This window comes from Arthrobacter sp. FW306-1B-G06A (assembly GCF_058781765.1).
The window spans coordinates 1-82,086 of the sequence record NZ_JBYSXB010000006.1 but is presented as its reverse complement, the minus strand read 5'-3'; the positions used below and the strand labels follow the sequence as shown (position 1 = coordinate 82,086).

Genomic DNA, 82,086 nt, shown 5'->3' with positions numbered 1-82,086 from the left:
CCGTGGGCTTGGTTCCGGAACCAAGCCCACGGGCCACACCCGCATTCTCAAGCAAAATAAGGTCACTCGACCTAGTCGGCCAGCCACGACCGCAACGCCCGGAGGCACTCACGGATGGCGTCGGAGTCGACGTGTTCGTTGTCTTTGTGCGCAAGAAGCGGATCGCCCGGTCCGAAGTTGACCGCGGGAACGCCTAGCTCGCTGAAGCGCGCGACGTCGGTCCAACCGTACTTGGGTTTGGGCTCGGCACCGACGGCGGCAACGAAGGACGCCGCAGCCGGGTGGTTGAGGCCCGGCCGCGCCCCGGCGGCAGCGTCGGTGCGGACGACGTCGAAGCCGTCCAAGAGTTCGCGGACATGGGCTTCGGCCTGGTCCGGGGTCTTGTCCGGCGCGAAGCGGTAGTTGATCTCCACGACGCAACGGTCCGGGATGACGTTGCCCGCAGTGCCGCCGTTGATCTTCACAGCATTGAGGCTTTCCCGGTAGTCCAGCCCGTCCACGTTGACGGTGCGAGGTTCGTAGGAGGCCAAGCGGCTCAGGATGGGAGCGGCTGCGTGGATGGCGTTGCTGCCCATCCACGCCCGGGCGGAGTGCGCCGCTTCCCCGACCGTGGTGGCTTCGAAGCGGCTGGTGCCGTTGCAACCGCCTTCCACCGTGCCGTCGGTGGGTTCGAGCAGGATCGCGAAGTCCCCCTCCAGGAGATGGCCATGGTTCCGTACCAAGCGGCCGAGGCCGCTCTTGACCGCTTCAACTTCCTCATGGTCATAGAAGACGAAGGTGACGTCTTTGCCCGGCTCGGCGCCGCCGTCGAACATTGTCGCGGCGAGCGCAAGCTGCACCGCGACCCCGCCCTTCATGTCGGTGGCTCCGCGTCCATACAAGGTTCCCGTCCCGGGGACGCCGGACTCCCACGTGGCGGGCACGGTGCCGAGCGAACCCTCCACGGTGGGCAACGGCACGGTATCGAGGTGGCCGGCCAAGATCACGCGCTCCGGGCGTCCCAGCTCGGTCCGGGCAATGATGGCGTCGCCGTCCCGCACAAGCTGCAGGCCGGGGATCGTACGAAGCGCGGATTCAACGGCGTCTGCAAGCGCGGCTTCGTTGCCGGACACGCTGTTGATGTCCATCAGCGCCGCGGTCAGCAGCGCAACGTCTTGCCTGATGTCAAGGAGGATCGGGGTAGTTTCAACGGTCACCTGTCCACTGTATCCCGAGCGAATTGCGACCCCTCGGTCCACACACGGTTTCAAGGGAAGCAGTGGCTCTCGATAGACTTGCGCCATGACTGAAACCGCTGCCTCTGCCGCTCTCGATAGCGCTTCTGACAACGATCGCTCCGCCTATGGCTTTGGCCTGGCCACCATCGCCACCTCCGACGCCGGAGAAGCGACAGTGCTGGACGTATGGTTTCCGGCACCGGCATTGGGCGAAGCTGCCGCATCCCTGCGCGCCGTGGAGCACGCCGACGAGTCGCTGACCGCTCTCGCAGCTGAAGGCCACGACGCCGACCGCCGGACCGAACAGAAGGTGGTCTTTGCCCAGATCAACCTGGACGAGGCACCCGCCGACACCGTTGACGCCTACCTGCGCCTGCACTTGCTTTCGCACCGGCTCGTCAAGCCCAACAGCATCAACTTGGACGGGATTTTCGGCAAGCTCCCGAACGTTGTGTGGACGAACTTCGGCCCCGCCGCAGTGGACGGCTTCGAATTGACCCGCGCCCGCTTGCGTAAGCGCGGCGCCGTCACGGTCTACGGAGTGGACAAGTTCCCGCGCATGGTGGACTACGTCGTTCCCACCGGGGTCAGGATCGCCGACGCCGACCGGGTCCGCCTGGGCGCCTACCTCTCCGAAGGCACCACGGTCATGCACGAGGGCTTCGTGAACTTCAACGCCGGCACGCTCGGCACGTCCATGGTGGAAGGGCGCATCTCGGCAGGTGTTGTTGCCGGTGACGGCACCGACGTCGGTGGCGGCGCCTCCATCATGGGGACCCTCTCCGGTGGCGGCAAGGAAAAGATCGCCCTGGGTGAGCGCGTGCTCCTGGGTGCCAACTCCGGCGTGGGCATCAGCATCGGCGACGACTCCGTGGTCGAAGCAGGCCTCTACGTCACGGCTGGAACCCGCGTGCGCATCCCCGGCCCGAAGGACGCCAACGGGGAAGACACCAGCAGCATCATCAAGGCTGTTGAGCTCTCCGGCGTGCCGAACCTGCTGTTCCGCCGCAATTCCACAACTGGCGAAGTCGAGGTCCTTCCCCGCAAGGGCCAGACGGTGGAACTCAACGAAGCCCTCCACGCCAACTAGCTGATACCTGGATGCGCCGTCTCCGACGCACCATCATCTTGTTGCTGGCGCTTGCCTTGGTGGCCGGTGCCATCTACGCCGTGGTGACTGTACTGCAGCGTTCCGAAACCTTGGTTACGGAACGCTGCGTCGCCGTCGTGGGCTCGGACTCGTACGAGCTGGCGACGGACCAGGCCGCGAATGCCGCCCTCATCACCGCCATTGCCGTGCAGCGGGGGCTGCCTCCGCGCGCGGCCACAATCGCCGTGGCCACAGCCATGCAGGAATCCAAGCTTCGCAACATCGGGCACGGTGACGAGGTTGGCCCCGATTCGCGGGGCCTGTTCCAGCAGCGCCCCTCCCAGGGCTGGGGCACCGAAGCCGAGGTCATGGATCCCGTCTACGCGACGAACGCTTTCTATGACCACCTTGTGAAAATACCCGGCTACGAAACAATGGCGATCACTGATGCGGCGCAAGCGGTCCAGCATTCCGCCTACCCCCAGGCATACGCGCAGCAGGAACCCATGGGCCGGGCGTATGCGTCGGCGCTCACGGGACATTCCGAACGGGCCCTCGACTGCACGCTCCGGGCCGCGGACACCGCCGGCGACCCGAACGCCGTCGTGGCCGCCATGACCACGGAGTTCGGCGCCCTGCCGGCCGTGGCCCAGGGCCGCACGGTCCAGTTGAACATCAGCGGTGCGCAGGCGTGGGCTGTGGCCCAGTGGGCCGTGGCGAAAGCCAAGGACCTTTCCGTGACGCAGGTTGACGTGGCTGGCGCCACCTGGAACCGGCAGGACCACAAGGGCTGGCAGGATTCAGCGGCAGCATCGGGGTCCGTGACCATCACGGTTTCGGCTCCGAAGACCTAGTTTTGGGTGGGGCCTCGGCGGTGCCTGGCGGCGTCGCCCGGGCTTCAGACCAGTAGTTCAACCACCGGCTGGACGTAGCTGCGGAAGATATCCGGTTCGGACAAGAGTTGGTGGCTCATGATCATCTTGTCCGGCTCAAGATACCAGGCCCTTGGCTCGTTGAGGGGTAGCTCGATGATCGTCAGCTGGAAGTCCCGGGAACTCCGTCCGACTTCCAGCAGCCGGTCCTCCACCATGTCCCCCAGAAGCAACGTGGCGCCGCTCGCTTCGCGTTCAGCCTCCAGTTTTTCGTACTCTTCAAGGCGCTCACGGGCCCAGGTCAGGGCGGCTCCGAAGTGTGCCTGCAATACTCTGCGCAGGGCAGGCGAATTGCCGAAGGCGTTGAATCCCGGGGGTGAAAGCTCCGGCGCGGCATCCGGATACGCCCTCAACAGCTGCTCCCACCAGGCCTCCCACTCTGTCTTGAGGGCCGGCACCCCGCCTACCTCGGCAGTGAGGTGCGTGTGGTCCGCGTGCCTGACTTTGGGTGTGGCGTGGGACAACGTTGGCGTACCGGCTCCGTCCAATCCAGCAACGTCTCTCAGATACAAGGCAATGAGCATCGGTCCGGAGGTGTCCATTGTGATTCGCCACCCCTGACCGCCTGTGTCATGCATCCGATTGCCTCCCTTGGCAGGTGCCCACTCAGGGTTCCAGTCTATTCCCGTTGAGCCTCGACGTTAACGGTTGGACGGGACCGCAACCAGAGTCTGCAGATGCGCGGTCAGAACGTCGCGGCAGACCTCGGCCGTCATCCACTCAGGCTGCAGCAGGGCATGCATGCACAGTCCGTCGAGGGTGGCCAGAAGGCGCTCGGCCTCGGTCACCAGGCGCTCCTGGCCGGATCCGCCGTCGGGCATCAGCCGCATCACCAAGCGGCCGACGACGGCGGCCACGGCCCGGTGGCTGCGTGCCGCTTCCTGCTCGAGTACTGGCCGGATTCGGGCCGCGTGCCGGAATGCCATCCAGACACAGGCGTCGACGGCCAGTTCCTCGTCGAGCGGAAGGAATTGGCCCACCAGGGTTAACACGGCGGCGTCGTGCTCCGCCGAATCCGGATCCAAGGATTCGACGACGGCGAACGCGTCCTCAAGCCGCGCGGCGATCCTGTCGATGACCACGGCAAAGGAGTGGACCAGCAGTTCATCGCTGCTGGCAAAGTAATGCCGGACCGAGCCGACGGCGAGCCCGGCTTCATCGGCTACCTCCCGCAAGGAGGCACGTTCCAGGCCATCCGAGGCGATGATCCTGAAGACAGCTTCGACTACTTCCTGGCGCCGGGCTTCGGCATCAACAATCTTGGGCACAGATCTTTTTAGCACGAACGTGCTTGAACGGTACCGCCCGGCGCACCGGAACTGCGGGACTGTGGCGCACGCAACACTGAGCGAGCCTTGGCAAGTTCGGCTAGCGTTGCTTGCATGAGAATTCTTGTCACGGGTGGCACCGGCTACATCGGATCGCACACCGTCCTGTCCCTGCTGGAAACCGGACACGAAGTGGTCGTGCTGGACAACCTCGTGAACTCAAGCGAAGAGTCCCTGCGCCGCGTCGGTGAGCTGGCGGGAAAGACGGCGGCGTTCCATAAAGTGGATCTGGTGGACGAGGCCGCGGTTGAAGCCGTGTTCGATCAGCACAGCATCGACGCCGTCATCCACTTCGCCGGGCTCAAGGCAGTTGGCGAATCCGTGCAGGAACCCCTGAACTACTACTACAACAACATCGTCGGCACGCTGAACCTGCTCCGCGCCATGGACAAGCACGGGGTCCGGTCGATCGTTTTCAGTTCCTCCGCCACGGTATACGGCGAGCACAACCCCATCCCCTACATCGAGAAGATGGAGATCGGGGCGAACAACCCCTACGGCCGTACCAAGGAACAGATCGAGGACATCCTCACGGACCTCGGCGCCGCGGACGAACGCTGGCACATCGCCTTGTTGCGCTATTTCAACCCGGTGGGCGCACACCCCTCGGGCCGGATCGGCGAGGACCCCCAGGGTATCCCCAACAACCTGGTCCCCTACATCGCCCAGGTCGCCGTCGGCCGCCGCGAAAAGCTCATGGTCTTCGGCGGAGACTACGACACCCCGGACGGCACCTGCCTGCGGGACTACATCCACGTCGTCGACCTCGCCGGTGGCCACGTCGCCGCATTGGACTACGTTGCGGAGCGCCCCGGCGTGCACCGCTGGAACCTTGGCTCCGGGAAAGGCACGTCCGTACTGGAGATGCTCCACGCCTTCGAGCAGGCCGTGGGCCACCCGCTGCCGTACGAGATCACGGGCCGCCGCGCCGGAGACCTGCCCGCATTCTGGGCCGACGCCTCCTCTGCCCTGGCCGACCTGAGCTGGTCCACCACGAAGACCGTGGACCAGATGTGCGAAGACCACTGGCGCTGGCAGAAGAACAACCCTCTCGGCTACAGCTCTTAAAGTGCAACGCGGGGTCACTTACGGCCCATGATGTCCCTTGGGACGGGCTGTAAGTGACCCCGCGTGCTGGGCCCACACCGGCGGGGATTAGACCGCCGGGTAGTCGCGTTCCGGCTCTCCTGTGTAGAGCTGCCGCGGACGGCCGATCTTCGTCTGGGGATCGTTGATCATTTCGCGCCACTGGGCGATCCAGCCGGGGAGTCGGCCGATCGCGAATAGCACGGTGAACATCTTCTCGGGGAAACCCATGGCCTTGTAGATCAGGCCGGTGTAGAAGTCGACGTTCGGGTAGAGCTTGCGCTGGATGAAGTAGTCGTCCGCAAGGGCCTTCTCTTCGAGGCGCATCGCGATGTCCAGGAGCTCATCGTTGCCGCCCAGCTTGCCCAGGATCTCGTGTGCCGTCGCCTTGATGATCTTGGCGCGGGGGTCGTAGTTCTTGTAGACCCGGTGTCCGAAGCCCATGAGGCGGACGCCGTCCTCCTTGTTCTTGACCTTCTCCATGTATTCCTCGGGCTTGATGCCGTCGGCCTGGATCTGGCGCAGCATCTTCAGCACGGCCTCGTTGGCGCCGCCGTGGGCGGGACCGAAGAGGGCGTTGATGCCTGCGGAAACAGAAGCAAACAGGTTCGCGTTCGAGGAGCCCACAAGGCGGACGGTCGACGTCGAGCAGTTCTGCTCGTGGTCGGCGTGCAGGATGAGCAGGAGGTCCAGCGCCTTGACGACGACGGGATCCAGCTCGTATTGCTCTGCCGGCAGGCCGAAGCTCAGGCGCAGGAAGTTCTCCACGAGGTTCATGGAGTTGTCCGGGTACAGCATGGGCTGGCCGATGGACTTCTTGTGGGCGTAGGCCGCGATGACCGGGAGCTTCGCCATGAGGCGGATAGTGGAAACTTCCACGTGCTCCGGGTTGAACGGGTCCAAGGAGTCCTGGTAGAACGTGGACAGCGCGGAGACAGCCGAGGAAAGCACCGGCATCGGGTGCGCGTCACGCGGGAAACCGCCGAAGAAGCCCTTGAGCTCTTCGTGGAGCAGCGTGTGGTGGCGGATCCGCTGGTCGAACGCGTCCAGCTCAGTGGGAGTGGGAAGGTTGCCGTAGATCAGCAGGTAGGAAACTTCCAGGAAGCTTGAGTGCTGGGCAAGCTGCTCGATCGGGTAGCCGCGGTACCGCAGGATACCGGCGTCGCCATCGATGTAGGTGATTGCCGACGTGGTGGCGGCGGTGTTCATGAAGCCGGGGTCATAGGCGACGGCGCCCGTCTGCTTCAGCAGCTTGGAAACGTCGTATCCTTCGTTCCCTTCTACAACCTTGATCCGCGGGAGCTCGAGCTCTCCGCCGGCATGGCGCAGGGTAGCGCTGGTGGTCTCAGTCATGGAGTCCCCTTCATGAGGCTCTTGGCCTCGGTCGAAAGCTTGATCCAACCAACATCTGGTGACTCCAGCCAGGAGTCTGCAGGTGCAGACACCATCGGCCGAACTGCCTTCGTGGAGAAAGCCACCATTGATAGTCAGTTAAAAGCTACCGCCAGTAAGCGGGACAAACTAATTCACAAGCTACGGTTACTGGCGGAATGACGCGCCCTGTGCGGGAAGTCACAGCATTGTTACCGGGCAGTGTCCAAGCGTTCGACTGCCGCATCGATGCGTTCGTCCGTACCGGTGAGCGCCACACGGATGAAACCATTGCCCGCGTCTCCATAGAACACCCCGGGCCCGACGACGATCCCCAGCTCAGCGAAACGGCGGACTGTGTCCCACGTCGCCTCCCCTGCGGTGGACCACAAGTACAGGCCAGCTTTGGACTCGTGGATCTCCAGGCCGAAGTTCTTCAGTGCCGGCAGGAGGCGTTCACGGCGCCCGCGGTAGAGATCCTTTTGGGCGAGCACGTGGCCGGCATCGCCGAGCGCGGTACGCATGGCTTCCTGGACCGGATACGGCACGATCATGCCGGCGTGCTTGCGGCTGTTGACCAGATTCGCCACGATCGACGAGTCACCAGCCACGAAGGCGGCACGGTAGCCGGCGAGGTTCGATTGTTTGCTGAGGGAGTAGACGCACAAGAGTCCGTCCGTGGATCCTCCCGTGACGCGTGGGTCAAGGACGCTAGGCACTGCCTCGCCGCCACGCTGGGCATCCCATTCGCCCCAGCCGAGTTCGGCATAGCATTCATCCGACGCCACGACTGCGCCGATCTCGCGCGCCTGGGCGACGATCTGCCTGAGGGATTCGACGTCACGGACGCTGCCCGTGGGATTGCCGGGGGAATTGATCCAGATCAGCCGGACCCTCGCGCGGGTGGCTGAGTCCAGTTCGTCCAGGCTGTCTGCCGCGACGGCAGTGGCGCCTGCGAGCATGGCGCCGATGTCGTAGGTCGGGTACGCCACAGTGGGGCGGACCACGACCTCGCCTGCGCTCAGTCCCAGCAGGAACGGCAACCAGGCCACCAATTCCTTGGAGCCGACGGTCGGCAGGACGTCCCTCGGATCGATTCCCGGGACCCCGCGGCGGCTGGCGAACCAGTTGGATACGGCCTCGCGAAGAGCTTCCGTGCCGTGGACCGTCGGGTAACCATGGGCGTCAGCTGCCCGGGCAAGCGCCTCGCGGACCAGTTGCGGCGTCGGATCCACGGGGGTTCCGATGGAGAGATTGACTGCCCCGCCCGGGTGTTCTGAAGCCTTGGCCACGTACGGCGCCATCGCTTCCCAAGGATAGTCAGGCAGGTTGAGGCCGAAAGCGGGGGCCGCAGAAATCAAAGGAAGCAACCGTTCTTAGTGGTCTTGGTTCTGTGGGGGCAGCGCGGCGATGAAGGGGTGGTCCTTACCGGTGTTGCCGATCTTGGCGGCTCCGCCCGGGGAACCAAGGTCATCGAAGAACTCGACGTTGGCCTTGTAGTAGTCGGCCCATTCCTCCGGGGTGTCGTCCTCGTAGTAGATCGCTTCCACCGGGCACACGGGTTCGCAAGCTCCGCAGTCCACGCACTCATCCGGGTGGATATAGAGGGAACGTTCGCCTTCGTAGATGCAGTCAACAGGGCATTCTTCAATACATGCCTTGTCCTTGACGTCCACACACGGCTGCGCGATTACGTAGGTCACGTCCCTTGCCTCTCCACAGTTGTCCCGGAATTTCCGGGTAGTACCACCGGCCCTGTGGCCGGTACATCGAATTCTGAGCCTATTATCCCCCAGCGGGAACTCAGCAACCTAGCCGGGCGTCTTACTATGAACTGGTGAATCTGCCCCGGCCCCAGGATTTCCTGCTCAATACCGTATCCGGAACACGGGTAGTTGTCCGATACCGCCTGGACAACGGCTTCACCGATGCCCTCGGCTACCTGCTCTCGGTCGCCGACGGTGCGTGCACCATCCGTACCCGACAGTCCGACGTCGAGATCCCGCTGGCCCTTGTTGTGGCGGCAAAAGCGGTCCCTCCTCCGCCCCCGCGCCGGGGTCCGCGCACAACCCGCGAGTAGTTCCGCCTCATGTCCCGGAGGGTCAGGCGCCATGCACCTCGTCGGGGAGCCTGCGCATTCCCCACAGCGGGGAGAACAGCACAGGCGCAACAAAAACAAGACTTCCGCCCAAGCCGATCCAGAGTGTCGGTACGAGGCCGATGTTCTCGGCGAGGAGGCCCGAGGCTAGGGCAGCGATCGGCATGACCCCCCACACCACGAAGCGAATGGACGCATTCATGCGCCCCAGGAGCCGGGGCGGACACACGCGCTGCCTCATGCTCAACTGCATGATGTTGTACACCAGCACTCCGAAAGCGAACCCGAACTCTGAGACGATGAGCATCACCAGGGACATCCATCGCTCGGGGGCAAGCACGCACAACGGAACCAGGAGGAGGAAAAGCGAGCTGATCATCGACGCCACGGGAATAACCGTCCCCTCGCCGATCCAGGCCGCCAACCTGGGCGCGGCAACCGCCCCGATCAGTCCGCCCACGGCGCCGACCGCCATGATGAGGCCCATGCCCTCCGGACCGAGTTCCAGTTCACGAAGTACCAACACCGGCATCAAGGTGAAGGCAAGCGTGGTGAAGAAGTTGACCCCGCCCGTGCACGCCGCAATCCTGCTGATCAGGGGATGCCTGACCACGAAGACCAGGCCCTCCTTGATTTCGCTTGCCAGCGGCTGCCGATCCTTCGCGGCCACGGGCCGTTCCGCATCGCGCGTCCTGAGCAGGAAGATGGCCGACAGCAGATACCCGATCGCCTCCCCGACGAACAGCACCGGGGCGGACACGACCGTCAGCAAGCCACCGCCCGCGGCAGGACCCCCGATCCGTGCGATCTGGGAGGTGGCCTCGAGCTTGGAGTTCGCCTGCGGCACTTTCGCGGCATCCACGAGCACGGGCACATAGCTCTGGTAGGAAACGTCGAAGAAGACCGTCGCGGCCCCGACGACGGCGGCTACGGCGTAAAGGTGCCAGATCTGCAGGATGCCGGCCCACCAGAGGATTGGTACGGTCGCCATTGCCGCGGTCCGGACCAGGTCCGCCACGATCATGGTGCGACGCTTGAGCCAGCGGTCAACCCACGCTCCTGCCGGCAAACCGATCAGCAGGAAGGCCGCAAGGCCGGCGGCATTGAGCGCGCCGACTTCGAACTCACTGGCGCCGAGCAAAGTCACCGCGAGGACGGGAAAAGCCAATTGCCCCAGTTGCGCCCCAAGCTGGCTGACGGCCTGGCCCGACCAGAAGGTGATGAAGTTCCGGTCCCGCCACAGCGAGGCAGTGTGCTGAGCTGTGTCAGTTTGCTGAGCATTGTCCGTGGTCCCGGCGTTCACCCGCCCAGTTTCCTGTAGTGATTGGTATATGTCAATCACTCAAGGCTGGCTACACTGGCCACCATGACGGAACACGAGCGGGAGGACAGCGACCTGGTGGCCAAGGGCCGCGCCTTGAGCTCCCCCCTGCGCTTGAGGATTCTCCGGCTCTGCCTGCACCACGCTCGCACCAACAAAGAGATTGCGGGGCTGTTGGATATCAATCCGGCGTCAAGCCTGCATCATGTCCGGACCTTGGTGCGCACCGGTTTTCTTGAACCTCAGGAAGGCCGGAAGGGAAAGAGGGGCGCCAAGGAGGTGCCGTACATCGCCACCCGCACCTCGTGGAGCACTCCCGTCGACGATATTGCCCCTGTCCTGATCGAAACATTCGTCCAGGAAACCCGCGGGCTAACGCCAGGGGACATCGATGTCTGGCGGCTTGGCGTGAAGTTCAATGCTGCACGGCAGCAGGAGATGATGGGCAAGCTGCGGGCGGTCGTCGAGGAATATATGCGTCTTCCGGCAGACGACGACGGCGAGGCCACCTCGCTCTTGATCGCCCACCACCGGGACCCAAGCGCCGACTAGCTAAGCGCGCGGAGGACGCCCGTAGCGCCGGCACCACAAGAGCATCACGAAAGTGATGCCCGCACTCCCGTAAACCCACACATTTCCGGGCACATCCGCGACGATCAGCTGCTTGCCCGTTCCGCCCGTGGAGAGCACGCCTACGGCGGCGTAACAAACAATGCCCACCACCGCCGTCGGGATCAAGGATCGCGACCACGCACCCAGCAGCAGCTGGAGCGATGCGAGCAGGAGCAGTGCCGCTGCGGTACCCCAAGAGACGTCGACGCCGGCAATAAGGAGCGCCTGCCGGTGCAGTGCGGTGCCTGCAAAGGCAGCAAAAAGAGCCACCGGAACAGCCACGGCAATGCCGCGTGCTGTTCCGGTGGCTCCCTTATTCAATGCGTCAGTCCGTTTGGCGCGTCAGTACTTGATCTGCGCAGGATCAGACTTTGGCGCGTGCGCGGGTAGCCTTGGCGCGCTCGTTGGCGTCCAGGATCACCTTGCGGATGCGGATGGAGTCCGGGGTTACCTCAACGCACTCGTCTTCGCGGGCGAATTCGAGGGACTCTTCGAGGGTCAGGTCGCGCGGCGGCGTCAGGTTCTCAAAGGTGTCAGAGGAAGCGGCACGCATGTTGGTGAGCTTCTTTTCCTTCGTGATGTTGACGTCCATGTCGTCGGCGCGGGAGTTCTCGCCGACGATCATGCCTTCGTAGACCTCGGACGTGGGCTTCACGAAGAAGGAGCCGCGTTCCTGCAGGTTGATCATGGCGAAGGGGGTGACCACACCGGCGCGGTCGGCAACCATCGAACCGTTGGTGCGGTATTCGATAGGGCCGGCCCACGGCTCGTAGCCTTCGGAGATCGAGGAAGCGATGCCGGCGCCACGGGTGTCCGTAAGGAACTTGGTGCGGAAGCCGATGAGGCCACGTGCCGGAACGATGAATTCCATGCGGCACCAGCCGGTACCGTGGTTGGCCATGTTGGTCATGCGGCCCTTGCGGGCAGCCATCAGCTGCGTGACCGCACCGAGGTACTCTTCAGGCACGTCGATGGTCATGTGTTCCATCGGCTCGTGGATCTTGCCGTCGACGGTCCGGGTGACAACCTGCGGCTTGCCGACAGTGAGCTCGAAGCCTTCGCGTCGCATCTGCTCCACGAGGATGGCCAGCGCAAGCTCGCCACGTCCCTGGACTTCCCAAGCATCCGGACGCTCGGTGGGCAGGACCTTGATGGAGACGTTACCGATCAGTTCCTTGTCCAGGCGATCCTTCACCTGGCGCGCCGTGACCTTGGCGCCCTTGACCTTGCCGGCCAGCGGGGAGGTGTTGATACCGATGGTCATGGAGATCGCGGGGTCATCCACCGTGATAAGCGGCAGCGGCTGCGGGTTCTCGGCGTCAGTGAGGGTCTCACCGATGGTGATTTCCTCGATACCGGCAACAGCCACGATCTCGCCGGGGCCGGCAGACTCTGCCGGTACGCGGTCAAGGGCCTTGGTGGCCAGGAGCTCGGTGATCTTGACGTTCTTCAGCTCACCGTTGGCACGCGCCCAGGCGACGGTCTGGCCCTTGCGGAGGGTGCCGTTGTAGATGCGCAGGAGTGCAAGGCGGCCAAGGAACGGGGAAGCGTCCAGGTTGGTGACGTGCGCCTGAAGGACACCGTTCGGGTTGTAGGTCGGCGCCGGGATGTGCTCGATGATCGCCTTGAAGAGGGGTTCGAGATCTTCGTTTTCCGGGGCCGAGCCGTCAGCCGGCTGCTCGAGGGAGGCGCGGCCGACCTTGGCTGCGGCGTAGACCACGGGTACTTCCAGGATCTTGTCCAGGTCCAGGTCCGGAACTTCGTCCGCGAGGTCGGAGGCCAGGCCAAGGAGCAGGTCCATGGACTCGTGGACAACCTCTTCGATGCGGGCGTCGGGGCGGTCGGTCTTGTTGACCAGCAGGATGACGGGCAAGTGCGCGGCAAGGGCCTTGCGGAGGACGAAGCGGGTCTGCGGCAGCGGACCTTCGGAAGCGTCGACCAGGAGGACCACGCCGTCAACCATGGACAGGCCGCGCTCCACCTCGCCACCGAAGTCGGCGTGGCCGGGGGTGTCGATCACGTTGATGGTGATGGTCTCGCCATTGGACGACGGGCCGTTGTAGGCAACCGTGGTGTTCTTGGCGAGGATGGTGATGCCCTTTTCGCGCTCCAGGTCACCGGAGTCCATGACGCGGTCTTCCAGGTGGTTGTGCTCGGCGAAGGAGTTGGTCTGCTTGAGCATGGCGTCGACCAGCGTGGTCTTGCCGTGGTCAACGTGGGCCACAATCGCGACGTTGCGCAGATCACTGCGCGATGCAGTGGTCGCGGCGGTGTTGGTGGTGGTTTCAGACATGCGTAATGGCTCGATTCAGTGGTGAAGTCAGCTGTTGTATCGCGACATTTCCAACCGGAACGCACGACGGATTAGACCCTTTGACACAGGGCACCTTCATAGAGTCTAAACGCTGTGGTATTTATTGGCCTAAAAATCACCCTCCAGGTCATCGAATTGTGCCTTTCATCACAATCGGCAGCGAACTCGGGATGAGCCGGAAACAGCAAAAGAGCCGGTACCACTTCCCCCCACGGAAGTGGTACCGGCTCTTCTGCTCCCCCGGCTGGCACTCAGCGCACGGGCGCCAGCACCGTCAGGCCACCACGGGCGGAAGCATCAGGCTGGCACCCGGGATCGCGTTGAGCAGGGCCTTGGTGTAGTCCTGCTGCGGCGAATCGAAGACGTCGTCCGTGCTGCCCGTTTCCACGAGCTTGCCCTTCTGCATCACGCAGACATGGTCGGCGATCTGCCGCACGACGGCGAGGTCGTGCGTGATGAACAGGTACGTCAGGCCAAGATTGGACTGCAGCTCGGCCAGGAGGTTCAAGACCTGGGCCTGCACCAAGACGTCCAAAGCGGAGACCGCTTCGTCACAGATGATCACTTCGGGGTCGAGGGCGAGCGCGCGCGCGATCGCGACGCGCTGCCTTTGGCCGCCGGAGAGCTCGTTCGGGTACCGCTGCATGGTGGACTGAGGCAGCGCCACCTGGTCCAGGAGTTCCCGGACCTTCTTCTCGCGGCTGACCTTGTCACCGATCTTGTGGGTCCGGAGCGGTTCCTCGATGGTCCTGAAGATGTTGTACATCGGGTCGAGTGAACCGTACGGGTCCTGGAAAATCGGCTGGACGCGGCGCCGGAACTTGAAGATTTCCCGGCTGTTCAAGGTGGAGGTGTCCACACCGTCGAACACAATCCGGCCCGACGTCGGCGCGAGCAGGTTGAGGACCATCTGGGCCACGGTGGACTTGCCGGAACCCGATTCACCCACGATCGCCGTCGTCGTCCCCCGTTTGACGTTGAACGAGACGTTGTCCACCGCAGTGAAGTCCGTTGCCTTGCCGACGCCGGAGCGCAGCTTGAAGACCTTGCTGAGGCTTTCGACCTTCAAGACGTCGTCGGCCAATGCCTTTTCGGCCACAGCTTCGGTGGGCGCCAGGAGTTCTTCCGTCTGGATTCCTTCGGCCTTGGCGGCCTGGATCCTACGCGAAGCGAGTGACGGCGCCGAGGCCACCAACCGCTGGGTGTAGGGGTGTTGCGGGTTGCGAAGCAATTCGAGGGAAGGACCGGCCTCCACCACGTTGCCGCGGTACATGACCACTACTTTGTCCGCGCGCTCGGCAGCGAGGCCGAGATCGTGGGTGATGAGCAGGACTGCCGTGCCGAGCTCCGCCGTCATGGTTTCGAGGTGGTCAAGGATCTGCCGCTGCACCGTGACGTCCAGGGCCGACGTCGGCTCATCGGCGATCAGGAGCCGCGGCTGGCAAGACAGGCCGATGGCGATCAGGGCCCGCTGGCGCATGCCGCCGGAGAATTCGTGCGGATACTGCTTGGCGCGGCGTGCGGAGTCCGGCAAGCCGGCCTCCCCCAGGACGCGGGCGACGTCGGCAGGACCGCTGGGCTTGCCGTTGGCGCGCAGCGTCTCGCGGACCTGGTATCCGATCTTCCAGACCGGGTTGAGGTTGGACATCGGATCCTGCGGAACCATGCCGATCGTGTTGCCGCGCAACTCGATCATGCGCCGTTCCGGGGCGTGGGAGATGTCCTCGCCGTCGAGCAGGATCTGCCCGCTGGAAACCCTGCCGTTCTCCGGCAGGAGGCCAATGGCGGCGAGCGCCGTCGTCGACTTCCCCGAACCGGACTCACCCACAATGGCGACAGTCTCGCCGGGCATGATGGTCAGGTGCGCATTCTTGACGGCCTGGAATTCGCCGCTCGCCGTCTGGAAGGAGATGGCGAGGTCCCGGATTTCAAGGAGCGGACGCTCTTCGGTTCCGGCTTCGTCGATGGTGACGTTGGATGTTGTCATGATTGCCTCCTTCATCGCTTGCGGCTCTTGGGGTCAAGGGCGTCACGCAGCGCGTCGCCAAGCATGATGAAGCTCAGGACCGTGATGGACAGTGCGGTTGCGGGGAACATCAGCACCTCGGGGTTGGTGCGCAACGTGTCCTTCGCCGCGGAAATGTCGTTACCCCAGGACATGATGCTGCCGGGCAGGCCAATGCCAAGGAAGGACAGCGTTGCTTCCGTCACGATGAAGACGCCAAGCTCCATGGTGGCCAGGACGATGATCGGCGCGAGCGCGTTCGGAACGACGTGCCGGACCAGCGTGCCGATCTTGGAGACACCGAGCGAGCGTGCGGCCGTGACGAAATCCGCGTTGCGGACTTCGATCACGGCCCCACGGGTGATGCGGGCCATTTGGGGCCAGCCGAGCATCACGATGACCATGACCACCGTGAACACGCTCTTGTTCTCGCGGAAGAAGGGGAGCTGGGTAACTACCAGCGCGCCAAGGACCAAGGGCAACGCGAAGAAGATGTCGCCGATGCGGGCAATGATGGTGTCAACCCAGCCGCCGAAGAAGCCGGCCAGTGCACCGAGGGTGACCCCGATGATCAGGACGAAAATGACGGAGACGACGCCGACAGTCAAGGATGCCTGGGTGCCGTGGATGACGCGGGAGTAGATGTCGCAGCCCTGGAAGGTGAATCCCAGGGGGTGGCCGGCCGAGGGGCCCGCGAGGGAGTCGCCCAGCTGGCAGTTGTCGTTCGGGGCAGTCTGCGTGAAGAGGCCCGGGAAGAACGCGACTACGAGGAGCAGCAGGATCATGAGCGCCGAGATGATGAAGAGCGGCCGACGGCGGAGCTTCCGCCAGGCATCCGCCCACAGGCTCAGGGGTGCTGCGTCGACCTTGAGGGTATCGGTCGCCAGCAGCGGTGTCTCGTCGATAGGGGCAACATAGTGCTCGATCTGACGGTTACTTTTCATAACGGATCTACTTTTCATAGCGAATCCTGGGGTCAAGCCAGGCGTAAAGGAGGTCCACCAACAGGTTGGCGGCAACGAAGACCAGTACCAGCACGCTCACAATGGCGACGACTGTGGGGCCTTCGCTGCGGATCACGGCTTGGTAGAGCTTCTGGCCGACGCCGGGCACGTTGAAAATGCCTTCGGTGACGATCGCGCCGCCCATCAAGCCACCCAGGTTCGCGCCCAGGTAGGTGACCACGGGAATCATGGAGTTTCGCAGGATGTGGGCCAGGACCACGCGGGGGCGGGACAGGCCTTTTGCGGTTGCCGTGCGGACGTAGTCGGCGTTCATGTTTTCAATGACCGAGGCGCGGGTCAGGCGCAGCACGTAGGCAAAGGACACGAGGCCAAGGACGGTGGCCGGAAGGATCAGGGTGCCCCAATCCGCGTTGGATCCAACGGTCGGCTTGGCCCAGCCAAGCTGTACGCCAACGACGAGCTGAAGCACGAAGCCCAGGACGAACGTCGGGACGGCAATGACCACGAGGGACGCGACAAGCACGGTGGAGTCGAAGATCTTTCCCTTGCGCAAGCCTGCAATCAAGCCGAAGGCCACACCGAAGACAGCCTGGATGGCAAGGGCCTCGACGGCGAGCATGGCGGTGACCGGGAAAACGCGGCCGAGGGTGGCGGCGATTGGCTGGCCGGTGAAGTCCACCCCGAGGTTGAACGTGAAGAGGTTCTTGAGGAACAGTCCGTACTGGACCCAGAACGGCTGGTCGAGGTTGTATTGCTGGCGCAGCGCGGCAATGACGGACTCGCTGGGCGGTCGGTCGCCGAACAGGGCGCGGATGGGGTCGCCCGGGAGGGCAAAGACCATGAAGTACACGAGCAGGGTGGTTCCCAGGAACACGGGAATGACCTGCAGCAAACGCCGGAGGATGTACTGGGTCACAGCAACGGTTCCTGGGCGCTCTTGAAAATGTGGGGATTCATTTGGGACAGCTTTCGTGCCGAATCAAGGCATGGGGGCCCGGTTTGTGGCCGGACCCCCATACGCTAACGAGCTTGGAACAAGTCCAGTAGGACTACTTTGCGGTGATGTTGTAGTACAGCAGGACGCCGTTCCAGCCGGAGTCAACGTTGCTGACGTTCTGGCTCCATACAGCCTGGCGTGCCTGGTACCACAGGGGCAGGTTCGGGAGGTCCTTGAAGAGGATTTCCTGAGCCTGGGTGAACTTCTTGTTGGCGTCGTCCGTGGACTTGGAAGCCAGGCCCTCGGTCAGCAGCTTGTCGAACTCAGGGTTGCTGTAGCCCTCGTAGTTGGCGCTGGCTCCGGTCTTCAGCAGCGGGCCGAGGAAGTTGAACAGCGACGGGTAGTCTGCCTGCCATCCGGCGCGGGTGAAGCCCGGGAGGGTCTTGGCCGTGCGGAGGTTCAGGATCTCGGCGAACTTGGCGAACGGCTGGCCTTCTGCCTTGATGCCGAGGTTGTTCTTCAGGTTGTTGGCAACGGCGTCAATCCATTCCTTGTTGCCACCATCGGTGTTGTACGCGAGCTGCAGAACCTTGTCGGCGGGCCACGGGCTCATGGCGTTTGCCTTTGCCCAGAGGTCCTTGGCCTTCGCGGCGTCGAACTTCAGAACGTCAGAGCCTGTCACGTTGGCGTTGTAGCCATCGATGGACGGCGACGTGAAGTCCTTCGCAGGGATGCGGGTGCCGTTGAAGACGACCTTGGTGATCTCATCGCGGTTGATCGCCATGGAGATGGCCTGGCGGCGCAGCTGGCCGGCGGGTCCCTGGAACTCAGGCAGGTAGTTCGGGATGTTCAGGGTTGCGTTGCCCGCGTAAGCCTTGTTGAGGCTGTGGTCCGGGAAGTCCGTTGTGTAGGTCTTCAGGGCGTTCGTGGGCAGGACGTCGGTTACGTCAAGGTTGTTGGCCTGGACGTCGGTGTAAGCCGGAGCCGGGTCGGTGTAGAACTTGAAGGTCACGCCGCCGTTCTTGGCCATGCGCGTGCCCTGGTAGTCCGGGTTCTTGACGAGGGCGATCTGGCTGTCGTGCTGCCAGGCACCCTTGGCGGCCATCTTGTACGGGCCATTGCCGATCGGGTTTTCGCCGAAGGCCTTCGGGTCCTTGAGGGCGTCGGCCGGAAGCGGCATGAAGGCGGAGTAGCCGAGGCGCTGCGGCCAGTCGGCCTCCGGCTGGGCCAGCTTGACCGTGATGGTCGAGTCGTCCTTCAGCACCAGGCCGGACATCGTCTGGGCGGTCGGTGCGGGAGTCGACGTTGACTTTCCGTCCGCGCCCTTGGTCTTCGTGACGGCGCTGACTGCGTCGTAGCCTTCGATGGATTCGAAGAAGCTGCTGCTGGACTGGGCGTTGGTGCTCAGTGCGGCGAAGTTCCAAGCATCAACGAAGCTCTTGGCGGTGACTGCCTCGCCGTTGGTGAACTTGGCGCCCTTCTTGACCTTGATGGTGTAGTTCTGGCCGTCGCTCGTGTCAATGGATTCCGCGAGTGCGTTCACGGACTTGCCATTGGCGTCGTAGCTGGTCAGGCCTTCGAACAGGAGGTCGACAACGCGGCCGCCGTACACCTCGTTGGTGTTGGAAGGGATGAGGGGGTGCTGGGGTTCATTGCTGTATGCGGTGATGATTTTGTTCGGATCGCCGGCAGCGGTCGGGCCGCTGCTTCCGGAGCCAGCGCTGCCGCATCCGGTGAGGGCAAGCGCGGCGACTGCGAGCAAGCCAAGAGCTTTGGAAGTGCGCGAAAAACGCATTCCGCCTCCTATGGATTCAGGGGGATGGGTCGGGGCAACTCATAGCTGCCCCCGGGGCCAGGCACAGAATTATCCTGTGACGCGGCCTACATGGATGTGTAATCCTAACCACAGCTTGTCCGAAATATGGAATCCCATTGGCATGAACAACGAAGTGTGCACTTGACAGTTTTAGTAATGAAGCAGTCATTTCAAGTAAATGAAGCAGTCATTTCACGCAATGGGATTTTCCTTGCTACACTCGACATGCCTGACCCCTGGTTTCCCCCGGAAAACCAGGGTTTTTCGGGCATCCCGTACGGAGTGCAACCGGCCTGGCCGACGCGTCAACAAGCACCAAAAAAGAGCCCCCGCCGCCCATGGCGACGGAGACTCTTTCGGTTGCGACCATCAGTTCGTGCCGCCGCGAGCGCCTTCGGGTTGCTACTCGATGCCGGCCGCCATGAGTTGGGCGCGCAGTTCGCGACGCTCACGCTGCTTCTCGGGGTCCGGCAGCGGCACCGCGGCCAGCAGCCTCTGCGTGTACGGCTCCTGCGGATTGCGAAGGATCTGCTCGCGGGTGCCCTGCTCCACGATCCTGCCCCGCTGCATCACGCAGATCCGGTCCGCGAGCACGTCAACCACGGCAAGGTCGTGCGTCACGAACAGGCACGCGAATCCCAGCTCCCTCTGCAGGTTCTGGAAAAGTTCCAGGACCTTCGCCTGCACCGAGACGTCCAGCGCCGATGTCGGTTCATCCGCGACCATCAGCTTGGGCTGCAGGGAGAGCGCCCGGGCAATGCCGACGCGCTGCTTCTGGCCGCCTGACAATTCATGTGGATAGCGGTTGCGGTACCCGCGCGGCAGTTCCACCTGGTCCAGGAGGGTCTCAATCCGTTTCTGCAGATCGACGCCCTTCGCGACCCCGGCGAGGTACATCGGTTCGCCGATGCTTTCGCCGATGGGCAGCCGCGGATTCAACGACGACGACGGATCCTGGAACACCATGCCGATGTCGCGGCGCACTTCGTGCAGTTGCTTTCCATTCCGCTTTGCGGCGGAAATGTCCTGCCCCACCACGCGCATGCTGCCCTCGGCTACGGGCAAGAGCCCGACGGCGGCGCGTCCAATGGTCGTCTTGCCCGATCCGGACTCCCCCACAAGGCCTACAACCTGGCCGGGGTAGATCACGAGGTTGGCTCCCTCGACAGCTCGGAACGCGGGGACCCGGCCCTGCTTGGGGTACTCGATGGCGACGTCGACCAGCTCAAGTACGGGCTCACCCTTGGGCTTGGCTGCTTCTTCGGCCGCCGCCTTCAAAGCGGCCTGGTTCTCAAGTTCCCGGCGGACCAGCTCATCGTGATCGACCGATTCCAGCTCGGAGTGGGTTGCGGCAGCCAACGCCGCGGTGACGTCAACGTCGGCGCTGTCAGCACCCTGTCCCAGGTGGGGAACAGCGGCTAGAAGAGCTTGTGTGTATCCGTGCTGCGGGTTGCTGAAGATCTGTTGCGCAGTGCCGCTCTCCACGATGACGCCCTGGCGCATCACGGCAATTCGATCGGCGAGGTCGGCCACAACGCCCATGTCGTGCGTGATCAGGACGATGGCGCTGTCCAGCTTGTTGCGCAGGTTGCGCATCAGGTCCAGGATTTCAGCCTGGACAGTCACATCCAAGGCAGTGGTGGGTTCGTCTGCGATCAGGAGCTTGGGATCACAGGACAATGATTGCGCGATCATGGCTCGCTGCCGCTGGCCGCCGGAGAGCTGGTGCGGATACGACTTGAAGGCCTTCTCCGGGTCCGGCAGCTCCACCAGCTCGAGCATGCGCAAGGCCCGCTGCTTGGCTTCATCGGGCGAGATCGAGTTGTGCAGCCGGATCGTCTCCACTATTTGCGTACCCACGGTGTACACAGGGTTGAGCGCGGTCATGGGCTCCTGGAAGATGACCGCGACATCCTTGCCGCGGACTTCACGGATGTTGCCTGATTTCTCACCCAGCAGCTCCTTGCCCGAGAGCTTGACGCTCCCCCGGACACGGCTGTTGCTGGGCAACAAGCCAAGCAATGCCATGGAACTTGCACTCTTGCCGGACCCGGACTCACCGACGATCGCGAGGACCTCGCCGGCCCTGACCTCGTAGTTCAGTCCGATGGCGGCAGGGACCCATTTCTTATCCACACCGAAGTCGACGCTGAGATCGCGTACTTCCAGGACCATGGCCCCGCGCGCGCTCTTATCCGACTCGGTCTCGAGGTGGGTGGCCTCCGGTTCGGGGCTGGCGTTGTCAGTCATGTTGGGTCTTCCCTTCCGACCGGGCCACCCTCCAAGGGGTGATTAGTGAAGTAGCCCGGAATCCTGAATTATTAGGGGCATGAGCAGAGCGCCGTATGCCGGAAATGTCGAAATCTTCAAGGCCCGCACCAGCAAGATTTTTGCTTGGATCTGCTGGGCAGTTGCCGTTTTCGGAGTGGTCGTTGCGCTCGTGGCAGCCGGACCGCGCTCCCTTCCCGGAACCGCTCCCCTGCTCTTCGTAGCGTTTCTTGGCTGGTTGCTCTTCTGGCGCCCGGTTGTGGTGGTCCGGGATTCCGGCGTCGCGCTGGAGAATCCCTTCCGGACCATCGATGTTCCCTGGGATGCCCTGGTGCAGGTTGATACCCGCTACGCCCTCACGCTGGTGACGCCCCGCAAGAAGTATCCGGCGTGGGCTGCTCCCGCGCCGGGAATCTGGGGCGGGCGCAATGCCCGCCCTGAGCATCTCAAAGGACTCCCGGGCACCACCTACGGCCCCAGCAGCTCGGTTCGCCCCGGAGATCTCAAGAACACCGATTCCGGCGCCGCAGCGATCCTGGTGCGCACCCGCTGGCAGGACCTCGTCGAGGCCGGACGCGTGGAACCCGGCCGGGCTGAAGACGCTTTGGTGACCGTTGCCATCGGATGGTTCCGGATAGCAGCCACGGTAGCCCTGGCCGCGGCCAGTTATTGGGCGGTCTTCCTGTAGGACGTTTCCCTGGGCGGGTAGCACTCAGCTGCCCTTCGAGGCGTCGGCAACCGGCGCCGTCGTGCTCGAGTGGCGCGTGGTTTCGACGGCGGTCTTGGCTTTGAACTTCTTCTGCCGGGGATCGAAGGCGTCCCGCAGGCCGTCTCCGATGAAGTTGATGCTAAGGCAGATGAGGATGATGAACAGGCCGGGGAACCAGAACAGCCACGGCCTCGTTGCGAAGGCTTCTTGGTTCTGGGCAACCAGCAGGCCGAGCGAGGTGTCGGGAGCCTTCACGCCGAGGCCCAGGTAGCTGAGTGCCGTCTCGAGCAGGATCGCCGCGGACATGGTCAGCGTCACGTTGACGATCAGCACACCGACGGCGTTGGGGAGGATGTGCTTGAAGATGATCCTTGCGTTGGACGCTCCGGAGATCCTGGCTGCGTCAACGAACTCCCGCTCGCGCAGGGTCAGGAACTCACCGCGGACCAGGCGGGCGAGGCCCACCCAGCTCACAAAGCCGAGGAAAATGCCAAGGATGACGACGCCGTTGTTGGCGGCAAATCCGGTCAGCCAGCTTCCCTCATCCCTGCGGTTGGCTATCTGGCCAACAACAGCCGCAAGGAGCAGCAACGGAATGATGATGATGACATCGGTCAGGCGCATGAGGATGGCTTCGACCCAGCCGCGGAAATAGCCGGCGAGTCCCCCGACGATTGCGCCGACGGCGCCCGCGATGGCGCCGATAAGGACCATGACCGTGATGGATTGTTGGGCACCGCGCATGGTCATGGCAAACAGATCGCGTCCAATACGGTCCTGGCCGAACGGGTGCTCTCCCCAGGCGAGCGGCCAAAACGACGACGTGGGGGCACCGTCGTTGACCAAGGGCGAAACGTCCACATGGTTGTACTTCCACCATCCGGGAATCCCGAATGCGCCCACCGAGGTGAAAGCAAGCAGGAAGATCACTGCAAAAACCGCGAGTCCGATTAGGGCGCCGGTGTGGCCGAAAAACCTCTTGCGGACAATCTGGCCTTGGCTCAGGCCGCTGGTGGCTTCGCTGCTTGCATGGGTGGCTGCAGCTTCGGCAAGCGCCTGTTGCGCGAGGAGTTCTTCCTCTTGGGTTGGCTGGCTCATGCTTTGATCCTTACGCGTGGGTCGAGCGCGGAGTACGCGAGGTCCGCTATCAGGTTGAAGACCATGGCGGTGATTGCAACACAAAGGAACACGCCCATCACGGGGTTCGGGTCAGTGTGCAGCAGTCCGTCGATGAACAGGAAACCCATGCCCCGAACGGAGAAGACCGTTTCCGTGATGACGGCGCCACCGATCAACGCACCGATGTCGAAAGCAACGATCGTTGCAATAGGGATCAGGGCGTTCCGGAAGGCGTGGCCCATGATCACGGAACGTTCGCTCAGACCCTTTGCCCGCGCAGTCCGGATGTAGTCCATGTTCATGATTTCGAGCATCGACGAGCGTGTGAACCGGGTGTAGCTGGCCAACGACACAAGGATGAGGGCAATCGTCGGCAAGACGAGGTGGGTCAAGGTGTCTGTCGACATGATCCAGAAATCGCCTTGGATGTTCGGGGTTCCTGCCCCGATCGTGGCGATGGGGCGCCCGCGCACCCGGCTGTTGTTGAAATAGGACGGCCAAGCCTGCATGAATTTGTCCACAACCACAAGGAACCCGACCAGGAAGGCGGTCAGCCCGGCGGCGCGCATGGACTGGCCCCGGTCGTAGCCGCCCATGAAGTACCCCACTGCCACGCCAACCAAGATAGTGGCGATGGCCAGGAGGAAGATCATCAGCCCGGTCGCGTCATTGAGCAGCGGCTGCACAGCAAAGTAGGCAACCACGCCAATGCCCACCACGATCAGGCTTGATTGCAGGGCCTTGCGGTTCTTGAGTCCGGAAACCAAAATCGTGATTCCGAAGGCGATTCCCACCCCCATGATGGCGATGATGACCGGCCCCAGGCCCGGATTGCGGAACCATTGAGTCAGCGAGAAGTAGAAGAGGATAAGCGAAACGGCCGCAAAGACCGAGCCACCAACGATCAGTCGGCGCTTCACCGCACCGCCGACGACGACGGCCCCGATGATGCCCAGGACGGCCCCGATTCCAAGAGCCACGACCGGCGGTATTTCCGGATTTCGCAGGAAGTCATTAAAGCCGATAGCACCGAACTCCTTGAGGAGAACGGCTACCCAGAAGATCGGCAAGGAGAAAAACAGGAAGGCCATGAAGGTTACGCCATAGTCCAACGCGCTGTACTGGCGCAGTGCCGTGACGATGCCGAGCGAAATGCCGATGAGGATCGCGAGAATTGTCGCACCGGTAACCAGCGTCAGGGTTTGGACCAGCGCGAAGCCGAGCGCTTCCGTAATTGGCTGCCCGGCGATGTTCTTCCCGAGATTGCAGGCGTTGCCTAAGGGAACCAGACACTGGGCGGCGCCGCCCAACCACTTGAAATAACGCAGCGGCGCTGGCGTGTCGAGATCAAGCAGATTGATTCGGGCATCCATCAATGCTTGCCGGTTCGGTGCGCTGCTGGTGCGAAGCTCTTCCAAAGGGTCCCCGGACAACGCCGTCAGGAGATACACCAGGAAAGATGCTCCGAGAAGAATGAATGCGGCGGTTACGAGCCGCCGGACGATATAGGTCAACATGGTGAAGAACCTCGAAATCCAGGCCCGGGGTCTCCGGCGCCTATCGCAGAATCGTGCCCCTTCCCTGCTTGAGGTCGTTGGGGAAGCAGACAATGTGCCGGTTCACCAACCCGAAGGCGCCGGGACCATGATACGTCGGTCCCGGCGCCTCGGCTGGCGATATTGCGCGCTAGTTAGGCCTTACTTCTGAGCCCACTCCCAGAAGTTCCACCAAACGCCAGTCTGGTTCGGCATGAGCTTCACGCCGGTGATGCGGTCGCTGTAAGCGTCCACGTTCACGGACTGGAAGAGCGGCACGCCGTATGCGGAGTCCCAGATCTTCTTGTCGATCTGCTTCTGCAGATCATCCTGCTTGCTGCGGTCGGTGGTGACCACGAGCTCTTCCATCAACTTGTCAGCGTCAGTGTTGCTGAACTGGTTGAAGTTGTTGCCACCAGCGGTCTTGAAGATCTGCGGAACGCCGGAGACACCGACGCCCGGGTTGATCCAGCCGAAGATGGTGGCATCGTAGCCGCCCTTGCCCAAGGCCTTGCCCCAGTCGGACTTGCCCAGGCCGCCGTCGACGATCTTGAAGCCAGCCTTGGTGGCGGATTCGCGGATCAGCGAGAAGGCGTCAACACGGTTGGGGTTGTCCTTGTTGTACATGATGCGGATTTCCGGAGTAGCGCCGTTCAGGAGCTTCTTGGCACCATCAATGTCCACGTCCTGGTAGGCCGAGGAGCCGTTGTTCTTGGCGGAGTCGGCGTAGGCAGCCTGCTGGGGAACGAAGATCTGCGAGTCCAGCGGCTTCGCGTTCGGGTCAAGCTTGCCGATGATCTTGCTGACGATGTCCTTGCGGGGCACCGTCTTCATGAAGGCGGTACGCACGTTTTGGTCAGCCAGCGGACCCGAGAAGTTCAGGTCCAAGTGGTCGAAGGCCAGCTGGTTGCCCTGATCGACAGTGACGCCCTGGCTGGAGAGTGCCTTCAACTGGTCGAGAGTGTCCGCGGAAGCCTGCGGGGCAATGATGTCCGCCTCGCCGTTCTTGAGGGCCTGCACCTGGGCCGGCGCCGAACCGATGTACCGGACGGTGATTTCGTCAAGGTTCGGAGTCGGTCCCCAGTTGTAGTCCTTGTTGCGGACCATGGTGAGGGACTGGTCCTGGTTCATGCTCTTGACGATGTAAGGGCCGTTCGAGAGGAACAGGGTCGGGTCAGCGGGAAGCGTCTTCGTGTCGAAGCCGGTGTTCCACATGTCCGACATTGCCTTCAGCTTCGCGTCGGCGGGAAGCGGTGCCTTGGAGTCTCCGCGCGGCTTGCTCTTGAAGAAGTCAATCAAGGCCTGGGTGTCCTTCAGGCCGGCCTTCTGCGCGAGGACGTGGGCAGGAACGTCAATGCCGGGACCACCAAGCACGATCTCCCAGTCAGCGAACGGCTTGGAGTACTTGAGCGTGAGGGTCTTGTTGTTGTTGCTGATTTCCGGGAAGTCCGTCAGGCTGAGGCCCGTGTTGTCACCCGCGTACGAGAAGTAGGACGTGCCCGTCTTTGCCTTGGCATCGGCGTCGTCGTAGTAACCGGAGAAGGCCGCCCACTGGAGGAGGAGGTCAGCTGCGGAGACCGGGGTGCCGTCAGACCACTTCACACCATCGTTGATGGTGTACTTGACGGTCAGCGGGTTGTCCGAGACCTTCTCCATCTTGCCGAACTTGTCGTTGTGAACGACGTTCAGCTTGTTGTCAATGTAGTAGAAGCCCGAGTGCGTTGCGTAGCTGACCTTGGAGTTGATGTCAGTATTGCCGTCGGCTGTGTTGGGGTTGAACGTGTTGAAAGCGTTGACCTCGACCACAGTGGCCGTGCCACCCGTCTTGGCTGCTCCGGTGGACGGGGTATTGCCACCGGAATTGCCGGCACAGGCGCTCAGTGCGATTGCGGCGATTGCCGCAATACCCACTGCTTTGGAAGTACGTCCGAAACGCATTCCGCCTCCTATTTTTTTGAGTGGAAAAAGCCGGCGCTGTTGACTCCGGCAGACTGCCACAACCCCCTCAGCAGGCTTGTGGCTCGTCTCACATGAGCAGTAGCCTAGCGCCCGGAACGGATCTTTGGGTCTAAAGTTTCCCGCCGGTAACGTTTGTTATCGAGATGCAATCATTCAAGGACGTCCTAGTGGTTCCGTGATCCACGCCAACATGACATAAGCCCAGATTCAGGGCGAACCGGGGCTTATGTCAGTTAATTCCCCATCACTGAGCCTTCCGGGCGGGGAGCGCTGGGAAGAGATCCCACAGGCCTCTGGCACGGTGGAGGGGGTATCCAGACCCCTCCTTGGGGTTTACGTTGAGGTCTATGGGCGAGAAATTCACTTACGAAGGCGGTCCCCGTGATAAAGAACGCAGCGAGGGCGAGGTATCGGACTTCCCTGAGATTCACCCCGGCGGAGAGTACCAATGGTCTGGTTTGGCGCATGGCCAACCGCTGACCGACGAACCTGCTATTGAGTCCGATGACGGCGAGCCCGCGACCGTAGTCTGGTACCCGAAAACCGACTAACCCGGTTACTCTCGCTTTCCCCCGCGCGCAGGCCTAGTCTTTCATCAATTCACTGGTCTATTTGGGGGAATCATGGTCTCAACCCGCTTCATTCAGCGTGCCCTTATCGGGGTAGCCGTCGGCTTGGCGCTTGCCGCGTGCGGCGCACCGGCTTCAGAAGTACGAAACGTACCAAGCCAGACAGCGGTGATTACGTCCACCGCGTCGCCAAGCTTCAGCGCCAGTCCGACTTTTTCTTCGCCGTCGCCTTCCGCTCAGGCTCCCACGACGGCGGCCGCTGCTCCGCCGTCGGCGGCGCCGGTCGCCGTCGTACCAGCACCCGCCGCACCAGCCCCGGCGGCACCGGCGGCACCGGCCCCCGCAGTACAGGCGCCGGCGCCTGTTGTACCAGCCGCACCGGCGGCGCCCGCAGACCCTGTTCCCGCTGCCCAGCAACCCGCAGCGCCGAACACGGTCCAAGGGATAATCCCGGGAGCCTTTTGCCCTAATGCCGACGTCGGCATGCAAGGAGTTGCCGCAAACGGCCGGACCTACATCTGCGGAGGCAAAGGCGCCGACAAGAACGGGCACTACCACTGGAACGTGTAGAAGGCTGCCGTCAGTCGTTGGGCTGGAAACGTAGTCACGCGAAACCCCACCAACGACGCGCGGGGAAGGTGCCTACAGGCGCCGTTTCAGCCCTACGTGGGCGGTCCGATATCCGAGGCGGGTATAGAAGGCTCGAGACTGTTCCCGCGCTTCGTCGGTTGTCACCTGTGCCAGTTGCGCCCCGCGCGCACGTCCAAAATCGTGTGCCCACTCAAGCATCGCGGTGCCCAAGCCATGTGAACGCTCCGCGGCCGCAACTCGCAGTCCCTCGATCTGGAGCCGGGAAGAACCACCGCGGGAAAGACCTGGGATGACGGTCAATTGCATCGTGGCAACTATGCGATCGGAATCATTGCGGACAACCCCCAGATAATTGGATTTGTCGCGAGCAACCAGGTTGTAGGCCGCCTCATATTGTTCGAGCTCGACGCACTCGCGGTCGGGACCGAACTGATCATCCGACAGCAGCGCGGCGATGGCCTCAACATCATCGCGGCTCGCCCGTTCCAGCCTGAAGGTCCGGCCCGCCACCCGCAGCAGTCCTCGAACCGAGGATCGCGCACCTGCCTGCAAACGAGCGACCAGCAGATCAAGCCATCCGCCGACGTTGGCTCGAGCCTCAACGGTGTCGGGATAACGGCACCTCAAGTGCAGGCCGGACTCGTCCAGGATGAACCAAAGCATGACGCCGTCCGTATCGATTGCCGCGCTCACGTACTGGGCGTCGAGTCCGACGGAGTCGATTCGCACCGGGAGCCTGCGCAGGTCCAGCCAGGAGATCGCGAACATCCCCGGGGCCACGGGCATGCCGCCCCATGGAGCCAGAACGTCCGCGAGCGGCCACGAGCCAAGCTGCACAGCCTCTTTTACCGCGGCCGCCGCGGCGAGCGGCTCGGGGACCGCAGATTCAAGTACCGAATTGGTAATGAACCAGCCGACTGAGTCATGCCATTTGTCGTCGAAGCGGCTGTGCACGGGAAAAACAGCCCGCAACGGGGTTCCCGCCAACTCGCGGGTCACCGCGGTCATCGCAACAACAGCGAGCGCGAGCGTCGAGACGCCGTCGTTGCGGGCTTGCGCCGCGAATGCCGCACCGTCGTCGAGATCGAACACATCGCGGACTTCCACACGCTCGCGCTGAGGATCGGGCGCACCCAGGGGCAAGGGGAATTGCGGCATGACGCCGCCGCTGTCCCCGATGATGTCTTCCCACCGCTGACGCGCGTGGTCCGGCGCGGTATTCCGATCCAGCAGTGCTTGGGTGTGTTCGACAAAAGCCGGCACTGGCCCGGGCAACGGTTCACGGCCTGCCTTCCCGGCATCGAGCGCCGACAGCAGGTCCCGCGCGATCACCAGCATCGACCACATATCGACGTGGGCATGGTCGGCAGCAATCACAACCGTGAGTCCAGCGGCAGTCTCCAACACGCACAGCCGGTGTGAGGGGTATTGGTATGGCGAACATGCGGCATCGAGAATGTCCCGCAACGCGTTATTTACGGACTGGCCAGGAGACACCTGATGCTCCACCCAGGTTCCAGGAGCAATATCAATTTCATGAAGCTCCGGATCACCATCCGCACCGGGCACGAAGGCCGTTCGCAGCGTGCCATGACGGGCGATGACAGCCAGCCAGGCTTCGGCAATTGACTCGCGACGAGTTGGCGTAGGCAGCCGAAAGGACATTGCCATCCAGGAGCCGGGCCGGGAACCCGCTCCCACATGAAGCCGCTGGTCAAAGGACACCGGAAGGCGTTGGCCGAGCGCCGAGACACTGACGTCGTAGCCCCAAAGTCGTCCGAATGGTAGGCGCAGGTGCGTGACGTTGGTCAGGCGCATGGCAGTATCGTATCGCCCCAGATAGCCTGAATGCTCAACTCGGCCGCTAAAAGTGACGCAGTCAGTGACGAAACGAGGAGCCTGATGCCCACTTTCGAGGTTCCCGGAGCCGAGCTTGCGGTGGCTTTGAGCGACGAGGGCGGACACCCCGTTGTCCAGCTGCATGGCCTTACCTCAAGCCGCGCGCACGACCGGGTACTCAATCTCGACCTCGGACGCGGGCTTAGCGGAACTCGACTGCTTCGGTATGACGCACGTGGCCATGGCAGGTCGACCGGGCGGAAGGTCCCGGCGGATTATCAGTGGCAAAACCTCGCCGACGACCTCCTGCGACTGCTCGACCACTGATTTCCGGGCGAACGCGTCCACGGAGTCGGTCCTTCCATGGGTACAGGCACACTCTTGCACGCCGCTTCCCGCGAGCCAGACCGCTTTACCGGGCTCACGCTCATGGTGCCACCCACCGCGTGGGAAACCCGAGCTGCACAGGCTGCAAACTACAGGGTTGCCGCGGCGCTTATCGAATCCGTTGGCGTCGAGGCGTTCCTCGCCAGCACCCGCGGGGCAACGCCGCCGCCGGCCACAATTGGTGCGCCGGAGACGGTACCCGACGTCGGTGACGCCCTCTTGCCGTCGGTGTTTCGAGGCGCGGCACTCAGCGACCTTCCTGCCCGTGAGGACGTCGCGCGAATCGACATACCGACGACGATCCTGGCGTGGGTGGATGATCCGGGCCACCCGCTGTCAACCGCGGAAACCCTTGCCGCACTGCTCCCCCAAGCAACACTGACGGTGGCCCGCACCCCGGACGATGTCGGAACCTGGCCCGGTATTCTGAGCCAGGATGTCGCCGGTTGGGGTTAAGACAGGATGATCGTTACCCGATCAGGTAGACCATGCCGCGCCCCTCGTCGGCGAGATTGGTGGCGAAGACCCGAGCCCGTCGAAGATAGCCAACGGCATACTCGACGTCAAGGTCCCGATCGACACATGGCGAATCCGGCAACCGCAGCCTCACCTCCGCATCCGAGATATCGTCCAAGTCCTGAGCAATCGCCAAAACCTCGGACGGAGTCAAGGCCCTTACCCACGGATCCCAACCTTCGCCATGCATGGTCACGTTGCCTTCAAACATACGAAAAGCGGGTCGCGACGGCGTGGCCGCCCCCAATGGGGCCGTGAGAACCTGCAGATGCCGCCATGCCTTGTCCAGATAGAGCATGTCGCGCTCAGATATCAATTGCTCGAACGTGGTACTACTGGTCCCGACACCAGGGTCAAGGCCCCAAGCATCAGCAAGCGGATCGACCGACACGAAGGTTATCGGGTCGGAAAGCACCTGTTCAGTGAGGTCGCCGTCGAATGCATATCCGTAATATCTGATTCCCATTCACCAAGTATTGCCAAAGCGCAAGCCGTGCAGAACGGCTGAGTTGCGTTATGTGGATAACTCGCGAGATGAACTGTACCGGCCATGTCGACCGAGCCCCCGATTCCCCGCCGGACGAATGCTAGGGCTCGGCCAGCGACGAAGGACCGGGCACCTGACCAGGATGTGAACGCCGCGCTCGCCGTGGGCAGCAGGCGTCCGGCCGGCGAAGTTGCCCTGGTCTACCCCGTGCCGGATAGGACGGCGTAAATATCGGCTCCACCGCAGCGAGCGGGTGGTTAGGCTGGGTGGATGGCGACAGTTATTCTGGTGCGGCACGGCCGCACCACAGCCAATGCCACGGGGCTGCTGGCCGGGCGGGCGGTCGGCGTCAGCCTGGACCAGATCGGGCGCGACCAGGCCGCTCTGACCGGAGATCGGCTCGCGGCCGTGCCCTTGGTCGCAGTGGTGTCGAGCCCGCTTGAGCGTTGCCGGCAGACCGCCCAGCTCATCCTCGATCGCCAGGCTGGCACACCGTACGCGCCAGTCGATCCCGATCTCACCGAGTGCGATTACGGCCAGTGGCAGGGCCGCACGCTCAGTGATCTCGCGACCGAGGATCTGTGGCCGGTTGTGCAGTCCCAGCCCTCCGCCGTCGTCTTTCCCGGCGGTGAATCCATGGCCGCGATGCAGGCTCGCTCGGTGGCTGCGATTCGACGCCACGATGCAGCCTTCGAAGCCGGGTACGGGCCAGGGGCGGTGTGGGTGGCGGTAAGTCACGGTGACATCATCAAATCAATCCTCGCCGACGCACTCGGCATGCACCTCGATCTGTTCCAGCGCATTACCGTGGGCCCCGGCTCCGTATCGATCGTGCGCTACGGCGCTAACCGGCCAAGCGTCTATGCGACCAACACCGATGCGGGTGATCTGTCCTGGCTGTCGAACGGCATCCAGTCCGGCGATGCGCCGGTGGGCGGCGGTCCAGGGCGGAAGGCGCCATGAACCCCATGCGCCTAGAATACTGACATGCCTACACGTGTTCACGAGTTTGCCTGGCCTGATCGGGTCGTCGTCGGCACCATTGGCCTTCCCGGGGCGCGCACGTTCTACCTGCAGGTGCGCGCCGGGACGCAGATCGTGACTGTGGCCTTGGAGAAAGAGCAGTCGGCTCTGCTCGCGGAGAAGATCGACGAAATTCTCGACCAGCTCATCACCGTGGAGGGCAACCCCTTCAGCGTCCCCACGGGTACTCCCGTTGAACTTGTCGACAATGACCAGCTCGAGTCCGTTGAGGAGCAGTTCCGCACCGGCGCCATGAGCTTAGGGTGGGACCCAACCACGGCCCAGATCGTACTAGAGGCCTTCCCCATCACCGATGCCGACGCCGACGCCGACGACAACGATGAGGACAGCGCTAACGAGACCGAAATGCTGCTGGTCCGCATGCCGGTCGGCACGGCCCGCGCCTTCGCCAAGCGCACCCGTGAGATCGTGGGCGCCGGGCGTCCGACGTGCCCGCTCTGCGGGTACCCCATCGACGCCGACGGGCACATCTGCACCCTTCCCGAGGTCTGATGCCGACGCCGGAGCTCGGGACCGCCGAGTTGACGCTCACCGGCCGCATCACGACGGCTTCAAACGCTACATTTCTGGGCAGCATCGGCGACGTGGTGGTCGTCTACAAGCCGATAGCCGGCGAAACTCCGCTGTGGGACTTTCCCCACGGCACCCTGGCCCACCGGGAGGTGGCCGCGTACCTGGTCTCGCAGGCCTTCGGCTGGGACATCGTGCCACACACCTGGCTGCGCGATGGTCCGATGGGCGAAGGAATGGTGCAGCTCTGGCAGGACCAAGACCCGGCCCAAAACGCCGTGGATCTCGTGGCGACAGACCACGTGCCGGAGACAGGCTGGAAGCACGTTCTCGAGGGACGGGACGGCAACGGACGCATGGTCACCCTCGTCCACGAAGACTCGCCAGCACTCAGGCGCATGGCGGTGTTCGACACGGTCGTCAACAACGCCGACCGCAAGGGTGACCACATTCTCGCCATGGCGGACGGACAGCGCCACGGTGTCGACCATGGCCTCACCTTTCACCGTGACCACAAGCTGCGCACGGTGCTGTGGGGATGGTTGGGAGACCCTCTGACCGCCGAGGAACGCGAGGGCATCGATCGTGTCAGCGAAGGACTGCACGGTGAACTGGGCCGAAACCTGGCGGACTTGCTCAGTGCCGAAGAAATCGCATCGCTCGCCGCGCGCTGCGCCCGGTTGCGCTTGGCAGGGCGGTTTCCGGCTCCGAGCGGTGAGATGCCGGCGGTGCCCTGGCCGCTGTTCTAGGGAATTGCCCTCCCGCAGGGGCTAGACGTTGAAGCGGAACTCCACCACGTCGCCGTCGGCCATGACGTATTCCTTGCCTTCAATTCGGACCTTGCCGCGGGACTTTGCCTCGGCCATGGACCCGGCGGCGATGAGGTCATCGAAGGAGACAACTTCGGCCTTGATGAATCCGCGCTGGAAATCCGTGTGGATGACTCCTGCGGCCTGGGGCGCGGTGTCGCCACGGTGGATGGTCCAGGCGCGGGCTTCTTTGGGACCAGCAGTCAGGTAGGTCTGCAGTCCAAGCGTGTGGAAGCCGACGCGTGCCAGCTGGTCGAGGCCGGATTCGTCCTGGCCGTTCATCTCGAGCATCTCGCGGGCTTCTTCCTCGTCGAGTTCGACGAGATCCGATTCCAGCTTGGCGTCAAGGAAAATGCAGTCCGCCGGCGCCACCATGGCGCGCAGTTCCTCTTGCTTTTCCGGGTTGCCGAGGATTCCTTCGTCCGAGTTGAAGACATAGATGAAGGGCTTGGCCGTGAGGAGGCTGAGCTCTTTGAGGTGCTCCATCTCGAGCTTGTCGCTCTTGACCGAAGAGAAGATCGTGTCGCCACGTTCCAAGACGGCCTGGGCAGCCAGGATCGCTGCGAGTTCCGCGGCTTCCCGCTTCTTGATCTTGACTTCCTTTTCGATCCTGGGAATGGCCTTTTCGATCGTCTGGAGATCGGCCAGGATCAGTTCGGTGTTGATCGTCTCAATGTCCGAGCGCGGATCGACTTTGCCGTCGACGTGGACAACGTCGGGGTCATCGAAGACGCGGATGACCTGGGCGATGGCTTCTGCTTCGCGGATGTTCGCGAGGAACTTGTTGCCCAGGCCTTCGCCCTCGGAGGCGCCCTTGACGATACCTGCGATGTCAACGAACGAGACGACCGCGGGCAGGAGGCGCTGCGATCCGAAGACCTCCGCCAACTTCTGCAGGCGCGGGTCCGGGAGGTTGACGACGCCGACGTTTGGCTCGATGGTGGCGAACGGGTAGTTCGCGGCCAGCACCTGGTTGCGGGTCAGTGCGTTGAAAAGAGTTGATTTGCCGACGTTGGGCAGTCCGACGATGCCAATAGTAAGAGCCACGAGCATTGATTCTACCCGTTGAGTGCCCCTCTCCGCTTTCGCAGGTGGAACCGTGGACCCCACGCCCGGGTGCCGTGATCCGGCTTCGCTATATTGTCCGACCCCTATGCCAAGGTTGGAGACATGGATGGTTTTGCAGTAATACTCGCTTTGTTCATGCTTCTTCTGGGAGCGGCCGCCGGGGTGGTGGCTGGTTTCCTGCTGTTCAGGCGCCGCACTGCCGCGCTTGAGGAAGATTTCGACGGCGTCTCCGCCCGGCTTGCCGCGGTGAACGCCCAGTTTGCCGCCGCCGACGCCGAACGGCGGCTTCTGCTGTCGCAGAACCGTGAACTGAACGAGTCCAGGAACCAGGATGGCAGTGTGTTGCGCGCGCTCGCTCCCGTTGCCGAGAAGCTGACGGCCGTCCAGCAACAGGTCTCGCTTCTGGAGCGTGATCGCTTGGAGCAGTACGGCCAGCTTGCCCAACAGCTCCAGGAAGCCCGGCTGTCCGATGAACAACTCCTGCGCTCCACGCACGCCCTGGCCTCCGCCCTTCGGTCGAACAGTGCCAGGGGGCAGTGGGGTGAAGTCCAGCTGCGCCGGGTGGTGGAGGCCGCCGGCATGCTGCGTCACGTCGATTTCCACGAGCAGGTGCATTCCGCGTCCGCCGACAACGCCGTCCGGCCGGATCTTGTGGTCCAGTTGCCGGGTGGAAAGCAGTTGGTGGTGGACGCCAAGGTTCCGTTGGCGTCCTACCTCGCTGCCCAGGAACAGGGCAATTCCACCCAGCGGGTCGACGGCCTCCAATCTGTGGGCAACGGCGCGGATGCCCTGCTGCTCGCACATGCGAAGGCCCTCAAGTCCCACGTGGATGCCCTGGGGTCCAAGAAGTACTGGGACATCCCCGGCAACTCGCCAGAGCTGGTGATCTGCTTCCTGCCCGCGGAGTCCATCCTGGCCGCCGCCCTCGAAGCGGACCCTGCACTCTTGGATCACGCCCTATCCCGGAACGTGGTGCTCGCGTCCCCCGGCACCTTGTTGGCAGTTCTAAAGTCCGTCGCCTTCACCTGGCGCCAGGACGTCCTGACGGACAATGCCCGGGAGCTCTTCGAGCTCGCCCGGCAGCTCTACGAACGCATGGGGACGCTCGGTGACAACGTAGGCAAGCTGGGTTCGTCGCTGAAGACCTCGGTGGATCGCTACAACGCGCTGGTCGGAACGCTTGAAGCACGCGTCTTGCCCACCGCACGGAAGCTCAACTCCATGGACGCCGACGGGCTGGTGTCGCCGTCGGCCGTGGAAGCCGTGCCGCGGACCCTTGCCGCACCCGAACTGATCGAAGACGAATCCGCGGCCTAGGACTGTCTGGTAGTCGTCCGGGCCCGGACCCAGGACCCAGGACCCAGGACCCAGACTACGAAGTCGGTCGGTTCCCGCGCCCACCCAAGGCGCGAGTGACGTCCCCGGCCTCTTTGAGGGTGGCGCGCAGTTCCTTCGGCAGGGAGAACAGCAGGTCTTCCTCCGCCGTCACCACCTCTTCAACCGCACCGTAACCGTAGTCGGCCAGCAATCGGAGAACGTCCTGGACCAGGACCTCCGGAACGGAAGCGCCAGACGTCACGCCCACGGTGGCAACGCCTTCGAACCAGCTCTCGTCGACTTCGTTCGCGAAATCGACCCGGTAAGAGGCCTTGGCGCCATATTCAAGCGCCACTTCGACGAGCCGCACGGAGTTGGAAGAATTCGCAGATCCCACCACAATCACGAGGTCGGCCTGCGGGGCAATCTTCTTGATGGCCACTTGGCGGTTGGTAGTGGCATAGCAAATGTCGTCGCTGGGCGGATCCTGCAACGTGGGGAACCGCTCCTTGAGCATCCGGACGGTCTCCATGGTCTCGTCGACGCTCAGCGTGGTCTGCGAAAGCCAGATGGTCTTCTCCGGATTGCGCACAGTGACCTTGTCCACCTCATGCGGACCATTGATGATCTGGATGTGGTCCGGGGCTTCGCCCGCCGTTCCTTCCACTTCCTCGTGGCCGTCGTGGCCGATCAGGAGAATGTCGTAGTCTTCCTTGGCGAAGCGGACGGCTTCGCGGTGCACCTTCGTGACAAGCGGGCAGGTGGCATCGATGGTCCGAAGACCACGGTCTTCGGCCGATTGCACGACCGCCGGGGACACGCCATGGGCCGAGAAGATCACGAGGGCGCCTTCGGGTACCTCGTCCGTCTCTTCAACGAAGATGGCACCCTTCTCCTCCAGCGAGGTGACCACGTGGACGTTATGCACGATCTGCTTGCGCACGTAAACCGGCGGCCCATAGTGTTCCAGTGCCTTCTCCACCGCGATGACCGCACGGTCGACGCCTGCGCAATATCCGCGGGGGGCCGCGAGCAAGACGCGCTTGGGGCCGGCGACCGGAGCGGCGGCCAGCACCTCTTCCGGCGTCCGACGCCTACGCGGGACAGAGGGCATCGGAATGGAAACTGCTGAGCTGGTCATCCCTCCATGCTACCGGCAGCGTTCACCCGCACGCTCGGCCTGGCTTTGCGTGAGAAGATCACGCCGAGCAGGCCAAGAAGCGCGAGCACTCCAGCGGCAATCCAGGCGATGGTGATCCAGCCGGCGAAATTGTCGACCGCCGCTGCCAGCAGCTCACGCGCGAAGAGGCCACCCGTAGCGGTTCCGCCCAGGCCCGCATCGCCTGCGCCCTTCAGCACCGTCGTGGCCACTTGCCACAGCGCCGCGACTGCGGCCAAGCCCAGTCCGGCAAAGAGGAGAACCACACCCCTGCGCCTCGCGGCAAGCAGGCCCAGGGCAAACAGCAGGACGGCGCCGAGGCCGGGAATCCACCACATCGGCGCATATGCGGCGATGGCATCTACCTGCTGGCGCTGGGCGGGGCCGCCGATGTTGATCAGCGTGGAGTCCGGCGTCGCAATGGGGAGGCCCGTTGCCGCGTGCAGCCGGTCGGCGGCAAGCTTGACCAAGGGGCCGACGTCGAGCACCAAGGACGTTCCCGCGGTCGAGTTCCCGGGGCGGGCACTGCCCGCGAAAGTCAGTTGGTGGCTCCGGCGTACGGTTTCATTCCACGCTTGCGGGTATTCGGGCCACGTGGTCATCGCGGTGGCCGCGTCCTTGAGGAAGGAAGCGCCAAGTTGTTCCACCGGCGCCGGCAGGTTGACCTTGGATTCCAGGCTTGCGACGGCAGTAGACGCCAGGCGCGCTTGGAACGCTTGATCCATCCCGATCGAAGAGGTAAGCGCCACAAACCCGTCTTCCCGGACGATGTCGGTGTCCGTCCATGCCATCGGGACGGCGATTGCTGTGAGCAGAAGGGCAAAGATCACTGCGATTGCAGAGACGAACGAGCGCAATGGATTCCTCAAGTTTGGAGTGCAGCAGTTCCAGGCGGGGCGACGACGGGTAAATGTCGGCCATGCATGCTACAAGGTATGGATAGAGTTGGAAGCCTGCCGCCTGCTTTTCGGTAGCAAATTTTCAGTAGCTCTTATAGCAGGAATACTTCCGGCACCCCTAGCAAAGTACCAGCGAGGACAGAACCATGCACCAGCCACCAACAGGAGGCTACCCGCGTGTCCTATGACGCCGTACCCGGCGGGGCGCCACGCGCGTTGCCGATTTCGGGATTCCCGAACCCTGGATCAGAGGACGAAGAGTCCCGCCAAGGAGAACCCACGAAGGCAGAGTCAACCCTTCCGGCGACGGCGTCGGAGACCAGTCCCGACAATCCTTGGCCGCTGCAGTTGCTGTCCCGCAAGCTCAAGACCCACATAGAACGGGCTCCGGCCGCTTGGATCGAAGGCCAGGTCATCGAGCTCAACCGTCGCGGCGGCAGCGCCTTCGTGACGCTGCGTGATACCGACGCAGAGATCTCCTTGCCCGCATCGTTGTGGTCCAATGTCCTGGACCGCCAGAAGATGCCGCTGGAGCGTGGCTCACGCGTCGTGGCCTTGGTGAAACCTGAATTCTGGCTCAAGACCGGCCGGCTCAACATGTCGATCAAGGACATCCGTCCCGTCGGCCTCGGCGATCTCCTCGCCAGAATCGAGCGCTTGCGCCAGGCCCTTGGCGCTGAAGGGCTTTTTTCAGACTCGAGGAAAAAACGGCTGCCCTTGCTCCCCCACCGGATCGGGCTCATCACCGGCCGCGATTCCGACGCCAAGAAAGACGTCCTGCGCAACGCGGCGCTTCGCTGGCCCGCCGTTGAATTCGCCGTCCGGGAAGTCGCAGTCCAGGGTGTCACGGCAGTCGGCCAGATCCTGGCTGCGCTCAAGGAGCTCGACGCCGATCCGCACGTGGACGTGATCGTGATCGCCCGTGGTGGCGGAGCCCTGGAAGATCTGCTTCCGTTCAGCAACGAAGAGCTCGTCCGGGCGGTATCCGCGGCGGCCACTCCGGTGGTCAGCGCAATTGGCCATGAAGCCGACCATCCCATCCTGGACGACGTCGCCGACCTTCGCGCATCGACGCCCACCGACGCCGCAAAGAGGATCGTCCCTGACGTCGCCGAGGAATTGGCGAGGGTACGCCAGGCCCGCGAGCAGCTACGCCGCGGCGTGGGACGCCTCGTGGACCGCGAAACGGATCGACTCCACGCGCTGAGATCACGCCCTGTGCTGGCGTCCCCCGAAGGAATGGTCACGGCGCGGGAGGACGACGTCGAACGGCTCCGGAAGCACGCCCACACTGCGGTGAGCTCCGCGGTTATCCGCGCACTTGACCAGGTGCACCACCTTCGCGCCCAGGTAAGGGCATTGTCCCCCCAAAAAACCTTGGACCGCGGGTACGCCGTCGTCCAGCTTGCGGGAGCGGACGGAGTGGGACACGACGTCGTCCGGAACCCGGACCAGGCCCCTGACGGCACGGAGCTGACGCTCCGTTTGGCGGAAGGCCGCCTTGCCGCTGTATCTTCCGGAACCCTGGCACCTGCCGGACAACCCAGCCAGCACAAGCAAAAATGAGGACTATGAAATGACAGCAGAAAACACATCCCCTGCGGCCAAGGCTTCCGCTGAGGACCTGGACGCCCTCAGCTACGAGGAAGCCCGCGAGCAGCTCATGGCCATCGTTGGCCGCCTCGAAGCCGGCGGAGCAAGCCTTGAGGAATCACTCGCTCTCTGGGAACGCGGCGAGGCTTTGGCGAAGCGCTGCGAAGAGTGGCTGGAGGGTGCCCGCAGAAGGTTGGCCGCCGCCCGGAACAACGGCGAGGATGAAGCGACGGCCTCTTAGGATTGGACGGCCATCGCCCGTTCCGCCGACACGTCAAAGTCGGCTTTCGGCCAGCTCAGGTCCAGCTTCCCGAGGGCCTCAAGCAGAAGCTCCTGGACGGCGATCCTCGCGAACCATTTCTTGTTCGCCGGAACCACATACCAGGGCGCTACCTCCGTTGAGGTCTTCTCAAAGACCAGCTGATAGGCCTCCATATAGGAATCCCAAAACGCGCGTTCCTTGAGATCGCCTGTGCTGTACTTCCAGTGCTTGGACGGGTCATCCAATCGCGCCAGCAGTCGCGTTTTTTGTTCATCGCGGCTGATGTTGAGCATGACCTTGACGATCGCCGTGCCCTGTTCGGCCAAGCCTGCCTCGAACTCGTTGATGGCCGCATAGCGTCGTTCCAGTTCATCTTCATTGGCCCAACCGTGCACCCGGTGGATCAGCACGTCCTCGTAGTGGGATCGGTCAAAAACCCCGACGAATCCCGCCGCCGGCAGGGCCCTCTCGATCCGCCACAGGAAATCGTGGGCCTTCTCCTCATCAGTCGGAGCCTTGAACGGAGCAACCTTGACACCCTGGGGATCCATCGATCCGACGACGTGCTCAACAATCCCGCCTTTGCCCGCCGTGTCCATGGCTTGCAGGATCAACAGCACTCGTTTGGAGCTGCCGAATTTTCCCTCGGCAAAGAGCATCTCCTGCAGGACGTCCAAACGACCGTCCTGCGCTGCCAGCAAGGCGACGCCGTCAGACTTCTTTCCCTTGTAGCCGGGCGTCGATTCGGGGTCTGCTGCATCCAGCGAGAATCCAGGCCCGGCCTTCAAGATCGTGGATACCTGCTTGGTGAACTCCTTGGTCCCGGCCATGTCGATGTCCCCTCTGGTCCGGCCGCATTCGTCGCGGCTTGCACAACAGGCTAGTTGCCTTGGTACCGCCCGAGGAAGTCCGCCATGCGTCCAATCGCTTCTTCAATATCCTTGACGTTCGGCAAGGTCACCATGCGGAAGTGGTCAGGCCGCACCCAGTTGAAGGCGCGTCCGTGTGAGACGAGGATTTTTTGTTCTTTGAGCAGGTCGAGGACGAATTTCTCGTCGTCGCGGATGTGATAGACCTCGGGGTCCAACTTCGGGAACAGATAGAGGGCACCCCTGGCCTGTTGTGTGCTGACACCGGGGATGGCGTTGAGCAGATCGTAGGCCTTGTTCCGCTGTTCGAGGAGCCTACCGCCGGGCAAGATGAGATCGTTGATGCTTTGGTGGCCCCCGAGGGCGGTCTGGATGGCATGCTGGGCCGGCACGTTGGCGCAAAGGCGCATGTTGGCCAGCAGGTTGATGCCCTCGAGGTAGTCTGCGGCGTCTTTCTTGGGGCCGGAGATAGCCATCCAGCCGGCGCGGTAGCCACATACCCGGTAGGCCTTGGACAATCCGCTGAACGTCAGGCAGAGGACATCGTCGCCGGTGAGTCCGGCAAGATTCACGTGGACAGCGTCTTCGTAGAGGATCTTCTCGTAGATCTCGTCGGCGAACACAACGAGTCCATGCTTTTCAGCGAGGGCCACGATCTTCTTGAGGGTTTCCTCCGGGTACACGGCACCCGTGGGGTTGTTGGGGTTGATGACCACGATGCCCTTGGTTTGAGGCGTGATCTTCGATTCCATGTCCTCGAGGTCCGGCTGCCAGCCCGATTCCTCGTCGCACAGATAGTGGACCGGACGGCCGCCGGCAAGTGCCACCGAGGCGGTCCAGAGCGGGTAGTCGGGAGTGGGAATGAGGATCTCATCCCCCACCTCCAGCAAGGCCATGAGGGACATGGTGATGAGCTCGCTGACGCCGTTGCCAAGGTAGATGTCGTCAACGTGGATGTTTTGGATGCCGCGGGTCTGGTAGTACTGCGAGACGGCGGTACGGGCCGAGAAAATTCCGCGCGAATCGCTGTATCCCTGGGCATGCGGCAGGTGGCGGATCATGTCCACCAAGATCGCGTCCGGCGCTTCAAATCCGAACGGTGCCGGGTTTCCGATATTCAGTTTGAGGATGCGGTGACCCTCTGCCTCCATCTGCTGGGCGGCCTGAAGAATCGGTCCACGGATGTCGTAAAGGACATTATGAAGCTTGGTGGACTGCTTGAATTCTGCCATTCATCAAATATGCCACACCGGGGATGTACTTCCGTTGAGACATCACTCACATTGGGGACGACGGCGGCGAGGCCCACACCAGGGTTCCTCGCCGCCGTCGTCCTTAGCCGGGGCCTCCGCCGCCGGGCACTGCTTGGGAAAGCTACTTCACGATCCCTTTGTCCTTGAGCCAAGCGGCTGCAGCGTCCTTTGGATTCTGCTTTTGGTTGCCACTGACCGCGCGGTTCAGGTTGATGAGGTCGTCCGTGGTGAGGATCTTCGAAACGTTGTTGAGGGCTGCCTTCGCCTTGTCCGTCATCTTGGCCATGTTGTACAGCGGGAGGACCTGCTGGGCCTTGAAGTTGTTCTTGGGATCATCCAGGACCACCAGCGCGTTGTCCTGGATGGACGGCGTGGTGGTGTAGATGTCGGCAACCTGGACATCATTGGTCAGCAGGGCCTGCAGCGTGAGGTTCCCGCCGCCGTCGCTGAACGGCTTCAGGCCCTTGAGCACGCAGTTGTAGTTGGCTTTGAGGCCAGGGAACCCGTAGGCGCGGGTCTCAAAGGTTGCCGGTGCTGCCATCGTGAGGTCCCCACAGACCTTGGCGAGGTCCTCGATGGACTTGAGCTGGTACTTCTCCGCCGTGGCCTTCGTGACAACCATGGCGTCCTTGTCCTCAGCCTTGGCGGGATCGAGCACTCCCAGGCCCTGCGGAAGCTTCCCGGGCAGCGCCTTGTAGACATCATCGGCCGATACCTGCGTGGCGTTCGTGTCCAGGTAGGACAACAGGTTTCCGGAGTAGTCAGGGGCGAGATCGATCGAACCGTCCTGTACGGCCTTGAAGTAGATCTCGCGGGATCCGATATTGGGCTTCGTCGTAGCGGTAACGCCGGCGGCGTTCAGTGCTCCGGCGTAGATTTCGGCGATGACCTGGCTCTCGGGGAAATCTGCCGAGCCCACCGTGAGCGAGCCGCCGGCCCCGGAGGGGGCGTTGGTGGACGGGCTGGACAGCGGGCTGCCGCCACATGCGCTGAGTGCAAGCGCAATGCCGACTCCGGCCGCCAGGCCGCCGAGCCCGCGGCGGGTCAGGGTGACGGGTTGCTTCATGCGGTACCTCCTTGAACGGCAGCCCCCGCCGGTGCGGCGGCTGCGAGATCTCCGGCGGCCTTGTGGCCGCCGCTGGAATCGATGGAAAGTCCGGGCGGGAGGAGGATCCTCTGCGCCACGGCCAGAACGAGGTCGACGGCGATTGCCAACGCCGCGATGAGCAGTGACCCGCCGAGCATGCGGGGGAAGTCCTGAAGGACCAATCCGTCAAAAAGATAACGCCCCAGGCCGCCCAGCGGAAGGTATGCCACCACGGAAACCGTCGCGATGACCTGAAGGACCGCCGTGCGGATGCCGCCGAACATGACCTGGAGTCCGTTGGGCAGCTCTACCCGGAACAAGATCTGCAGTTCCGTCATGCCCATGGCCCGGGCCCCGTCAACCACCGTTGGATCCACGCTGGAAATCCCGGCGTAGGTCCCGGCCAAGAGCGGTGGCACTGTCAAGATGACGAGGGCCCAAACCGGGGGCATGAGTCCGCTTCCAGCCAACAGGGCAAAGAGGACAAGCAGGCCGAGGGTCGGAAGTGCCCGCAAGGCCCCGGCGAACGCGACGGCGACCACGCGTCCGTGTCCCGTGTGGCCGATGAAGAGGCCCACCGGCACGGCGATCGCCGCGGCAATTACGAGGACCAGCCCGGAGTACTGCAGGTGTTCCAAGAGCCTTGTGGCGATTCCGCCGCTTCCTGACCAGTGGACCGGATCCGTGAGCCAAGCGAGGGTGTCAACGAAGATGTTGCTCATCGGGCGGCCTCCCCGTGGATCTCGGCATCCGCGATGAACTGCGCCGCTTTACTGTCGGCTTTGCCATCCTGTCTGGTGGTTGCGGCGCTCGCCCGCGTCCAGGGGGTCAGCAGCTTCTCGAGCAGGACCAGGAACGTGTCCATGACGAGGGCAAGCAGGAGAATCGCGATGATGCCGATCACCACCTCAGTGACGAACGCCCGCTGCAGCCCGTCGGTGAACAGCATTCCCAGGTTCCCAACGCCTAGAAGCGCGGCGACGCTGACGAGGGAGATATTGCTGACGGACACCACGCGCAGGCCCGCAAAAAGCACAGGCAAGGAAAGCGGAAGGTCGATCTGGAGGAACCGTGCGGTCGGCTTGAATCCCATGGACACTGCCGCCATGCGGAGGTCGTCGTCCACGGAGTCGAAGGCGTCCATGGCAGCCCGCACGAGCAGGGCAACGGCGTACATGGTGAGGGCAACCACCACGTTGAGTGGATCCAGGATCCGGGTTCCGAGAATCGGCGGCAGGATGATGAAAAGCGCCAATGAGGGAATGGTGTACAGCAGGGAACTTGCTGTAGTGACCACGGTCCTGAGGGTACGGTTCCGGCGGGCCAGTTGCCCCAAGGGCACCGCAATGAGCAGACCCAGAACCATGGGAATCAAAGCCAGGACAAGGTGCTCGCCAGCCCGTTCGAAGACCATGCCGCTGTTCGCCAGGAACCATTCCATCAGGGGGCGTCCTCCCGGTTGTGCCGGGTCTGTTCGATGAGCGCCAGCACTTCATCGGCTTTGAGGACGCCCTCGAGCCGCCCGTCGTCGTCCACCACCACGCCAAGGCCGGAAGGCGAGGACAACGCGGCATCCAGCGCCCTGCGGAGCGTGTCTCCGCGCCGGAACAAGGACCCACCGGGAATCAGCCCGGCGCCGTCGCGTGGTGAAGCCCATCCCATAGGCCGGGAGTCGCCGTCGAGCACCAGCGCCCATTCGGTGCTGCCCGCGGCAACGTGCGGGGCTTCCACGGTCTTGACCGGATGCACCGGAACAGCATCGGCGCCGTTGAAGGAAAGGTGCCGGAATCCCCTGTCACGGCCAACGAACGAGGCCACGAAGTCATTGGCGGGTGCCCGGAGGATCTCTTCGGGTGCCGCGTATTGCGCCAGTTTGCCCCCGACGGCGAAAACGGCCACTTTATCGCCGAGCACGGTGGCCTCATCGATGTCGTGGGTAACGAAAACAATCGTCTTGGCCAGTTCGCGCTGGAGCCGGAGGAGTTCCTGCTGGAGTTCGTCGCGGACCACCGGGTCCACCGCGCTGAAGGGCTCGTCCATGAGCAGCACGGGCGGGTCGGCTGCGAGCGCTCGCGCCACGCCGACGCGCTGCTGCTGGCCGCCGGACAATTGGGACGGGTACCGCTTGCCGAGCACGGAAGCCAGCCCGACGACGTCGAGCAGTTCTTCCGCGCGTTTGCGGGCTGCCGCCCTGGAAACGCCGTTGAGCCGCGGAACGGTGGCAATGTTGTCCAGCACGGAGCGGTGCGGCATGAGTCCTGAGGACTGCATGACGTAACCCATGGAGCGGCGCAACTGGGCGGCAGGTTCGTTCGAGACATCCTTGCCGGCCACGGTGATGGTGCCCGAGGTGGGCTCTACCATGCGGTTGATCATCCGCAGGGACGTGGTCTTTCCGCAGCCCGAGGGTCCGACGAACACGGTGATGGCACCCTTGTCGATGGACATGCTCAATCCATCAACAGCGGGTTGTCCGCCCTGATACTGCTTGGTGACGCTCTGGAACTCAATCATGGCTTCAGCCATTCCGGGGCTTACCTAACTTCTTGGGCCGCAAATATCAACGATGGAACTCAATCAACAGCGAACTGATGTTCTACAGCCTAACCAGCACCACCGACGATGTCAGTGCAGGCGCGAAGACCGTAATGAATCGGCAATGCTCAGGGCGTCTGCAGTTTTCCGTTGAGGGGACGCTCACTGAGCAGGCGGAGGCCGATGTCCACCAGTGACACCCGGTTCAGTCCGGGAACCTTGCCCAGCGGCACCCAGGCGGCGTGGGTAGTGCTGCCGTCAATCTCGTGGGTCAATTCGCCGCCCGTGATGCTTGCCTCGTAGACCAGCCGGATTGCCTGGAAATCACGGCCTGATCCGTCCAGCCGCTCCTCACCCGGCCAGTGGCCGACGTCGATGCCGAGCATCGCTCCGATGTCGGCGTCGTATCCGGTTTCCTCCTGGATCTCGCGGCGGCAACCGTCGACTGGATGCTCCCCCAAATCCAGGCCTCCCCCCGGGAGGGTCCAGCCTTCCTTGCCGTCTTGCTTCCAATAGGCGAGAAGGATCGCTCCGTCGCGGATGACCACTCCGTACGCGGCCGGGCGGGTGTCGAACTGCATGCTCATGGAGCCAGCCTAGGCCTAAGCTGGAGGGAACACTGTTCAGCACATGGAGTTGTATTGTGACCAACTTGGAAACGGCCCCGTCCCAGGAAGTCTGCCCGGCCGGACATCCCGGGCAAGGACCTTTTGTACAGCTCTGGCCGGCCCGCGAGGTTCCCCTCGGCGGCGTCCGGGCCATGAACGTCTCGCGCACCCTCCCCCAACGCGGAATGCCGACGGTTGGAGCCTGGTGCTTCCTGGACAGCTTCGGCCCGGACCGCATCGCGATGAGCGTCCTTCCCCACCCGCACATGGGACTTCAGACGGTCACGTGGCCCCTCCAAGGCGAGGTGCGGCACCGCGACAGCGTCGGAAGCGACGTGCTGGTCCGTCCCGGGCAGTTGAACATCATGACGGCCGGTCGCGGCATTTCGCATTCCGAGTTCGGTGTCCTGCCGGCAGGACTCGACCCGGACGCGCCCGACGGCGGCGACCTCCTGCCGCTGTCCCGTGGCCTGCAGTTGTGGGTTGCTTTGCCCGACGCCGTGAGGCACCGTGCGCCGTCGTTCCAGCAGATCGTCGACCTGCCGGTGGTCGTGGCGGACGGTTTCAGGGCCACTGTTCTCGTGGGAGAGTTCGCCGGACAGCGCTCCCCCGCGGTCATGTTCAGCCCGATTGTCGGCGTGGAAGTCTCAGCCTCGGGCGCCGTCGAGTTACCTCTGAATCCCGATTTCGAGCATGCGGTGCTGGTCCTGGACGGTTCCGCGGTGATCGACGGCCAGGAAGTCGACCCCGGCCCCTTGGCATTCCTCGGCATGGGCCGGGAATCGCTCCGCCTCGACGCAGCCCCGGGAACCCGCTTCATGCTCCTGGGCGGTGAACCCTTCGAAGAGGACATCCTGATGTGGTGGAACTTCGTGGGCCGGACGCACGAGGAAGTGGCGCAGGCCCGCGAAGATTGGGAAGCCCAGGCGCTCCTGAGCGACGAGGACGCCCGTAATGCGCGCTTCGGTTGGATCCATGGCCACGGGCCCGACGCCGGAGCGGAAGCCGGGCGCATCCCCGCACCGCCTATGCCAGGGGTCCAGCTCAAGCCGAGGTCGCGGAACAGGGCTACTGACTAACGGTCCCGGCTAGGGCAGCTCTGCGACAATCCGCAGCACACCGAAAACCGGTTCCTGGTCTAGGACCCGGACATCGGTGATCCCGTGTGCGGCCAGTCCCGCCCGGAAAGCGGACTGTAAAGGCTCCACGTTCATGCCGAGCCCGCCGCCAAGAATCACCGGTCCGGGAAGGCCGAGTTGCCGGACGGCTTGCGCCGCGAGTTCCGCGAGATCCCGTCCTGCCTGGTCCAGGAGTTGGCGGCTGATCTCGAGGCCTTCCCGCGCGGTCTCGACTACGGCGGTTGCGCGCTGGGCCCAGTACCGCCGGTCGGTGTCCTCCGAGTGGAACAGCGCGATGAGTTTGTTGGGATCGTCCACCCCGCAGGATTCCAGGAGGGCCGCTGTGAGGCCATCCGGTTCCAGCCCTTTGTTCATGCGCCGGAGGCTGTGGCGCACCGCCTCCCTACCCAGCCAGTATCCGCTGCCTTCATCGCCCAGGAGAAAGCCCCAGCCCCCGGCACGGGCTTCTTCCCCCTCGGCATTCTTGCCCCAGGCCGCGGATCCGGTTCCGGCAATGACAGCCACTCCCGTGCTGGCCCGGCCTGCCGCCAGTAGCAGCCGGGAATCGTGGACCACCGTGACCTGCGCCCCTGGAACATGGGGTTCGATCAGCTCGGCGAGGGCGCGGGCATCGGCGTCGGTGTCGATTCCGCCTGCCCCGGCAAGGACCCGGTCCACGTCGCCGCCGCCGATCATGGCGAAGAGCTCTGCGAGATTCCTGGCCGCCGCCTCGCGGCTCACGTTCTGGACGTTCGAGCTGCCGGTGCTTTCGTCGCGGACCGGTTTGCCGTCTTCGAACCGGACACCGCGGGTCTTGGTGCCGCCGATGTCGAGCCCGATGACCGTTGCGTCGGGCCGGGGGGTTTTGTTCTCTGCAGTCTCCACGTCCAAAAGCCTAGCGCGGGGGCAACGGGTGGTCCTATTGGGTTCCGGATCGCGCTTTGACGAGGCCTGCGAGCAGCCCAGGCCCTTCGGAAAGCACGAGTTCGCGGAAGAGCCTGACGGGGTCCGGTTCCTTGCGCCGTTCGCGCCAGGCAATCCCTATCTCCCGGTATGCGAGCTCCGAGTCGAGCGATACCTCCACCCACCCCAGGTCCGTGGAATCAAGGACACCTTGTGGTCCAGGCCCGAGTCCTCCCGGCGGCAGGATGCTGTAGCCCAGCCCGGCCGACACGAGTCCTCGGATGGTATGCGAGTCCTGGCTCTCGAAAGCGGTCCTCGGGCGGAAGCCCGCGTCCCGGAAGATCGCGTCGGTTAGCGAGCGCAGGCCGAAACCGGGTCCCATGGAAACGAACGGCTCATGCTTGAGCTCGGCGAGCCGCACGCTGGGCCGCCGGGCCAACTGATGGCGGTGATGGACCACTAGCCGCAACGGCTCGCGGTACAGAGAAGCCGAGCCGAGGTTCCTGCCCGGAGCCGCCACGGGTGCCGTCAAGGCGAAGTCGGCGTCACCGGCGATGAGCGATTCAAGGCAGGCGGCACGGGCTCCTTGGCTGAGCTCGAAAGCCGTGAAAGGGTGCCGGCTCCGGAATGCGCTCATGAGCAGCGGCAACGTGGCCTCGCCGAATGTGTGTTGGAAGCTCACCGCGATTCTGCCGCGGACAACATCGGATTCGTGCCGGACCACATCCAGCCCCGCCTGGAATTCCGCGAGCGCCGCTTCGATATAGGGAAGCAGCGTCTTGGCGGCCTGGGTCAGCCGGACTCCGCGGCCTTCACGGACAAGGAGCTCGGTCCCGACGACGGCGCTTGCCCGGGCCAGCGCCCGGCTCACCGTCGATTGGGGTACTCCGAGCAACTCGGCCGTCTCCGTGACATGTTCCGTCCGGCCAAGCTCAGCCAGCAGGGGGAGCAACGGCAGCAGTTGGACCAGTTGCTTGTGTTCGATGTCCATGCTTGTCCACCCTCAGATCGACCTCTTCAAAACCATCCATGTCCGCTATCAATATTAAGCGAATCATGCATTGGAGTCATCACTGATGCTCGCCCTACTGTGGAGGGGTGAGTACAAACGCAGCCGCCAAGAGCCCCGCAGAGACCGATTGGGAAGGCCATCTGAAGGGCTCCACCGCTTACCGGCGTATCCTCGCCGGCCTGGCCCTCGCCGGCGTGGCCACCTTCGCGCAGCTGTACTCCACCCAGGCCGTCTTGCCGCTCATGGCAAATGAGCTGCACATCACGGCGGCCGAGGCTGCGCTCACGATTTCCTTGGCCACGGTGGGCCTAGCGGCAACGGTATTGCCGTGGTCCTTCGTCGCCGACAAGATCGGCCGCGTGCGTGCCATGGCCATCGGAATCGCGGCGGCCACCGTCTTGGGCCTGCTCGTCCCCCTGGCCCCCACCTTTCCGCTTGTCCTCGCTTTGCGGGCGCTGGAGGGCATGGCCCTCGGCGGTATCCCGGCGATCGCCATCGCGTACTTGAATGAAGAAGTCAACAAAGTGCACGCTGCGCTCGCTGCCGGCAGCTACGTCGCCGGAACCACCCTCGGCGGTCTTGCCGGCCGCTTGCTCGCGGGACCCATCGGTGAATTGTGGGGTTGGCGGGCCGCCGCCTTCGCGGTCTCCATCCTGGCGACGGCGTCGGCCGCCCTCTTTCTGCTGCTGGTCCCGAAGCCACGCCGCTTCACCCCACGCTCGGCCGGAGGTTTCCGCGGCGCCATGAAGACGTTGGCGGACCATTCCGCTAATCCGCGGCTGCTGGCCCTATACATTCAAGCGTTCCTCTTGATGGGCGGCTTCGTGGCCGTCTACAACTACCTCGGCTTCCGCCTCCATGCCGCGCCCTTCGGACTGCCCGCCACCGTGGTCAGCCTGATTTTCCTGGCCTACTTGTCCGGAACCGTGAGCTCCCGCTGGGGAGCCGGACTGTCCATGAGATTCGGCCGCCGCACGGTCATGCTCGCCGGGATCGCGACAATGACGGCCGGACTGGGACTCACCCTGTGGGACAACCTCGCCGCGGTTCTGGCTGGCTTGGTGGTCTTTACCGGCGGCTTTTTCGCCGCGCACAGCATCGGAGCAGGCTGGACCGGGACCATCGCGACGAGCGGCCGCGCGCAAGCAGCGTCGTTGTATAACCTCTCCTACTACCTGGGGTCCAGCATTATTGGCTGGGCCGGCGGACTCGCCTTCCAGGCTTTCGGGTGGACCGCACTCGCCTGGACGGTCATCGCCTTGGGATGCACGACGGCGGTGATCACCGCCGTCGTGCACCGATCCCCGGCGCCGCAGCTCGCCGTCGTCGGCTCCTTGAACCCGGCCGGACGGGGAAAGTAGCGGGCCCTACCGGGTGGACTCGAGGGCCTGGACCAGGTCGTCGATGATGTCGGCGGGATCTTCCAAGCCGATGGAAAGCCTGAGCATGCGCGCCTGGGGCTTGGCCTCCGGGGCAACCGGGCGGTGGGTCAATCCGGCGGGGTGTTGGATCAGCGTGTCGATGCCGCCCAGCGATACCGCGTGGGTGATGAGGCGGACAGCGCCCGGAATGCGCTCCGCATGCTCGGCCGACTCGAGATCGAAGGAGATCAACGAGCCCGGACCACTCATCTGCGTGCCGACCAGGTGCAGTGGATCGCACTCGGGAAGCCCCGGGTAGTACACCTTGGCCACGAGTTCATGACTCGCGAGCGCCGCCGCGATCTTGTGGGCGTGGTCCTGTTGGGCACGCACCCGGATGGGAAGTGTCGCCAGGCCGCGGTGCAACAGGTAGGCGGGCCAAGGAGTCAGGATGCCGCCCGTCACGGCACGGACCCGGCGCAGCCGCGTGGCCCACTCCGCACTTGTTGCCACCACGCCGCCCATGGCATCGCCGTGGCCGCCCAGGAATTTCGTGGCACTGTGGAGCACCATCGCGACGCCATGCTTGAGCGGTTGCTGGAGGATCGGCGTCGCGAACGTGTTGTCCACGAGCACCGGAACGTCTGCGGCGTCGGCCACCAGGCGGTTCAGGTCCACAAGATCCAGGCTCGGGTTGGCCGGGGTTTCCACCACCACCAGGCCGGTGTCCGGACGAAGGGCATCCCGCACGCCGTCGGCCTTGACGAAGGTGACCTGATTACCCAGCAGGCCGCTGGCCAGGACGTGGTCCGTGCCGCCATAGAGTGGTCGCACCGCAACCACATGCGTCTTGCCTTCTGATTGGGCGGCGAGCAGTACGGCGCTGAACGCAGCCATCCCCGAGGCAAAACCGACAGCTTGCGCAGCGCCCTCGAGCGCCGCTACGCCGTCTTCGAACCTGGCTACCGTAGGATTCCAGAGACGCTGGTACACCGTGCTCTGACCGTCGAGGGGCACGCCGCCCGTGGCCATCCGCTCGTAGGCGAGGCCGCCGTCTTGGACAGAAGGCAAAGGCGCAGTGGTTGAAAGGTCGATGGGAACGGCATGCACGCCCTGCTCCGTGAGTCCCGTCCGGCCGGCGTGGACTGCGAGTGTATCGATGGCTGTCACTGCTCTCCTTGAATTATTCACCGTTGAATTCGGTCAGTATCTGGCAATAATTCGGAGATTGACAGTGCAAATGAATGGATTGAGTGGAAACTGGCACCTATGATGAATAGACAGCAATTTCAGGAGGATCCGTGACCATCACCCCGAAGAACGTTCGGCCCGTCGGCACCAGCGAGCCATTGGATGCGATCGATGAGCGCATCCTGGCGGCCTTGGTCGACGATGCCCGGATCTCCAACAAGCAGCTGGCCGAACTCGTCGGAATTGCTCCGTCGACGGCGCTCATGCGTACGAGGTCACTCTCCGAACGCGGCATTATCGAGGGTTTCGAAGCAGTCCTCAGCCTCCCGGCGATCGGCCGATCGGTGCAGGCCTTGATCGCCGTGCGCCTTCGCGCGCATGACCGCGACCAGATCGACCGCTTCACGGCCCGGGTCCCCGCCCTCCCTGCAGTGATCTCCACGTTCCACACCTCCGGCTCCGTGGACTACCTGCTGCATATCGCGGTCGCCAACACCGACGACCTCCGCGACTGGGTCCTGGACAACCTCGCCACCGACCCCGTGGTGGGCCACACCGAGACCACTTTGGTCTTCGCCCACATCCAGGGCAACCACGGGCCGCTGCCGGAATAGCGGCTGACTTGGACGCGGCTTGGATTAGACCCGCTTAGCGGCGTGGCTCGAGTCCCGAGTGGGCCGCCGCGATAGCGTCCTGGCGCAAGTCGCCGAGTTCCTGCCGGCGCCTCAACGCCGCTTGCTGCACCGCCAGCTCGAGCGGAGGAATGTAGCGCCTGCGCTCGGCCCACGAGACAAGCCCGGATCCGATTCCGGCGGCTGCCGATTCCAACATGGAGGGCCGGCGGTAGGTGCCGCATGATGCGGTGGCTGTGCTCATGACTCTTTCCCTTCGGTGCCTGCTGCGTGCGACTTCGCATCGCGGGACTTCTTGTCTCCGGCCCACGCCGGGACTCCCAGGATCGGGAATGCGTTGAAATGGATCTGCACGGGGCGGGCGTCGTCCGCCTCGGGTTCGCTCCGGATTTCCTCCAGGAGATTGCGGGCGAAGGCTTCCATGGAGCGGGCGTAGCGGCCAAGCTGCTCCGCTGACATCCGAGCGTTGGCTGTGTTGACGATGGCCGCGTCGAGCCATTCTTCGTCCAACGAGTCCATGCCGTGTGCCATGAAGTCGGCGAGGACAGCCTGCCTGCTGCGTTCGAACTCGCGGGTTACCAGCCGCGATGCCTCCTGTGTTGCCGGCGAATGTGCCAACTCGGGCGAAGTGATCTGAATGGCTCCCCTGGGCCGCTCCCACCACCGCTCCCGCGCTGTCCCCTTGCCCTGGACTTCATGGACGAAGTCGAACTTGGCGAGTTGCCGCAAGTGGTAGCTCGTAGCGCCACTGGATTCATCGAGGAGTTCGGCCAGGCTGCAGGCGGTCTGTGGCCCATACCGGGACAGCATCTCAAGGATCTGAACCCGCAACGGGTGCGCGAGCGCTTTGAGGGATGCCGTATCGACCTTGCGAACGGGGAATTCCGGCTCTTGAACCTTGTCCATGCCGGAAACGCTACTCTTGCAAAGAAACCTTTGCAAGAGTTTCTTTGCAAATCAACCTTTGCGAACTTAGTTCGCAGTCAGAACCGCCGGTCAGCCCCTGCGGAGCACCCTGCGGAGGGATGCAGCAGCGAGCACCGTAGCTGCCAACCCGCACACCACAGTGAAATAGCTGGCGGCCGCGCCTAGCCCGATCACCGAGGCAGCCAAGCCCAAGCCGATGACCGGCACCGCGCTTCCAAGGTAGGTGATGACGTACACCGTGCTGATGATCTGGGCATGTCGGGACGCCTCGACTTTGCTGGCAACGTCGTTGAACACCAAGCGGAAGGCGATCCCCTGCCCCACCCCGGCGGACAGGCTCGCTGCCACCAGCAGAATCGGACTGGACAGCGATGCCGCCGCGCCGACCAGCACAATGGAAATTCCCAGGACCATCAGGCCAGCGGGCACGGCGAACCTGCCGCGGACCGTCAGCAGCTGGCTGAGCGCGGACGCTGCGAGCGTCAAGCCGGCGAGCAGCCCGGTCATGGGGCGGGAATCGGCGTGCACCACGACGGCGAAATAGCCGGGCGCGAGCGAAAGGCAGAATCCGAACACGGCAAAGCTGAGGAATCCCACGCTCGAGGCCAGCCAAAACGCTCCCCTAGCTTCCCGGGAAACCGAGGGCCGTCGCGGGGCGAGCGCCATGTACGGACGCGGGCCCTCCGCAGGCCGAATCGCCGGACGCGCCTTGAGAAGCCACAACGGGACGAGCAAGAGGAGCAGGACGGCCGCGTGAATGAAGAACGGCGTTGAGGTTGCACCCGGGAGAAGCGAAAGCAGTCCGCCGATGGCAGGACCGGCAGCCACGCCTCCCGAGGACGAAAGCAAGGTGAAGCGGGAAGCCCACTCGGGCCGGGACGGAAGCAATTCACGCAAAGCGGCCGAGCTCGCTCCGGTGGCGAGGCCCACGGCAATACCCTGGAGCATGCGGCCCGCTGAGAGCATCAAGAGGTTGTCTGCGTTGGCGAAAACCAAGCCGCCCACCAAGCCCACGAGGACGGCAAGCACCAGCGCTGCACGCCTGCCGATATGGTCGGACCAGTGGCCGGCAAGCATCAGCACAGCCACGAGCGCCAGGACGTAGCTTGCAAAGGCAATCGTCACACCCAGCGACGTGATTCCCAGTTCCGACTGAAGCAGCGGATACAGGGGGCTCGCCAAGTTGGCACCGACCAGCAGTGTGAACATGACGGCGCCGGCCAGGACAAGCCGCGCCGTGGTGGAAGCATCCCAGCCCCAGCGCCCGGCGGTGGCCTGGCGCATGCGCAGTTCGCTAAAGACAGTCATTTCCGTGCCTTCGCCTCAGCGGCCATCGCGGAACCCGGCCTTGTGGGCCTGGACTGGACGGCCCAAAATATTTGATGGCAACAGGATGTCGCAAGCCTGCCAGATAGATCAGATGTCCATGAAAGAATTGATCAAAATCTTCAAAATTGATGTCCATAGATGACCACAAATGAGCCGGAGTGATGATTTGAACACCCTCGATCCGACGGACCTGAAAATCCTGCTGGAGCTGATCCGTGATCCCAGGGTTCAGATCGGTGAACTCAGCGAGTCCCTGGGGATTGCGCGCAACACCGCCCAATCGAGGATGCGCCGCCTTGTCCGCTCGGGCGTATTGAACGACGGCGGCCGCGAGGTCGACCTCGAAAAGGTGGGGTACGACGTCGTCGGCTTCGTGACGCTGGAGGTGACCCACAGGGAACTCGACGGCGTGATCGGAGCCCTGCGCCGCATCCCCCAGGTCCTCGAGGTGCACGAAATTTCCGGGCGGGGCGATCTCTTATGCCGGGTGGTGGCCACCGACACGCACAACCTGCAAACCGCGCTCCGCTCCATCCTCAGAACCAAGGGCGTCATCCGCACGGAAACGGTGCTTGCCCTGCACACCCATATCCCCTACCGGACAGAGCCGCTCATCGGCAGGCTCGTGGATGCCGCTGAGACGGCCGACGCCGCGAAACGGGTCAAAGCACAGGTTTCCACTGATTCGCCGGTCAGGGAAGCCGACTAGGATTCCAGAATGGATTGGCTCTCTTCTCTTCAGCACCTCAACTGGCTGGCGATACTCCTGGCCTTCGTTTCCAGCATGGTCATCGGATTTGTCTGGTACATGCCGGCGGTCTTCGGCAGACGGTGGATGCAGGCCATTGGCAAGACCGAGGAAGACCTTAAGAAGATCGACGGCGGCGCAGGAATCTGGATCCCCCTGATGGTGGCCGCAGCCCTCACGAGCATCGTGTTGGCCGTCCTGATCGGCAAGCTGGGCGTGCAGGGAAGCTTGCACGCTGGTTTCTTTGCGCTGGTGATTGCGGTGGTATTCCGAGTCGGCGGCCACGTCATCCACAACGGTTTCGCGGGCAGGCCGTCCGCCGTGACCCTCATCGACTCCGGCCATGACATCGTGGCCATGACTGCCGCCGGGGCAATCATCGGGGCGTTGCAGTAGAGGAGGAGAATAACCTCGTGACCATCATTGACAATGCCGTCTATGTGAACGGCATCCGGACCGCGACTCCGGGAAGCCTCGAGCAAAGCGTCGAAACACTGGCCGCGCACGGCGGAATGGTGTGGATTGGACTGTACCGGCCGGACGAGACGGAAATGGCGGCCGTGGCTGCCGAATTCGGCCTCCACCTGCTCGCCGTCGAGGACGCCGTCAACGCCCACCAGCGGCCCAAGCTGGAACGCTACGACAACAACCTCTTCACCGTCCTGCGGCCTGCGAGATACGTGGACGCTACCGAGACCGTGGAGTTCGGCGAACTTCATATCTTCACGGGGAGGAACTTCGTGGTCACGGTCCGGCATGCGGAAACACCCGGGGTGGCCAAAGTCCGTAGGGATCTGGAACAACAACCGGAGCTTCTGCGGCATGGCCCCGAAGCCGTCCTGTACGCACTGCTGGACCGAGTGGTGGACGACTACGGCCCCGTGATCTCGGGCCTGGAAAACGACATTGACGAGATCGAGGACCAGCTCTTCGGTGGCGATCCCCTGGTTTCGCGGCGCATCTATGAACTCGCCCGCGAAGTCATTCAGTTCCAGCGCGCAATCAACCCGCTCCCCGAAATGATGGCCTCCCTGAAGCGCGGGTTCGAGAAATACGGAGTAGACATCGAGCTACAGCGCAAACTCCGCGATGTGGAAGACCACGTCGAGCAGGTAATTTCCCGGGCAAACGGGTTCCGCGACCTGCTCCAAAACGCCCTGACCCTCGACGGGACCCTCACCGCGAACCGGCAAAACGAAGCGAGTGCGGCACAAAACGAACAAACCAAGAAGATCTCCTCCTGGGCCGCGATCTTCTTTGCACCGGCGTTCGTCACCGGGCTCTACGGAATGAACTTCGACGTTATGCCTGAACTCCATTGGCCGCTCGGCTATCCCATGGCACTCGGCATGATGGTTCTCGCGGGCTTTGTCATGTATGTCATCTTCAAGCGGAAGAACTGGCTCTAGTGGTTCCCGGACAGGAGGGCTTCAGCAGGGGCAAGATCATTACTCCCGGAACGCCCGCGCAACTGGGAGCCTTCGGTTTGTTCCATCCGGCGTAGTCACAGGAGCGGATCCTCACCCCCACGGCGCAACGGCTCACCGTCAAGGCGGCCGACGATGTGCTCTGGGCCAGTTTCGCGGAGTTGTGCGGCGGCCCCATGTCGACAGCGGACTACATGGCTTTGGCTAAGGACTACGGAACGTGGGTGATCGACGGCGTACCCTCGCCGACGGCCGGATCGGTAGCCGGGTCCGCCTCGGCCTGGCAACGCCTCAGCGATCTGGTTGATGTCCTGTACGAGCAGGACATCACTCTGTTCCTGGTGGGCCACGGCCCCTTGGACTGGGATGTGGCCGGCGGCTTGGCGCACCGGACGAGTGCCGGGCCCGTTGACGGGGCCAAGATCGCGAGCCGCCTGTCGCTCCTGGGCCGAGTGGAGGCCACGGAGCCTTTTGAAGAAGTAGAGGCCGGGGGCAGCTGAAGGCTGGCTCGCGGGGGGCGGCATCCGCCCCCCCTCCCGAACCTAAGCCCAGGAGGGGTGGCGGTGCCGCAGTTGGACCCTAGACGCGTGACCTGCCGCGGATGAAGTGGAAAATCAGGACGATCACAGCAACAACCAGAAGCAGGTGAATGAGCCCGCCGCCGATGTTGCCAATAAAGCCGAGAAGCCAGAGAACGGCAATAACGATGGCTATCCAAAGCAACATGAGAGTCTCCCTTGTTTGGTTGCGTGCCCTGGCCGGCGGCCGAGGCATTCATTGGTAAGTATACTTATCAATGGGGGTGAGTGGGTGGTTCAGTGCGGTTTTTCCATCTGGAAGCCACACCGGCACGCGGAAATATTGGAGCAAACTTGTCCGGTTGAGCGTTAGTGGATTGGGATCTCGGCAGAGGCTAGCTTGCACGGAGGCCGAGCGCATCGAGGGTGGCAACAGCCGTCGTCGGGCCTCCGCAGTCACGGCCGTCCGGATACGTAGCCGTGGGCTTGAGCCTCACATGGCTCATGCCGATCGACCAGCCGGAGGTGTTGGTGCCCGACGTCGTGAGATCGAGCGGGTGGTCGTTGATGCCGGCCTCGATACGAACGTCGATGCTTCCATCCGCCATGCGCAAGGACACCGATTGAGGCGCCCCGGGCGAGTTCGGCAGGGGAATGGGACCGGGTGTAAGCGGCGTCAAGGCGTTGGCGGAAAAGCTGTGGCACGCGCCGTCCTGGCACAGCTCTATGACGAGCGCGGCGAGATTCGCCGCGCGCTCCGCGGTGACGTGCAAGCTTACCAACGAGATGTAGCCGACGGCCGGGCACACGCTGGCCGATCCACATGACAGGAGCAGGGGCGCCCCGATGGCGAGTGCGCCAAGAACCGCACAGACGCGACCTGCTGGACCGAAGCGACGCATCGGGACCCCCTTACCGGAATCATGGTACGTCTGTCAGTGAGCGACACCAGGTCGCATGCTCATCCATTCGGCCCGAAGGATCGAAAATACCTCCTTGTCGTACCGCCTGCCGTCGTAGACCCAGCTACTGCGAAGGACGCCGTCGGAACGCATCCCCAGCCGCTGCGCGACGGCTACGCTGCGGTCGTTGTCGGTGCGGCAGCGCCATTCGACGCGGGACATCCCCCGCTCTAGGAAGGCCCATTCCATGAGCAGTTCGACCGAGCGGGTGATGAGGCCCCCTCCGACAGCACCGGGTTCGAGCCAGCAGCCAATTTCGCAAATGCCCCAGGCGGAGTCGAACGTCACAAACATCACGCCTCCGACGATCCTGCCGTCGTTCCAGAGTCCATAGATGCGCGCCCCATCGTTCGCTGTGGCTGTGGCGTAACGCTGAAGCGTAGCGCGGGCACCCTCGACGGTCTCGGTGACAAAGGTCGGCCCGACCCACGGCCGGATATGGTCCCGTGCCCTGCTCATGTGCTCGGCAAAATCACGGGCGTGCCATGTCTCGAGAGGCTTCAAGACGACGCTTTCTCGCACTACTGTTTCGAACATAGTTTCTCCAGAGGGTTTTCCCAGGCTTTGCTTGCCATTGGGGGATTTCTCGGACGTGTGCGCCTCAGAACAACAAGACCAGCCCGACGCCGGCCGCCGCGGCTCCGACGCATGCCGCCATGGTGCCCACTCCGTTGAGGAGGGCCAATCCAGTCCGGCCGCTCTGGACAAGCCTGACGGTCTCCAGGCTTGCCGTGCTGAAGGTCGTGTATCCGCCGAGGAATCCGGTGCCGAGAATCAACTGAAGGGATTCAGGAGCCGGATGTGACATGACCAGCCCAGCCAGGATCCCCATGAGCAGCGATCCGGAGAAGTTGATGAAGATCGTGCCCAACGGCAGCGCAGTCCGGGCCCAGGAACGGACCACCCCATCCACCACGAAACGCGCGGCCGCCCCTGCGCCGCCCGCGAGCGCCATCAAAAGGAGGGTCATTTCAAGGCCTTCTGACCCTGTTGGGTGGACCGGTGCCGGAGCGCCCCAAGCCAAATACCCAGGGTTGTGGCCGCGACACCGCCCAACAGGCTGGCTGCCAGGTACCACATGGCGTCCATCCCGCGTCCTGCTCCGAAGAGATGCACCGAGTCCAGCGCCAAGGTGCTGTAGGTGGTGTAGGCCCCTAGGAAACCACTACCGATGCCCAAGCGGGCAATCCGGCGGAGGCCGGCGTCGGGCCCGCTCCGGGCGAGTGCTTCGAGGAGCCAGCCAAGCGCGAGCGCACCGGACAGATTGATAAGCAGGGTGGGAAGCGGCCACGCCCCTGGCGCCGGAAGGGCCATGCCGAAACCGTAGCGGCTCAAAGCCCCGAGGATTCCGCCGGCCGCCACGAGCAGAACGAACCGCCCGTGAAGATGGAGCGGGCGGTGCGGTTGCCGGTCCGGTTGCGCCGCCTGGGTTTTGGCTCCGTGCGGCGCGGTGCTGCTTTCCTTCATTGATCCCTGCTTGGGTCGTGACGGCCCAAGGGAACCATGAGCACTGGGCAGTTTTGGCGATGTGCCAGATGCAAGGCTACCGATCCGGTGACTAGTCCTTCAAACCTCGGACCGAGGCCATGTTCCTTGGTTCCCACGACGATCATGGAAGCGTTGATACTCGCTGCATAACGGCCTAGCGACCGGGCAGGCTCGCCGGCGAGCGTCACGAAGGTCCACTGCACACCCGTTCCGTCGAGTTGATCCGCGATGCGGGACCGGAGGGACTCGGTGATGGCCGCGGCGTCGTCGTCGATGCCGTCGGGGTCGATCGCTTGGGCTGTGAGATGCCCGTCCCGGTCCCCTGCCGCCGGAAAGCTCGTGACATCGGCGAAGGCCAGGACCAAGTGCAATCCGGCACTGAGCGCTACTTCGGCGGCTTTCTCAACTACCGCGACCGGCTGGTGCGGGAGCACGCCTGCCAGCACCGGCCCTGTCAAGCGGGCCGGGCTGCCCTTGTCCAGCGGCATATCCTCGCCACGCGGGTTGCTCATGGGCCCTCCAAATGTCCGGATGGTCAGGATGCGGGTTCCTCATCTTGCTCCAGTATGGACTTCTACGACTGGCGTTGTCCCAAGCGCTACGCGAGAATGTCGATATGTGCGGTCGGTTCAGTGTCGGTTTCGAAGCAGACTATCTCTCGAGGAAGCTCGGTGCCGTGCTGCGCGGTGATACCGACTATCCCTCGCCAACGCTCCAGATCAACCCGACTGACCCCGTGGTCTTTGTGCGGGGACGCGCCGGGGACGATTCGCTCGGACGCGAGCTCGCGGCCGGGCGCTGGGGCTTGGTTCCGACCTTCTCCAAGTCCTTCGATTCGAAGGTACCCACGTGGAATGCACGCTCGGAAACAGCTGGGTCAATCCCCGCGTTCAGGGCTTCCCTGCCGAAGTGGCGGGCGGTCGTCCCTGCCTCTGCCTACTACGAGTGGAAGAAGTCGGGCCCCGGCCGCAAGGATCCCAAGCAGCGCTACATCGTCGAGCCACAGGACGAGCTGATTACCTTCGCCGGATTGTTTGCGCCATGGCGCGACGAGAGCATCGAGGACAAGTCCGCACCCGGCGCGTGGCGTTTGTCCTGCTCGATCCTGACCATGGATTCCCCTCCCGAAGGCGTTCACGAAAGACTGCACAATCTGCATGACCGGATCCCGGTGCCGATCTCCGCGGACATGATCGACGATTGGATCGACCCCAAGGAAACCAGGGGCCAGGCCCTGTTGGACGCCGTGCTGGGCGAGGCGTATGGCTTGGCGTCGGCATGGACGATGAGGCCCGTGGAACTCATGGACGACAACACCAAGCTGGTGGACGTCGCAAACCCGGCTGCCTGACTCAACGCTCTCTGCGCTCAACGCTCGTAGCGCAGCTCGGCCCTCACGTCCGTATCCTTTAGCCACGTCATTCTGGTGGCCGATCCGAAGGGATTCGGCCACCACTGCACCAGGACCTTGCCCTCCGACGTCCGGGTGACCATGGCCGGAACATATTGGAGGTACTTCGGCCAAACGAGCTTGGCGATCACGGGCACCCTTGAGACGGTTGACAGCGGTTCCGTTTGGCGCGGAGGCGGGGCGCCGACTGAATTCAACGGCGCGGGATATTCGGGCTGGTCAGGCATGCCCGAATACTACTGCGAGGCCTCGACAATATGGAGGTTGTTCCCGGCCGTGCGGCGGCCACTCCCCCTGCTTCTGGGAAGTGGCCGCCACTCGCTGGAGCCGCGCTAAAGCCGGGTGTCGAACGAATCGCAGAACACGTTCTCATTGAACGTTCCCTGGAATTCGGACTTCCCCTGGATTTTCTGGATCGTAGCCCGGATGGCCTCGCGGGTCCCTGCATGGGCGTTGATGGCCGTCTTGACCATCGGCACATCGATCAAGTGGTTCGGCTGGTTCAGGGAGACGAACACCGTGGGGACTTCCGTGACGTACCAAGGGATTTCCGCCGCCATCGGGCTGGACCACTTGATGCGGATCGCAGCCTCTTGGGCAAAACCCTTGACATTGGCAAAGACGAACGCGGCATCGTACTTTTCCGCATAGTCACCCGTGGCCTCGTCCGAGATGACGGTCATGAAGTTCACCCCCGACTCCCCCGCAGCTTCGCGTTGCTCCGCCGTCTTGAAGAGGTGGACCTCGAAACCGGCGATTTCAAGTTCTTCCTTGACCGTATCCAGGTAGGCCAACGGATCTGCCCGGGTGAAATCGGAACCGCCGGAGATCCCGTACAGGCGGATGCGCTTATGCGTTTCCGGTGTGATCGGCAGGTTGCCGGCGGTGTCCTTGATCAACGTGACGGTCTTGTCGGCGATTTCGGCGGCGACGGCGAGGTGCGCCTCGCTGCCGATCAGCCGCAGGGCCTCAGGCGACGGCGCCAGTTCTTCCGGCAGTTTCTTGTGCAGCCCCAGGCTGGCCTTCAACCCCAAAATCCGGCGCAGCGCGTCATGCAGGCGCTGATCGCTGACCACGCCTGATTTGTAGCCGTCCAACATGTACTGGAAGTCCTCCGCCGGGTTGCGGAAGAACAGGAACATGTCGCACCCGGCGGCGATGGTGGCCGGGACCAGGTCCTTGCGCTTCTTGGCCTGGGTGAGGCCGACCATTTGGGATGCATCGGTGAGGATCAGTCCGTTGAAGCCGAGTTCGCCACGGAGCAAGTCCTGGAGAAGCTCCGGAGCGAGGGTGGCGGGCAGGATGTCCCTGTCTTCCGTCCCCGGACGGAAATGCCGCGTGAGCTCCGGCGCCCCGATGTGTCCGACCATGATCGACTGGATCCCGTGGCCGATCATTTCCCGGTAAACGTGCCCGTAGCTGGAATTCCACTCCGCGTACCCGAGTGTGTTGTACGAAGTGACCACGTGCTGGTCGCGTTCGTCCACGCCGTCGCCCGGGAAGTGCTTGATGGCGCAGACAGTGCGCGATTCGCTGATGCCGTCGAAGTACTCCTTGGCGCGCTCCACGACGATTTCCGGAGTGTTGCCGAACGCCCGGGTTGAGATGACCGTATTGCGCCAGTTGTAGTGGATGTCCACGATCGGCGCGAAGGCCCAGTTGCAGCCCAAAGCCGCGGTTTCCACACCGGCCACCTGGCCCATTTTCCGCGCGATGGACTTGTCCGGGTGTGAACCGGCCTGAAGGTGGGTCGACACGAAAGTTCCGTCGTCGCAGCTTCCTGCTCCGCCCATTTCCGGGTTGGAGGCCACCAAAAGCGGGATGCGCGTTTTGGATTGGGCATAACGGATGTGCTGCTGGACAGCGGCGGACGGACCCGGCCTGTACCGCATTCCGCCAACGTGATAGTTCTCCAGCACACCGTCGAGGTACTCCGGGGAGTAATCGTTGTTGTGGTTGATGAAGAGCTGCCCGATTTTTTCCTCAAGGCTCATGCCACGGATGGTGGCATCCACCCACGCAACAGCCTCGTCGTCGAGGTTGAACGGCGCCGACTGGAGGTCGACGTCGAACTGCCGCGCCGGAGTGCCCGCGATACCGGCGCTGCCGGCCGCCGGAGCTTTGGAACCCGCGACGGCGGCAATCCCCGCCAACGCCTCCGAGACCACCTCGCTGACCGGTGCGGCGATGTCGACGACGAACCCGGCCTCGTCGGCGTCGAGCGGTTCCAGGGTGGCGAGCTGCGAATCAAGGAGGGCGGGCGGCATGAAGTGGCCGGAACGCCCTTCTGTCCGTTCCCTGAGTACCTCTTTGCTGCCGTGCAGGTGCAGGAAAACGGTGTCCGGGGCTTTCTCGCGGATGGCGTCCCGATAGCTGCGCCGGAGGGCGGAGCACGCGAGAACCAGCCCGCCGTTGCCGGCGTTGGCGAGTTCGGTGCCCACGGTCGCGAGCCAGGGCCAGCGGTCCTCATCAGTCAGGGGCGTGCCCGCAGCCATCTTGGCAACGTTTTCCACCGGGTGGAGCGAATCGCCGTCGAGAAACGGAACTCCCAGCGCCCGGGCGACGAGGTCTCCGATGGTGGTCTTGCCGCAACCGGAGACGCCCATCACCACGATGCGCCGCGGCTGTTCCGCGGCTGCGCCGGGGTCGCCAGCCACGGCGATGTTCCTACCAGTCATGGACGGTGCCGTCCACGAGGCGGTTGTAGGGCAGGTAGGCCTGCTGGTACGGGAAGGAGTTGGCGGCTTCTTCGTTGAATTCGACGCCGAGGCCCGGCTCGTCGCCGGGGTGCAGGTAGCCGTCGGTGAAGGTCATGGACTGCTCGAAGACCGTGTTGGTCTTGTCCGAGTGCTGCATGTATTCCTGGATGCCGTAGTTGTGGATGGCCAGGCCCACGTGAAGCTGTGCGGCGAAACCGACCGGCGAAATGTCAGTGGGGCCGTGGAAACCGGACTTGATCTGGTACTGCGCGGCGAAGTCCATGACCTTCTTCAGCGGCGAGATCCCGCCGAAGTGCGTTGACGCGGCCCGGACGTAGTCGATCAGCTGTTCCTTGATGAGGGTCTGGAAGTCAAAGACAGTGTTGAAGATTTCACCGATGGCCAGCGGCGTGGTGGTGTGCTGGCGGACCAGGCGCAGCCCTTCCTGGTTTTCGGCCGGGGTGCAGTCTTCGAGCCAGAACAGGTCGTACGGTTCCAGGGCCTTGCCGAGCTTGGCGGCCTGGATGGGGGTCATGCGGTGGTGGCCATCGTGCAGGAGCGGGATTTCCGGGCCGAATTCGTTGCGCACCGCTTCGAAGACGGTGGGCAGGTGGCGCAGGTAGGCGCGGGTGTCCCAGTCTTCTTCCTGCGGAAACGCACCGCGGCCGGCTGGCTCGTAGTCGTAGCGCTCGCCCGAGGCCTGAGCCTGCGCGGCCACACCGTAGACGGCTTTGATGCCCGGGATCGCGGTTTGGATGCGGATCGACTTGTAACCGAGTTCCAGGTGCTCGCGGACCGAGTCGAACAAGGAAGGGATGTCCGCGCCCGAGGCGTGCCCGTACGCGCGAAGCCCGTTGCGGGAGGCGCCGCCCAGGAGCTGGTACACCGGCAGTCCGGCTACCTTGCCCTTGATGTCCCACAGGGCCATGTCGACGGCGGCGATGGCGGCCATGGTAACCGGGCCGCGGCGCCAGTACGAAGAGCGGTACAGGAACTGCCAGGTGTCCTCGATACGGTGCGGGTCTTTGCCGATCAGCAGCTGCGCGACGTGTTCCTTCAAGTACGCGGCCACTGCGAGTTCACGGCCGTTCAGGGTCGCGTCGCCGATGCCGGTCACGCCGTCCTCGGTAGTGATCCGCAAGGTCACGAAGTTCCGGGTGGGGCTGGTCACGAAGACTTCAGCGGCAATGATTTTCACAGCTGGTCCTTTCAGGGTTGCTGATCGAGGGCTGGCCTGGCCCGGATGCGACGAGCACCACAGGGCGGGTAAAGACGATCTTAGGATGGATGACAATTATTGGCAACCGGTTGCAGTATTATTTCGTGGAGATTTTTTCTGGCCCGGCGGTTTCCCGAGCGGTTTCCCCGGCCGTCTACGAGGCAAGTTCCGAGGCTGCCCGCTCGACGGGAGTCGCGGACTCGGCCTCCGCGCCAAATGGCTCTGAGCCGGATGCTTCCAGGGCGCGACGGGCCTTGATTTCGCCCAGGATCTGGGCATGGAACGCGTCGGTCAACTTGTACTTGGCCATGACGACGATCGCGAGGACGGTCATGATGGCGGGCAGCGCACCTGCGGCAAACTGGATGGCCTGCAGGGATTCGGCACTGTGCGTAGTGCCGGACTTGTAACCGCCGGCAGCGAGTGCATATGCGGCAAGGGCGCCGCCGACGGCTTGGCCCGTCTTACGGGTGAAGGAGAACAGCGCGTAGGTGATGCCTTCAGTCCGGACACCGGTTTTCCATTCGCCGTACTCCACAGTGTCTGCTTCCAAGGCCCACACCACGATGTTGACGGCCATGACGCCAAGCATGCTCAGGAGCAGACCCGCGAATCCAACCCAGACCAGGGTGGCCGGAGCGAAGAAGACGATTGCGCCGCCGATGATAGCGAGGAAACCGGCAGCCACGTAGATGGCCTTCTTGCCGAAGTTTCGGACCAACCTCGGCATGAGCGGAGCGAGGGCAAAGGTCACCACAAGCTGGACGATGGAGAGGACAGCGTAAAGATCCAGCCTGCCGAGGACGTCGCGCAAGTAGTACAGCTGCACCGAAGACAGTGCCATGTAGCCGGTCAAGAAGAGGAAGGAGCTGAGGCACAGCATGAGCAGGGGACGGTTTGTCTTGAGCGTCGCCATGCTTTGCTTGAAGGAAACTTTGGGTACCGCACGGTGCACCCGCTCCTTGGCGGTCAGGAACGTGAAGAAGTACAGAGCCGCGCCGATCGCGACGAAGGCCAGAGTAATGATGGTGAACGTGGACTGCAGGTTGGCGCCGGGCTTGATCAGCGGAGCTACGAAGATGCCCAACGCGGAACTGACCAAAAGGGCGCCGACCATGCGGGCGGATCCGAGCTTGGCTCGCTCCCCCGGCTCCTGGGTCATCGCGCCCGCTAGCGAACCGTACGGGATGTTGACCAGCGAGTAGGCCAGGCCCAGCGCCGCATACGTCGCGTAGGCATAGAGCAACATCCCTGTTTCGCCGACCTGCGGAATGGAGAAGGCCGCGACACTCAAAAGCAGCAATGGGATGGAGCCGAACATGATGAACGGGCGGAATTTTCCGAAGCGCTTGCTGTAGGCGCGGTCAACCAATCGTCCGGCGAAGACGTCGGCGAAAGCGTCGAAGATCCTGACCGTAAGCAACAGGGTGCCGGCGGCCGCCGCGGATATGCCCGCGACGTCGGTGTAGTAGACAAGCAGGAACATGGTGGCGGTAGTGAAGGCAAGGTTGTTGGCGGCGTCGCCAGCCCCATAGCCTAGGATGCTGAGTTTGCTGAGCTTATTCATTGCGGGCTCCTTTACCCTTGCCGGTACCCCATGCCCCGGCTTGCGATGATGGAAAAGCTTCGGCCGACTAGGCCAGAAATTGTTGAAGCTTGATGTAATTCTAATCACCCTGGCAATCATTCGGCAAGCGGTTGCCAAATGTTTCCATAGAAACTTTCCACCTTCTGGGCACATTCAAGATGTGAGCGAGCGATGCCGAAAAGGCCGTCAAAGATGAGCGAGCGTCAGGGGAAAGTGCCACATATCCGAGCGAGCGTCAGTTCCGGCGAACGCGCGCTCACATATGACCCGTCTTCGGCGAACGCCCGCTCACATATGACCCGTCTCCGGCGAACGCCCGCTCACATATACCGGGCCAACGACGACGGCGCCCGTCGCCTTCACGGGGAAGGCAACGGGCGCCGTTGAAAGTGCCTGTCGGATTAGCTGAGGTTGCCGGCAGCCGCGAAGGACTCGGCCAAACCCTCAACAAGGTCCACGATCGCCCTGTCTTCAACCAAGTCCGGATCCACGAGGCCGAGCAAAGCCTCGAGCCGGGCACGGCCAGTGAGGAGGTTCGCGGCGGCGATCCCTGCCGCCTGCGGGTCTTGGAGACCTGTTGCCGTGGCAGTGTAGGCGGTCCAGGCCGCGATCATCCGCGCAGCGGCCTGGCCGCTGCGGCCGGCTGCGCGCTCGGCGCGGAGCACAGGCACTGCCCGCATGCGCAGCTTGGTGCTGCCGTCCATGGCGATCTGGGCCAGGTGGTGGGCGATCCGGGAGTTCCCGAAGCGTTCCAGCAGGGCGGCCCGGTACTCGTGGATTCGCAAGTCCTCACCAGGCAGGTTGGAGGCGGCCTCGTCCCAAAAGTCCTCCACGGCCCGTCGGCAGGAATCATCAGCGAGGGCTTCGGCCACTGTCTTGTGTCCACGCAGCTGCCCGGCATAGGCGAGCAGCGAGTGGGCGCCATTGAGGAGCCACAGCTTGCGGTTCTCGTACGGCTCGATCTCGTCCACGAAAACGGCACCCGCGTCCTCCCAGTGCGGTCGCCCAGCGGGAAAGTCCCCGCTCAGGACCCAGTTGAGGAACGGCTCGGCGACCACGGGCGATTCGTCGCGGTATCCGCAGGCGGCGGCGACGGCGTCGATATCGGCTTCCGTTGTCCGCGGCGTGATGCGGTCAACGGAAGTGCTGACAAAACTGACGTTGGCGTCGATCCAAGCGGCGAGTCCGGCGTCGAACGCCTTGGCCATCCCCATCACGGCTTTTCTGGCAACGGTCCCGTTGTTGGAAAGGTTGTCGCAGCAGACGACGGCGAGGGGTCCGCCGTCGCCGTCGCGCCGTGCGGCGAGGCCCAGCACGAGCCGCCCCAGCGGCGTCGTCGGCTTGCCGGAAGCAGAACCGCCAGCGAGCACGGCGAGGTCCGCGACGACGTCGGGCGCCTGGTTGTCCAGCTTGCCGTCGGCCCCGAGCCGGTAGGCGGCTTCGGTGATGGTGAGCGTGATGAGCGAGGTCAGCGGCGCCGAGACAAGCTCGACAAAACGCTCGATGTCGGCACCGTCAACAGCTTCGACGATGCTGCCAACAACCTCGAAGGAATCACCGGCGTCTGAGCGTTCCACCACGGTGTACAAGCCGTCCTGTGCGGACAGCACCTCCGCGGCATCCGGGCGGCGGCCCGTGAAGGAGGCAATGCCCCACTCGGCCGCGTCGCCTGCATGCTGGGTGTACCACGCCTGGTGGGAGCGGTGGAAGGCCCCCAGTCCCATGTGCACAATGCGTACCGGGGCCTTGGCGATGGGCCTGACGGAGCGGCTCAAGCGGGGAAGCTCCGCAGTTCGCTCGGGTTCGTTGCTCACAGCTTGAAGACCCTTCGGGGTGAGGAGTCGACGACGTCGACGATGATTTCGTGGGCTCGGTCCTCGCTGACACGATGTTCGGCGACGAGGCGCGCAAGGAAGGATGCTTCGATCCGGCGGGAAGCGTCGTGCCGGGCCGGGATCGAGCAGAACGCGCGGGTGTCGTCGATGAACCCCGATGACCGGGAGAAGCCGGTGGTCTCGGTGACGGCGGAGCGGAACCGCAGCATGGCGTCCGGTGCATCGAGGAACCACCAGGGAGCGCCGAGGTACACGGAGGGGTAGAACCCTGCCAGGGGCGCCAGCTCGCGGGAAAACACGGTCTCGTCGAGGGTGAACAGCACCAAGTGGAAGTCCTTGGCCGTGCCGAAGTCCTGGAGCAGGGGGCGGATGGCTTCGGTGTAGTTGGTGGCGAACGGGATGTCGTGTCCAGTGTCCGCTCCGTAGGCCGCGAAGGTGGGCTGGTGGTGGTTGCGGAAGGAACCCGGGTGGATGGTCATGACCAAACCGTCTTCCACCGACATCCTGGCCATCTGGTACATCATGTGGGCTTCGAACGTGTTGCGGTCCTCGGCCGTGGCCTTGCCGGCACGCGCCAGTTCGAAGATCCGCTCGGCTTCGGCCCGGTCCAGCTTGAGCGTCGCCGGGGTGAGGACGCCGTGGTCCGCGGAGACCGCGCCGTGGTCCACGAAATAACGACGGCGGTTTTCCAGGGCTTTGATGTAGCCGGTGTAGCCGCTAGCGCCGTCGGCGGCGGAATCGACAAGCCGCTCGACGTTGGCACCCCATGCCGGGTGCGCGATGTTCAGGTAGGCATCCGGACGGAAGGTCGGCAGCACGCGGCCGTTGAAGGAGGGGTCCTCGGCGATCGCCTTGTGGCTGGCGAGACTGTCCAGGGGATCGTCCGTGGTGGCCAGGACCTCGATGTTGAAGTCCTTGAAGAGCTGGCGGGGACGGAAATCGGGCTCCACGAGCTTGGCGGCAATGGCGTCATAGCTGGCATCTGCGGACATCTCGCCAAGGTCCGCGCCGAGCTTGAACACGCTGTCGAACTGCGTGCGCAGCCAGTACCCAGACGCCGTGCCTTCGAAGAGGGGCCACGCCTGGACGAACGTCCGCCAGATCTCCCGCGATTCGGACGCGTTGGCGCCTCCCGAGAGCAACTTGTCCATGGGGACTCCGCTGGCGTGGATCAGCCTGGTGACGTAGTGGTCCGGGCTGACCAGGAGCGCGGCCGGATCGGGGAACGGCGTGTTGTGCTCGATGACGGCGGCGTCAACGTGGCCGTGCGGAGAGATGATGGGCAGGTCCTGGACGCGCTCCAGTAGGGAGCGCGCAATGCTGCGCGTCCCGGGATCCGCGGGCAGGAGCCGGTCAGGATTGGCTGCGATCGACTGTGACATAGGTCAATTTTCGGCCGGAAGAATCAATCTGTCAACCGGTTGCCAACTATTGCCACCGCGTTGCATCTTCCACCGAAGATCACTTGAAACTACGCGATCAGCCGCCCGCTGGAACCGCGCACCACGAGCTCCGTGTCCACCCGGACGGCTTCCGCGGGCCCTTCCTGGCCTAGCAACATGTCCAGCAGGAGGGCGGCAGCGCGGGAACCGCACTCCCCCAGCGGCGACCTCACGGTGGTAAGCGCCGGCGTCGTGAAGTCTGCCCCGAAGATGTCGTCGAAGCCTACGATGCTGATCTGGTCCGGAACGTGCATGCCGGCGGCCTGGAGCTCCTGCATGAGGCCTATGGCAAGGAGATCGTTGTAGGTGATTACCGCCGTCGCGCCGCTCGCCAGGACGTCGCGCGCTACTTGGCGGCCGCCGTCGACCGTTGGCTTGGACGATTCCAAGCGGACGGCTCCCAACTTGTACCAATCGCAGGCAGCTTGGACGCCTTCCCAGCGGCGGCGCGACATCCAGGACTGCGGCGGCCCCGCAACATAGGCGAGCTGCTGGTGGCCGTTGGCGGCTAGGCTCCGCACGGCCTGGCCAATCCCCTTGTTGACGTCCGGGACTACGCACGGCACACCCTCTATTTCGCGATTGATCACGACTACCGGCTTGTCCGCAGCCAAAGCCCGGATCTTTTCGTCGTCCATGCGGGGGCTCGCCAGAATGAGGCCGTCCACCGTGCCCAACATCCTGCGGGCCGCAATCAGTTCGGTGTCAGGCGACTCCGCAGACTCGGCCAACACCAGGGTGTAGTCCCGGGCCGACCCGGTGGTTTCCGCACCGCGGATAATGTCGAAGAACGTCGGGTTGGTGATATCCGCGACGATGAGTCCGATCGTCTGGGTACGTCCGGTGGGAAGCGCCCGGGCGAAGGGGTTCACCTGGTAATTCAGCTGCTCGGCGGCATCCTCGATGATTTTCTGGGTCTTGGCACTGACCCTGCCCGGTTTGCTCAGCGCGCGCGAAACCGTGGAAGGGTTGACTCCCGCGAGCCTCGCGATGTCGTAGATGGTGGGCGAGGATTTCTCCCCGCGTCCGCGCTTGGCGGGGGAAGTTACTGCTCCGGAGTTCGTCGCTTCAGTCACGGCTCAATCGTAATCTGGCTTGGCAACAAAAGCAGGACGGTTGCCAAACCATTCGGCCGGCGACCGCCCTGCTTAAGTGCCCTACTCACGCGCCCTGCGAGCTAGGAGCGCTCGGCGAACTTGCCTTCTTCGCTGATGCGCTTGTTGAGCTCGCGCATGTACTCCTCCTCGTCGAAGTCCAGGGAGACTTCCTTGCCGGTCCAGCTCGACAGGTGGATGGCGTTGGCCAGGCGGACGCCTTTGATGCCGTCCGAGCCGGGCGCCAACAACGGAGTGCCGTCGAGGATGTTGGCCGCGAAGTTCTCCAGGACGCCGGCGTGTTGGCCGCCCCAGGCCGACTCGAACTCGATCACCTCGGTGGTGTAGTAGTCCTCGGCTTTCAATTCGCCCATGAAGAGCTTGCGGACATCGTCCATGTCCATGCCGTCGCTGAGTTCGCGCTCGGGTTTGACCAGGCGTGTGACCGTGGCGGTCTTGCTGTTTTCCACCACGATCTTGCCCTGGTCACCCAGGATCTCGAAGCGGTCCGTGCCCACAAGGTCGTGCGTGGCCGTGACGAAAACTCCGGTGGCACCGTTGCCGTAATCCACGACGGCGGTGACCTCGTCTTCCACGGCGATGTCCCGGCGGAATCCGTACGCCACCTTGGAGTAGACGGACTTCGGCACGCCGCAGATCCACTGCCACAGGTCGAGCTGGTGGGGTGCCTGGTTGACCAGGACGCCGCCGCCTTCGCCGCCCCACGTAGCGCGCCATTCGCTGGAGTTGTAGTAGCCCTGCGGGCGCCACCAGTTGGTGATGATCCAGTTGGTGCGCCGGATGGCCCCGATCTCGCCGTTGTCTACGATCTCCTTGAGCTTCTTGTACAGGGGGTTGTTGCGCTGGTTGAACATGATCCCGAAGGAAAGCTCGGGCTTGGAAGCCGCGAACTCATTGAGCCGCTTGACTTGCTTGGTGTAGACACCAGCGGGCTTCTCGACGAGGGCGTGGATGTTGCGCTTGAGCGATTCGATGCCCATTTCCGGGTGCAGGTAGTGGGGCACGCACGTGACGATCGCATCGACGTCGCCGCTTTCCAGCATCGCGATGTAGTCGTCGTAGAACGGCGCACCTGGGTACCGGGAGGCTGCCAGTTCCTTCTTTGCAGGATCGGTGTCGCAGATAGCGCCGATCACCATGTTCGGAACCAATCCGTCAGTGATGAACTTGGCGTACGTGCCGCCCTGCTGGCCCAGGCCGATGATGCCAAGGCGTACTTTCTTGCTCATGAGTAGATCTCCGTTGTAGTGGGATTAGAAGAGGTCGGCGTGACCCATGGCCACCAGGTTGTCGTATGAAGTCTGCAGGGCTTCCCACACCGTTCGGCCATAGAGCTCGTCCTGCTCCACGAGCAAGTACTCCGCGCCGGCAGCCTGGGCCGCGGGAATGATGGACGGGAAGTCAAGGTTGCCTTCGCCCACTTCGGCAAACTGGACCACGTTCTTAAACTCGGCCATGAAGCCCGCGAGGTCCCCCGTTTCCAGGAGCCCGAAGGCCGATTCCGGCAACTCCCCTATCCGGTAGTCCTTCAGGTGCACCATGGCCGTGCGTCCGGCGTATTTGGCTAGGGTCCGGACGGGATCCAGGCCGCCGCGCTGCACCCAGTGCACGTCGATCTCCATGCCCATGGCCGGGGAGTTTTCGGCAATGATGTCCAGCATGTATGTGCCGTCGAACTTCGCGAACTCGATGTGGTGGTTGTGGTAGTACAAGCCGATGCCGTGTTCCCGGAGGTTTTCGGCGTATTCGTTGGCTTGCTTCGCGAAGTCCACCACGGCGTCGATCGACTTCATGGCCGGGAACGGCATCATGCCAATCCGCAGGAGGTGGGTGTTGAGCCGCTTTGCGTCGTCAACGATCTTGTCGAAGTGGTCCTTGAGCGAGTCGCCGGGCATGCCCTTGGGCGTCTCCATGGCGACCGAAAGCGCCGCGATGTCCATGCCGAGTTCGCTCCGGGAGCGGTCCAGTTCGGCAACGTTTTCCGGCGTCATCGGGATCTGCGAAATCTCGACGGCGTTGTACCCTATCGCACTGACCTTGCGGAGCGTTTCAAACGCCCCGTCTTCGGCAAAACTGCCCTTCAGCATCATTGCCTGTACGCCGATTTTTGCCACTTTTGTCCTCCGTTGGTTCCGGGCCTTTATGGGCCGCGTGGTTAGCCCACTTGCCCGGAAATGTCCGGGTAGCTTTGGGCGTAGATGTCTTTGACGATCCTGAGTGATTTTTCGGCTTCCGCGGGGCTGATCCAGAAGGGAGCAGGATCCCCGAGCTTGGCATAGAAATCCTTGATCAGGAGTTCGTGGGATACGCCCCAATACGCGCGCCCACCCGATTCCAAGGCACGTTCCGCGATGGTTTCCACGGTGCCGTCGGCATAGCTGACAACAAGGTCGCCCCGGAGGCTGAGCGTGGCCTTTTCGGTCACGATGTCCAGCGTCACCGGTGCGTTGGTGGCATTGGCCAAGGTGGCGTAGAAGACGCTGGTGGCACCGTTTGCGTGCCCGGCGATGAATTCCGCCGTATCCTCCACCTCGATCACGCCGCCAAGCGAGCGCGTGGAGGCGTGGCCCTCCACCTTGGTCACGTCGCCTACCAGCCACTGGAGCAGGTCCACCGTGTGGATGGCCTGGTTCATCATGAGGCCGCCGCCTCCTTCGGCCCAGGTACCGCGCCACGGCCTGTCACGGTAGTACTCGGCCGTCCGGTGCCACATCACGGTTGCCGAGGCGCCGAGAACCTGGCCCAGCCCGCCGTCGTCGAGCAGTCTCCGCATGGCCTGGGACGTCGCGTTGTAGCGGTTCTGGAAACATACGGCGATCTTTGCGGTGCTCCGTTCAGCCGCCTCGACCAGCCGTCGCCCCTCTTCAAGGGTGTGGGCGAGCGGCTTCTCGACGATCACGCTGACTCCGCGCTCAAGGCACTCCGCGGCCAGCGAAGCATGCAGGTGGTGCGGAGTGCAGATATGCACGACGTCGGGCCTCACCGATTCGAGCATCTCCAGGTAGTCCTCGTAACCCGGCACACCGTAGGCGGCCGTTGCCGCCTGGAGGCGACCGGCGTCGGTGTCGCAGACCGCCACGAGTTCAACGTCGTCCATTTTGGCGATTGCTCCGAGGTGCACACTCGATACATCGCCGCAACCGATGACTGCTGCTGTAGGCATTCTTCTCCCTCGAAAGATGTTTTCCTTTGAACCTACAGGCCCTCAGGCGAGGGCAACACCGTTCTTGGCTGCGAGTGCCGCAAAGGCGCGCGCTGCGGCGCCGAAGGCGACGGGTCCGGAGAATCCGCCCAATTCGTGTGTGCTTGCAAGGTGGGGTTCGAGCGAAACGAAGCCGGCAAAGCCATCGGCCTTGAGCGCGGCAATAGTGGCGTCCAATTCGCCGTCGCCTTCGCCTGCAGGCACCACTTCACCTGTCCCGCTGATTGCATCCTTGATCTGGAAGTACTCCAAGTAGGGGCGCAGCACCGCATAAGCCTCGGTGTACGGCTTGACGCCCACCTGGACAAAGTTGGCGCTGTCCCAGGCAACGCGCAGCGCGGGTGAATCGACAGTCTCCATGATGTCCAGGACGCGCTCGGGCGTGTCGCCGTAGATGCCCTTTTCGTTTTCGTGCAGGAGGACGACGCCGGACGCTGCCGCCTCGTTGCTAAGTGCGGTCAGGCGCTCCATGACTGAGTCGCGGATGTCCTCCGGGCTCTGCCCTTCGGCCCGGTAGAAGGAGAAGATGCGGATGTATTTGGTGTCGAGCACCTTGGCCACCGAAATGATCTGGCGCAGCCGGGCGAGCTCATGTTCCACCGGAACACCGACGTCAACCTTGCCGATGGGGCTCGCGACCGCGGAAACCTTCAGGCCCTTCGCGTCCAGGATCGCCTTGAGCCGCCCGACCTCTTCCGGTTCGAGCTCCGAAACGTTGGTGCCCCACGCGCTGCGCACTTCGATATGGCCGGCACCGAGCGCCAGCAGGACTGCGGCCTGGACGGCGGGATCGGGATCCACTTCGTCGCCGAAACCGGACAGGCTCCACACGGCATTGGTTTCAGTCACGGAATTCTCCTTTGGATCCGTTCGCCCGCATGGCGACAAATGGCACCAAATCGTAGTTCACGGGCATGCGTTCGCCTCGAGTCTAGCCACCTTGGTGTCGGATTGACAACCGATTGCCAAATATTGGCAACTTGTGGATGCGCATCGGCCGGACTAAAAACGGGACGCCTGGTTTTTTCCCGGAAGCGGTGTCCGTATCCCCTCGAGCTTTCCTGGTGTCGGGCTTGACCGGGCCTTGCCGCTTCTGTCCGAGATCGTACAACGCCCCGAATGAGCCGTCGTCAGGCCTGCGCCCCCGGGGCCCGGCCGCCAGGAGATCCACTGCGATTCCCTATGGCACTGAGGCCCACGTGCTGCCAAGATGGGCTCCATGGACCCTCTGGACATGGCGACGACCCCTCTGTCCGAACCCGTTGTGCTGGTTGTCATGGGTGTTTCCGGCTCAGGGAAATCCACGGTTGCCGCACTCCTGGCGGGGCGGCTTGGCTGGGCCTTCGAGGAAGGGGATGCCTTGCATCCCCAAACAAACATCGACAAGATGGCAGCGGGGCATCCGCTTACGGATGAGGACAGATATCCCTGGCTGGAGAAGGTCGCCGAGTGGGTCGACCAGAGGCTGGATCACGGGGAAAACGGCGTCATCACGTGTTCGGCGCTCAAACGGTCCTATCGAAGCATTATTAATCGCCGAGGTTCAGGCGTCGTCTTCGTTTTTCTGTCCGGGACGCCCGAGACTATCAGCGCACGGCTGGCCGAACGCCACGGCCATTTCATGCCCGCCAGTATGTTGGGGAGTCAGTTCGCGGATCTTGAAGAGCTGTCTCCGGGTGAGCCCGGAATCCGGATCGACGTTGGCCCGGCTCCAGGAGTGATTGCCCAACAAATCATGGACAAGTTCGGCCTGCGGCCGAGCGGAACAGGACGAGAACCATGAACGGAATCTCCATCCTCAGCAGGCCCCTCGCCGGGGTAGCCACGGACGCCACTACGGATGCGATGCATCAACCTTGGACCGGCCACGACACCCAAGTACTTGTTGTGGCGGCCATCGGCATCGCGATAGTCGTCTTGCTGATCGTCTGGGCAAAGATGCATGCTTTCCTGGCATTGAGCATCGGCGCCCTCTTCGTCGGCATTGCTTCGGGCATTTCCTTGGACAAGGTGACAACCTCCTACGAAAATGGCGTCGGCGGCGTGCTGGGCTACGTGGGTGTGCTCATCGCCTTGGGAGCCATGCTGGGCAAGCTGCTGGCTGATTCCGGCGGCGCGGACAAGATCGTGGACACGCTCCTCCATGGCCGGCCTGCAACGCTGCCCTGGAAGATGGCGCTCATCGCCGGCATCATCGGCATACCCATGTTCTTCGAGATCGGGCTCGTGCTGCTCATTCCCGTGGTGATGCTCGCTGTGCACCGCTCCAAGGGCCCGGCAATGCGTCTTGGCATTCCGGCCTTGGCCGGTTTGTCGGTCCTCCACGGTTTCATCCCGCCGCACCCGGGCCCGTTGGCCGCGATCGGCATCCTGCACGCCAATGTCGGTGTGACCCTCGCGTTTGGACTACTCATAGCCATTCCGACCGTGATCATCGCTGGTCCCCTCTTTGGTCGTCTCGCCGCACGGATCGTGCCGATCGGAGCCGCAGGCGCTGGCCTCGCCGTTACCGTTGGAGCCGGCGAGAACGCCGAGACGGCCAGATCGCAAGGCCCCGGCGCGAAGGCCGCCAGTTCGCGCGGCGACGCGCCCGTCGGCAAGGCGCAGGATCCACAAGCAACGCGCAGCCCGTCCTTTGGCTGGACCTTGGTGACCCTGCTGTCACCGTTGGTGCTCATGCTGATCAAAGCCGGGGCAGACATTTGGATGGACAAGAACGCGCCGCTCCGGCCTCTGCTGGACTTCATCGGCGACCCGGTCTTTGCCCTGCTCGTGGCGGTGCTTTTGGCAATGGTGACTTTCGGTACGAGGGTCGGCTTCTCAGCCTCCATTCTGACGAAGAAGATCGGCGAGAGCCTGTTGCCGATCGTCGGGGTCATGCTTATCGTCGGCGCGGGCGGCGGCTTCAAACAAGTACTCGTCGACGGCGGCACCGGAACCGCGATCGCCAAGATCGCGGTCGCTGCCAGCCTGTCGGCACTGGTGCTGGGTTGGATCATCGCAGTGCTGATTCGTCTTGCCACCGGCTCGGCGACTGTTGCCACAGTGACGGCCGCAGGAATCATCGCACCGCTGGCAACCGGCTTGTCCCCGGCTCAGCTGGCGCTGGTTGTGCTCGCCATCGGTGCCGGATCGCTGTTCTTCTCCCATGTCAATGACGCCGGCTTCTGGCTGGTCAAGGAATACTTCGGACTGACGGTAGGCCAGACGATCAAGACCTGGTCAGTCATGGAAACGATAATTTCCGTCGTCGGATTCGGATTCACGCTGCTGCTATCCGTTTTCGTCTAGTCAGGACCGGCACAACGAAGGCTCTCCGAACCTGCGATTCCGCAGTTCGGAGGGCCTTCGCTTCGTCCCGCCGCCGCGATCTGCTCTAGAGGGAGGCACGCGCCTCATCGGCGTTCAAAAGCCTTCCACCAAGCCCGCCATTCTGGTGAAGATCGCCTCGCATCAACTCGAGCCTGCCGGCCGCCTCGATTCCGCCGGCTTTGACCGGGTCAAAGCCAGCGACACGAATGAGCCGCTCCACCGTTTCGGCCGCAGCGTCGTCGTCGGTTGCGTAAAACAGAACTGCCCGCCCGGATGGCCGGTTGGCTGCCGAACCCAGCGCGTCGGCACCCAATGTGCCGAAGGCCTTCACGAAATGCGCGCCATCAGGGAGAAGGTCTGCCACGATCGATGCTGCTGATTGGCCCTCCGGCAGCGTCGTGGTGTAGCCGCCGTGGCCATCAGGCCCGATCGGGTTGGTCGGGTCGATGACGACCTTGCCGACCAGGGCGTCTGACAGTTGGGAGATGAGTTCCTTCTCGGTGTCCAGCCACACGGCCATCACGACAGCTTCAGCCTGTGACACGGCATCGCCGACGCTCGCCGAACTCGCCAATGCACCGAGCTCAGCGGCCAACGATTCAGCATGGGATTGATCGCGGGCCGCCAAGACCACCGGCTCGCCGCCTTGAACAAGATGGCGGGCGACACTGGACCCGATGTTGCCGGTTCCAATAATTGCAGTTGTCACGTCAACCTCCAGATCATGGTTATCGAGAATTGCCCTGTTCTGATCGTACGCGCGGCGCAAATTGCCAACCATAGGCTGCTTGTCTGCGAGATGAGGCGGCACCCTCTGCTGTTCTCACCGGGCGGGGATCCGACGTCGGTCAGCTGCGGGCCTACGGCGTCTCGGGCACGTCTGCGGGCCGGACGCTGCGCCGGATGATGCCCAGCTGCTCGAGCTGGGCCGACATCCCTGCACCGTCCGGAGAGTAAATCCAGGGAATCCCCGGCGTGGGCTGAGCCGCGGACTTTGACCGCCCGCCCGCGAGCACCGCTTCCCCGACGGAAAGCTGGCGGATCGCGATTGCCCTGACGTTCTGCGGATGGCGTTGGGCGAACTCGGCGTAGATCGCTTCGTCGTGCTGTCCGTCGTCGCCTACCAGCAACCACTTGATGCCGGGGAACTCCGCGGCGAGACGTTCCAACGAACTCCTCTTGTGCTCCTGTCCGCTGCGGAACCAGTGGTCCGGGGTGGGACCCCAGTCGGTCAGGAGCTTGGGACCGGCGGGATATAAATTGCGGGACAGGAAGCGTGACAGTGTCGGAGCGACGTTCCACGCTCCGGTCGACAGGTACACCACGGGGGCCGACGGCGCCGTCCTCACGATCCGCTCGTACAGCACAGCCATGCCCGGCGTCGGGGTCCTCGCGTGTTCGTCGAGTACGAAGGTGTTCCAGGCGGCTAGGAATGGTCGGGGCAGCGCCGTGACCATCACGGTATCGTCAATGTCGGAGACGACACCGAAGTCTGCGTCGTCCGCGACGATTTGCACAGGGGCTTCCACGATCCTGGATCCGCCGGATTGCACGGTGATCGTATGCCAGCCGACGTCGAGGGCTGCCGGGATTTGGGCGTCGACGACACCTCCGCGGTCGGCTTCGACGTCGTGGTCGATGCCCGCAATCGTCACCCGCACGGTGGCATGTGCCACGGGCGCGCTCGTGAAATTGCGCCAACCGCGCATGCCATCTTTCAGCGGTTTGAGCGTACCTGCCTGGGCGCCGCTCCCGCCGTCCCGTGGTTCACTGCGGACAATGCGCGCCAAAACCCGGACCCATGAGGTGGTGCCGTAACCGGTGTAAGGGATGACGGTCTCCACCCGACCGCGCCGGATCGCGAGACGCGTCTGGAACCTGAGCCAGGCATCGTCGATCCTCAGGGCCAGATGGCTGCCTGCGCCGCTCGACGACGTCGGGCCCACGCTCTCAACGCTGTTGGACAGAGCGCGCGGCTTCACAGGGAGGGGACACATGCGTCCAGTCTGACATGGCGCTCCCCAAGCCTACGCACGGGCCGTGCCGGCCAATCCGCTGGTTTGCGCACACGGAGCCGGGCCGCCGACCTGGATCCCTGCCCGTACACCGTGCCAGCCGCGCGCCGGACTCTTTCTCCCAACGTGAATCCGCCGTAAAGTCCCCGGTAGGCTCCGTCCTGGACCGTGCAAACGAACACTTGGAGGTTTTTCTCATGTCGCGCATCATGCGGTTCGACCACGTCGGCGTCACTGTTCAGGACCTCGACCACGTGGCGGCGTTCTTCGTGGGACTCGGGCTCGAGATCGAGGGCCGGACCTTTGTGGAGGGCGAGTTCATTGATACGGTCACAGCGATCCCGGACTCCCGCACCGAGATCGTCATGTTGCGGACACCAGGCGGAGGAACCGGGGTGGAGCTATCCAGCTTCGTCAGGCCAGATCCGCAGCCGGGATCGCCCGCCGCCATGGCCAACGAACTTGGGCTGCGCAGCTTGTCTTTCGAAGTCGACGATCTTCAAGCGAGGGTCGACCGGTTGGCTTCGGAGGGGTACGGGTTGGTCGGTGGCATCGGCCAGTACGAGGGAGCCTGGCGCATGGCGTACGTTCGAGGTCCAGAGGGGATCATTGTGTCCCTGGCTGAGCGGATGAGCTAAGGATCGGCACGAGCAAGGCCCTCCCACCCAACGTTTCCGCAGGTCAAAGGGCCTTCACTGTGGAGCTAAGGAGATTCGAACTCCTGACCTCTTCTTAGGGGAGGGCATATTTTATTGTCTTCCAAAGGTTGCCCTCTCCAAACGCGCGAATGCTGCATCTTCATCTTCGGCGCCGTCCTTCCGACGCAGATCGTCTACCCCCGATGGTCCCCTCAGTGGCTCGGATCCGAGGAACACGAGTATCATGGCAAAAAGTTCACCAAATTCACCCGGATACCCAAATTCACCAAATTCACCCAAATTCACCTGAGGAACGTGGCGTGCTCAACATGGACAACCCGTTCCGGCCTACGGCCGGAGCCACCCCACCGGAAGTCATCGGCCGCTCCGGACTCCTGGATGAATTCGAATATGGCCTTCAGCTCGGTTCCGGAGCCCCTGGACTCCTGTCCATCTTCACCGGTGCCCGCGGCATCGGCAAGACGGTCATGCTGGGAGCTGCCCATGACCTTGCCCAGGAGCACGGATGGGCAGTGGTGGCCGAGACCGCGACCGGAACCTTCATGGGTCGGATCGGCGAAAAGATGCGCCGACTCATCCAGGAGCTTGACGACCAACCCGAATCCCGCCGTCGTATCACAGGGATTTCGATTGCCGGGTTCAGTGTCACGTCCCAACTTTCGCCCGAACGCCAGGTGGACTGGTGGGAACTGGGGGAAACACTCCTGAAGCTTCTCGACGAACGCGGGACCGGGCTCCTCATCACCGTCGACGAGATCCATGCCGCCGACCGAGCCGAACTGGCCCAGCTGGCGGCCAACGTCCAGCACTTCATCCAAGACCGGCTGCCCATCGCACTGATCTTTGCAGGCCTTCCCTCTGCCGTATCGGATCTCCTGAACGAGGGCGTGGCAACATTCCTTCGCAGAGCCGACAAGATCGATCTCCATGCCGCCGCGGTACGCGATGTCGAGACATCCTTCACGGAAACCTTCGCCGCCGCCGGGATCACCATCGACCCGGACCTGGTGCACAAGGCAGCGACAACCACCGGAGGCTACCCCTTCCTCATCCAACTGGTCGGCTACTTCCTCTGGCGCGAGGCCGAGAATAACAACGGCGGCCTCTCCTCCGCCGCCGTCGACCGGGCAATTGCCGCCGCCATCCGACGCAACGAACGCGTCGTCATTGAAGCCGCCCTCGCCGCGGCATCCGCCAAAGACCAGGAGATCCTGCACGCAATGGCCATCGACGATGGACCCTCCACGGCCGGGGACATCGTCCGGCGGACCGGTTCACGGCCCACTCTCGTGGCCAAATACCGGACCAGACTCCTCGCCGCAGGCCTCATCGAATCAACCGGCCACGGAAAAACCGACTTCGCCATCCCCGGACTGCGGGAATACCTCCGCAAAAATCAGCCACACTGACCGCTGCCGGTCGGCGACGGACCTCCTCCACCCACCCGGCAGAGACTTCCAGCAAGCGGGGCTCAGACCCGCTCGAGTTTGCGGAGGCGCTCTCCCGCAAACGGCATGACCGAGAGCGTTAAACAGGTTCTCGCTGTGGTGCCGGGGCCGGGAGGATATGGCCGTCGGGTTGGCCCCATTTTCGACGCAAAAAAGGCCCTCACCCCCACGTTTCCGCAGGTCAAAGGGCCTTCACTGTGGAGCTAAGGGGATTCGAACCCCTGACCTCTTCTCAGGGGAGGGCATATTTCGTTGGTTGCCAACGGCTTGTGTTGTCTTGAAAATCCGCTAAATCTAGGGGATTTTCATGCGGTGCACAGTCCGTGACATGTCAGCGGTTTTCATCGTTTCCGTGGGGTAAACGGGCTCATCGCATTTGAGGGTGTAATCGCGGTCTGAATCCGCCGGTTTCGAGGAGTGATCGGGCGATGTAGTTGGCAA

The 82,086-nt window shown here is 63.5% G+C and carries 81 protein-coding genes; 27 read left to right on the top strand and 54 right to left on the bottom strand.

The window, feature by feature from the left end:
• Positions 1–71: 71 nt before the first annotated feature.
• Positions 72–1,196, bottom strand: a complete 1,125-nt coding sequence (gene dapE, locus AC3WJM_RS04820) for a succinyl-diaminopimelate desuccinylase (RefSeq protein WP_332601974.1) — start codon at positions 1,194–1,196, stop codon at positions 72–74.
• An 85-nt stretch (positions 1,197–1,281) separates the two neighbouring features.
• On the opposite strand from dapE, the gene dapD reads away from it, so the two are divergent.
• Positions 1,282–2,307 (top strand): 2,3,4,5-tetrahydropyridine-2,6-dicarboxylate N-succinyltransferase, encoded by a 1,026-nt coding sequence (dapD, locus tag AC3WJM_RS04815; protein ID WP_492271287.1) that lies wholly within the window; start codon positions 1,282–1,284, stop codon positions 2,305–2,307.
• A gap of 11 nt (positions 2,308–2,318) precedes the next feature.
• Positions 2,319–3,161 carry a transglycosylase SLT domain-containing protein gene (locus AC3WJM_RS04810; RefSeq protein WP_492271286.1) on the top strand — a complete coding sequence of 281 codons (843 nt, stop codon included), beginning with the start codon at positions 2,319–2,321 and terminating at the stop codon, positions 3,159–3,161.
• 44 nt (positions 3,162–3,205) lie between these two features.
• On the opposite strand, the gene AC3WJM_RS04805 is transcribed toward AC3WJM_RS04810, so the two are convergent.
• Both AC3WJM_RS04805 and AC3WJM_RS04800 read right to left on the bottom strand, forming a co-directional pair.
• Positions 3,206–3,817, bottom strand: a complete 612-nt coding sequence (locus AC3WJM_RS04805; protein ID WP_059387481.1) for a hypothetical protein — start codon at positions 3,815–3,817, stop codon at positions 3,206–3,208.
• A 63-nt stretch (positions 3,818–3,880) separates the two neighbouring features.
• The gene (locus AC3WJM_RS04800) at positions 3,881–4,507 is read right to left on the bottom strand and encodes a TetR/AcrR family transcriptional regulator (RefSeq protein ID WP_284991429.1); all 627 of its coding nucleotides are present in this window, start codon (positions 4,505–4,507) and stop codon (positions 3,881–3,883) included.
• A gap of 114 nt (positions 4,508–4,621) precedes the next feature.
• On the opposite strand from AC3WJM_RS04800, the gene galE reads away from it, so the two are divergent.
• Positions 4,622–5,635 carry a UDP-glucose 4-epimerase GalE gene (gene galE / locus AC3WJM_RS04795; RefSeq protein ID WP_284991428.1) on the top strand — a complete coding sequence of 338 codons (1,014 nt, stop codon included), beginning with the start codon at positions 4,622–4,624 and terminating at the stop codon, positions 5,633–5,635.
• A gap of 87 nt (positions 5,636–5,722) precedes the next feature.
• Here the strand turns inward: galE and AC3WJM_RS04790 are convergent, their stop codons facing one another.
• The 3 genes from AC3WJM_RS04790 to fdxA all read right to left on the bottom strand — a co-directional run bounded on the left by AC3WJM_RS04790 (position 5,723) and on the right by fdxA (position 8,727).
• Positions 5,723–7,006: a citrate synthase gene (locus AC3WJM_RS04790; RefSeq protein WP_059387479.1), complete on the bottom strand. Its 1,284-nt coding sequence runs from the start codon at positions 7,004–7,006 to the stop codon at positions 5,723–5,725.
• Between the two features lie 230 nt (positions 7,007–7,236).
• Positions 7,237–8,385, bottom strand: coding sequence for a succinyldiaminopimelate transaminase (dapC, locus tag AC3WJM_RS04785; protein WP_492271285.1), 1,149 nt, complete (start codon positions 8,383–8,385; stop codon positions 7,237–7,239).
• 15 nt (positions 8,386–8,400) lie between these two features.
• Positions 8,401–8,727 carry a ferredoxin gene (gene fdxA / locus AC3WJM_RS04780; protein WP_018776555.1) on the bottom strand — a complete coding sequence of 109 codons (327 nt, stop codon included), beginning with the start codon at positions 8,725–8,727 and terminating at the stop codon, positions 8,401–8,403.
• A gap of 134 nt (positions 8,728–8,861) precedes the next feature.
• Here fdxA and AC3WJM_RS04775 point away from each other — a divergent pair, with 134 nt between their 5' ends.
• Positions 8,862–9,104 (top strand): putative acetyltransferase, encoded by a 243-nt coding sequence (locus tag AC3WJM_RS04775; RefSeq protein ID WP_332601977.1) that lies wholly within the window; start codon positions 8,862–8,864, stop codon positions 9,102–9,104.
• A 22-nt stretch (positions 9,105–9,126) separates the two neighbouring features.
• Here AC3WJM_RS04775 and AC3WJM_RS04770 read toward each other — a convergent pair whose 3' ends face one another.
• Positions 9,127–10,425 (bottom strand): MFS transporter, encoded by a 1,299-nt coding sequence (locus tag AC3WJM_RS04770; protein WP_306958660.1) that lies wholly within the window; start codon positions 10,423–10,425, stop codon positions 9,127–9,129.
• A gap of 63 nt (positions 10,426–10,488) precedes the next feature.
• Here AC3WJM_RS04770 and AC3WJM_RS04765 point away from each other — a divergent pair, with 63 nt between their 5' ends.
• Entirely contained in the window at positions 10,489–10,995 is a 507-nt protein-coding gene (locus AC3WJM_RS04765; protein ID WP_492271284.1) for an ArsR family transcriptional regulator, read from the top strand.
• On the opposite strand, the gene AC3WJM_RS04760 is transcribed toward AC3WJM_RS04765, so the two are convergent.
• The 7 genes from AC3WJM_RS04760 to AC3WJM_RS04730 all read right to left on the bottom strand — a co-directional run bounded on the left by AC3WJM_RS04760 (position 10,996) and on the right by AC3WJM_RS04730 (position 21,267).
• Positions 10,996–11,376, bottom strand: coding sequence for a hypothetical protein (locus AC3WJM_RS04760; protein ID WP_306958661.1), 381 nt, complete (start codon positions 11,374–11,376; stop codon positions 10,996–10,998).
• A gap of 43 nt (positions 11,377–11,419) precedes the next feature.
• Positions 11,420–13,348 (bottom strand): translational GTPase TypA, encoded by a 1,929-nt coding sequence (gene typA / locus AC3WJM_RS04755; protein ID WP_284991419.1) that lies wholly within the window; start codon positions 13,346–13,348, stop codon positions 11,420–11,422.
• Positions 13,349–13,643: 295 nt separating this feature from the next.
• Positions 13,644–15,356, bottom strand: coding sequence for a dipeptide ABC transporter ATP-binding protein (locus AC3WJM_RS04750; RefSeq protein ID WP_306958662.1), 1,713 nt, complete (start codon positions 15,354–15,356; stop codon positions 13,644–13,646).
• An 11-nt stretch (positions 15,357–15,367) separates the two neighbouring features.
• Positions 15,368–16,318 (bottom strand): ABC transporter permease, encoded by a 951-nt coding sequence (locus AC3WJM_RS04745; protein WP_059387473.1) that lies wholly within the window; start codon positions 16,316–16,318, stop codon positions 15,368–15,370.
• Between the two features lie 7 nt (positions 16,319–16,325).
• Positions 16,326–17,255, bottom strand: a complete 930-nt coding sequence (locus AC3WJM_RS04740; protein ID WP_059387472.1) for an ABC transporter permease — start codon at positions 17,253–17,255, stop codon at positions 16,326–16,328.
• A 133-nt stretch (positions 17,256–17,388) separates the two neighbouring features.
• The gene (locus AC3WJM_RS04735; RefSeq protein WP_284991415.1) at positions 17,389–19,071 is read right to left on the bottom strand and encodes a peptide ABC transporter substrate-binding protein; all 1,683 of its coding nucleotides are present in this window, start codon (positions 19,069–19,071) and stop codon (positions 17,389–17,391) included.
• A gap of 423 nt (positions 19,072–19,494) precedes the next feature.
• Positions 19,495–21,267, bottom strand: coding sequence for a dipeptide ABC transporter ATP-binding protein (locus tag AC3WJM_RS04730; RefSeq protein ID WP_370872178.1), 1,773 nt, complete (start codon positions 21,265–21,267; stop codon positions 19,495–19,497).
• A gap of 154 nt (positions 21,268–21,421) precedes the next feature.
• Between AC3WJM_RS04730 and AC3WJM_RS04725 the strand changes: the two genes are divergently transcribed.
• Positions 21,422–22,048, top strand: coding sequence for a PH domain-containing protein (locus AC3WJM_RS04725; protein WP_492271283.1), 627 nt, complete (start codon positions 21,422–21,424; stop codon positions 22,046–22,048).
• 24 nt (positions 22,049–22,072) lie between these two features.
• On the opposite strand, the gene AC3WJM_RS04720 is transcribed toward AC3WJM_RS04725, so the two are convergent.
• From AC3WJM_RS04720 to AC3WJM_RS04710, 3 genes are all read right to left on the bottom strand, one after another.
• Entirely contained in the window at positions 22,073–23,167 is a 1,095-nt protein-coding gene (locus AC3WJM_RS04720; RefSeq protein WP_492271282.1) for an ABC transporter permease, read from the bottom strand.
• Complete coding sequence (locus AC3WJM_RS04715; protein WP_492271281.1) at positions 23,164–24,705, bottom strand: ABC transporter permease; 1,542 nt, start codon at positions 24,703–24,705, stop codon at positions 23,164–23,166. The genes AC3WJM_RS04720 and AC3WJM_RS04715 overlap by 4 nt, the downstream gene beginning before the upstream one ends.
• 180 nt (positions 24,706–24,885) lie before the next feature.
• Positions 24,886–26,661, bottom strand: a complete 1,776-nt coding sequence (locus AC3WJM_RS04710; protein WP_236812072.1) for an ABC transporter family substrate-binding protein — start codon at positions 26,659–26,661, stop codon at positions 24,886–24,888.
• Between the two features lie 644 nt (positions 26,662–27,305).
• On the opposite strand from AC3WJM_RS04710, the gene AC3WJM_RS04705 reads away from it, so the two are divergent.
• A complete protein-coding gene (locus AC3WJM_RS04705) occupies positions 27,306–27,821 on the top strand; it encodes a hypothetical protein (protein ID WP_492271280.1) in 516 nt (171 codons plus the stop codon).
• A gap of 72 nt (positions 27,822–27,893) precedes the next feature.
• On the opposite strand, the gene AC3WJM_RS04700 is transcribed toward AC3WJM_RS04705, so the two are convergent.
• Positions 27,894–29,660 (bottom strand): GNAT family N-acetyltransferase, encoded by a 1,767-nt coding sequence (locus AC3WJM_RS04700; RefSeq protein WP_492271279.1) that lies wholly within the window; start codon positions 29,658–29,660, stop codon positions 27,894–27,896.
• 84 nt (positions 29,661–29,744) lie between these two features.
• On the opposite strand from AC3WJM_RS04700, the gene AC3WJM_RS04695 reads away from it, so the two are divergent.
• Positions 29,745–30,008, top strand: a complete 264-nt coding sequence (locus tag AC3WJM_RS04695) for an alpha/beta fold hydrolase (RefSeq protein ID WP_492271278.1) — start codon at positions 29,745–29,747, stop codon at positions 30,006–30,008.
• 36 nt (positions 30,009–30,044) lie between these two features.
• Positions 30,045–30,524: an alpha/beta fold hydrolase gene (locus AC3WJM_RS04690; RefSeq protein WP_492271277.1), complete on the top strand. Its 480-nt coding sequence runs from the start codon at positions 30,045–30,047 to the stop codon at positions 30,522–30,524.
• Positions 30,525–30,537: 13 nt separating this feature from the next.
• Here AC3WJM_RS04690 and AC3WJM_RS04685 read toward each other — a convergent pair whose 3' ends face one another.
• The gene (locus AC3WJM_RS04685) at positions 30,538–31,050 is read right to left on the bottom strand and encodes a hypothetical protein (RefSeq protein ID WP_492271276.1); all 513 of its coding nucleotides are present in this window, start codon (positions 31,048–31,050) and stop codon (positions 30,538–30,540) included.
• Between the two features lie 291 nt (positions 31,051–31,341).
• Here AC3WJM_RS04685 and AC3WJM_RS04680 point away from each other — a divergent pair, with 291 nt between their 5' ends.
• The 3 genes from AC3WJM_RS04680 to AC3WJM_RS04670 are packed head-to-tail and all read left to right on the top strand — an operon-like array spanning position 31,342 to position 33,374.
• Positions 31,342–32,034, top strand: coding sequence for a histidine phosphatase family protein (locus AC3WJM_RS04680; protein ID WP_492271275.1), 693 nt, complete (start codon positions 31,342–31,344; stop codon positions 32,032–32,034).
• 24 nt (positions 32,035–32,058) lie between these two features.
• Entirely contained in the window at positions 32,059–32,607 is a 549-nt protein-coding gene (locus tag AC3WJM_RS04675) for a DUF3090 domain-containing protein (RefSeq protein WP_492271274.1), read from the top strand.
• Positions 32,607–33,374, top strand: a complete 768-nt coding sequence (locus AC3WJM_RS04670) for an SCO1664 family protein (protein WP_492259713.1) — start codon at positions 32,607–32,609, stop codon at positions 33,372–33,374. Before AC3WJM_RS04675 ends, AC3WJM_RS04670 begins: the two co-directional genes overlap by 1 nt.
• Before the next feature lie 21 nt (positions 33,375–33,395).
• On the opposite strand, the gene ychF is transcribed toward AC3WJM_RS04670, so the two are convergent.
• Positions 33,396–34,481 carry a redox-regulated ATPase YchF gene (gene ychF, locus AC3WJM_RS04665; RefSeq protein WP_234748400.1) on the bottom strand — a complete coding sequence of 362 codons (1,086 nt, stop codon included), beginning with the start codon at positions 34,479–34,481 and terminating at the stop codon, positions 33,396–33,398.
• A gap of 123 nt (positions 34,482–34,604) precedes the next feature.
• On the opposite strand from ychF, the gene AC3WJM_RS04660 reads away from it, so the two are divergent.
• Positions 34,605–35,819, top strand: a complete 1,215-nt coding sequence (locus AC3WJM_RS04660; protein WP_492271273.1) for a DNA recombination protein RmuC — start codon at positions 34,605–34,607, stop codon at positions 35,817–35,819.
• A 55-nt stretch (positions 35,820–35,874) separates the two neighbouring features.
• Here the strand turns inward: AC3WJM_RS04660 and AC3WJM_RS04655 are convergent, their stop codons facing one another.
• Both AC3WJM_RS04655 and AC3WJM_RS04650 read right to left on the bottom strand, forming a co-directional pair.
• Positions 35,875–36,960, bottom strand: a complete 1,086-nt coding sequence (locus AC3WJM_RS04655) for a 4-hydroxy-3-methylbut-2-enyl diphosphate reductase (protein ID WP_284991398.1) — start codon at positions 36,958–36,960, stop codon at positions 35,875–35,877.
• Entirely contained in the window at positions 36,957–37,835 is an 879-nt protein-coding gene (locus AC3WJM_RS04650) for a hypothetical protein (RefSeq protein WP_492271272.1), read from the bottom strand. The genes AC3WJM_RS04655 and AC3WJM_RS04650 overlap by 4 nt, the downstream gene beginning before the upstream one ends.
• Before the next feature lie 258 nt (positions 37,836–38,093).
• Here AC3WJM_RS04650 and xseA point away from each other — a divergent pair, with 258 nt between their 5' ends.
• Together xseA and AC3WJM_RS04640 are read left to right on the top strand one after the other, a co-directional pair.
• Entirely contained in the window at positions 38,094–39,443 is a 1,350-nt protein-coding gene (xseA, locus tag AC3WJM_RS04645; RefSeq protein WP_492271309.1) for an exodeoxyribonuclease VII large subunit, read from the top strand.
• 10 nt (positions 39,444–39,453) lie between these two features.
• Complete coding sequence (locus tag AC3WJM_RS04640; RefSeq protein WP_059387462.1) at positions 39,454–39,711, top strand: exodeoxyribonuclease VII small subunit; 258 nt, start codon at positions 39,454–39,456, stop codon at positions 39,709–39,711.
• On the opposite strand, the gene AC3WJM_RS04635 is transcribed toward AC3WJM_RS04640, so the two are convergent.
• The 7 genes from AC3WJM_RS04635 to AC3WJM_RS04605 all read right to left on the bottom strand — a co-directional run bounded on the left by AC3WJM_RS04635 (position 39,708) and on the right by AC3WJM_RS04605 (position 46,063).
• Entirely contained in the window at positions 39,708–40,562 is an 855-nt protein-coding gene (locus AC3WJM_RS04635) for a polyphosphate kinase 2 family protein (protein ID WP_059387461.1), read from the bottom strand. The two genes, AC3WJM_RS04640 and AC3WJM_RS04635, sit on opposite strands and share 4 nt — an antisense overlap.
• A gap of 50 nt (positions 40,563–40,612) precedes the next feature.
• Complete coding sequence (locus AC3WJM_RS04630; RefSeq protein ID WP_059387460.1) at positions 40,613–41,833, bottom strand: pyridoxal phosphate-dependent aminotransferase; 1,221 nt, start codon at positions 41,831–41,833, stop codon at positions 40,613–40,615.
• Positions 41,834–41,975: 142 nt separating this feature from the next.
• Positions 41,976–42,920: an ABC transporter substrate-binding protein gene (locus AC3WJM_RS04625; protein ID WP_284991392.1), complete on the bottom strand. Its 945-nt coding sequence runs from the start codon at positions 42,918–42,920 to the stop codon at positions 41,976–41,978.
• Positions 42,917–43,663, bottom strand: coding sequence for an ABC transporter permease (locus AC3WJM_RS04620; protein WP_284991390.1), 747 nt, complete (start codon positions 43,661–43,663; stop codon positions 42,917–42,919). Before AC3WJM_RS04620 ends, AC3WJM_RS04625 begins: the two co-directional genes overlap by 4 nt.
• A complete protein-coding gene (locus AC3WJM_RS04615; RefSeq protein ID WP_284991389.1) occupies positions 43,660–44,382 on the bottom strand; it encodes an ABC transporter permease in 723 nt (240 codons plus the stop codon). Before AC3WJM_RS04615 ends, AC3WJM_RS04620 begins: the two co-directional genes overlap by 4 nt.
• Positions 44,382–45,467 (bottom strand): ABC transporter ATP-binding protein, encoded by a 1,086-nt coding sequence (locus AC3WJM_RS04610; protein ID WP_307052551.1) that lies wholly within the window; start codon positions 45,465–45,467, stop codon positions 44,382–44,384. The genes AC3WJM_RS04615 and AC3WJM_RS04610 overlap by 1 nt, the downstream gene beginning before the upstream one ends.
• A 137-nt stretch (positions 45,468–45,604) precedes the next feature.
• Complete coding sequence (locus tag AC3WJM_RS04605) at positions 45,605–46,063, bottom strand: NUDIX hydrolase (protein ID WP_059387458.1); 459 nt, start codon at positions 46,061–46,063, stop codon at positions 45,605–45,607.
• Positions 46,064–46,119: 56 nt separating this feature from the next.
• On the opposite strand from AC3WJM_RS04605, the gene AC3WJM_RS04600 reads away from it, so the two are divergent.
• On the top strand, positions 46,120–47,163 hold the full coding sequence (locus tag AC3WJM_RS04600; protein ID WP_332601990.1) for a pirin family protein: 1,044 nt from the start codon (positions 46,120–46,122) through the stop codon (positions 47,161–47,163).
• 9 nt (positions 47,164–47,172) lie between these two features.
• On the opposite strand, the gene AC3WJM_RS04595 is transcribed toward AC3WJM_RS04600, so the two are convergent.
• Together AC3WJM_RS04595 and AC3WJM_RS04590 are read right to left on the bottom strand one after the other, a co-directional pair.
• Positions 47,173–48,087: an N-acetylglucosamine kinase gene (locus AC3WJM_RS04595; protein ID WP_492271271.1), complete on the bottom strand. Its 915-nt coding sequence runs from the start codon at positions 48,085–48,087 to the stop codon at positions 47,173–47,175.
• Between the two features lie 34 nt (positions 48,088–48,121).
• Complete coding sequence (locus AC3WJM_RS04590; protein WP_059387455.1) at positions 48,122–49,096, bottom strand: LysR substrate-binding domain-containing protein; 975 nt, start codon at positions 49,094–49,096, stop codon at positions 48,122–48,124.
• A gap of 107 nt (positions 49,097–49,203) precedes the next feature.
• Here AC3WJM_RS04590 and AC3WJM_RS04585 point away from each other — a divergent pair, with 107 nt between their 5' ends.
• On the top strand, positions 49,204–50,478 hold the full coding sequence (locus AC3WJM_RS04585; protein WP_284991380.1) for an MFS transporter: 1,275 nt from the start codon (positions 49,204–49,206) through the stop codon (positions 50,476–50,478).
• Between the two features lie 6 nt (positions 50,479–50,484).
• On the opposite strand, the gene AC3WJM_RS04580 is transcribed toward AC3WJM_RS04585, so the two are convergent.
• Entirely contained in the window at positions 50,485–51,648 is a 1,164-nt protein-coding gene (locus AC3WJM_RS04580; protein WP_492271270.1) for a trans-sulfuration enzyme family protein, read from the bottom strand.
• A gap of 131 nt (positions 51,649–51,779) precedes the next feature.
• On the opposite strand from AC3WJM_RS04580, the gene AC3WJM_RS04575 reads away from it, so the two are divergent.
• Positions 51,780–52,283 (top strand): Lrp/AsnC family transcriptional regulator, encoded by a 504-nt coding sequence (locus AC3WJM_RS04575; protein ID WP_059387454.1) that lies wholly within the window; start codon positions 51,780–51,782, stop codon positions 52,281–52,283.
• 34 nt (positions 52,284–52,317) lie between these two features.
• Here AC3WJM_RS04575 and AC3WJM_RS04570 read toward each other — a convergent pair whose 3' ends face one another.
• From AC3WJM_RS04570 to AC3WJM_RS04560, 3 genes are all read right to left on the bottom strand, one after another.
• On the bottom strand, positions 52,318–52,545 hold the full coding sequence (locus tag AC3WJM_RS04570; protein ID WP_306958920.1) for a 2-nitropropane dioxygenase: 228 nt from the start codon (positions 52,543–52,545) through the stop codon (positions 52,318–52,320).
• Complete coding sequence (locus tag AC3WJM_RS04565; RefSeq protein ID WP_059387452.1) at positions 52,542–53,207, bottom strand: ArsR/SmtB family transcription factor; 666 nt, start codon at positions 53,205–53,207, stop codon at positions 52,542–52,544. Before AC3WJM_RS04565 ends, AC3WJM_RS04570 begins: the two co-directional genes overlap by 4 nt.
• A gap of 90 nt (positions 53,208–53,297) precedes the next feature.
• Positions 53,298–54,536: an MFS transporter gene (locus AC3WJM_RS04560; RefSeq protein ID WP_332601995.1), complete on the bottom strand. Its 1,239-nt coding sequence runs from the start codon at positions 54,534–54,536 to the stop codon at positions 53,298–53,300.
• A 169-nt stretch (positions 54,537–54,705) separates the two neighbouring features.
• On the opposite strand from AC3WJM_RS04560, the gene AC3WJM_RS04555 reads away from it, so the two are divergent.
• The 4 genes from AC3WJM_RS04555 (at position 54,706) to zapE (ending at position 57,232) form a co-directional block, all read left to right on the top strand.
• On the top strand, positions 54,706–55,266 hold the full coding sequence (locus AC3WJM_RS04555; protein ID WP_059387451.1) for an Lrp/AsnC family transcriptional regulator: 561 nt from the start codon (positions 54,706–54,708) through the stop codon (positions 55,264–55,266).
• Between the two features lie 9 nt (positions 55,267–55,275).
• Positions 55,276–55,701, top strand: coding sequence for a DUF1761 domain-containing protein (locus AC3WJM_RS04550; protein ID WP_059387450.1), 426 nt, complete (start codon positions 55,276–55,278; stop codon positions 55,699–55,701).
• 17 nt (positions 55,702–55,718) lie between these two features.
• Entirely contained in the window at positions 55,719–56,714 is a 996-nt protein-coding gene (corA, locus tag AC3WJM_RS04545) for a magnesium/cobalt transporter CorA (RefSeq protein WP_059387449.1), read from the top strand.
• A 107-nt stretch (positions 56,715–56,821) separates the two neighbouring features.
• On the top strand, positions 56,822–57,232 hold the full coding sequence (gene zapE / locus AC3WJM_RS04540) for an AFG1/ZapE family ATPase (RefSeq protein WP_492271308.1): 411 nt from the start codon (positions 56,822–56,824) through the stop codon (positions 57,230–57,232).
• Between the two features lie 79 nt (positions 57,233–57,311).
• Here zapE and AC3WJM_RS04535 read toward each other — a convergent pair whose 3' ends face one another.
• The 6 genes from AC3WJM_RS04535 to AC3WJM_RS04510 all read right to left on the bottom strand — a co-directional run bounded on the left by AC3WJM_RS04535 (position 57,312) and on the right by AC3WJM_RS04510 (position 60,212).
• Complete coding sequence (locus AC3WJM_RS04535; protein WP_113990531.1) at positions 57,312–57,458, bottom strand: lmo0937 family membrane protein; 147 nt, start codon at positions 57,456–57,458, stop codon at positions 57,312–57,314.
• Between the two features lie 187 nt (positions 57,459–57,645).
• Positions 57,646–58,152, bottom strand: a complete 507-nt coding sequence (locus AC3WJM_RS04530) for a hypothetical protein (protein WP_306958922.1) — start codon at positions 58,150–58,152, stop codon at positions 57,646–57,648.
• A 33-nt stretch (positions 58,153–58,185) separates the two neighbouring features.
• The gene (locus AC3WJM_RS04525) at positions 58,186–58,749 is read right to left on the bottom strand and encodes a GNAT family N-acetyltransferase (RefSeq protein ID WP_492271269.1); all 564 of its coding nucleotides are present in this window, start codon (positions 58,747–58,749) and stop codon (positions 58,186–58,188) included.
• Positions 58,750–58,813: 64 nt separating this feature from the next.
• Positions 58,814–59,182 carry a fluoride efflux transporter CrcB gene (gene crcB, locus AC3WJM_RS04520; RefSeq protein WP_441432543.1) on the bottom strand — a complete coding sequence of 123 codons (369 nt, stop codon included), beginning with the start codon at positions 59,180–59,182 and terminating at the stop codon, positions 58,814–58,816.
• Positions 59,179–59,679, bottom strand: coding sequence for a fluoride efflux transporter FluC (locus AC3WJM_RS04515; protein WP_084784312.1), 501 nt, complete (start codon positions 59,677–59,679; stop codon positions 59,179–59,181). Before AC3WJM_RS04515 ends, crcB begins: the two co-directional genes overlap by 4 nt.
• Positions 59,676–60,212, bottom strand: a complete 537-nt coding sequence (locus AC3WJM_RS04510) for a universal stress protein (RefSeq protein WP_307052540.1) — start codon at positions 60,210–60,212, stop codon at positions 59,676–59,678. The genes AC3WJM_RS04515 and AC3WJM_RS04510 overlap by 4 nt, the downstream gene beginning before the upstream one ends.
• Before the next feature lie 104 nt (positions 60,213–60,316).
• Here AC3WJM_RS04510 and AC3WJM_RS04505 point away from each other — a divergent pair, with 104 nt between their 5' ends.
• Positions 60,317–61,051: an SOS response-associated peptidase gene (locus tag AC3WJM_RS04505; RefSeq protein WP_306958925.1), complete on the top strand. Its 735-nt coding sequence runs from the start codon at positions 60,317–60,319 to the stop codon at positions 61,049–61,051.
• Between the two features lie 17 nt (positions 61,052–61,068).
• Here the strand turns inward: AC3WJM_RS04505 and AC3WJM_RS04500 are convergent, their stop codons facing one another.
• From AC3WJM_RS04500 to AC3WJM_RS04450, 11 genes are all read right to left on the bottom strand, one after another.
• A complete protein-coding gene (locus tag AC3WJM_RS04500) occupies positions 61,069–61,338 on the bottom strand; it encodes a hypothetical protein (RefSeq protein ID WP_148667388.1) in 270 nt (89 codons plus the stop codon).
• A gap of 105 nt (positions 61,339–61,443) precedes the next feature.
• Positions 61,444–63,789: a gluconokinase, GntK/IdnK-type gene (locus AC3WJM_RS04495; RefSeq protein ID WP_492271268.1), complete on the bottom strand. Its 2,346-nt coding sequence runs from the start codon at positions 63,787–63,789 to the stop codon at positions 61,444–61,446.
• A complete protein-coding gene (gene manD, locus AC3WJM_RS04490; protein ID WP_307052539.1) occupies positions 63,779–65,008 on the bottom strand; it encodes a D-mannonate dehydratase ManD in 1,230 nt (409 codons plus the stop codon). The genes AC3WJM_RS04495 and manD overlap by 11 nt, the downstream gene beginning before the upstream one ends.
• 175 nt (positions 65,009–65,183) lie before the next feature.
• A complete protein-coding gene (gene uidB / locus AC3WJM_RS04485; RefSeq protein ID WP_492271267.1) occupies positions 65,184–66,596 on the bottom strand; it encodes a glucuronide transporter in 1,413 nt (470 codons plus the stop codon).
• A gap of 422 nt (positions 66,597–67,018) precedes the next feature.
• The gene (locus AC3WJM_RS04480) at positions 67,019–68,341 is read right to left on the bottom strand and encodes a mannitol dehydrogenase family protein (RefSeq protein ID WP_492271307.1); all 1,323 of its coding nucleotides are present in this window, start codon (positions 68,339–68,341) and stop codon (positions 67,019–67,021) included.
• An 86-nt stretch (positions 68,342–68,427) separates the two neighbouring features.
• The gene (uxaC, locus tag AC3WJM_RS04475; protein ID WP_059387439.1) at positions 68,428–69,834 is read right to left on the bottom strand and encodes a glucuronate isomerase; all 1,407 of its coding nucleotides are present in this window, start codon (positions 69,832–69,834) and stop codon (positions 68,428–68,430) included.
• Positions 69,835–69,923: 89 nt separating this feature from the next.
• Positions 69,924–70,970, bottom strand: coding sequence for a LacI family DNA-binding transcriptional regulator (locus AC3WJM_RS04470; protein ID WP_284991360.1), 1,047 nt, complete (start codon positions 70,968–70,970; stop codon positions 69,924–69,926).
• A 101-nt stretch (positions 70,971–71,071) separates the two neighbouring features.
• A complete protein-coding gene (locus AC3WJM_RS04465) occupies positions 71,072–72,238 on the bottom strand; it encodes a Gfo/Idh/MocA family protein (RefSeq protein ID WP_441437635.1) in 1,167 nt (388 codons plus the stop codon).
• A 24-nt stretch (positions 72,239–72,262) separates the two neighbouring features.
• The gene (locus tag AC3WJM_RS04460) at positions 72,263–73,123 is read right to left on the bottom strand and encodes a sugar phosphate isomerase/epimerase family protein (protein ID WP_492271266.1); all 861 of its coding nucleotides are present in this window, start codon (positions 73,121–73,123) and stop codon (positions 72,263–72,265) included.
• 41 nt (positions 73,124–73,164) lie between these two features.
• A complete protein-coding gene (locus AC3WJM_RS04455) occupies positions 73,165–74,172 on the bottom strand; it encodes a Gfo/Idh/MocA family protein (protein ID WP_307052534.1) in 1,008 nt (335 codons plus the stop codon).
• A 42-nt stretch (positions 74,173–74,214) separates the two neighbouring features.
• Complete coding sequence (locus AC3WJM_RS04450) at positions 74,215–75,060, bottom strand: sugar phosphate isomerase/epimerase family protein (RefSeq protein ID WP_307052533.1); 846 nt, start codon at positions 75,058–75,060, stop codon at positions 74,215–74,217.
• A 370-nt stretch (positions 75,061–75,430) separates the two neighbouring features.
• Here AC3WJM_RS04450 and AC3WJM_RS04445 point away from each other — a divergent pair, with 370 nt between their 5' ends.
• Together AC3WJM_RS04445 and AC3WJM_RS04440 are read left to right on the top strand one after the other, a co-directional pair.
• Positions 75,431–75,994, top strand: a complete 564-nt coding sequence (locus AC3WJM_RS04445; protein WP_492271265.1) for a gluconokinase — start codon at positions 75,431–75,433, stop codon at positions 75,992–75,994.
• Positions 75,991–77,502 carry a GntT/GntP/DsdX family permease gene (locus AC3WJM_RS04440; RefSeq protein WP_441432546.1) on the top strand — a complete coding sequence of 504 codons (1,512 nt, stop codon included), beginning with the start codon at positions 75,991–75,993 and terminating at the stop codon, positions 77,500–77,502. Before AC3WJM_RS04445 ends, AC3WJM_RS04440 begins: the two co-directional genes overlap by 4 nt.
• A gap of 85 nt (positions 77,503–77,587) precedes the next feature.
• Here AC3WJM_RS04440 and AC3WJM_RS04435 read toward each other — a convergent pair whose 3' ends face one another.
• Both AC3WJM_RS04435 and AC3WJM_RS04430 read right to left on the bottom strand, forming a co-directional pair.
• On the bottom strand, positions 77,588–78,232 hold the full coding sequence (locus AC3WJM_RS04435) for an NADPH-dependent F420 reductase (RefSeq protein WP_172465468.1): 645 nt from the start codon (positions 78,230–78,232) through the stop codon (positions 77,588–77,590).
• A gap of 151 nt (positions 78,233–78,383) precedes the next feature.
• Positions 78,384–79,520, bottom strand: coding sequence for an App1 family protein phosphatidate phosphatase (locus AC3WJM_RS04430; protein WP_492271264.1), 1,137 nt, complete (start codon positions 79,518–79,520; stop codon positions 78,384–78,386).
• 215 nt (positions 79,521–79,735) lie between these two features.
• On the opposite strand from AC3WJM_RS04430, the gene AC3WJM_RS04425 reads away from it, so the two are divergent.
• Positions 79,736–80,176, top strand: a complete 441-nt coding sequence (locus tag AC3WJM_RS04425; protein WP_059387432.1) for a VOC family protein — start codon at positions 79,736–79,738, stop codon at positions 80,174–80,176.
• Between the two features lie 329 nt (positions 80,177–80,505).
• On the top strand, positions 80,506–81,606 hold the full coding sequence (locus AC3WJM_RS04420; RefSeq protein ID WP_307052570.1) for an ATP-binding protein: 1,101 nt from the start codon (positions 80,506–80,508) through the stop codon (positions 81,604–81,606).
• The last annotated feature ends 480 nt before the right edge of the window (positions 81,607–82,086 follow it).

Coding starts and splice junctions, on each gene's coding strand:
- dapD (WP_492271287.1), top strand. CDS start 1,282: ATGACTGAAACCGCTGCCTCTGCCGCTCTCGATAGCGCTTCTGACAAC.
- AC3WJM_RS04810 (WP_492271286.1), top strand. CDS start 2,319: ATGCGCCGTCTCCGACGCACCATCATCTTGTTGCTGGCGCTTGCCTTG.
- AC3WJM_RS04805 (WP_059387481.1), bottom strand. CDS start 3,817: ATGCATGACACAGGCGGTCAGGGGTGGCGAATCACAATGGACACCTCC.
- galE (WP_284991428.1), top strand. CDS start 4,622: ATGAGAATTCTTGTCACGGGTGGCACCGGCTACATCGGATCGCACACC.
- AC3WJM_RS04790 (WP_059387479.1), bottom strand. CDS start 7,006: ATGACTGAGACCACCAGCGCTACCCTGCGCCATGCCGGCGGAGAGCTC.
- AC3WJM_RS04765 (WP_492271284.1), top strand. CDS start 10,489: ATGACGGAACACGAGCGGGAGGACAGCGACCTGGTGGCCAAGGGCCGC.
- typA (WP_284991419.1), bottom strand. CDS start 13,348: ATGTCTGAAACCACCACCAACACCGCCGCGACCACTGCATCGCGCAGT.
- AC3WJM_RS04750 (WP_306958662.1), bottom strand. CDS start 15,356: ATGACAACATCCAACGTCACCATCGACGAAGCCGGAACCGAAGAGCGT.
- AC3WJM_RS04745 (WP_059387473.1), bottom strand. CDS start 16,318: ATGAAAAGTAACCGTCAGATCGAGCACTATGTTGCCCCTATCGACGAG.
- AC3WJM_RS04735 (WP_284991415.1), bottom strand. CDS start 19,071: ATGCGTTTTTCGCGCACTTCCAAAGCTCTTGGCTTGCTCGCAGTCGCC.
- AC3WJM_RS04730 (WP_370872178.1), bottom strand. CDS start 21,267: ATGGTCCTGGAAGTACGCGATCTCAGCGTCGACTTCGGTGTGGATAAG.
- AC3WJM_RS04725 (WP_492271283.1), top strand. CDS start 21,422: ATGAGCAGAGCGCCGTATGCCGGAAATGTCGAAATCTTCAAGGCCCGC.
- AC3WJM_RS04720 (WP_492271282.1), bottom strand. CDS start 23,167: ATGAGCCAGCCAACCCAAGAGGAAGAACTCCTCGCGCAACAGGCGCTT.
- AC3WJM_RS04715 (WP_492271281.1), bottom strand. CDS start 24,705: ATGTTGACCTATATCGTCCGGCGGCTCGTAACCGCCGCATTCATTCTT.
- AC3WJM_RS04710 (WP_236812072.1), bottom strand. CDS start 26,661: ATGCGTTTCGGACGTACTTCCAAAGCAGTGGGTATTGCGGCAATCGCC.
- AC3WJM_RS04705 (WP_492271280.1), top strand. CDS start 27,306: ATGGTCTCAACCCGCTTCATTCAGCGTGCCCTTATCGGGGTAGCCGTC.
- AC3WJM_RS04700 (WP_492271279.1), bottom strand. CDS start 29,660: ATGCGCCTGACCAACGTCACGCACCTGCGCCTACCATTCGGACGACTT.
- AC3WJM_RS04695 (WP_492271278.1), top strand. CDS start 29,745: ATGCCCACTTTCGAGGTTCCCGGAGCCGAGCTTGCGGTGGCTTTGAGC.
- AC3WJM_RS04690 (WP_492271277.1), top strand. CDS start 30,045: ATGGGTACAGGCACACTCTTGCACGCCGCTTCCCGCGAGCCAGACCGC.
- AC3WJM_RS04685 (WP_492271276.1), bottom strand. CDS start 31,050: ATGGGAATCAGATATTACGGATATGCATTCGACGGCGACCTCACTGAA.
- AC3WJM_RS04680 (WP_492271275.1), top strand. CDS start 31,342: ATGGCGACAGTTATTCTGGTGCGGCACGGCCGCACCACAGCCAATGCC.
- AC3WJM_RS04675 (WP_492271274.1), top strand. CDS start 32,059: ATGCCTACACGTGTTCACGAGTTTGCCTGGCCTGATCGGGTCGTCGTC.
- AC3WJM_RS04670 (WP_492259713.1), top strand. CDS start 32,607: ATGCCGACGCCGGAGCTCGGGACCGCCGAGTTGACGCTCACCGGCCGC.
- AC3WJM_RS04660 (WP_492271273.1), top strand. CDS start 34,605: ATGGATGGTTTTGCAGTAATACTCGCTTTGTTCATGCTTCTTCTGGGA.
- AC3WJM_RS04655 (WP_284991398.1), bottom strand. CDS start 36,960: ATGACCAGCTCAGCAGTTTCCATTCCGATGCCCTCTGTCCCGCGTAGG.
- AC3WJM_RS04640 (WP_059387462.1), top strand. CDS start 39,454: ATGACAGCAGAAAACACATCCCCTGCGGCCAAGGCTTCCGCTGAGGAC.
- AC3WJM_RS04635 (WP_059387461.1), bottom strand. CDS start 40,562: ATGGCCGGGACCAAGGAGTTCACCAAGCAGGTATCCACGATCTTGAAG.
- AC3WJM_RS04630 (WP_059387460.1), bottom strand. CDS start 41,833: ATGGCAGAATTCAAGCAGTCCACCAAGCTTCATAATGTCCTTTACGAC.
- AC3WJM_RS04625 (WP_284991392.1), bottom strand. CDS start 42,920: ATGAAGCAACCCGTCACCCTGACCCGCCGCGGGCTCGGCGGCCTGGCG.
- AC3WJM_RS04620 (WP_284991390.1), bottom strand. CDS start 43,663: ATGAGCAACATCTTCGTTGACACCCTCGCTTGGCTCACGGATCCGGTC.
- AC3WJM_RS04615 (WP_284991389.1), bottom strand. CDS start 44,382: ATGGAATGGTTCCTGGCGAACAGCGGCATGGTCTTCGAACGGGCTGGC.
- AC3WJM_RS04610 (WP_307052551.1), bottom strand. CDS start 45,467: ATGGCTGAAGCCATGATTGAGTTCCAGAGCGTCACCAAGCAGTATCAG.
- AC3WJM_RS04605 (WP_059387458.1), bottom strand. CDS start 46,063: ATGAGCATGCAGTTCGACACCCGCCCGGCCGCGTACGGAGTGGTCATC.
- AC3WJM_RS04590 (WP_059387455.1), bottom strand. CDS start 49,096: ATGGACATCGAACACAAGCAACTGGTCCAACTGCTGCCGTTGCTCCCC.
- AC3WJM_RS04570 (WP_306958920.1), bottom strand. CDS start 52,545: ATGAGCACAGCCACCGCATCATGCGGCACCTACCGCCGGCCCTCCATG.
- AC3WJM_RS04565 (WP_059387452.1), bottom strand. CDS start 53,207: ATGGACAAGGTTCAAGAGCCGGAATTCCCCGTTCGCAAGGTCGATACG.
- AC3WJM_RS04560 (WP_332601995.1), bottom strand. CDS start 54,536: ATGACTGTCTTTAGCGAACTGCGCATGCGCCAGGCCACCGCCGGGCGC.
- AC3WJM_RS04555 (WP_059387451.1), top strand. CDS start 54,706: ATGAGCCGGAGTGATGATTTGAACACCCTCGATCCGACGGACCTGAAA.
- AC3WJM_RS04550 (WP_059387450.1), top strand. CDS start 55,276: ATGGATTGGCTCTCTTCTCTTCAGCACCTCAACTGGCTGGCGATACTC.
- AC3WJM_RS04535 (WP_113990531.1), bottom strand. CDS start 57,458: ATGTTGCTTTGGATAGCCATCGTTATTGCCGTTCTCTGGCTTCTCGGC.
- AC3WJM_RS04530 (WP_306958922.1), bottom strand. CDS start 58,152: ATGCGTCGCTTCGGTCCAGCAGGTCGCGTCTGTGCGGTTCTTGGCGCA.
- AC3WJM_RS04525 (WP_492271269.1), bottom strand. CDS start 58,749: ATGTTCGAAACAGTAGTGCGAGAAAGCGTCGTCTTGAAGCCTCTCGAG.
- crcB (WP_441432543.1), bottom strand. CDS start 59,182: ATGACCCTCCTTTTGATGGCGCTCGCGGGCGGCGCAGGGGCGGCCGCG.
- AC3WJM_RS04515 (WP_084784312.1), bottom strand. CDS start 59,679: ATGAAGGAAAGCAGCACCGCGCCGCACGGAGCCAAAACCCAGGCGGCG.
- AC3WJM_RS04510 (WP_307052540.1), bottom strand. CDS start 60,212: ATGAGCAACCCGCGTGGCGAGGATATGCCGCTGGACAAGGGCAGCCCG.
- AC3WJM_RS04505 (WP_306958925.1), top strand. CDS start 60,317: ATGTGCGGTCGGTTCAGTGTCGGTTTCGAAGCAGACTATCTCTCGAGG.
- AC3WJM_RS04500 (WP_148667388.1), bottom strand. CDS start 61,338: ATGCCTGACCAGCCCGAATATCCCGCGCCGTTGAATTCAGTCGGCGCC.
- AC3WJM_RS04495 (WP_492271268.1), bottom strand. CDS start 63,789: ATGACTGGTAGGAACATCGCCGTGGCTGGCGACCCCGGCGCAGCCGCG.
- uidB (WP_492271267.1), bottom strand. CDS start 66,596: ATGAATAAGCTCAGCAAACTCAGCATCCTAGGCTATGGGGCTGGCGAC.
- AC3WJM_RS04480 (WP_492271307.1), bottom strand. CDS start 68,341: ATGGGACTGGGGGCCTTCCACCGCTCCCACCAGGCGTGGTACACCCAG.
- uxaC (WP_059387439.1), bottom strand. CDS start 69,834: ATGTCACAGTCGATCGCAGCCAATCCTGACCGGCTCCTGCCCGCGGAT.
- AC3WJM_RS04465 (WP_441437635.1), bottom strand. CDS start 72,238: ATGAGCAAGAAAGTACGCCTTGGCATCATCGGCCTGGGCCAGCAGGGC.
- AC3WJM_RS04455 (WP_307052534.1), bottom strand. CDS start 74,172: ATGCCTACAGCAGCAGTCATCGGTTGCGGCGATGTATCGAGTGTGCAC.
- AC3WJM_RS04445 (WP_492271265.1), top strand. CDS start 75,431: ATGGACCCTCTGGACATGGCGACGACCCCTCTGTCCGAACCCGTTGTG.
- AC3WJM_RS04440 (WP_441432546.1), top strand. CDS start 75,991: ATGAACGGAATCTCCATCCTCAGCAGGCCCCTCGCCGGGGTAGCCACG.
- AC3WJM_RS04430 (WP_492271264.1), bottom strand. CDS start 79,520: ATGTGTCCCCTCCCTGTGAAGCCGCGCGCTCTGTCCAACAGCGTTGAG.
- AC3WJM_RS04425 (WP_059387432.1), top strand. CDS start 79,736: ATGTCGCGCATCATGCGGTTCGACCACGTCGGCGTCACTGTTCAGGAC.
- AC3WJM_RS04420 (WP_307052570.1), top strand. CDS start 80,506: ATGGACAACCCGTTCCGGCCTACGGCCGGAGCCACCCCACCGGAAGTC.